General features: G+C 69.2%; 107 protein-coding genes and 1 pseudogene (2 of these 108 running past the window's edge). 46 read left to right on the forward strand and 62 right to left on the reverse strand.

Features of this window, described 5'->3' with window-relative positions:
* The 9 genes in view from OG210_RS10825 to OG210_RS10865 are tightly spaced (at most 27 nt apart) and all read right to left on the reverse strand, a layout consistent with a single transcriptional unit that may run on beyond the window.
* Positions 1–468 carry the 5' portion of a NuoM family protein gene (locus OG210_RS10825; RefSeq protein WP_371540248.1) on the reverse strand. It extends 1164 nt beyond the left edge of the window, so only the first 468 of its 1632 coding nucleotides appear in the window; the start codon lies at positions 466–468; the stop codon falls past the left edge of the window.
* A gap of 27 nt (positions 469–495) precedes the next feature.
* Complete coding sequence (locus OG210_RS10830) at positions 496–2496, reverse strand: NADH-quinone oxidoreductase subunit L (protein ID WP_328330129.1); 2001 nt, start codon at positions 2494–2496, stop codon at positions 496–498.
* The gene (nuoK, locus tag OG210_RS10835) at positions 2493–2924 is read right to left on the reverse strand and encodes an NADH-quinone oxidoreductase subunit NuoK (protein ID WP_328330127.1); all 432 of its coding nucleotides are present in this window, start codon (positions 2922–2924) and stop codon (positions 2493–2495) included. The genes OG210_RS10830 and nuoK (OG210_RS10835) overlap by 4 nt, the downstream gene beginning before the upstream one ends.
* Entirely contained in the window at positions 2924–3574 is a 651-nt protein-coding gene (locus tag OG210_RS10840) for an NADH-quinone oxidoreductase subunit J (RefSeq protein WP_328330125.1), read from the reverse strand. The genes nuoK (OG210_RS10835) and OG210_RS10840 overlap by 1 nt, the downstream gene beginning before the upstream one ends.
* Positions 3571–4206, reverse strand: a complete 636-nt coding sequence (locus OG210_RS10845; RefSeq protein ID WP_328330123.1) for an NADH-quinone oxidoreductase subunit I — start codon at positions 4204–4206, stop codon at positions 3571–3573. Before OG210_RS10845 ends, OG210_RS10840 begins: the two co-directional genes overlap by 4 nt.
* The gene (locus OG210_RS10850) at positions 4206–5174 is read right to left on the reverse strand and encodes a complex I subunit 1 family protein (protein WP_328330121.1); all 969 of its coding nucleotides are present in this window, start codon (positions 5172–5174) and stop codon (positions 4206–4208) included. Before OG210_RS10850 ends, OG210_RS10845 begins: the two co-directional genes overlap by 1 nt.
* On the reverse strand, positions 5171–6499 hold the full coding sequence (locus OG210_RS10855) for an NADH-quinone oxidoreductase subunit C (RefSeq protein WP_371535997.1): 1329 nt from the start codon (positions 6497–6499) through the stop codon (positions 5171–5173). The genes OG210_RS10850 and OG210_RS10855 overlap by 4 nt, the downstream gene beginning before the upstream one ends.
* Complete coding sequence (locus OG210_RS10860) at positions 6496–7146, reverse strand: NADH-quinone oxidoreductase subunit B family protein (RefSeq protein WP_328330117.1); 651 nt, start codon at positions 7144–7146, stop codon at positions 6496–6498. The genes OG210_RS10855 and OG210_RS10860 overlap by 4 nt, the downstream gene beginning before the upstream one ends.
* The gene (locus OG210_RS10865; RefSeq protein ID WP_327299616.1) at positions 7137–7490 is read right to left on the reverse strand and encodes an NADH-quinone oxidoreductase subunit A; all 354 of its coding nucleotides are present in this window, start codon (positions 7488–7490) and stop codon (positions 7137–7139) included. Before OG210_RS10865 ends, OG210_RS10860 begins: the two co-directional genes overlap by 10 nt.
* A gap of 346 nt (positions 7491–7836) precedes the next feature.
* Between OG210_RS10865 and OG210_RS10870 the strand changes: the two genes are divergently transcribed.
* The 5 genes from OG210_RS10870 (at position 7837) to OG210_RS10890 (ending at position 15159) form a co-directional block, all read left to right on the forward strand.
* Positions 7837–9006 (forward strand): sensor histidine kinase, encoded by a 1170-nt coding sequence (locus OG210_RS10870; RefSeq protein ID WP_371536000.1) that lies wholly within the window; start codon positions 7837–7839, stop codon positions 9004–9006.
* Between the two features lie 352 nt (positions 9007–9358).
* Positions 9359–10693: a sensor domain-containing protein gene (locus OG210_RS10875; protein WP_328330113.1), complete on the forward strand. Its 1335-nt coding sequence runs from the start codon at positions 9359–9361 to the stop codon at positions 10691–10693.
* A gap of 386 nt (positions 10694–11079) precedes the next feature.
* A complete protein-coding gene (locus OG210_RS10880) occupies positions 11080–11739 on the forward strand; it encodes a response regulator transcription factor (protein ID WP_327295892.1) in 660 nt (219 codons plus the stop codon).
* Between the two features lie 284 nt (positions 11740–12023).
* Positions 12024–14105, forward strand: a complete 2082-nt coding sequence (locus OG210_RS10885) for a 2-oxoacid:acceptor oxidoreductase subunit alpha (protein ID WP_371536003.1) — start codon at positions 12024–12026, stop codon at positions 14103–14105.
* Entirely contained in the window at positions 14098–15159 is a 1062-nt protein-coding gene (locus OG210_RS10890) for a 2-oxoacid:ferredoxin oxidoreductase subunit beta (RefSeq protein WP_328330111.1), read from the forward strand. Before OG210_RS10885 ends, OG210_RS10890 begins: the two co-directional genes overlap by 8 nt.
* Positions 15160–15245: 86 nt before the next feature.
* Here OG210_RS10890 and OG210_RS10895 read toward each other — a convergent pair whose 3' ends face one another.
* A complete protein-coding gene (locus OG210_RS10895) occupies positions 15246–15620 on the reverse strand; it encodes a helix-turn-helix domain-containing protein (RefSeq protein ID WP_328335570.1) in 375 nt (124 codons plus the stop codon).
* Positions 15621–15852: 232 nt separating this feature from the next.
* Between OG210_RS10895 and OG210_RS10900 the strand changes: the two genes are divergently transcribed.
* Both OG210_RS10900 and rarD read left to right on the forward strand, forming a co-directional pair.
* On the forward strand, positions 15853–16707 hold the full coding sequence (locus OG210_RS10900) for an SDR family oxidoreductase (protein ID WP_328330109.1): 855 nt from the start codon (positions 15853–15855) through the stop codon (positions 16705–16707).
* 209 nt (positions 16708–16916) lie between these two features.
* A complete protein-coding gene (gene rarD, locus OG210_RS10905) occupies positions 16917–17963 on the forward strand; it encodes an EamA family transporter RarD (protein ID WP_328330107.1) in 1047 nt (348 codons plus the stop codon).
* Positions 17964–18149: 186 nt separating this feature from the next.
* Here rarD and OG210_RS10910 read toward each other — a convergent pair whose 3' ends face one another.
* From OG210_RS10910 to OG210_RS10930, 5 genes are all read right to left on the reverse strand, one after another.
* Positions 18150–18731 (reverse strand): TetR/AcrR family transcriptional regulator, encoded by a 582-nt coding sequence (locus OG210_RS10910; protein WP_328330105.1) that lies wholly within the window; start codon positions 18729–18731, stop codon positions 18150–18152.
* Positions 18732–18997: 266 nt separating this feature from the next.
* On the reverse strand, positions 18998–20005 hold the full coding sequence (locus tag OG210_RS10915) for an ABC transporter permease (protein WP_371536009.1): 1008 nt from the start codon (positions 20003–20005) through the stop codon (positions 18998–19000).
* The gene (locus OG210_RS10920) at positions 19992–20927 is read right to left on the reverse strand and encodes an ATP-binding cassette domain-containing protein (RefSeq protein ID WP_371536012.1); all 936 of its coding nucleotides are present in this window, start codon (positions 20925–20927) and stop codon (positions 19992–19994) included. The genes OG210_RS10915 and OG210_RS10920 overlap by 14 nt, the downstream gene beginning before the upstream one ends.
* 204 nt (positions 20928–21131) lie before the next feature.
* On the reverse strand, positions 21132–22403 hold the full coding sequence (locus OG210_RS10925) for an outer membrane lipoprotein carrier protein LolA (RefSeq protein WP_371536015.1): 1272 nt from the start codon (positions 22401–22403) through the stop codon (positions 21132–21134).
* Between the two features lie 487 nt (positions 22404–22890).
* A complete protein-coding gene (locus OG210_RS10930; protein WP_328330097.1) occupies positions 22891–23901 on the reverse strand; it encodes a polyprenyl synthetase family protein in 1011 nt (336 codons plus the stop codon).
* A 176-nt stretch (positions 23902–24077) separates the two neighbouring features.
* Here OG210_RS10930 and OG210_RS10935 point away from each other — a divergent pair, with 176 nt between their 5' ends.
* The 4 genes from OG210_RS10935 to OG210_RS10950 all read left to right on the forward strand — a co-directional run bounded on the left by OG210_RS10935 (position 24078) and on the right by OG210_RS10950 (position 29607).
* The gene (locus OG210_RS10935) at positions 24078–25592 is read left to right on the forward strand and encodes an oligopeptide:H+ symporter (protein WP_328330095.1); all 1515 of its coding nucleotides are present in this window, start codon (positions 24078–24080) and stop codon (positions 25590–25592) included.
* A 12-nt stretch (positions 25593–25604) separates the two neighbouring features.
* Positions 25605–27602, forward strand: coding sequence for a CocE/NonD family hydrolase (locus OG210_RS10940; RefSeq protein ID WP_328330093.1), 1998 nt, complete (start codon positions 25605–25607; stop codon positions 27600–27602).
* A 137-nt stretch (positions 27603–27739) separates the two neighbouring features.
* Positions 27740–28966, forward strand: a complete 1227-nt coding sequence (gene fahA, locus OG210_RS10945) for a fumarylacetoacetase (RefSeq protein WP_328330091.1) — start codon at positions 27740–27742, stop codon at positions 28964–28966.
* Positions 28963–29607: a GPP34 family phosphoprotein gene (locus tag OG210_RS10950; RefSeq protein WP_371536021.1), complete on the forward strand. Its 645-nt coding sequence runs from the start codon at positions 28963–28965 to the stop codon at positions 29605–29607. Before fahA ends, OG210_RS10950 begins: the two co-directional genes overlap by 4 nt.
* Before the next feature lie 48 nt (positions 29608–29655).
* On the opposite strand, the gene recQ is transcribed toward OG210_RS10950, so the two are convergent.
* The 15 genes from recQ to OG210_RS11025 form a co-directional block, all read right to left on the reverse strand.
* Positions 29656–31779: a DNA helicase RecQ gene (gene recQ, locus OG210_RS10955; RefSeq protein ID WP_371536024.1), complete on the reverse strand. Its 2124-nt coding sequence runs from the start codon at positions 31777–31779 to the stop codon at positions 29656–29658.
* A 268-nt stretch (positions 31780–32047) separates the two neighbouring features.
* Positions 32048–33700, reverse strand: coding sequence for an NADH-quinone oxidoreductase subunit NuoN (gene nuoN, locus OG210_RS10960; RefSeq protein WP_328330085.1), 1653 nt, complete (start codon positions 33698–33700; stop codon positions 32048–32050).
* Positions 33697–35268 carry an NADH-quinone oxidoreductase subunit M gene (locus tag OG210_RS10965; protein WP_328330083.1) on the reverse strand — a complete coding sequence of 524 codons (1572 nt, stop codon included), beginning with the start codon at positions 35266–35268 and terminating at the stop codon, positions 33697–33699. The genes nuoN and OG210_RS10965 overlap by 4 nt, the downstream gene beginning before the upstream one ends.
* Positions 35269–35273: 5 nt before the next feature.
* Positions 35274–37169, reverse strand: coding sequence for an NADH-quinone oxidoreductase subunit L (gene nuoL, locus OG210_RS10970; RefSeq protein WP_328330081.1), 1896 nt, complete (start codon positions 37167–37169; stop codon positions 35274–35276).
* A gap of 14 nt (positions 37170–37183) precedes the next feature.
* Positions 37184–37483 (reverse strand): NADH-quinone oxidoreductase subunit NuoK, encoded by a 300-nt coding sequence (nuoK, locus tag OG210_RS10975; protein ID WP_129773108.1) that lies wholly within the window; start codon positions 37481–37483, stop codon positions 37184–37186.
* Positions 37480–38370 carry an NADH-quinone oxidoreductase subunit J gene (locus tag OG210_RS10980; RefSeq protein ID WP_328330079.1) on the reverse strand — a complete coding sequence of 297 codons (891 nt, stop codon included), beginning with the start codon at positions 38368–38370 and terminating at the stop codon, positions 37480–37482. The genes nuoK (OG210_RS10975) and OG210_RS10980 overlap by 4 nt, the downstream gene beginning before the upstream one ends.
* A complete protein-coding gene (gene nuoI, locus OG210_RS10985; RefSeq protein WP_328330077.1) occupies positions 38367–39020 on the reverse strand; it encodes an NADH-quinone oxidoreductase subunit NuoI in 654 nt (217 codons plus the stop codon). Before nuoI ends, OG210_RS10980 begins: the two co-directional genes overlap by 4 nt.
* Positions 39013–40374 (reverse strand): NADH-quinone oxidoreductase subunit NuoH, encoded by a 1362-nt coding sequence (gene nuoH, locus OG210_RS10990; protein WP_328335569.1) that lies wholly within the window; start codon positions 40372–40374, stop codon positions 39013–39015. The genes nuoI and nuoH overlap by 8 nt, the downstream gene beginning before the upstream one ends.
* A 35-nt stretch (positions 40375–40409) precedes the next feature.
* Complete coding sequence (locus OG210_RS10995; protein WP_328330075.1) at positions 40410–42926, reverse strand: NADH-quinone oxidoreductase subunit G; 2517 nt, start codon at positions 42924–42926, stop codon at positions 40410–40412.
* Positions 42923–44308 carry an NADH-quinone oxidoreductase subunit NuoF gene (gene nuoF / locus OG210_RS11000; protein ID WP_328330073.1) on the reverse strand — a complete coding sequence of 462 codons (1386 nt, stop codon included), beginning with the start codon at positions 44306–44308 and terminating at the stop codon, positions 42923–42925. The genes OG210_RS10995 and nuoF overlap by 4 nt, the downstream gene beginning before the upstream one ends.
* Positions 44308–45120, reverse strand: coding sequence for an NADH-quinone oxidoreductase subunit NuoE (gene nuoE, locus OG210_RS11005; protein ID WP_328330071.1), 813 nt, complete (start codon positions 45118–45120; stop codon positions 44308–44310). Before nuoE ends, nuoF begins: the two co-directional genes overlap by 1 nt.
* A 53-nt stretch (positions 45121–45173) precedes the next feature.
* Complete coding sequence (locus OG210_RS11010) at positions 45174–46517, reverse strand: NADH-quinone oxidoreductase subunit D (protein ID WP_328330069.1); 1344 nt, start codon at positions 46515–46517, stop codon at positions 45174–45176.
* Positions 46517–47239 carry an NADH-quinone oxidoreductase subunit C gene (locus OG210_RS11015; RefSeq protein WP_328330067.1) on the reverse strand — a complete coding sequence of 241 codons (723 nt, stop codon included), beginning with the start codon at positions 47237–47239 and terminating at the stop codon, positions 46517–46519. Before OG210_RS11015 ends, OG210_RS11010 begins: the two co-directional genes overlap by 1 nt.
* Positions 47236–47790 (reverse strand): NADH-quinone oxidoreductase subunit B family protein, encoded by a 555-nt coding sequence (locus OG210_RS11020; RefSeq protein WP_266854392.1) that lies wholly within the window; start codon positions 47788–47790, stop codon positions 47236–47238. Before OG210_RS11020 ends, OG210_RS11015 begins: the two co-directional genes overlap by 4 nt.
* Positions 47791–47808: 18 nt before the next feature.
* Complete coding sequence (locus OG210_RS11025) at positions 47809–48168, reverse strand: NADH-quinone oxidoreductase subunit A (RefSeq protein WP_250299117.1); 360 nt, start codon at positions 48166–48168, stop codon at positions 47809–47811.
* A gap of 911 nt (positions 48169–49079) precedes the next feature.
* On the opposite strand from OG210_RS11025, the gene OG210_RS11030 reads away from it, so the two are divergent.
* From OG210_RS11030 to OG210_RS11055, 6 genes are all read left to right on the forward strand, one after another.
* Entirely contained in the window at positions 49080–49892 is an 813-nt protein-coding gene (locus OG210_RS11030; RefSeq protein WP_328330063.1) for a C40 family peptidase, read from the forward strand.
* Between the two features lie 222 nt (positions 49893–50114).
* Positions 50115–50795: a DUF899 family protein gene (locus tag OG210_RS11035; protein ID WP_328330061.1), complete on the forward strand. Its 681-nt coding sequence runs from the start codon at positions 50115–50117 to the stop codon at positions 50793–50795.
* 147 nt (positions 50796–50942) lie between these two features.
* Complete coding sequence (locus OG210_RS11040; protein WP_371536037.1) at positions 50943–51461, forward strand: nuclear transport factor 2 family protein; 519 nt, start codon at positions 50943–50945, stop codon at positions 51459–51461.
* Positions 51458–52339, forward strand: coding sequence for an SDR family NAD(P)-dependent oxidoreductase (locus tag OG210_RS11045; protein ID WP_371536039.1), 882 nt, complete (start codon positions 51458–51460; stop codon positions 52337–52339). Before OG210_RS11040 ends, OG210_RS11045 begins: the two co-directional genes overlap by 4 nt.
* A gap of 324 nt (positions 52340–52663) precedes the next feature.
* Positions 52664–54088: an RICIN domain-containing protein gene (locus OG210_RS11050; protein ID WP_371536042.1), complete on the forward strand. Its 1425-nt coding sequence runs from the start codon at positions 52664–52666 to the stop codon at positions 54086–54088.
* A gap of 102 nt (positions 54089–54190) precedes the next feature.
* The gene (locus tag OG210_RS11055) at positions 54191–54733 is read left to right on the forward strand and encodes a DUF1707 domain-containing protein (protein WP_371536045.1); all 543 of its coding nucleotides are present in this window, start codon (positions 54191–54193) and stop codon (positions 54731–54733) included.
* A 46-nt stretch (positions 54734–54779) separates the two neighbouring features.
* On the opposite strand, the gene OG210_RS11060 is transcribed toward OG210_RS11055, so the two are convergent.
* From OG210_RS11060 to OG210_RS11070, 3 genes are all read right to left on the reverse strand, one after another.
* Positions 54780–55064 (reverse strand): hypothetical protein, encoded by a 285-nt coding sequence (locus tag OG210_RS11060; RefSeq protein ID WP_328330051.1) that lies wholly within the window; start codon positions 55062–55064, stop codon positions 54780–54782.
* Positions 55065–55075: 11 nt separating this feature from the next.
* Entirely contained in the window at positions 55076–57514 is a 2439-nt protein-coding gene (locus OG210_RS11065) for an ATP-binding protein (RefSeq protein WP_371536048.1), read from the reverse strand.
* A 204-nt stretch (positions 57515–57718) separates the two neighbouring features.
* Positions 57719–58438 (reverse strand): Crp/Fnr family transcriptional regulator, encoded by a 720-nt coding sequence (locus OG210_RS11070; RefSeq protein ID WP_371536051.1) that lies wholly within the window; start codon positions 58436–58438, stop codon positions 57719–57721.
* Positions 58439–58603: 165 nt separating this feature from the next.
* On the opposite strand from OG210_RS11070, the gene OG210_RS11075 reads away from it, so the two are divergent.
* Positions 58604–59344 (forward strand): hypothetical protein, encoded by a 741-nt coding sequence (locus OG210_RS11075; RefSeq protein WP_328330045.1) that lies wholly within the window; start codon positions 58604–58606, stop codon positions 59342–59344.
* 14 nt (positions 59345–59358) lie between these two features.
* Positions 59359–59802 carry a hypothetical protein gene (locus OG210_RS11080; RefSeq protein WP_371536053.1) on the forward strand — a complete coding sequence of 148 codons (444 nt, stop codon included), beginning with the start codon at positions 59359–59361 and terminating at the stop codon, positions 59800–59802.
* 119 nt (positions 59803–59921) lie between these two features.
* On the opposite strand, the gene OG210_RS11085 is transcribed toward OG210_RS11080, so the two are convergent.
* The 3 genes from OG210_RS11085 to OG210_RS11095 are packed head-to-tail and all read right to left on the reverse strand — an operon-like array spanning position 59922 to position 60820.
* Complete coding sequence (locus OG210_RS11085) at positions 59922–60317, reverse strand: hypothetical protein (RefSeq protein ID WP_328335722.1); 396 nt, start codon at positions 60315–60317, stop codon at positions 59922–59924.
* Complete coding sequence (locus OG210_RS11090; RefSeq protein ID WP_371536056.1) at positions 60220–60423, reverse strand: transposase family protein; 204 nt, start codon at positions 60421–60423, stop codon at positions 60220–60222. Before OG210_RS11090 ends, OG210_RS11085 begins: the two co-directional genes overlap by 98 nt.
* Positions 60368–60820, reverse strand: a complete 453-nt coding sequence (locus OG210_RS11095) for a transposase family protein (protein ID WP_371536059.1) — start codon at positions 60818–60820, stop codon at positions 60368–60370. Before OG210_RS11095 ends, OG210_RS11090 begins: the two co-directional genes overlap by 56 nt.
* Positions 60821–60995: 175 nt before the next feature.
* Here OG210_RS11095 and OG210_RS11100 point away from each other — a divergent pair, with 175 nt between their 5' ends.
* A complete protein-coding gene (locus OG210_RS11100; protein ID WP_328330039.1) occupies positions 60996–62150 on the forward strand; it encodes a pentapeptide repeat-containing protein in 1155 nt (384 codons plus the stop codon).
* Between the two features lie 174 nt (positions 62151–62324).
* Entirely contained in the window at positions 62325–63500 is a 1176-nt protein-coding gene (locus OG210_RS11105) for a trans-acting enoyl reductase family protein (RefSeq protein ID WP_371536062.1), read from the forward strand.
* 19 nt (positions 63501–63519) lie between these two features.
* Here OG210_RS11105 and OG210_RS11110 read toward each other — a convergent pair whose 3' ends face one another.
* Positions 63520–64002 (reverse strand): ATP-binding protein, encoded by a 483-nt coding sequence (locus OG210_RS11110; RefSeq protein ID WP_371536065.1) that lies wholly within the window; start codon positions 64000–64002, stop codon positions 63520–63522.
* 258 nt (positions 64003–64260) lie between these two features.
* On the opposite strand from OG210_RS11110, the gene OG210_RS11115 reads away from it, so the two are divergent.
* From OG210_RS11115 to OG210_RS11125, 3 genes are all read left to right on the forward strand, one after another.
* The gene (locus OG210_RS11115; protein WP_328330033.1) at positions 64261–65109 is read left to right on the forward strand and encodes a helix-turn-helix transcriptional regulator; all 849 of its coding nucleotides are present in this window, start codon (positions 64261–64263) and stop codon (positions 65107–65109) included.
* A 10-nt stretch (positions 65110–65119) separates the two neighbouring features.
* The gene (locus tag OG210_RS11120; protein ID WP_328330032.1) at positions 65120–65320 is read left to right on the forward strand and encodes a DUF397 domain-containing protein; all 201 of its coding nucleotides are present in this window, start codon (positions 65120–65122) and stop codon (positions 65318–65320) included.
* 237 nt (positions 65321–65557) lie between these two features.
* Positions 65558–65956: a hypothetical protein gene (locus OG210_RS11125; protein WP_371536069.1), complete on the forward strand. Its 399-nt coding sequence runs from the start codon at positions 65558–65560 to the stop codon at positions 65954–65956.
* Here OG210_RS11125 and OG210_RS11130 read toward each other — a convergent pair.
* The 3 genes from OG210_RS11130 to OG210_RS11140 all read right to left on the reverse strand — a co-directional run bounded on the left by OG210_RS11130 (position 65913) and on the right by OG210_RS11140 (position 67721).
* Positions 65913–67064, reverse strand: coding sequence for a Cmx/CmrA family chloramphenicol efflux MFS transporter (locus OG210_RS11130; RefSeq protein ID WP_328330029.1), 1152 nt, complete (start codon positions 67062–67064; stop codon positions 65913–65915). The genes OG210_RS11125 and OG210_RS11130 overlap by 44 nt on opposite strands.
* Positions 67065–67345: 281 nt before the next feature.
* Positions 67346–67525: a hypothetical protein gene (locus tag OG210_RS11135; protein WP_328330028.1), complete on the reverse strand. Its 180-nt coding sequence runs from the start codon at positions 67523–67525 to the stop codon at positions 67346–67348.
* A 4-nt stretch (positions 67526–67529) separates the two neighbouring features.
* Positions 67530–67721, reverse strand: a complete 192-nt coding sequence (locus OG210_RS11140) for a DUF1059 domain-containing protein (RefSeq protein ID WP_328330026.1) — start codon at positions 67719–67721, stop codon at positions 67530–67532.
* A gap of 371 nt (positions 67722–68092) precedes the next feature.
* Here OG210_RS11140 and OG210_RS11145 point away from each other — a divergent pair, with 371 nt between their 5' ends.
* The 4 genes from OG210_RS11145 (at position 68093) to OG210_RS11160 (ending at position 75678) form a co-directional block, all read left to right on the forward strand.
* Positions 68093–68794 carry a DUF4232 domain-containing protein gene (locus OG210_RS11145; RefSeq protein ID WP_328330024.1) on the forward strand — a complete coding sequence of 234 codons (702 nt, stop codon included), beginning with the start codon at positions 68093–68095 and terminating at the stop codon, positions 68792–68794.
* Between the two features lie 200 nt (positions 68795–68994).
* On the forward strand, positions 68995–70239 hold the full coding sequence (locus OG210_RS11150) for an MFS transporter (RefSeq protein ID WP_328330022.1): 1245 nt from the start codon (positions 68995–68997) through the stop codon (positions 70237–70239).
* A gap of 280 nt (positions 70240–70519) precedes the next feature.
* Entirely contained in the window at positions 70520–73402 is a 2883-nt protein-coding gene (locus OG210_RS11155; RefSeq protein WP_328330020.1) for a family 20 glycosylhydrolase, read from the forward strand.
* A complete protein-coding gene (locus OG210_RS11160) occupies positions 73402–75678 on the forward strand; it encodes a right-handed parallel beta-helix repeat-containing protein (protein WP_328330018.1) in 2277 nt (758 codons plus the stop codon). Before OG210_RS11155 ends, OG210_RS11160 begins: the two co-directional genes overlap by 1 nt.
* A gap of 64 nt (positions 75679–75742) precedes the next feature.
* On the opposite strand, the gene OG210_RS11165 is transcribed toward OG210_RS11160, so the two are convergent.
* Complete coding sequence (locus tag OG210_RS11165; RefSeq protein WP_327295933.1) at positions 75743–77026, reverse strand: geranylgeranyl reductase family protein; 1284 nt, start codon at positions 77024–77026, stop codon at positions 75743–75745.
* A gap of 100 nt (positions 77027–77126) precedes the next feature.
* Here OG210_RS11165 and OG210_RS11170 point away from each other — a divergent pair, with 100 nt between their 5' ends.
* Positions 77127–77666 (forward strand): GNAT family N-acetyltransferase, encoded by a 540-nt coding sequence (locus OG210_RS11170; RefSeq protein ID WP_328330016.1) that lies wholly within the window; start codon positions 77127–77129, stop codon positions 77664–77666.
* A gap of 71 nt (positions 77667–77737) precedes the next feature.
* Here OG210_RS11170 and OG210_RS11175 read toward each other — a convergent pair whose 3' ends face one another.
* From OG210_RS11175 to OG210_RS11205, 7 genes are all read right to left on the reverse strand, one after another.
* Positions 77738–78436, reverse strand: coding sequence for a demethylmenaquinone methyltransferase (locus OG210_RS11175; RefSeq protein ID WP_328330014.1), 699 nt, complete (start codon positions 78434–78436; stop codon positions 77738–77740).
* Positions 78437–78599: 163 nt separating this feature from the next.
* Positions 78600–79118: a hypothetical protein gene (locus OG210_RS11180; RefSeq protein WP_328330012.1), complete on the reverse strand. Its 519-nt coding sequence runs from the start codon at positions 79116–79118 to the stop codon at positions 78600–78602.
* A gap of 7 nt (positions 79119–79125) precedes the next feature.
* A complete protein-coding gene (mqnC, locus tag OG210_RS11185) occupies positions 79126–80340 on the reverse strand; it encodes a cyclic dehypoxanthinyl futalosine synthase (RefSeq protein ID WP_328330010.1) in 1215 nt (404 codons plus the stop codon).
* A gap of 191 nt (positions 80341–80531) precedes the next feature.
* Positions 80532–83462, reverse strand: a complete 2931-nt coding sequence (locus OG210_RS11190) for a BTAD domain-containing putative transcriptional regulator (protein ID WP_371536079.1) — start codon at positions 83460–83462, stop codon at positions 80532–80534.
* 442 nt (positions 83463–83904) lie between these two features.
* On the reverse strand, positions 83905–84909 hold the full coding sequence (gene galE, locus OG210_RS11195) for a UDP-glucose 4-epimerase GalE (RefSeq protein WP_371536082.1): 1005 nt from the start codon (positions 84907–84909) through the stop codon (positions 83905–83907).
* 21 nt (positions 84910–84930) lie between these two features.
* Positions 84931–85905, reverse strand: a complete 975-nt coding sequence (locus tag OG210_RS11200) for a helix-turn-helix domain-containing protein (RefSeq protein WP_371536086.1) — start codon at positions 85903–85905, stop codon at positions 84931–84933.
* Between the two features lie 296 nt (positions 85906–86201).
* Positions 86202–86651 (reverse strand): ATP-binding protein, encoded by a 450-nt coding sequence (locus tag OG210_RS11205; protein ID WP_371536089.1) that lies wholly within the window; start codon positions 86649–86651, stop codon positions 86202–86204.
* Positions 86652–86789: 138 nt separating this feature from the next.
* On the opposite strand from OG210_RS11205, the gene OG210_RS11210 reads away from it, so the two are divergent.
* The 12 genes from OG210_RS11210 (at position 86790) to OG210_RS11265 (ending at position 98549) form a co-directional block, all read left to right on the forward strand.
* Positions 86790–87662 (forward strand): helix-turn-helix domain-containing protein, encoded by an 873-nt coding sequence (locus OG210_RS11210; RefSeq protein ID WP_371536091.1) that lies wholly within the window; start codon positions 86790–86792, stop codon positions 87660–87662.
* Complete coding sequence (locus OG210_RS11215) at positions 87659–87865, forward strand: DUF397 domain-containing protein (RefSeq protein WP_371536094.1); 207 nt, start codon at positions 87659–87661, stop codon at positions 87863–87865. The genes OG210_RS11210 and OG210_RS11215 overlap by 4 nt, the downstream gene beginning before the upstream one ends.
* Before the next feature lie 281 nt (positions 87866–88146).
* Positions 88147–88800, forward strand: coding sequence for a hypothetical protein (locus OG210_RS11220; protein WP_371536097.1), 654 nt, complete (start codon positions 88147–88149; stop codon positions 88798–88800).
* The gene (locus OG210_RS11225; protein ID WP_371536100.1) at positions 88788–89879 is read left to right on the forward strand and encodes a hypothetical protein; all 1092 of its coding nucleotides are present in this window, start codon (positions 88788–88790) and stop codon (positions 89877–89879) included. The genes OG210_RS11220 and OG210_RS11225 overlap by 13 nt, the downstream gene beginning before the upstream one ends.
* A 910-nt stretch (positions 89880–90789) precedes the next feature.
* Complete coding sequence (locus OG210_RS11230) at positions 90790–92799, forward strand: hypothetical protein (protein ID WP_328329991.1); 2010 nt, start codon at positions 90790–90792, stop codon at positions 92797–92799.
* A gap of 29 nt (positions 92800–92828) precedes the next feature.
* Positions 92829–93890 (forward strand): hypothetical protein, encoded by a 1062-nt coding sequence (locus OG210_RS11235; protein ID WP_328329989.1) that lies wholly within the window; start codon positions 92829–92831, stop codon positions 93888–93890.
* A 77-nt stretch (positions 93891–93967) separates the two neighbouring features.
* The gene (locus OG210_RS11240; protein WP_328329987.1) at positions 93968–94252 is read left to right on the forward strand and encodes a hypothetical protein; all 285 of its coding nucleotides are present in this window, start codon (positions 93968–93970) and stop codon (positions 94250–94252) included.
* Positions 94253–94714: 462 nt separating this feature from the next.
* The gene (locus tag OG210_RS11245) at positions 94715–94942 is read left to right on the forward strand and encodes a hypothetical protein (RefSeq protein ID WP_328329985.1); all 228 of its coding nucleotides are present in this window, start codon (positions 94715–94717) and stop codon (positions 94940–94942) included.
* Positions 94939–96174: a WXG100 family type VII secretion target gene (locus OG210_RS11250; protein WP_371536104.1), complete on the forward strand. Its 1236-nt coding sequence runs from the start codon at positions 94939–94941 to the stop codon at positions 96172–96174. Before OG210_RS11245 ends, OG210_RS11250 begins: the two co-directional genes overlap by 4 nt.
* 23 nt (positions 96175–96197) lie before the next feature.
* Positions 96198–96968, forward strand: a complete 771-nt coding sequence (locus tag OG210_RS11255) for a hypothetical protein (RefSeq protein WP_328329981.1) — start codon at positions 96198–96200, stop codon at positions 96966–96968.
* Between the two features lie 11 nt (positions 96969–96979).
* On the forward strand, positions 96980–97690 hold the full coding sequence (locus OG210_RS11260) for a hypothetical protein (RefSeq protein WP_371536108.1): 711 nt from the start codon (positions 96980–96982) through the stop codon (positions 97688–97690).
* A 175-nt stretch (positions 97691–97865) separates the two neighbouring features.
* Positions 97866–98549, forward strand: a complete 684-nt coding sequence (locus OG210_RS11265; protein WP_371536111.1) for a hypothetical protein — start codon at positions 97866–97868, stop codon at positions 98547–98549.
* 72 nt (positions 98550–98621) lie between these two features.
* On the opposite strand, the gene OG210_RS11270 is transcribed toward OG210_RS11265, so the two are convergent.
* The 9 genes and pseudogenes from OG210_RS11270 to OG210_RS11310 form a co-directional block, all read right to left on the reverse strand.
* Positions 98622–99080 carry a pilus assembly protein TadG-related protein gene (locus OG210_RS11270; RefSeq protein WP_371536114.1) on the reverse strand — a complete coding sequence of 153 codons (459 nt, stop codon included), beginning with the start codon at positions 99078–99080 and terminating at the stop codon, positions 98622–98624.
* The gene (locus tag OG210_RS11275; protein ID WP_371536117.1) at positions 99077–99466 is read right to left on the reverse strand and encodes a TadE/TadG family type IV pilus assembly protein; all 390 of its coding nucleotides are present in this window, start codon (positions 99464–99466) and stop codon (positions 99077–99079) included. Before OG210_RS11275 ends, OG210_RS11270 begins: the two co-directional genes overlap by 4 nt.
* A gap of 218 nt (positions 99467–99684) precedes the next feature.
* A complete protein-coding gene (locus OG210_RS11280) occupies positions 99685–100056 on the reverse strand; it encodes a TadE family protein (RefSeq protein WP_371540252.1) in 372 nt (123 codons plus the stop codon).
* 176 nt (positions 100057–100232) lie between these two features.
* Positions 100233–100478, reverse strand: coding sequence for a hypothetical protein (locus OG210_RS11285; protein ID WP_164259321.1), 246 nt, complete (start codon positions 100476–100478; stop codon positions 100233–100235).
* 36 nt (positions 100479–100514) lie between these two features.
* A complete protein-coding gene (locus OG210_RS11290; RefSeq protein WP_328329971.1) occupies positions 100515–101444 on the reverse strand; it encodes a type II secretion system F family protein in 930 nt (309 codons plus the stop codon).
* Positions 101445–101647: 203 nt separating this feature from the next.
* Positions 101648–102628: pseudogene (locus OG210_RS11295) on the reverse strand (type II secretion system F family protein); the annotation flags it as partial.
* Positions 102629–102638: 10 nt separating this feature from the next.
* A complete protein-coding gene (locus OG210_RS11300) occupies positions 102639–103949 on the reverse strand; it encodes an ATPase, T2SS/T4P/T4SS family (RefSeq protein ID WP_328329969.1) in 1311 nt (436 codons plus the stop codon).
* Entirely contained in the window at positions 103946–104773 is an 828-nt protein-coding gene (locus tag OG210_RS11305; protein WP_328329967.1) for a hypothetical protein, read from the reverse strand. The genes OG210_RS11300 and OG210_RS11305 overlap by 4 nt, the downstream gene beginning before the upstream one ends.
* Before the next feature lie 48 nt (positions 104774–104821).
* On the reverse strand, positions 104822–105571 hold the full coding sequence (locus OG210_RS11310) for a hypothetical protein (RefSeq protein WP_328329965.1): 750 nt from the start codon (positions 105569–105571) through the stop codon (positions 104822–104824).
* A gap of 874 nt (positions 105572–106445) precedes the next feature.
* On the opposite strand from OG210_RS11310, the gene OG210_RS11315 reads away from it, so the two are divergent.
* The 5 genes from OG210_RS11315 to OG210_RS11335 all read left to right on the forward strand — a co-directional run bounded on the left by OG210_RS11315 (position 106446) and on the right by OG210_RS11335 (position 111312).
* Positions 106446–107102, forward strand: coding sequence for a hypothetical protein (locus OG210_RS11315; RefSeq protein WP_371536123.1), 657 nt, complete (start codon positions 106446–106448; stop codon positions 107100–107102).
* Complete coding sequence (locus OG210_RS11320; protein WP_371536126.1) at positions 107090–108142, forward strand: hypothetical protein; 1053 nt, start codon at positions 107090–107092, stop codon at positions 108140–108142. Before OG210_RS11315 ends, OG210_RS11320 begins: the two co-directional genes overlap by 13 nt.
* A 235-nt stretch (positions 108143–108377) precedes the next feature.
* The gene (locus tag OG210_RS11325) at positions 108378–108905 is read left to right on the forward strand and encodes a hypothetical protein (RefSeq protein ID WP_371536129.1); all 528 of its coding nucleotides are present in this window, start codon (positions 108378–108380) and stop codon (positions 108903–108905) included.
* Positions 108906–109034: 129 nt separating this feature from the next.
* Entirely contained in the window at positions 109035–109733 is a 699-nt protein-coding gene (locus OG210_RS11330) for a hypothetical protein (protein ID WP_371536133.1), read from the forward strand.
* A 148-nt stretch (positions 109734–109881) separates the two neighbouring features.
* Positions 109882–111312, forward strand: a complete 1431-nt coding sequence (locus OG210_RS11335) for a PE-PGRS family protein (RefSeq protein WP_371536136.1) — start codon at positions 109882–109884, stop codon at positions 111310–111312.
* Positions 111313–111420: 108 nt separating this feature from the next.
* Here the strand turns inward: OG210_RS11335 and OG210_RS11340 are convergent, their stop codons facing one another.
* The 5 genes from OG210_RS11340 to OG210_RS11360 all read right to left on the reverse strand — a co-directional run.
* On the reverse strand, positions 111421–111810 hold the full coding sequence (locus OG210_RS11340; RefSeq protein ID WP_371536138.1) for a hypothetical protein: 390 nt from the start codon (positions 111808–111810) through the stop codon (positions 111421–111423).
* A gap of 390 nt (positions 111811–112200) precedes the next feature.
* A complete protein-coding gene (locus tag OG210_RS11345) occupies positions 112201–112788 on the reverse strand; it encodes a hypothetical protein (protein WP_371536141.1) in 588 nt (195 codons plus the stop codon).
* A gap of 19 nt (positions 112789–112807) precedes the next feature.
* The gene (locus tag OG210_RS11350) at positions 112808–114190 is read right to left on the reverse strand and encodes a PE-PGRS family protein (RefSeq protein ID WP_371536144.1); all 1383 of its coding nucleotides are present in this window, start codon (positions 114188–114190) and stop codon (positions 112808–112810) included.
* A 31-nt stretch (positions 114191–114221) separates the two neighbouring features.
* Entirely contained in the window at positions 114222–115055 is an 834-nt protein-coding gene (locus OG210_RS11355) for a hypothetical protein (RefSeq protein WP_328329947.1), read from the reverse strand.
* Between the two features lie 42 nt (positions 115056–115097).
* Positions 115098–115343 carry the 3' portion of a hypothetical protein gene (locus tag OG210_RS11360; protein WP_328329945.1) on the reverse strand. It continues 15 nt past the right edge of the window, so 246 of the gene's 261 nt are visible here — the last part of the coding sequence; the start codon falls outside the window, past its right edge; the stop codon is at positions 115098–115100.

Below are 115343 nucleotides of genomic sequence, written 5' to 3' on the forward strand. Positions count from 1 at the left end.
GTACATCGGGATGAGGACCATCTCGAAGGCCAGGAAGAACAGCACCAGGTCGAGGACGGCGAAGGTGGCGAGCGTCCCCGATTCGAGGAAGAGGACGAGAGCGACGAACGCCTTGGGGGACGGGCCCGCGGGGGGCTTGAAGCAGGAGTAGAGCGCGCAGAGGAAGGTCAGCAGCGCGGTCAGTACGAGAAGGGGGAGCGAGATGCCGTCCGTACCCAGATGGATCCGGACATGGAGCGCCGGGATCCAGCTGATGTCGGTGGTGGCCTGCATCTTCGACGGATGGTCGCGGTCGAAGCCGAGCGCGAGGACGACCGCGGCGATGAGCACGGTGCCGGTGACGATCACACCGTGGCGGAGCACCGCCTGCTGGGGTGTCCTGCCCCTGAGCCCGGGCGGTGCGGGCAGAAGCGCGGCGACGGCGCCGATGACCGGGGCGGCGACGATGAACGCCAGAAGGAACTGCATCACGGATGCGCTGATATCGATCACGGCTCACGATCCGGCGTAGGCGTTGGCAAGGGCGACGGCGGCGATCACCAGGACGACGGATCCGGCGAGCAGGGCGCTGAGGTAGGTCTGCAGGTTGCCGGTCTGGGCCCGGCGGAAGGCGGCCCCCAGCCAGCGGGGTGCTGCGCTCGCACCGCGTACGTAGGTGTCGATGACCTCGCGGTCCAGGAAGCGGACCAGTTGGGCTGCGGCGAGTACGGGGCGTACGAGGGCCGCGGTGTAGAGGGCGTCGAGGTGGAAGCCGGTCGCCGCGTGGCGGTGGAGCGGGCCGAGGAGCAGCCTGCCGGGGTCGAGGGGGTCGGGGGCCGAGGCAATGCTGCCGTAGACGGAGCGGTGGGTGGCGATGGCTTCGGCTTCGACGGTGCCGGGGTCGGCTTCCGGGTGGGCGGTGATGGCGCCGATCGGGGGCTGTTGGGCCATGGCCGTGGTGTGGCGCCAGGTGCCGTAGGTGACGAGGCCGCCGACGAGGGCGACTCCGGTTCCGAGGACGGAGGTGGTGAGGGTCGGGGTGAGGCTCTGGTTGTCGAACCAGCCGCTGAGGCGGCCGGCGGTGAGGCCGAAGCCGATGGTGGGGATGGCGAGGAGCCAGAGCACACCGTTCATGGCGAGGGGCTGCTTGCCCTGGTCGGGGGCTTCGCTGCCCTTGCCGCGGAAGGCGAGGAGCCAGAGGCGGGTGGCGTAGGCGGCGGTCAGCAGGGCGGTGATGAGTCCTGCGATCAGCACGGTCCAGCCGGCGCCCGCGGGGGCGATGGCGCTCTCGCCGAGCGCGGTGTTCTCGGCGGCGCTGAGGACGGACTCCTTGGAGAAGAATCCGGCGAAGGGCGGGATGGCGGCGAGCGCGAGCAGGGCGATGGTCATCGTCCAGAAGGCGTCGGGGATGCGCTTGGGCAGGTTGTCCATGCGGCTCATGGCGGCCAGGGAGTTGGTGCCCGCGGCGTGGATGACCACGCCGGCGCCGAGGAAGAGGAGTGCCTTGAACGCGCCGTGCGAGACGAGATGGAAGACGGCGGCGCCGCGGTCGCCGACGGCCAGGGCGCCCGACATATAGCCGAGTTGACCGATGGTCGAGTAGGCGAGGACGCGTTTGATGTCGTCCTGGGCGAGGGCGGCGAGTCCCGATCCGATCATGGTGATCGCGGACATGACGGCGAGGACCGTCATGGCGGCCGCGGATGCCGCGAAGACGGGCAGCAGCCTGGCGACGAAGTAGATACCGGCGGCGACCATGGTGGCCGCGTGGATCAGGGCCGAGACGGGGGTGGGGCCCGCCATGGCGTCGGGCAGCCAGGTGTGCAGCGGGAACTGCGCGGACTTCCCGGCGACGCCGGCGAGCAGCAGCAGGGCGATCAGTGTGGGGTGGTGGAGTCCGCCGTCGGAGACGGTCCGCAGGATGCCGGTGATGCGGAACGTTCCGGCGTCGGTGGCGAGCGCGAACAGGCCGATCAGGAAGGGGACATCACCGAGTTTGGTGACCAGGAAGGCTTTGAGGGAGGCGGAGCGGGCTTCGGCGGTCTCCCAGTAGTGGCCCACGAGGAAGTACGAGCAGATGCCCATGACTTCCCAGCCGACGAGCAGCACCATCAGGTCGCCCGAGTAGACGACGAGCAGCATCGCGGAGGTGAAGAGCGAGACGATCGCCGCGTACGAGGGGTAGCGCGGGTCGTCGCGCAGATAGGCGGTCGAGTAGATCTGCACGCATCCGGCGACGGTCACGACCAGGACGGCGACGAGGGCGGCGAAGCCGTCGATGTACAGGGACAGGTCGATGGGTACGGAGCCGGTGGGGGTGAACCGGGTGGCCGCGTCGATGGCCTGGCCGCCGCCCTGCCGGACGGCCACGGTGATCGCGAGTGCGGCTGCGGCGAGCGTCGGGAGGATGGCGAGCGGGCGGACGAATCCGGGCGCGATACGGCCGAGCAGGAGTCCGGCCGCAGCTCCCAGGAAGGGAAGGAGGGGAACGAGGACGGCGAGGGTCGTCGTGGTCACGCGGCAGCCTCTGCCTTCTCCTCGCGGTCTTCGGGTCCGTCGGGGTCGTCCGGGCCCTGGGGGCCGTGCGGTTCTTCCGGACCGTCCGGGCCTTGTGGCTCTTCCGGGTCGTCCGGGGCCGGTGATTCGGCGGTGTCGCGGAGCTTGTCGATGTCCGTCGTACCCCGGTTCCGGTGGACCGCCAGGACGATCGCCAGGCCGATGCCGATCTCGGCGGCGGCGATGGCGATCGTGAAAAGGGTGAGCGCCTGCCCGGCGTGAAGCTTGTCGCGCAGCCATACGTCGAAGGCGACGAGGTTGAGGTTGACGGCGTTGAGCATCAGCTCGACGGACATCAGGATCAGAATGACGTTGCGGCGGGCGAGGACTCCGTACAGCCCGGTGCAGAAGAGGAGGGCCGCGAGCACGGCGGGATAGACGAGATGCATCAGCGCTGCTCCCTGCTGTTCTCCGCTGTGCTGTTCTCGGCTGCGCTGGTCCCGGCTGCGTTGTTCCCGGCTGCGCTGTCCTTCGCGGCTTCGCTGTTCTTCCGGGACAGGACGATCGCGCCGACCAGGGCTGCCAGGAGGAGCACGGAGAGCGCTTCGAAGGGCAGGACCCAGTTTCGGAAGAGGGATTCGCCGGACGCCTTGGTGGAGCCCTGGACCGGTCCGTGGAGGTTGATCCAGGTCGTACGGAACGCGTCGACGACCACCCAGACGAGTGAGGCGGCCGCCGCGACGGCCACCGCGAGCGCGACCCAGCGGTTCTCCGAATCGGCGTCCGGGGAGCGGCCGATGGGGGCCTTGGTGAGCATCAGTCCGAAGAGCAGGAGGACGACGACGGAGCCGACGTAGATCAGAACCTGCACCCAGGCGATGAACTCGGCCGTCAGCAGCAGGTATTCGATGGCCAGACCGCCGAGCGCCACGATCAGCCAGAGCGCGGCATGCACGAGCTGCCGGGTCGTGACGGTGACGACCGCCGCGCCGAAGGTGGCGATACCGACGAGGACGAACGCGATCTCGACACCCGACGGGGACAGGAACCCGGGGTGGGCTGCGGCTGCGACGGCGACCGCGTCTGCTGCGCGACTCATGCCTCCCCCTCCTGCTCCTGCTGTTCGTTGTGCGGGCGGCTCTGCTCGGCCTGTGCTGCCTGGTCGGGCTGTGCTGATTGCTCGGCCTGTGCTGCCTGTTCGGCCTGTTGGGCGGCTTCGAGTTTGTCCGCCGCCTTGCGTGCGGCGGCGATCTCCTTGGGCTCTTCGGCCGCCGGGTCGAGCGCGGGGGGCGCCGGTACGGTCCACATCCACTCGCGCAGCTTGTCGCGCTCGTGGGTGAGTTCGTGGATGTCCGTCTCCGCGTACTCGAACTCCGGGGACCAGAACAGCGCGTCGAAGGGGCACACCTCGATGCAGATACCGCAGTACATGCAGAGCGCGAAGTCGATCGCGAAACGGTCGAGGACGTTGCGGCTGCGCTCACGCCCGCCCGGCGCGGCCGCCGGGAGCGTCTCCTTGTGGGAGTCGATGTAGATGCACCAGTCGGGGCACTCGCGGGCGCAGAGCATGCAGACGGTGCAGTTCTCCTCGAACAGCCCGATGACGCCGCGGGAGCGGGGCGGGAGTTCGGGCTGGACGTCCGGGTACTGCGCGGTGACCGTCTTCTTCGTCATCGTGCGGAGCGTCACGGCCAGGCCCTTGACCAGACCGGAACCGGGGACGGGAGGCATCAGCTGATCGCCACCTTCACGATGCCGGTGAGCGCGATCTGCGCGAGGGCCAGCGGGATGAGTACGGTCCAGGCCAGCTTCTGGAGCTGGTCCTCACGGAGCCGCGGATAGGTCACACGGAGCCAGATCACGCCGAAGGCCAGGACGGCCGTCTTGAGGAGCATCCAGACCCAGCCGAGTCCGTCGCTGCCCCAGGGGCCGTGCCAGCCGCCGAGGAAGAGCACCGCGGTGAGACCGCAGAGGATGACGATGCCGGCGTACTCGGAGAGCAGGAAGAGCGCGAAGCGCAGCCCCGTGTACTCGGTGTAGGCGCCGAAGATGATCTCCGAGTCGGCGACGGGCATATCGAAGGGCGGGCGCTGGAGTTCGGCGAGCCCCGCCGTGAAGAAGACCAGGCCGCCGACGATCTGCCACGGGATCCACCACCAGGCGAACGCGTCCAGGATGCCGGGCAGGGAGACCGTTCCGGCCGCCATCGCGACGGAGGCCGCGGCGAGCAGCATCGGCAGTTCGTACGCGAGGAGCTGCGCGGCGGTGCGGATTCCGCCGAGGAGCGAGAACTTGTTGGCCGACGCCCAGCCCGCCATGAGCGAGCCGAGAACACCGACGCCCATCACGGCAAGCACGAAGAAGATCCCCGCGTCGACGACCTGGCCGACGGCACCTTCGCCCGGCCCGACCGGAATGACGACCAGGACGAGCAGGTACGGGAGCAGGGCGACGGCGGGGGCGAGTTGGAAGATCCGCCGGTCGGCATCCGCCGGGACGACGTCTTCCTTCTGCGCGAACTTCACCCCGTCCGCGACGAGCTGGGCCCAGCCGTGGAATCCGCCCGCGTACATGGGGCCGAGACGGCCCTGCATATGGGCCATGACCTTGTGCTCGGCCTGGCCCACGAGCAGCGGGAGGACGAGGAAGGCGGCAAAGACGATGACCAGCCGGATGGCGACGTCGAGTACGTCGTTCACGCGGTATCGCCTCCGGCGGGGGTGTCGGGACGGGACTCGGGCCCGGACTCGGGCCCGGCTTCCGGCTCGGCTTCCTGCTTGGTTTCGGGCTGGGGCCCGGCTTCCTGCTTGGTTTCGGGCTGGGGCTCGGGGGCCGTTTCGGGCTTGCGCTCGGGCTCGGGCCCGTCCTCAGGTGCCTTGTCGGCGGTGGGCCGGTCCTCGGTGGCTGGGGCTTCCGTGGCCGGGGCCTCAGTGGGTCCCTCCCCCGTCGGCTCCCCCGTCGGCTCCCCCGTCGGCTCCCCCGTCGGCTCCTGCGTCGGCTCCTGCTGCGGTTCGAAGGCCGGGCGGGCGTTGCGCCAGGGCGCGTCGTCGCCGGCCGCCGGGGGTGTGGTCTCGGCCGCCCGCTGGGATGTGGACCCCTCGGACACACTCCGGCTCCGCCGAGGACCGGCCGGTGTGCGCCCAGTAGGCGTCCTCCCAGCAGGTGTCCCCGGGGACGGAGCCGGGGACTCCGCCGCAGTCGCCGGTGCCGTTCCCTCGGCCCGGGCACCCTCGGCCTGCGCCTGCGCCTGGGCCGGGTTCGGCGTCTGAGCCGGGGCCTGGGGAGCCGAGGCCTGAGCCTGGGTGTCCCCCTCCCCCGCCGTCGCCGGTGCCTGGCTCGCGGAGCCCTCGTTCACGCTGCGGGCACGCCGTACCGGCCGGTCGCCCGCCGCGCGTGCGGTGCGCGCCGGCCGGGCCGGGGCCGGGGGGAGCTGGCCCTTCTGCGGGCCCCACTCGTTGGGGTCGGGGACGCCGGGCGGCAGCATCTGGCGGCGCTTCGCACCACCGGACCCCGCTCCGTGTCCGGCCGCGGACTCTCCCGGCTCCTTCGCGCCAGGCCAGGCCTTCGCGACGCGGGCGGCGAGGACGAAGTCCTTGCGCAGCGGGTGGCCTTCGAAGCCCTCGGGCAGCAGGAGCGGCACCAGGTGCGGGTGATCGGTGAAAGTGACGCCGAACATCTCGTGCGTCTCGCGTTCGTGCCAGCTCGCGCCCGCGTAGAGCCCGACGGCGGACGGCAGGACCGGTGCGGTGTGCGGGACCGTGGTGCGTACGAGCAGGCGGCGCACCGTACGGCCTTCGAGTGCCACGACGTGGGCGCAGACCCGGAAGCCGGTGTCCGGTTCGTCGACGGCGGACAGCCAGTCGAAGTACGTGCAGCCGAGCCGGTCCCTGGCCGTCTCCAGGGCGGCGAGCCAGGAGGCGGCCGGTACGTCGACGGTGAGCAGGTCGTAGCTGTGCCCGGCGGTGGCTTCCTCGCCGAAGAGTTCGGTGACGGCTTCGGGGAGCCGGTCGTACGGGTGCGTCACTGTCCGGCCCCCGGTGCCGGCGGCGGGGTGATGAGGCCGCTGGTCAACTGGGCGGTGGAGGGCGCGGAGTAGCGCTCGCCGAGCGACTCCCTGGCGATCTTCTCCTGGAGCTTCAGGATGCCCTGGAGGAGCGCCTCGGGGCGGGGCGGGCAGCCGGGTACGTACACGTCGACGGGGATGATCTGGTCGACGCCCTTGGTCACGGAGTACGAGTCCCAGTACGGGCCACCGCAGTTGGAGCAGGCGCCGAAGGAGATGACGTACTTCGGTTCGGGCATCTGCTCGTACAGCCGCTTGACCGCGGGGGCCATCTTGTCCGTGACCGTGCCGGAGACGATCATCAGGTCGGCCTGGCGGGGGCCCGGTGCGAACGGGATCACGCCGAGCCGGATGAAGTCGTGCCGGGCCATGGAGGCCGCGATGAACTCGATGGCGCAGCAGGCGAGGCCGAAGTTGAAGACCCACAGGCTGTAGCGGCGGCCCCAGTTGAGGACCACCTTCATGGGCTCGGGGGCCAGCCGGGAGAGCACGCCCAGCCGCTGCGGCCGGGCGGCTTCCGGCAGTTGGCCGGCCGGATTGTGGCTGTCCGGCGACTGGCTGCCCGGCAGCTGCGGGTCCGGCAGATCGACGGGGTTCGTCACGTCCATTCGAGGACGCCCTTCTTCCATGCGTAGAGCAGTCCCACGGCCAGGAAACCGAGGAAGATGAACATCTCCACCAGCGTCGCCGCCCCGTATCCGTCGGCCGCGAAGACCGTCGCCCACGGGAAGAGGAAGATCGAGTCCACCGCGAAGATCACGTAGAGGAAGCCGTAGACGTAGTAGCGGACCTGGGTGTGTGCCCAGCCCTCGCCGACGGGGTCGACGCCGCACTCGTACGTCAGCAGCTTCTCGGGGGTCGGCACCACGGGCCGCAGCAGCCGTCCGGCGCCGAAGGCCACGGCGACGAAGAGCACACCGACGACCGCGATGACGCCGACGACCGAGTACATGTGGAAGTACTCCGAGTAGCCCGAGCTCTCGGCGTGACCTGCGTGACCCGCGTAATCCGCGTGGCCCGTCTGGCTCGCGGCGAGAACCGCTCGGCCCGCCGCGGCAACGGTCGGTCCCGGCACGTCCGGCCCTCGCTCCCTGCGCCCTGTTCGTCGCCTCGTCCGTCACATTCGCCACGCTCGACGATCCGTACGCACGGGAGTCTAGGCCCTGATAAACACTTGGTAAGCAGCCGGATCCGGCACAGCGTCCGGCACCGGGCCCGCCGCATGGTGGGGTTATCCCTACTTCGTCCCACCCAGCCGCCCCATGGCATCCGCCCCGGGGGCCCGGCACTCTTGGCGCATGACCGCCATCAACTCCCCTCGGCTCGACTCCGACCGGCCACCGCCCGCGCGCTTCGCGTTCGACCGGTTCACCTGGAAGGAGATCGCCCATCTCCTGACGAACCTGCCGGCGGCGATCGTCGGCTTTGTTTACGTCCTGTTCATGATTGCCCTGGGCGGCGGCCTGGCGGTCACCGTGGTGGGCCTGCCGCTGCTCGCGCTCGGCCTGCTCGGGGCGCGGCAGCTCGGCCGGGTGGAGCGGGCCCGGACGCGGGCGCTGCTGGGCGTCCGGGTGGAGGAGCCGAGCCCGCTGTTCGTCAAGCGCGGTGGCAGCTTCTTCACCAGGCTGTGGATGAGTCTCAAGGATCCGGTGGGCTGGCGGACGATGCTGTACGGATTCATCCGTCTGCCGTGGGGTGTGCTGACGTTCTCCCTGGTCCTGACCAGCCTGTTCGTCCTCTGGCCGGTGCTGCCGTTCATCGCGCGCGGTCTGGCCAACGTCGACCGGGCCATGGTCCGCGGGCTCCTCTCCCCCTCCGACGAGCTGGAGCGCCGGATCGCCGAGCTGGAGTCGGACCGCGGGGTGGTCGTGGACACGGCGGCGGCTGATCTGCGCCGGATCGAGCGGGATCTGCACGACGGGGCACAGGCCCGGCTGGTGGCACTTGCCATGGGGCTGGGCCTGGCCAAGGAGAAGCTCCTGGAGGATCCGGACGCGGCGGCCGTGATGGTCGGCGAGGCGCACGGCGAGGTCAAACTGGCCCTGCAGGAGCTGCGTGACCTGGCCCGCGGTATCCACCCGGCCGTCCTGACGGACCGCGGGCTCGACGCGGCACTCTCCTCGATCGCCTCGCGGTGCACCGCCCCGGTGCGGGTCCATGTCGATCTGGCGGAGCGGCCGGCCGAGGCGATCGAGGGCATCGCGTACTTCACGGTCTCGGAACTCCTGCAGAACGTCAGCAAGCACGCCCAGGCGCGCTCCGCCTCGGTGGAGGTGTGGCGCGCGGCCGACCGGCTGCTGATCCGGGTCGAGGACAACGGGCGCGGCGGGGCGCGGCTCGACGGCGGTACGGGCATGGCGGGGCTCGCCGACCGGCTGGGCGCGGTGGACGGCCTCTTCGTACTGGACTCACCGGCCGGCGGGCCGACCACGGTGGCGGCGGAGCTGCCCTGGCGCGACCGCGGCTGACGCGGGGGGACGGAGAGCTGACTGACGGGGCACTGGCTGACGGAGCGCTGCCGGTCAGGGCACTGCCTGCCGGGGCATGTCCTGAGGGGGCGCTGTCCGAAGGGGCGCGGCCTGTTGAGGAACGGCCTGATACGGAACGGCTTGGCGGGGCACTGTCTTCACCCCGGGGGTAGGGAAAACCCCCGGTCGAAGACGGTGCCCCTCCTCATGGTCGGCGGCGGCCCGGGGCGGGAGCATGGACACAGCAGCCGGCCAAGCACTGCCAACCGGCGCACCGACACCAGCGACAACACCAGCACCAGCACCAGCACCGATACCAATGCCGAGAAGACGAAGAGAAACGGACACCGCCATGGCCACGGATCACGGCATCACAACCCGGGACCACCGCGTGCCAGCGGTGCTGCGTGCGCCGTTCGAGGGCCGTACCTGGCGCGAGTTCGGATATCTGCTGCTCTCACTGCCCATCAGCATCGTGCTCTTCACCTTCGGGATCACGATGTTCTCGCTGAGTGCGGGCCTGCTGGTGACCTTCATCGGGATCCCGCTGCTCGCCGTGGGCCTGACCATGTGCCGGGGCTTCGGGGCGATGGAGCGGGCCAGGGCACGGGCGCTGCTCCGGGTCGACATCGCGGACCCCGCGCCGGCACGGGGCAGGAGCGGCGGCATGATGTCGTGGGCGGGTGCCGTCCTGAAGAGCGGGGCGTCCTGGCGCCACCTCGTCTACTCGCTGGTGCACTTCCCGTGGGCCGTCTTCGCCTTCGTGGTCTCGGTGGTCCTGTGGACATCCGCCTGGTCGATGCTGGCGTACCCGCTGTGGCAGTGGGTCTTCCCGGCCTACACGAACACGAGCGGCATCCAGCTGTACGGCGACGCGACGCACAGCGTCTACCTCGACAGCCCCTTCGAGATCACCCTGACCTGCCTGAGCGGTCTGGCCTTCGTCCTCGCCACCCCCTGGGTGATCCGCGGGCTGGCCGGCGTCGACCGGATGATGGTGCTCGGGCTGCTCGGCCCGTCGCGGCTGGACACCCGGGTCACCGAGCTGGAGTCGGACCGCGGGGTGGTCGTGGACACGGCGGCGGCTGATCTGCGCCGCATCGAGCGGGATCTGCACGACGGGGCACAGGCCCGGCTGGTGGCGCTCGCCATGGACCTCGGCCTGGCGAAGGACAAGCTGACGGCGGACCCGGAGGCGGCGGCCCGGATGGTCGACGAGGCGCACGGCGAGGTCAAGACAGCGCTGCAGGAGCTGCGCGATCTGGCCCGCGGCATCCACCCGGCCGTCCTGACGGACCGCGGGCTCGACGCGGCACTCTCCTCGATCGCCTCGCGGTGCACGGTGCCGGTCCAGGTGGAGGTGGATCTGCCGGCCAGGCCGGCTGCCGCCATCGAGGGCATCGCGTACTTCACCGTCTCGGAGCTCCTGCAGAACGTCAGCAAGCACTCCCGGGCCACCCGCGCGAGTGTGGACGTCTGGCGGGTGGACAACCGCATCATGCTCCAGGTGACCGACAACGGCCGGGGCGGCGCCACCGGACCCGGCGGGGACCTCGCCGCCGGTGCGGGCAGCGGCGGTCTGGCGGGGCTCGCGGAGCGGCTCGACGCGGTCGACGGGCTGCTGGTCGTGGACTCGCCGACCGGAGGCCCGACGACCGTCACCGCCGAACTGCCCTGGCGCGACTGAACCCGCCCCTGCGCAACGCACCGCGCCTGAACACCCCCCGACCGAACGCGCCCCGGCTCAGCAGGCCCCGCTCACCCGCCCCCGAAGCGGCCGGCCTGCTCCCCCGCGCCTCCCGCGTCCAGCCGCACCCGACAGCCCGAGCTCCCGCCGGACTGTCCGGGTGCCCGGACTGTACGGGCACCCGCACGACAGCCCGGGACCTCGACAGTCCGGGATCCCGACACCCGGGACCGTGACACCCGGGACGGTGACACCCGGGACGGTGACACCCGGGACCCCGCCCGATAGTCCGAGCTCCCGCCCGTTCGGCCCCCGATGCTGGGATGCTGGTGTGCGCAGGCAGGAACTTTTACCAAGTGGGGGGCTTCAGCGTCGTGGAGGACAGAGTGCGAGTGGTCATCGCCGAGGATTCAGTGCTGCTGCGGGAGGGCCTGACCCGGTTGTTGACGGACCTCGGTCACGACGTCGTTGCCGGTGTCGGGGACGCGGAAGCGCTGATCAAGACGGTCGGGGACCTGGCGGCGCAGGAGGCGCTGCCGGATGTGGTGGTCGCGGACGTACGGATGCCGCCCACCCACACCGACGAGGGGGTCCGGGCGGCCGTACGGCTGCGCAAGGAGTACCCGGGGATCGGCGTACTGGTCCTGTCGCAGTACGTGGAGGAGCAGTACGCCACCGAATTGCTGGCCGGATCGAGCCGGGGCGTCGGCTATCTGCTGAAGGACCGGGTCGCCGAGGTCAGGGAGTTCGTGGACGCCGTGGTGCGGGTGGCGCAGGGCGGGACGGCCCTCGACCCCGAGGTCGTGGCGCAGCTGCTGGGCCGCAGCCGCAAGCAGGACGTGCTGGCCGGACTGACTCCGCGCGAGCGCGAGGTGCTGGGGCTGATGGCCGAGGGACGTACGAACTCGGCGGTGGCCAGGCAGTTGGTGGTCAGCGACGGGGCGGTGGAGAAGCACGTCAGCAATATCTTCCTGAAGCTCGGGCTCTCCCCGAGTGACGGGGATCACCGTCGGGTGCTCGCCGTGCTGACCTATCTGAACTCGTAATTACCTGACACCCTGTCAGATAGCGAGGTCGGGGCCGTATCGCGGGGTGCGGCCCCGGGCAGGACCTAGATCCAAAGGATGAGTACCCAGCGCAAGCGCCTGATGACACCGAAGGGCCGGAGGGGCGGTTCTTATGGCATTAAACCCGGGCAATTCGATGTCCCAAAAAGACGTCCGCCATATGAGCCTTCCAGGGAAGGCCACCCTTACCGTCGTAGGGTGGGTTCCGGTGTGCCCGGGCAGCCGGGCGCATCCGAGCAGCCGCCCGAGGGAGGTCCAGTTCAGTGACCAGCCAGGTCAGTAGCCCAGCCGAGCAGGCCGACGGATCCGATGAGGCCGTTGTCGGGGAACAACGCGCCCTTCTGATCGACAACGACGCCTCCGGCCTGATCGACAAAGAGGGCACCAAAGAGGGCACCCTCGAAGAGGCCGCCGTCGACGAGAGCAGCGTTGAGAACGGCACAGCTGAAGACGGCACAGCTGAATACGGCACAGCTGAAGACGGCAGCGGCGCCAAGGAGGTACGCCGGCTGAGCCGGGTGATCATCCGGTTCGCGGGTGACTCGGGCGACGGGATGCAGCTGACGGGAGACCGGTTCACTTCGGAGACCGCGTCGTTCGGGAACGACCTCTCGACGCTGCCGAACTTCCCCGCCGAGATCCGCGCGCCCGCAGGCACCCTGCCCGGTGTCTCCTCGTTCCAGCTGCACTTCGCCGACCACGACATCCTCACCCCCGGCGACGCGCCCAACGTCCTCGTAGCGATGAACCCCGCCGCCCTCAAGGCCAACATCGCCGACGTGCCACGCGGCGCGGACATCATCGTGAACACCGACGAGTTCACGAAGCGGCCGATGGCGAAGGTCGGCTACCTGACTTCTCCCCTGGACGACGGTTCCCTGGAGGCCTACCAGGTCCACCCGGTGCCACTGACGACGCTGACGATCGAGGCGCTCAAGGAGTTCGGGCTCTCCCGCAAGGAGGCCGAGCGCAGCAAGAACATGTTCGCGCTGGGGCTGCTGTCGTGGATGTACCACCGGCCCACCGAGAACACGGAGCAGTTCCTGCGGGCGAAGTTCGCGAAGAAGCCGCAGATCGCGGAGGCGAACGTCGCCGCGTTCCGGGCCGGTTGGAACTTCGGTGAGACGACGGAGGACTTCGCCGTCTCGTACGAGGTCGAGCCGGCCGCCACCGCGTTCCCGGCCGGGACCTACCGCAACATCAGCGGAAACCTGGCCCTGTCCTACGGGCTGGTCGCCGCCGGCCGGCAGGCGGATCTGCCCCTGTATCTCGGCTCGTACCCGATCACCCCGGCATCCGACATCCTGCACGAGCTGTCCAAGCACAAGAACTTCGGCGTGCGGACCTTCCAGGCCGAGGACGAGATCGCCGCGATCGGCGCCGCCCTGGGCGCCTCCTTCGGCGGGTCCCTCGCGGTGACCACCACCTCCGGCCCCGGCGTGGCACTCAAGTCCGAGACCATCGGCCTGGCCGTCTCACTCGAACTACCCCTGCTGGTCGTCGCGATCCAGCGCGGCGGCCCCTCCACCGGCCTGCCCACCAAAACCGAACAGGCCGACCTCCTGCAGGCCATGTTCGGCCGCAACGGCGAAGCCCCCGTCCCGGTCATCGCACCGAGAACCCCCGCGGACTGCTTCGACGCCGCCCTGGACGCCGCCCGGATCGCCGTGACGTACCGGACGCCGGTCTTCCTGCTCTCCGACGGCTACCTCGCCAACGGCTCCGAGCCCTGGCGCATCCCCGAGGTCGGCGAACTGCCCGACCTGCGCGTGCAGTTCGCGACCGCGCCCAACCACCAGCTCGCCGACGGCACCGAGGTGTTCTGGCCGTACCAGCGCGACCCGCAGACCCTGGCCCGCCCCTGGGCGGTGCCCGGCACACCCGGGCTCGAACACCGCATCGGCGGGATCGAGAAGCAGGACGGCACCGGGAACATCTCCTACGACCCCGCCAACCACGACTTCATGGTCCGCACCCGCCAGGCCAAGATCAACGGCATCGAGGTCCCGGACCTGCACGTCGACGACCCGGACGGCGCACGCACCCTGGTCCTCGGCTGGGGATCGACGTACGGGCCGATCACTGCGGCGGTGCGCCGGCTGCGCAGGGACGGCGTACCGATCGCACAGGCCCATCTGCGCCACCTCAACCCCTTCCCCGCCAACCTCGGCGAGATCCTGAAGGGTTACGACAAGATCGTGATCCCGGAGATGAACCTCGGCCAGCTCGCCCTTCTCGTCCGGGCGAAATACCTCGTGGACGCCGTCTCCTACAACCAGGTCAACGGCATGCCGTTCAAGGCGGAACAGCTCGCGACGGCACTCAAGGAGGCCATCGATGCCTGACACCAACGAACTCCTGAACCTGGTGCCCAAGGCCGAGGCGAAGCAGTCCATGAAGGACTTCAAGTCCGACCAGGAAGTCCGCTGGTGCCCCGGCTGCGGCGACTACGCCGTCCTCGCCGCCGTACAGGGCTTCATGCCCGAACTCGGCCTGGCCAAAGAGAACATCGTCTTCATCTCCGGCATCGGCTGCTCCTCCCGCTTCCCGTACTACATGAACACGTACGGGATGCACTCCATCCACGGCCGCGCCCCCGCGATCGCCACCGGCCTCGCCACCTCGCGCCGTGACCTGTCCGTCTGGGTCGTCACCGGCGACGGCGACGCCCTCTCCATCGGCGGCAACCACCTCATCCACGCCCTGCGCCGCAACGTCAACCTCAAGATCCTCCTCTTCAACAACCGGATCTACGGGCTGACCAAAGGCCAGTACTCGCCGACGTCCGAGGTCGGGAAGATCACCAAGTCGACGCCGATGGGCTCGCTCGACTCGCCGTTCAACCCGGTCTCGCTGGCCATCGGCGCCGAAGCGTCCTTCGTCGCACGCACAGTGGACTCCGACCGCAAACACCTCACGAGCGTGCTGCGCGCGGCGGCCGACCATCCCGGGACGGCGCTGGTCGAGATCTACCAGAACTGCAATATCTTCAACGACGGTGCCTTCGACGCCCTCAAGGACCGTGAACAGGCCCAAGAGGCCGTCATCCGCCTGGAACACGGGCAGCCCATCCGCTTCGGCACCCCCGAAGCCCCCAAGGGCGTCATCCGCGACCACACCACCGGCGACCTCGAAATCGTGGACGTCACCCCGGAGAACGAGTCACGGATCCTGGTCCATGACGCGCAGGCCACGTCACCGACGACTGCCTTCGCCCTCTCCCGCCTCGCCGACCCCGACACCCTCCACCACACCCCCATCGGCGTGCTCCGGGACGTCCAACGGCCCGTCTACGACACCCTGATGAACACCCAGCTCGAAACAGCCGTCGAACAGCACGGCAAGGGCGACCTCGGCGCCCTGCTCGCCGGCAACGACACCTGGACCGTCGCAGGCTGACACGAATTGACGGCTTGAGCACGAGTTGACGGCTTGAGCACGGATCAGGCGTCAACGGACGCCGCCCCGGGCCCGGTTCTGCTGCGTCAGGACCGGGCCCTGTCGTATGCCTCGCGCGCCGTGAACACCTGGTCGATCCGCTGCTCGGTCCACCGGGCGAGCCCCCACACCTGCTCGGCGGCCTCCTTGCCGAGCGGCGTGAGCGAGTAGTCCACGCGCGGCGGGATGACCGGTTTGGCGTCACGGTCCACGAAACCGTCCCGCTCCAGCGTCTGCAGCGTCTGGGCGAGCATCTTCTCGCTGACCCCGCCCACCTGCCGGCGCAGCTCACTGAAGCGGTACGACCGCTCCAGGAGGGCGGCGAGGACGAGAACACCCCACCGGCTGGTGACATGCTCCAGGATCAGGCGCGAGGGGCATATCGCCCGGTTGACGTCGGGCTCGGCCCGGGCCGCCGCCATGTCACTCACACTCGCCGGCCTGCCAGCCGGGGCTCCCACCACTTCACTTACATCCATACCAGTACCTTACTTCAAAGTGGGTACTTTCCCATAGTTAGTACCAGCCGTAGGGTGAGCTCCGTGGGACGTGGAACCACATAAACCACACACACCACACACACCAAGCAAAAACCCGAACCACCTTCACCACCCGAACCGCCCTCACCACCCGAACCACAGGGAGCATCACCTCATGAGCATCGTCGTCACCGGAGCCACCGGGGCACTCGGCCGCCTCGTCATCGATGAGCTGCTCGGCAGGGTCTCCGCGGCCCAGGTCGCCGCCGTCGTCCGCAGCAAGGAGAAGGCCGCCGGCCTGGCGGCGCGCGGCGTCGAGCTGCGCGTCGCCGACTACAACGACCCGGCGAGTCTCGACGGGGCGTTCCGCCCGGGCGAGCGCGTGCTCCTCATCTCCGGAAGCGAGGTCGGCCGGCGCGTGCCGCAGCACACCGCGGTCATCGGTGCGGCGAAGGCGGCGGGCGTCGCGCAGCTCGCGTACACGGGAATACTCGGCGGCCCCGACGCCGACTTCCAGCTGGCCGCCGAGCACAAGGTGACCGAGCAGCTGATCCTGGACTCCGGGCTTCCGTACACCTTCCTGCGCAACGGCTGGTACAACGAGAACTACACCGGGAACCTCGCGCCGGTCCTCGAACACGGCGCCGTCGTCGCCAATGCGGGCGACGGCCGGGTCGCGTCGGCCGCCCGTGCGGACTACGCGGCAGCAGCAGCCGCCGTCCTCGTGTCGGACGGCCACCTCGGCAAGGTCTACGAGCTGAGCGGCGACGTCGCCTGGTCCTTCGCCGAGTACGCGGCCGAGGTCGCGAAGGTCTCCGGCAAGGAGATCGAGTACCGCAACGTCCCGGCGGCCACACACCAGGAGATCCTGGTCGGCGCCGGTCTGCCGGAGGCGTTCGCGGCGATCCTCGCGGACGTGGACGCGGCCATCGAGCGCGGTCTGCTGGCCGCCACGAGCGGCGACCTGGCCCGGCTGACGGGGCGCCCCACCACCCCGATCGCCGCCTCCATCGCAGCCGCGCTGGCGTGACCGTGAACGCACCGGCGTGACCGTGCAGCCGACGTGGCTGTAAAAGCCGGCGCGACGTAGACGGTCACGGCCGTACGGCTGTCATGACCGTACGGCTGTCATGACCGTTTCCCGCCACGGGCATGACAGCCGGGCCCTCCTCCCGTTACCTTCACTCCGTACGCCTCATGCCGTCGGCGGGTGTCGGACGAAATTCAGGGGGAGGGCCCGTGAAGGGCACCAGTGAGCAGCGGGCAGGATTCCTGAACGGCGCTGCGGCGTACGTGCTGTGGGGGCTCGTCCCGATGTTCTGGCCGCTGCTCGAACCGTCCGGCGCCATGGAGATCCTCGCCCACCGCATGGTGTGGTCCCTGGGCGTCGTCCTGATCGCGCTGCTCGTGATGCGGCGCTGGGCCTGGATCGGCGAGCTGGTCCGTACGCCTCGCAGGCTGGGGCTCGTGGCCATCGCGGCGTTGGTCATCAGCGTCAACTGGGGCGGCTACATCTGGGCCGTGAACGACGGCCAGGTCGTCGAGGCCTCGCTCGGTTACTTCATCAATCCGCTGGTCACCATCGCGATGGGTGTCGTGCTGCTCGGTGAACGGCTGCGCCCCGCCCAGTGGGCCGCAGTCGCCACCGGCGTGGTGGCCGTGCTGGTCCTGGCCGTCGGCTACGGCAAGCCGCCATGGATCTCACTGATGCTGGCCTTCTCCTTCGCGACGTACGGGCTGGTCAAGAAGAAGGTGAATCTCGGCGGCCTGGAGTCGCTCACGGCGGAGACGGCGGTGCAGTTTCTGCCGGCGCTGGCGTATCTGATGTTCCTCACCGCGCGCGGCGAGTCCACGTTCGGCTCCCCCGCCCACGGAGCGCTCCTCGCGTCGGCCGGCCTGGTGACCGCGATCCCGCTGGTCCTCTTCGGCGCGGCGGCGATCCGCGTACCGCTCTCGACACTGGGGCTGCTCCAGTACCTGACGCCGGTCTTCCAGTTCGGTCTGGGCATCCTGTACTTCCACGAGGCGATGCCGCCGGAGCGATGGGCGGGCTTCGCGCTGGTGTGGCTGGCGCTGACGCTCCTGACCTGGGACGCCCTGCGGAACGCGCACCGGACAAGGGCACGTGCGGCGCAACTGATGGCTGAGGCACGGGAGCGCGAGCAGGTACGGGAGCGGGAGCAGGTCCGCGGACAGGAGCCCGGAGACGCACGCGGACCGGCCGGCGGGCCGGACGCCGCAGGTCCGGCAGCCAATGAGCCGACGGCCACCGGGCCCACCGCCTGACCGGCCCTGAACCGAGCCGAGCCGACCGGCCTGGCTGCCGGGGCGGCGGGGCTGACCTGGCCGGCGGGGGCGGCCGGGGCTGACCTGACGCCGGGGCTGCCTGACGCCGGGGCTGCCTGACGCCGGGGCTGCCGGGGCTGCTGCCCGGCTGGAACCGTCGTCCGGCCCCGCGTTCCGTTCCCGCTCTCAGCCGCCCAGCGCCTTCAGGACATGGGCGATCAGCCGGGTGATCTCCTCCGGGTCATACGGACGCCTGCGCAGGCAATGCCGGTAGTAGAGCGGCCCGTAGAGCAGCTCCACCGCCAGGTTGAGGTCGGCGTCCACGGGGAGCACGCCCTGCTCCTGGGCGCTGCGCAGCCGGCCCGTCGCGCCCTTGACCCGCGGATCGATGAACTGCTCCTGCACGGTCCTGGCTAGTTCGTCGTCGAACTGGATCTCGGTGAGGATCCCGGCGTACGCGGGGCCGAGCGGCGGATGCGCGAGGAGTCGCACCACTCCGGTCATCTGGGAGTGCAGATCGGCGGCGAGGTCGCCGGTATCGGGGAACGGGCGGGTCCGGATGACCGCGTGGTCCAGTGCTTCGAGCAGCAGGGCGCCCTTGGACGGCCACCAGCGGTAGATCGTCTTCTTGCTCACACCGGCACGGGCGGCGATCGCCTCGATCGTGACGCGGGCGTACCCCCGCTCGGCACAGAGCGCGAGGGCGGCCGCGAGAATCGCCTGCTGTGATTTCTCGCTCCGGCGCGCGGGATTGGGTGTGAGGTTCACCGCTTGAGTCTATTCACCTGCGCCTGTTCCCCGGTCACGGCCGGGGACGATACGTAGCGTCTTGACAGCGGAAGGTGGACATCCGAGAATACGGGTGGGGAAACGGTACGTGTCGTGTCGAGCCGCGTCGGGGGACGGCTTCTCGGTACGACACGTACCCTCCCTTTCTTTTTCCGCGGGGGCTTTCTTTTCCGCGGGGGCCTTCACTTGCCGCGGGGGCTTTCACTTGCCGCCGGGGCCTTCTTCCCGCTCCCGCGCTTTCCTGCTCAAGCCGCGATGTCCTTCGTGGTGAACCGCGCCCAGGCCGCCGAGCCGAACACCACGGCGTACAGGCCCTGCAGGCCGAGGTTCTTGACGATCTCGTCCCAGTAGACCGGCGCGCGCAGCAGGTCCGCGAAGGACAGCCAGTAGTGCGGGAACAGATACGGCTGGATGGCGTGCAACTGTGGGATCCCGTCCAGGATCTGCACCGTGATCACCAGGCCGACCGTCGTCGCCATCGCCGCGATTCCGCTGCTGGTGAGGGTGGAGACGAACAAGCCGACGGCCGCGACTCCGACGAGTGAGGCGGCGACGACGGCCGAGATCAGCGCCGCCCGGCCGAGACCGTCGGCGAACGAGACCTGGGTCCCCGAGATCGTCGTGACATCGCCGAGCGGGAAGAGCAGCGCCCCCACCACCAGCGCGGAGGCCGCCACGACCAGGGTCGCCGCCAGGCAGAACGCCACGGCGCAGACGAACTTGGCGAGCAGCAGCCGGGTCCGGCCGGCCGGGGCGACCAGCAGATAGCGGAGCGTCCCCGCGCTGGCCTCGCCCGCCACGGAATCCCCCGCGATGACTCCGATCGCCATCGGGAGGAAGACCGGGAGGGTCGCGGCGAGCGCCGCGAAGACCAGGAACAGACCATTGTTGGTGATGTCCGTGAGGAAGGCGGGGCCGTTGCCGCTGGGGTCGCGCGCCGTGGAACCGTGGTCCGTCTCCAGCTTGACGGCGATACCGATGAGGACCGGGACCGCCGCCAGTACGGCGAGCAGAGCGAGGGTGCGCCAGCGGCGGAAGGTGACGGTCAGCTCGGAACGGAAGAGGCCGAGCTGACGGCGCGGGTACAGCGCGACGCGCGGTGCCCCTGGTTCGGCGGACTGCTGCAGCCCGCCACCCTGCGGTGCCGGGGCCTGCCGTGACGGGGCCTGCCCTGCCGATTCCCGCGGTGCCGCCCCCTGCGGTGCTGCCGGTCCCTGCTGCGTCTCCTGCCGGGACGTCTCAGCCTGCGACATCGAAACCCTCTCCGGTGAGTGCGACGAAGGCGTCCTCCAGGGAGGCCCGTTCGACGCCGAAGGACCTGACCCGGACGCCTTCCCGTACAAGAGCGGTGTTGAGGTCCGCCACGTCGGTTTCGGCCGACGGGATGTCACCGGTCACCCGGTCCCCGCTCACCTCCACGTCGGCGACGCCCAGCTCCTCGAGTACGCGGGCGGCCACGGCCGGGTCCGGCGTGCCGACGGCGAGGCGGCCGCGGGTCGCGAGATCCGCGACCCGGCCCTGGGTGAGCAGCGTGCCCCGGGCCATCACGGCCGCGTGGGTGCAGACCTGTTCGATCTCGTCCAGGAGATGGGAGGAGAGGAAGACCGTGGTGCCGTCCTCCGCCAGCTCCCTGACCAGGGTTCTGATCTCCCGCATCCCCTGCGGGTCGAGCCCGTTCGTCGGCTCGTCCAGTACGAGCAGTCCGCGCGGCTGGAGCAGGGCCGAGGCGAGGCCGAGCCGCTGCTTCATGCCGAGCGAGTACGCCTTCGCCTTCTTGGTGGACGCGTGGGCGAGCCCGACCCGTTCGAGAGCGGCGTCGACGCGGGCGCGCCGGGTGCGGGGGTCGGCCTGCGGGTCGGCGGAGTCGTAGCGCAGCAGATTGTCGCGGCCGGAGAGGAACCCGTACAGCGCGGGGCCCTCGATGAGCGCGCCGACGCTCGGCAGCACGCTGCGGGCGGCGCGCGGCATCGGCTGTCCGAGCAGGCTCGCGGTGCCGGAGGTCGGGGCGATGAGGCCGAGGAGCATCCGGATGGTGGTGGTCTTGCCGGAGCCGTTGGGCCCGAGGAAGCCGAAGACGCTGCCGCGCGGGACGGTGAGGTCCAGGCGGTTCACCGCGAGTTGGCCGCCGCGGAAGCGTTTGGTCAGGGCGTGGGTTTCGATGACGGCTTCAGGCATGGCGATGGTCCCGTCGTTCGGCGCACCGTGCGGTCCAGGCTAACGGGACGCGGATGGCCCGGAGCGCTTCGCCCCGGGGCTCGGCCGGCCCGGAACTCGGCCCGCCCGGACAGCCGGACGGGTCCGGACGGGCTCCTGAGAGCCGGCCGGACCCGCCACCGTTCCGCCTTGGCCGCGTCCGTTCCTGCTTGGCCGCGTCCGTTCCTACTTGGCCGCGTCGGCCGCCTTGATCAGTGCGCCCTTGTCGACCGTGCCGACGAAGACCTTCCCGTCATCCGTCATCAGCGCGTTCACCAGCCGGGTGTGGAACACGGTGCCCGAGCCGAACGAGCCCGTCACCCTGTCCCCCAGCGAGCTGAGGAACTTCTGCGCGTCCACCGGGCCGCCGCTCTTCTGCGCGGAGCTGCCCATCGCGCCGATGCCCTTGCCGCTGCCGGTGTCGATCCTGGCCACCGACGTCCAGCCCTTGCCGATGATGTTCAGGCCCTTGAAGTCCTCGGGTGATGCGGACTTCAGGTCCTTCGGGGCCGTGTGCATGCCCTTGGGAGCCTTGTGCGTACCGGCCTTCGGGGCGGCGCCCTCCGTCACCTTCGCGCCCTTGGGCGGAGTGAAGGAGAAGGTGGAGGCCGCGGGCTTGCCGAAGTCGACCTTGGTGAATCCCACGTCGATGGCGGCCTTGCCACCGCTGCTCGGCGTGAGCGTGAACTTCAGCGGGGTGCCGGTCTTCGAGTCCACCGCGACCCGGACCGAACCGATCGTGGAACCGGACTGCTTCGGCTTGATGAGCAGCTGGTACGCGTCGCGGCCCGCCACCTGCTCCGTGCCGTCGACGCTCACCGAGGTCGTCGGGCCGACGGCCTTCAGCGTCTGCTCGGCGAAGTCCTTCGGAGTGGCCGGGAGCTTGTCGGTACGGCCCTGCCGGGCGTCCGCCGAGGCACCGGTCTTCGAGTGGTAGACCTGGTTCGACTGGCTGTCGTACGCCCAGACCTGCCGGTCGTTGTGGATCAGGCTGTACTCGGCGGCGTTGTCCAGGATGGACACCCGCTGCTTGTCGGGGCCGTCGGCGGCCACCCGCAGGGTGTGCGTACCCGAGGCCAGTTCCATCAGCTTGGAGTCGGGCGCCGCACTCGACCCGCCCTTGCCACCGCTGCCGCCGCCACCGCTGAGCGCGCCCCCGCCGAGGGACCCGGCCAGACCGCCCAGTGACGGGATGCCCAGGTCCGAGCTGACCTTCACCGTGCCGGACAGCTGCTGGGTGTCCGATGAGGCCATCTTCTGGATGAGCTGCTGCGCCGAGATCTTCGGCAGGCTGGGGTCGCCCGAGCTGGCGAGCGCCGGCACGAGACCGATCGTCGCCGCCGCCACCCCCGCCACTCCGACCGGGACCAGATAACGCGCCGCCTTCCGCCGGCCCGCGGCGGAAGTCCCGGACGTCCCGGCCTCCCCGGTGCCCTGTGCACTGTCGTTCGGTGCCATGTGTGCCCTACCTCCGTGATCGGCGGCGATCCGTACGGTTGCGCTCGTCCACCCCGCGCCGCCATTCTCACCCGAATTGGTGGGGTGTGGTGCAGTCCATCTCACCAAATTCCCGGGGCGTACGCGTCAGACCCCGGGAGCAACTCCGCCTAGTACTGCGGTATGACAGGCGGCACCGGCAGCTGGTCCGCCCCGTAGGGGAAGCGGCCGTCCGGGGAGGGCCACCCGTCCGAAGGACCCGGCCCGCGCGACCGGCCCAACGAGCGGACCGGATCTGCCCAACGAGCCGGAGAAGAAGGAGAAGCCCAAGAAGAAGGACCCGTCCGCAGGTACGCGGCACGGGTCCCGGCAAACGGGTCAGCAGGTCAACGGGTCAGCAAGTCAACAGGTCAGCACGTCAGCAGGTCAGCACGTCAGCAGGTCGAAAAGTCCGGCAACAGGCCACCGGGCCAACAGCCCGGCAGCCGGCCCGCCTCCACCTGGCACCTCACCCCACGCGGTGGACCACCGCGCCGCACAGCTCCTCAAGGGCGGTCTTCGCGAAGCACTCCGGCAGCGGCGCCAGGGAGGCGCGTGCCTCCTCCGCGTACCGCACGGTGTCCTGACGGACCTGCTCCAGGGCCGGGTGCGCCCGCATCAGCCGCAGCGCCTCGGCGTGCCGGGCGTCGTCCGTCAGGTCACCCGACAGCAGCTCGACCAGGGCGAGATCGTCCGGACGGCCGTGCTCGGCGGCCTGGGCGCGCAGCCGCAGCACCGGCAGTGTGGGGATGCCCTCACGCAGGTCCGTACCCGGGGTCTTGCCGGACTCGTGGCTGTCGCTCGCGATGTCCAGTACGTCGTCGGCCAGCTGGAACGCGGTGCCGAGCCGCTCACCGTACTGCGTGAGGATGTTCACCACGCTCTCGTCGGCGCCGGACATCATCGCGCCGAACCGTCCGGAGACGGCGATCAGGGAGCCCGTCTTGCCCGCGATGACGTCGAGGTAGTGGCCGACCGGGTCGCGGCCGTCGCGCGGGCCCGCGGTCTCCAGGATCTGGCCGGTGACGAGGCGTTCGAACGCCTCCGCCTGGATGCGTACGGCCTCCGGGCCCAGGTCGGCCAGGATGTGCGAAGCGCGCGCGAAGAGGAAGTCGCCGGTCAGGACCGCGACCGAGTTGTCCCAGCGCTTGTTGGCGCTGTCCACCCCTCGGCGTACTTCCGCCTCGTCCATCACGTCGTCGTGGTAAAGCGTGGCCAGGTGGGTCAATTCGACCACAACGGCAGAAGGTACGACCCCGGGTGCATAAGGGTCACCGAACTGGGCAGCGAGCATCACAAGGAGCGGACGAAAGCGCTTGCCCCCGGCCCGTACAAGATGCTGCGCGGCCTCCGTGATGAAAGGGACCTCGCTCTTGGTGGCATCGAGCAGCCCGGCCTCGACAGCCGCCAATCCGGCCTGGACATCGGCCTCAAGTGCCTGGTCCCGCACGTTCAGCCCGAATGGCTCGACGACGGTCACGAGGGGATCTCCTGTCTGCTGACGATCACACGGATTGTCGATGTGTCGCTGTCCGCACCAAGTCAGCGTATCCGGTCCTCTTTCGATCACCATGAGCGCCTGCCCGCCCACCCCGAGCACATACCGAAGGTGACCGGTATGTTCAAAACAACTCGATTTGAATTGGAGCAGTACCTTTGTCCGGAACAGAGCCGCAGCCGGGACTGGCAGCACCGTCCCAGCCCCCGCCGGAGCCGGGCCAAGACCATTCGTTCTTCGGCCAGCCACGCGGTCTGGCAACCCTGTCGGGCCTGGAGATCTGGGAGCGGTTCTCGTTCCTCGGGATGCAGGCCATCCTCGTCCTGTACTTCACGGCTGCGGTCGACCAGGACGGCCTCGGCATGTCGCCGGGAGCGGCGGCGTCCATCTCCGCCGCTTACGGCACCCTGGTCTATCTGGTCTCGGTGGCGGGCGGCTGGCTGGCCGACCGCATCCTCGGTTCGTACCGCGCGGTCCTCGGCGGCGGCATCCTCATCGCACTCGGCCACTACTCGATGGCGGTCCCGACGGCCTCCATGACCTGGGTCGGCCTGGGGCTCATCTCGCTCGGTACGGGGCTGCTGAAGCCGAACGTCGCCACGCTGGTCGGCAAGCTGTACCGCACCGAGGACCAGCGCCGCGACGCCGGTTTCGCCCTGTACTACATGTGCATCAACATCGGCGCCTTCCTCGGCCCGCTGATCACCGGCTGGCTCGGTGACCACAAGGGCTGGCACTGGGGCTTCTCGGCCGCCGCCGTCGGTATGACGCTGGGTCTGATCCAGTACGTCCTGGGGCGCCGCACCATCGCGGGCCGCACCGACCGCGCCGAGCAGGCGCTGCCGCCGGCCGCGATGCGCCGCGCGGTGAGGATGATCATCGGCGGGGCGCTCGCCGTCGCCGTGATCGCCGTGATCCTCGGGCTCTCCGGCTGGCTGACGCTGGACCGCACCGTCGACGCGCTGACCATCATCTCGGTGCTCGCGCCGATCGTCTTCTTCACCGTGATGTTCCGCAGCCCGCGGGTGACCAAGGCCGAACGGGGGCATCTGCGCCCCTACATCGTGCTGTTCCTCGCCTCGGTGGTCTTCAACTTCATCCTCTTCCAGGCGTACTCGACGATGATCCTGCTCGCGTCGACCAACGCCAGGACGGAGATCTTCGGCTACCACTTCCCCGCCAGCTGGTACGCGTCGGCGCTGGGCGCCTTCGAGGTGGCGCTGGCCCCCGTGGTCGCGGCCGTCTGGGTCCGGATGGGCAAGCGCCAGCCGCACGCCTCCAACAAGATCGCCATCGGTACCATCCTCGGCGGCCTCTCCTTCCTGATCATGGTCCCCGCCACGTCCGGCCGTACCGGCAGCGACTGGCTGATGTCCGTCTGGTGGATCGTCGGCTCGTACGCGCTGCTCGGCCTCGGCGACATCCTCGTCGAGACCTCCGGCATGTCCGCCACCACCAAGCTCGCGCCCGCCGCCTTCGCCAGCCAGACGATGGCGCTCTGGTTCCTGTCCCTTGCCCTCGCCAACGGCATCCAGGCGCAGATCGTGAAGCTGTACGGCGAGGTCTCCGACCCGGCGTACTTCGGCGTCAACGGCGCCATCGCCGTCGTCGCCGGGCTCGCGGTCGTCGCCGCCGCCCCCTGGCTCAAACGCACCATGCACCCCGTCCACTGAGGAGCGCCTGCCGTGGCTCGAATCCGCACCGAATTCCCGTACGAGACGCGCCGCGAGGACGTCTGGATCCCGCTCCCGGACGGCACGCAGCTGTACGCCAGGATCTGGCGTCCGGTCGACGCGGCCGAACCGGTCCCCGCCCTGCTCGAATACCTTCCGTACCGTCTGAGCGACTGGACGGCGCCGCGGGACTCGCAGCGGCACCCCTGGTACGCGGGCCACGGATACGCCTCCGTCCGGGTGGATGTGCGCGGCCACGGCAACTCGACCGGGATGCCCGGTGACGAGTACGACGCCCAGGAGCTGGCCGACGGGGCCGAGGTGGTGAACTGGCTGGCCCGGCAGGACTGGTGCACCGGCAAGGTCGGGATGTTCGGCATCTCCTGGGGCGGCTTCAACTCGCTCCAGATCGCGGCCCTCGCCCCCGAGCCGCTCAAGGCCATCGTCACCGTCTGCTCCGCCGACGACCGCTACGACAACGACGTCCACTACATGGGCGGCTCGGTGCTCGCCGTCGACATGCACGCCTGGGCGGCCACGATGCTCGCCTTCGTGTCGCGGCCGCCGGACCCGGCGCAGGTCGGTTCGGTCTGGCGGGACATGTGGCTGAGCCGTCTTGAGGCCGTGGAACCGTTCATCCACACCTGGCTCGCCCACCAGACGCGCGACGACTACTGGAAGCACGGCAGCGTCTGCGAGGACTACCCGGCCATCAAGGCGGCCGTCCTGACCGTCGGCGGCTGGCACGACCCGTACCGGGACACCGCCCTGCGGCTGGTCGGGAATCTGGACCCGTCGCGGGTGCGGGGGCTGATCGGCCCGTGGTCGCACCAGTACCCGGACCGGGGGCTGCCGCCGGGACCGGCGATCGGCTTCCTCCAGGAGACCCTGCGCTGGTGGGACCACCATCTGAAGGGCGAGGACAACGGGGTGATGGACGAGCCGCTGCTGCGCTCGTGGATCAGCGAGTCGCACCCGCCGGCCACCGTCTACCCGGAGCTGCCCGGCCGCTGGGTCGGTGACACGGCCTGGCCCTCGCCGCACGTCACACCGGTGTCGTACGCGCTCCAGGGCGACCCGATGGAGGTCAGGTCGCCGATGCAGACCGGTCTGGACGCCGGGCGGTTCTTCCCGTTCGGCAACGACTCCGATCTGCCGCCCGACCAGCGGGACGAGGACGCGAAGTCCGTCTGCTTCGAATTCCCGGTCCGCCAGGCCGCCATCGAGATCCTGGGCCGCGCGAAGGTGCACCTCTCGGTGCGCTCGGACGTCCCCACAGGACAGGTCGTCGCCCGGCTCTGCGATGTCGCACCTGACGGCTCGTCCACCCTGGTCACCCGGGGCGCGCTCAACTTCTCGGCCCGCCACGGCCGGGACCGGTCGGACCCGTGGGAGCCGGGCACCACCGAGTCGCTCACCTTCGAGCTGAACGGCATCGGCCACACCTTCCCGCCCGGCCACCGCATCCGCCTCTCGGTCTCGTCGGCGTACTGGCCGTGGATCTGGCCGCAGCCCGACTCGGCGCACGGCTGGATCCTGGACCCGGCGGCCTCGACCATGGAACTCCCGGTCCGCGCGCACACCGAGGACGACATCACCTTCGAGGAGCCCGAGCAGTCGGAACCGCTCGGCGTGGTCTACCCGGAGAACCCGGACGAGCGCCCGGAGCGTCTTGTCGTACGCGATGTGGCGAAGGGCGACTGGCGTCTGGAGGTGGATCCCAGGTACGGGGGCACCCGGATCTACCCGGACGGCCTGGAGTTCAGCGAGGACGCGCTGGAGACGTACACGATCAACGAGGCGGACCCGCTGTCGGCGCACACCCGCTCGGACTGGTCGATCCGTCTGCACCGCCCCGAGACGGGCTGGGACGCCCGGGTGCGGACCCGCTCCGAGATCACCTGCGATGCCCAGGACTTCATCACGACGAGCGAAGTGGTGTGCCAGGAGGGCGACGAGGTGGTGTTCCGGCGGAGCTGGGAGAAGCGCATTCCGCGCACGGCGGGGTAGTGCGGGGGGCGTGGCGGGGGCGGGTTCGGGTACCCGCCCCCGGGGCAGGGCACCGCGAACGTTTCACCAGCTGACGCGGCCCGCCCCGCCCCCGTACCGTGGGTCTGTCCACAGACCTGAAAGCGAGGCAGCACCCCATGCCTGAGCAGAGCCCGCTCGACCTCCCCGAAGGCGACCCCTTCGGCCCGCACAACCTGCCGTACGGAGTCTTCTCCACCCCTGAGGATCCCGACCGGCGCCGCGTGGGCGTGCGGATCGGCGGCCATGTACTCGACGCGGGGGCGGCGGCGCTCGCGCTCGGCTCCCCGTACAGCAAGCTGCTCGACCGCCCCACGCTCAACCCGCTGCTCGCTGCGGGCCGTACGGCGTGGCGCGATGTGCGGCGCGCTCTGACCGCCTGGGTGACCGTCCCGGCGCACCGCCCGGTCATAGAGCCGCTGCTGCGCCCGGTGGCGGACGTCACCATGCATCTTCCGTACGAGGTCGCCGACTACGTCGACTTCTACGCCAGCGAGCACCACGCGACGAACGTCGGCAGCATCTTCCGGCCCGACTCGGCGGCACTGACGCCCAACTGGAAGCATCTGCCGATCGGTTACCACGGCCGTTCGGGCACGGTCGTCGTGTCGGGCACCGATGTCGTACGTCCTTCGGGGCAGCGCAAGGCACCGTCGGACCCGGCGCCGGTCTTCGGCCCTTCGGTCAAGCTCGACATCGAGGCGGAGGTCGGCTTCGTCGTCGGCGTCCCGTCCGCGCAGGGCGACTCCGTTCCGCTGTCCGGCTACCGGGACCACGTCTTCGGCCTCCAGTTGCTCAACGACTGGTCGGCGCGCGACATCCAGGCCTGGGAGTACGTACCGCTTGGCCCCTTCCTCGGCAAGTCCTTCGCCACCTCGGTCTCGGCCTGGGTGACACCGCTCGAGGCCCTCGACGCGGCGCGGACCGCCCCGCCCGCGCGCGAACTGCCCCTGCTCCCCTACCTCGACGACGCGTCGGCCGACGAACCGGGCGGCCTGGACCTGCGGATCACGGTTTCCATCAACGGGCAGCCGGTCTCCGAGCCGCCCTTCGCCGGGATGTACTGGACGGCCGCCCAGATGCTGGCGCATACGACCGTCAACGGCGCCTCGCTCCGTACCGGGGACCTCTACGGCTCGGGCACGGTCAGCGGGCCGTCGCCCGAACAGTGCGGCTCGCTGCTCGAGATCACCTGGAACGGGACCCGGCCCCTCGAACTCGACGGCGGCAAGCGGACGTTCCTGGAGGACGGCGACGAGGTGACGCTGACCGCCTGGGCGCCGGGGCCCGACGGGACCCGGGTCGGCCTCGGCGAAGTGACCGGAAGGATCGTGCCCCCACGATGAGCCAGGAAGCGCCGACGCTCCCCGAGGAACTGCTGCTGCTCGCGCTGGACCCGCGCCGGGGCAAGCCGTTCTGCCGCAACCGCTATCTGGAGTTCGGCATGGCCGGTGCGGCCCTGGCCGAACTGGAGTTGCAGGGCCGGATCTCCGAGTCGCGCGGGAAGGTGACGGTGGATCAGCCGCTGCCGCCGCACGACCCGGTGCTCGCGCGGGTGCTGGAGCTGCTACCGCCCCCGGACAAGCGGAAGTTCGCCGGGGGCGTCGGCGCGCGCTACTGGATCCGCCGGACCGGCCGCACGGTGGAGGGGCTGTACCTGGACCACCTGGTGGACGGGGACGTACTGACCCGTGAGACACGGCGCTTCGCGGGGCTGCTGCCCTACTACCGCCACCCGGCGGGCCCGCGGAACTGGTCCGCCCAGGCCCGCGACCGCTTCCTGACCACGGAGGCGGCCGGCTTCCCTGACCCGCGCAGCCGCGCACTTGCGGCGCTCGTCACGGCGGTGGGCCTGTCCCGGTTCGTCTCCCGGGACGGCGGGAGGTCCCGCGCCTCGATGCGTCACCTGACGCACGAGGAGTGGCCCGCCCACGCGGTGCACCGCAACGTCCAGATCGACCGGGCGAACCGGAGCGGCGGGGGGTGAGCGCGGGAGGGGGCGAGCACGGGGGCTGACAGGCAGCCCGCCGCCGCCCTACGCCTCCGGGTCGTCGGGGTAGTCGGAGAAGTCCGGCTCGTCCCAGGCCCCCGGGTCGTCCGGCTCGCCCTGCGCGGGCATCCGGGCGGCCGGGGCCGACGAGGCGGCCCGCCGGGTCTGGGCAGGACGGACGGGCTGGGCAGGACGGACGGGCTGAGCGGGCCGGCCGGGCTGTGCCGCCGGGTCGGCCGGCTGGTCCGGTGCGGAACCACCCGTGGCCGTCAGCTCGCCCAGCACCCCGAGCACGCCCTCCCCGTACGTCGCCAGCTTCTTCTCACCGAGGCCGCCGATGCCACCGAGCTCACCGAGCGTGGCGGGCCGCACCGTGGCGATCTCGCGCAGCGTCGCGTCGTGGAAGATCACATACGCCGGGACGCCCTGCTCCTTGGCCTGCTTGCCGCGCCAGGTCCGCAGCGCCTCGAAGACCGGCACCGCCTCCGCGGGCAGATCGGCCGCCACCGCTGCCGCCCTGGCCTTCTTCTCGCCCTTGGCCGCCCGGGCCGCCACGGCCTTCTCGGGCTCCTTGCGCAGCCGGACCCCGGTATCTCCGGAGAGCACCGAACCGCTGGTGCCGGTCAGCACCAGCGTGCCGTACTCCCCCTCGACCGCCAGCAGCCCCTGCGCCAGCAACTGCCGCACCACACCCCGCCACTGGGCCTCCGGCACGTCCTCGCCGATGCCGAAGACGGAGAGCTGGTCGTGGTCGAACTGGATGACCTTGGCCGTCCTGCGGCCGAGCAGGATGTCGACGATCTGGCCGGCGCCGAACTTCTGCCTGCGCTCGCGCTCCAGCCGTACCACCGTCGACAGCACCTTCTGCGCCGCCACCGTGCCGTCCCAGGTCTCCGGCGGGCTGAGGCAGGTGTCGCAGTTCCCGCAGGCGGGGGTCACCGCCTCCTGGCCGAAGTACTGGAGCAGCTGGGCGCGGCGGCAGTCGGCGGTCTCGCAGAGCGCCAGCATCGCGTCGAGATGGGCCGCGGCCCGGCGCCTGAACACCTCGCCGCCCTCGCCGCTCTGGATCATCTTCCGCTGCTGCACCACGTCCTGGAGCCCGTACGTCATCCACGCCGTGGACGGCAGCCCGTCCCGCCCGGCGCGCCCGGTCTCCTGGTAGTACCCCTCCACCGACTTGGGCAGGTCGAGGTGGGCGACGAACCGGACGTCCGGCTTGTCGATCCCCATCCCGAAGGCGATCGTCGCGACCACCACGAGGCCGTCCTCGCGCAGGAAGCGCGACTGGTGGACGGCGCGGGTGCCCGCGTCGAGCCCCGCGTGGTACGGCACGGCCTCGACGCCGTTCTTGCAGAGGTACTCGGCGGTCCGCTCCACGGAGGCACGGGAGAGGCAGTAGACGATTCCGGCGTCCCCCGCGTGCTCCTCCTTGAGGAAGGCGAGCAGCTGCTTCCTGGGGTCGTTCTTGGGGACGATCCGGTACTGGATGTTGGGCCGGTCGAAGCCCGCGACGAAGTGCCGCGCGTCCGGCATCCCGAGCCGCTCGGTGATCTCCTGGTGCGTGGCGCGGGTGGCGGTGGCCGTCAGGGCGATGCGCGGGACGTCGGGCCAGCGCTCGCCGAGCAGCGAGAGGGCCAGGTAGTCGGGGCGGAAGTCGTGTCCCCAGCTGGCGACGCAGTGCGCTTCGTCGATCGCGAACACGGAGATCTTCGCGCGGCTCAGCAGGGAGAGCGTGGCCTCGACCCGCAGCCGCTCGGGCGCCAGGTAGAGCAGGTCGAGCTCTCCGGCGAGCAGCTCGGCCTCCACGGTGCGGCGCTCGTCGAAATCCTGCGTGGAGTTCATGAAGCCCGCGCGCACACCGAGGGCGCGCAGCGCGTCCACCTGGTCCTGCATCAGTGCGATCAGGGGCGAGATCACCACGCCCGTACCTGGCCTGACCAGGGCGGGGATCTGGTAGCAGAGGGACTTTCCGCCACCGGTCGGCATCAGCACGACGGCGTCCCCGCCGTCCACCACCTGCCCGATGATCTCTTCCTGCTCGCCGCGGAAGGCGTCGTAGCCGAAGACCCGGTGCAGGGTGCTGAGCGCCTCGCTCTCCGCGCCCTGCGCGTGCGCGGTCCGCTCCGCCTGCTCCGTACGCTCAGCCACTGCCTCGCCACTGCCCTTCATCGTTCCGTCCCCCGTCGCGCTGGTCCCTCGCCCGTCCTGCCGCTCACTCCTGCCACGATAGGGTCCCGCACCGACATCCCCGGACACAGCGGCGCATCACGGGGTGCGCCCGCGTCGGTACGCGCCCCCGGTGCACGCCGGGACAGCCCGGGAAACCCCAGGTCAGCGACGTACGAAAGCCGTCGGGCGGGCCGGGGGTACCCGGCCCGCCCGACGGCGGAGTCCGTACGGCAGAGATCGTACGGCGGAGATCATGTGCACAAGCCGGCTACCGGACGAAGACCCCCGCCTGGCTCGCCAGGTCCAGGAAGTACTGCGGGGCGAGCCCCAGCACCAGCGTGACCACGACACCCACGGCGATCGTCGTCATCGTCAGCGGCGACGGGACGGCGACCGTGGGGCCGTCCGCCTTCGGCTCGCTGAAGAACATCAGCACGATGACCCGGATGTAGAAGAACGCGGCGATGGCGGACGAGATCACACCGACCACGACCAGACCGCTCGCCCCGCCGTCGGCCGCCGCCTTGAACACGGCGAACTTCCCGCTGAACCCGCTGGTCAGCGGAATGCCCGCGAAGGCCAGCAGGAAGACGGCGAAGACCGCGGCCACCAGCGGTGAACGCCGCCCGAGCCCGGCCCACTTGGAGAGGTGGGTGGCCTCGCCGCCCGCGTCCCGTACCAGCGTGACCACGGCGAAGGCGCCGATCGTCACGAACGAGTACGTCACCAGGTAGAAGAGGACCGAGCTGATGCCCTCAGGTGTGGTGGCGATGACACCGGCCAGGATGAACCCGGCGTGCGCGATGGACGAGTAGGCCAGCATCCGCTTGATGTCGGTCTGCGTGATCGCGACGACCGCGCCGCCCAGCATGGTGATGATCGCGACGGCCCACATCACGGGCCGCCAGTCCCAGCGCATCCCCGGCAGCACCACGTACAGCAGCCGCAGCAGCGCGCCGAACGCGGCGACCTTGGTGGCCGCCGCCATGAAGCCGGTGACCGGGGTCGGCGCGCCCTGGTAGACGTCCGGGGTCCACATGTGGAACGGCACGGCGCCCACCTTGAAGAGCAGCCCGAGCAGGATCATCGCGCCGCCGATGAGCAGCAGTGCGTCGTTGCCCATGGTGTCGGCGAGCGCCGGGTCGACGTTCTGCACGGTGCCGTTGACCACGTCGGCGATCCGGGCGTACGAGACGGAGCCCGCGTACCCGTAGAGCAGGGCGATCCCGAAGAGCAGGAAGGCCGAGGAGAACGCCCCGAGCAGGAAGTACTTCACGGCCGCTTCCTGCGACATCAGCCGCTTGCGGCGGGCGACGGCGCAGAGCAGGTAGAGCGGCAGGGAGAAGACCTCCAGCGCGATGAAGAGCGTCAGCAGATCGTTGGCCGCGGGGAAGACGAGCATGCCGCCGATGGCGAACAGCGCGAGCGGGAAGACCTCGGTGGTGGTGAACCCGGCCTTGACCGCTGCTTGTTCGGCGTCGCTGCCCGGTACGGCGGCGGCCTGCGCGGCGAAGGAGTCCGTACGGTTGCCGTGCACCTCCGGGTCGAGCCTGCGCTCGGCGAACGTGAAGACCGCCACCAGCGAGGCCAGCAGGATGGTGCCCTGCAGGAAGAGCGCGGGCCCGTCGACCGCGACCGCGCCCATCGCCGCGATGTGCGCCTTGGTCGAGCCGTAACCGCCCGCCGCCAGCGCGACGACCGCCGCGAAGGAGGCGACGACCGCCACGACGCTGAGGAACACCTGGGCGTAGTAGCGGCTCCTGCGCGGCACGAAGGCCTCGACGAGGACTCCCAGCATCGCCGCACCGAGAATGATCAGTACGGGTGAGAGCTGCGCGTACTCGATGTGCGGGGTCGGGATCTTGCCGATGGGGCCTGCCGCCCCCATTGTCCACAGGCTGTGGACAGCTGTTGCGCTCACTTCGCGGCCTCCACTGTGGGCTGGGGGTCCTTCTTCTGGACGTCGGACAGGGTGTGCTTCACGGCCGGGTTGACGATGTCCGTCAGCGGCTTCGGATAGACGCCGAGGAAGACCAGCAGCGCGATCAGCGGCAGTACGACGACCAGTTCGCGGACCTTGAGGTCCGCCATGCCCTGCACCGTCGCCCTGACCGGTCCTGTCATCGTGCGCTGGTAGAGGACCAGGACGTAGAGCGCGGCCAGCACGATGCCGATCGTCGCGATGATCCCGGCGGCCGGGTACGCGCTGAACGTGCCGACCAGGACCAGGAATTCACTGACGAACGGCGAGAGGCCGGGCAGCGACAGGGTGGCGAGACCGCCGATCAGGAAGGTCCCGGCCAGCAGCGGGGCCACCTTCTGCACACCGCCGTAGTCGGCGATGAGCCGCGAGCCGCGCCGCGAGATCAGGAAGCCGGCCACCAGCATCAGGGCGGCAGTCGAGATCCCGTGGTTGACCATGTAGAGCGTCGCACCCGACTGTCCCTGGGTGGTCATCGCGAAGATGCCCAGGATGATGAAGCCGAAGTGCGAGACCGAGGCGTAGGCGATCAGCCGCTTGATGTCGCGCTGGCCGACCGCGACCAGCGCGCCATAGACGATGCTGATCAGCGCGAGCACCAGGATCACCGGGGTGGCCCACTTGCTCGCCTCCGGGAAGAGCTGGAGGCAGAAGCGCAGCATCGCGAACGTGCCGACCTTGTCGACCACGGCCGTGATCAGCACGGCGACCGGGGCGGTCGCCTCGCCCATGGCATTGGGCAGCCAGGTGTGCAGCGGCCAGAGCGGCGCCTTCACCGCGAAGGCGAAGAAGAAGCCGAGGAAGAGCCAGCGTTCGGTGCTGGTCGCCATGTGCAGCGAGCCGTTGGCCCGCGCGGCGACGATCTCCTGGAGGGAGAAGTTCCCCGCGACCACATAGAGGCCGATGACCGCGGCCAGCATGAGCAGGCCGCCGACCAGGTTGTAGAGGAGGAACTTGACTGCCGCGTACGAGCGTTGGGTCGCCGCCGCCTCGTCGCCCTGCGCGTGCGCCCGGTCCCCGAAGCCGCCGATGAGGAAGTACATCGGGATGAGCATGGCTTCGAAGAGGATGTAGAAGAGGAACACGTCGGTGGCCTCGAAGGAGAGGATCACCATCGCCTCGACGGCCAGGATCAGGGCGAAGAAGCCCTGCGTCGGCCGCCAGCGCGAGCTGTGGGTCTCCAGGGGGTCCGCGTCGTGCCAGCCCGCCAGCATGACGAACGGGATGAGCAGGGCGGTCAGGGCGATCATCGCGATCCCGATGCCGTCCACCCCCAGCTCGTACCGCACGCCGAAGTCCGTGATCCAGGCGTGTGATTCGGTGAGCTGGTAGCGGGCGCCGCCGGGGTCGAACCGGACGAGCTGGACGGCGCCCAGGGCGAGCGTGCCGAGCGAGAAGAGCAGCGCGAGCCACTTCGCCGCGGTGCGCCGCGCGGCCGGGACCGCGGCGGTGGCGATCGCTCCGACCGCCGGGAGCGCGGCGGTCGCCGTCAGGAGAGGAAAGGACATGGTGATCAGACCGCCCTCATCAGCAGGGTCGCGGCGACGAGGATCACTGCGCCGCCGAACATCGAGGCCGCGTAGGAGCGGGCGTAGCCGTTCTGCAGTTTGCGCAGCCGGCCCGAGAGCCCGCCGACCGAGGCGGCCGTGCCGTTGACGACACCGTCCACCAGGGAGTGGTCGAGGTAGACCAGCGACCGGGTGAGGTGCTCACCGCCGCGGACCAGGACCACGTGGTTGAAGTCGTCCTGGAGCAGGTCGCGCCGGGCGGCGCGGGTGAGCAGCGAACCCTTGGGGGCCACGGCGGGCACGGGCTTGCGTCCGTAGACGAGCCAGGCGATGGCGACGCCGATCACCAGGACCACCATCGTCGCGGCGGTGACGACACCGGCACTGACCGGCGAATTGCCTTCGGAGTGGCCGGTGATGGGCTCCAGCCAGTGCAGGAAGCGGTTGCCGATGCCGAAGAACGCACCGGCGAAGACCGAGCCGAAGGCCAGGATGATCATGGGGATGGTCATCGACCTGGGCGACTCGTGCGGGTGCGGCTCGTGGCCGTCCGCGTCCGGCACCCAGCGCTTCTCGCCGAAGAACGTCATCAGCATGACCCGGGTCATGTAGAACGCGGTGATGCCGGCGCCCAGCAGGGCCGCGCCGCCGAGGATCCAGCCCTCGGTGCCGCCCTTCGCGAAGGCCGCCTCGATGATCTTGTCCTTGGAGAAGAAGCCGGAGAGGCCGGGGAAGCCGATGATCGCCAGGTAGCCGAGGCCGAAGGTCACGAACGTCACCGGCATGTACTTCCGCAGGCCGCCGTACTTCCGCATGTCCACCTCGTCGTTCATGCCGTGCATGACCGATCCGGCGCCGAGGAAGAGTCCGGCCTTGAAGAAGCCGTGCGTGACGAGGTGCATGATCGCGAAGGCGTACCCGATCGGGCCGAGGCCCGCCGCCATGATCATGTAGCCGATCTGCGACATGGTCGAGCCCGCGAGGGCCTTCTTGATGTCGTCCTTCGCGCAACCGACGATCGCCCCGAAGAGCAGCGTCACCGCGCCGACCACCACGACGGCCAGCTGCGCGGTGGGGGCGGCGTTGAAGATCGCGCCGGAGCGGGTGATGAGGTAGACGCCCGCGGTCACCATCGTCGCCGCGTGGATCAGGGCCGAGACCGGGGTCGGGCCCTCCATCGCGTCACCGAGCCAGGACTGCAGCGGCACCTGCGCCGACTTGCCGCACGCGGCGAGCAGGAGCATCAGGCCGATGGCGGTGAGCTTGCCCTGCGACGCGGCCCCCACGGAGTGCAGGACCGGCCCGAAGGCGAAGGTCCCGAAGGTGGTGAACATCAGCATGATCGCGATCGACAGGCCCATGTCGCCGACACGGTTGACGATGAAGGCCTTCTTGGCCGCGGTCGCCGCGGACGGCTTGTGCTGCCAGAAGCCGATCAGCAGGTACGAGGCGAGGCCGACGCCCTCCCAGCCGACGTACAGCAGCAGGTAGTTGTCGGCGAGGACCAGCAGCAGCATCGCCGCGAGGAAGAGGTTCAGATAGCCGAAGAAGCGGCGGCGCCGCTCGTCGTGCTCCATGTAGCCGATCGAGTAGATGTGGATCAGCGTGCCCACACCGGAGATCAGCAGGACGAACGTCATCGACAGCTGGTCGAGCTGGAAGGCGGCGTCGGCCTTGAAGCCGGCCACCGGGATCCAGCTGAACAGGTACTGGTGCAGGGTGCGGTGGTCCGCGCTCTTCCCCAGCATGTTCACGAAGAGGACGGCCGCCAGCACGAAGGAGGCGGCGGCGAACAACGTGCCCAGCAGGTGGCCGGCACGGTCGAACCGCCGCCCACCGCAGAGCAGTACCGCCGCTCCGAGCAAAGGCGCTGCGATCAGCAGCGCAATCAGGTTCTCCACTGTTCAGCGTCCCCTTACAGCTTCATCAGGCTGGCGTCGTCGACCGAGGCCGAGTGGCGGGAACGGAAGAGCGACACGATGATCGCGAGCCCGACCACGACCTCCGCCGCGGCAACGACCATCGTGAAGAAGGCGATGATCTGGCCGTCCAGGTTTCCGTGCATACGGGAGAAGGCGACGAACGCGAGGTTGCAGGCGTTGAGCATCAGCTCCACGCACATGAAGACCACGATGGCGTTCCGCCTGATCAGCACCCCGGCCGCGCCGATGGTGAACAACAGCGAGGCGAGATACAGATAGTTGACCGGATTCACTTCGCCTCCTCCTCTTCCCGGTCGTGCCGGCCGTTCCGGCCTGCGCCGTTCCGGTCGCTCTCGGACCGGTCGCGGTCACCGGCGATCCCGGCGTCGTGGCCGTGTCCCGACATACGCCCGAGCCGCTCCTCGGAGCGCTGCTCCAGCGCCCTGAGGTCCGCCATGGCCTCGCTCGACACATCGCGGATCTGGCCCCGCCGGCGGAGCGTCTGCATGACGGTGAGCTCCGACGGGGTCCCGTCCGGGAGCAGTCCCGCGACATCCACGGCGTTGTGCCGGGCGTAGACACCCGGGGCGGGCAGCGGCGGCAGCTGCTTGCTGCGTACGCGGTCCTCGGACATCTGCCGCTGGGTCCTGGCCTCTTCGGTGCGCTCCCGGTGGGTGAGCACCATCGCGCCGACGGCCGCGGTGATGAGCAGCGCGCCGGTGATCTCGAAGGCGAAGACGTACTTGGTGAAGATGAGGGCGGCGAGACCCTGCACGTTGCCGTTGGCGTTCGCCTTGCCCAGGCCCGTGAAGGTCTTGAGTGAGGCGTTGGCGATACCGGCGATCAGCAGGATGCCGAAGCCGAGCCCGCAGAGCACGGCCAGCCAGCGCTGCCCCTTGATGGTCTCCTTGAGCGAGTCGGCCGCGGTGACACCGACCAGCATGACCACGAAGAGGAAGAGCATCATGATCGCGCCGGTGTAGACGATGATCTGGACGACGCCCAGGAAGTACGCGCCGTTGGCGAGGTAGAACACCGCCAGGATGATCATGGTCCCGGCGAGGCTCAGCGCGCTGTGCACGGCACGCCGCATCATGACGGTGCAGAGCGCGCCGATCACGGCGACCGTGCCCAGCACCCAGAACTGGAAGGCCTCACCGGTGGAGGTCAGGGAGTTCACGGCTGCGCCCCCTCGTTCGGTGCTCCGGCCGCGGCCGTCGGCCCGGCCGTCTCGCCCTTGGAGACCGCGGTCTGGCGGACCGTGCCGGGGGCGGCCTCGGTCACCAGGCCCCGGTAGTAGTCCTGTTCATCGGTGCCCGGGAAGATCGAGTGCGGGGAGTCGACCATGCCCTCGTCCAGACCGGCGAGCAGCTGCTCCTTGGTGTAGATCAGGTTGGCGCGGCTGCTGTCGGCGAGCTCGAAGTCGTTGGTCATCGTCAGCGCCCTGGTGGGGCAGGCCTCGATGCAGAGTCCGCACAGGATGCAGCGGGCGTAGTTGATCTGGTAGACGCGGCCGTACCGCTCGCCCGGGGAGTAGCGCTCCTCCTCGGTGTTGTCCGCGCCCTCCACATAGATCGCGTCCGCCGGGCAGGCCCAGGCGCACAGCTCGCACCCGATGCACTTCTCCAGTCCGTCCGGATGCCGGTTGAGCTGATGCCGCCCGTGGAAGCGCGGCGCCGTCGTCTTCTCCTGCTCCGGGTACTGCTCGGTCAGCCGCTTCCTGAACATGGCCTTGAAGGTCACGCCGAAGCCGGCCACCGGGTTCTGCCACGGAGTCTTGGGGTCCTGGGGCGTCCCGTCCCCGGAAGCCTCATTAGAGCGGTCAGGCATCGCCGGCCTCCTTTCCGTCACTCACAGTGTCCACGCCACCACTGACAATCAGCTCCCGCTCTCCCCCAGAGCTGGACGCCTGGGGGGACCCCCCTCGCGAGCGCCGCCGGGGTACCGGCGGAAGGGTCTGTCCCGGCAGCGGTGGTACGGGGAAGCCGCCCGCCATCGGGTCGAAGGCCGGCCCCGGGCCCGCGGCTTCCTCGGCGGCCCGCTCCTGCTTCTCCTGCTTGTCGCGGAAGATGTCGTAGACGAAGGAGAGCAGCAGGACCGCCACGACGGCCCCGGCTCCGTAGAGCACGATCCGGGAGTAGTCGTAGTTGTCGTTGCGCAGCGCCCGCACGGTCGCCACCAGCATCAGCCAGACCACGGATACCGGGATGAGGACCTTCCAGCCGAGCTTCATCAACTGGTCGTAGCGCACGCGCGGAAGCGTGCCGCGCAGCCAGATGAAGAAGAAGAGGAGGAGCTGGACCTTGATGACGAACCAGAGCATCGGCCACCAGCCGTGGTTCGCGCCCTCCCAGAAGGTGGAGATCGGCCACGGGGCCCGCCAGCCGCCCAGGAAGAGCGTCGCGGAGACCGCCGAGACGGTGACCATGTTGACGTACTCAGCCAGCATGAACATCGCGAATTTGATGGACGAGTACTCGGTGTTGAAGCCGCCGACCAGGTCGCCCTCGGACTCCGGCATGTCGAACGGGGCGCGGTTGGTCTCACCGATCATCGTGACGATGTAGATGATGAAGGAGACCGGCAGCAGCACGATGAACCAGCGGTCCTTCTGCGCGTCCACGATCGCCGAGGTCGACATCGACCCCGAGTAGAGGAAGACGGAGGCGAAGGCGGCGCCCATCGCGATCTCGTAGCTGATCATCTGCGCGCAGGAGCGGAGTCCGCCGAGCAGCGGGTACGTCGATCCGGACGACCAGCCGGCCAGGACGATGCCGTAGATACCGACCGAGGCGACCGCGAGGATGTAGAGCATCGCGATCGGCAGGTCGGTGAGCTGCATCGTCGTACGGTGGCCGAAGATCGACACCTCGTTGCCCGAGGGGCCGAAGGGGATCACCGCGATCGCCATGAAGGCGGGTACCGCGGCGACGATCGGCGCGAGGACGTAGACCAGCTTGTCCGCCCGCTTGACGACCAGGTCTTCCTTCAGCATCAGCTTGATGCCGTCGGCGAGCGACTGGAGCATTCCCCAGGGGCCGTGCCGGTTGGGGCCGATGCGCAGCTGCATCCAGGCGACGACCTTGCGCTCCCACACGATGGAGAAGAGCACGGTGATCATCAGGAAGGCGAAGCAGAAGACGGCCTTGATGACAACCAGCCACCAGGGGTCCCGTCCGAACATCGACAGGTCCTCGGTCGCTGCGAGGTAGTAGTTCGTCACGCCTCCACCTCCGTCGTGGCCGCGGGTGCGGCGGGTGCGTCCGGTGCGGCGGAGATCCGCACCGGTTCGCCGGGGCAGGCGCCGGTGTCGCGCAGGACGCCGCCGCCCGTCGAGTTCATCGGGAGCCAGACCACCCGGTCGGGCATCTCGGTGACCTGGAGCGGCAGTTGTACGTCGCCCGCGGGGCCGGTGACGGCGAGGAGGTCGCCGTCCTTGACGCCCGTCTCGTCGGCGGTCGTGGCCGACAGCCGGGCGACCGCCGCGTGCCGGGTGCCGGCCAGCGCGTCGTCGCCCTGCTGGAGCAGCCCCAGGTCGAGCAGCAGCCGGTGGCCCGCGAGTACGGCCTCGCCGTCGGACGGGCGGGGCAGTGGAACGGCCGTGCCGGCCGGGTCTCCCGCGTACTGCCCGGTCCAGGCGCCGAGCCGGTCCATCTCGTTGCGTACGGACGCGATGTCCGGCAGCGCGAAGTGGACGTCCAGCGCGTCGGCGAGCATGTGCAGCACCCGCGAGTCGGCGGGGGCCAGGGTGCGCGTCATCTGCTCGGGCTTGAGCGACGCCTCGAAGAGCCGTGCCCTGCCTTCCCAGTTGAGGAAGGTGCCCGCCTTCTCCGCGGCGGCGGCCACCGGGAGGACCACGTCGGCCCGGTCGGTGACCGAGCCGGGCCGCAGTTCGAGCGAGACCAGGAAGCCGACCTTGTCGAGGGCCTCCTCGGCCCGCGCCGGGTCGGGGAGGTCGGCGGTCTCGACACCCGCGACGAGCAGCGCGCCCAGTTCGCCGGTGGCGGCCGCTTCGAGGATCTGTCCGGTGTCCCGGCCGAAGCGGTGCGGGAGTTCGCGTACGCCCCAGACCGCGGCCACCTCCTCACGGGCCCGCGGATCGGTGGCGGGGCGGCCGCCGGGCAGCAGCGAGGGGATCGCGCCAGCCTCGACGGCGCCGCGCTCCCCGGCCCTGCGGGGCACCCAGACCAGGGCGGCGCCGGTGGCGGCCGCGGTGCGTACGGCGGCGGTGAGCGCGCCGGGTACGGCGGCGAGCCGTTCGCCGACGACGATCACCGCGCCGTCCGCCCGGAGGGCTTCGGCGGCCTGCTGCCCTTCGGTGTCCAGGCCGACCCCGCCCGCGATGGCGTCCAGCCACTCGGTCTCGGTGCCGGGTGCGGCGGGCAGCAGCGTGCCGCCCGCCTTCTCCAGGCCGCGTGTGGCGTGGGTGGCGAGGGAGAACGTGCGCTGTCCGTGAATGCGGTGCGCCTTGCGCAGCCGCAGGAAGATGCCGGGGGCCTCCTCCTCGGACTCCAGTCCCGCCAGCAGAACTGCCGGGGCCTGCTCCAGCGAGGTGTTGGTGACTCCCGTGCCGTCGAGGTCCCTTCCGCGGCCCGCGACCCGGCCGGCCAGGAAGTCGGCCTCCTCGGCCGAGTGCACCCGGGCGCGGAAGTCGACGTCGTTGGTGTCGAGGGCGATACGCGCGAACTTGGCGTAGGCGTACGCGTCCTCGAAGGTGAGCCGGCCGCCGGTCAGCACACCGGCCCGGCCGCGCGCCGCCGCGAGGCCGTTCGCGGCCCGCTCCAGCGCCTCCGGCCAGCTGGCCGGTTCCAGGACGCCGTCCTCGTTCCGTACGAGCGGGGTGGTGAGCCGGTCCGGGCGCTGGGCGTAGCGGAACCCGAAGCGGCCCTTGTCGCAGAGCCACTCCTCGTTGACCTCGGGGTCGTTGTCGGCGAGCCGCCGCATGACCTTGCCGCGCCGGTGGTCGGTACGGGTCGCGCAACCGCCCGCGCAGTGTTCGCACACCGAGGGCGACGACACCAGGTCGAAGGGGCGGGAGCGGAACCGGTAGGCAGCCGAGGTCAGCGCGCCGACCGGGCAGATCTGGATGGTGTTGCCGGAGAAGTACGACTCGAACGGGTCGCCCTCGCCGATGCCGATCTGCTGGAGCGCGCCGCGTTCGACCATCTCGATCATCGGGTCGCCGGCGATCTGGTTGGAGAAGCGGGTGCAGCGGGCGCAGAGCACGCACCGCTCGCGATCGAGCAGCACCTGGGTCGAGATCGGTACGGGCTTCTCGAAGGTCCGCTTCTTGCCGTCGAACCGGGAGTCGGGGTTGCCGTGCGACACCGCCTGGTTCTGGAGGGGGCACTCGCCGCCCTTGTCGCAGACCGGGCAGTCCAGCGGGTGGTTGATGAGGAGCAGCTCCATCACACCGTGCTGGGCCTTCTCGGCGACCGGCGAGGTGAGGTGCGACTTGACGACCATGCCGTCGGTGCAGGTGATGGTGCAGGAGGCCATCGGCTTGCGCTGGCCCTCTACTTCGACGATGCACTGGCGGCAGGCGCCCGCGGGGTCGAGGAGCGGGTGGTCGCAGAAGCGCGGGATCTCGATGCCGAGCTGTTCGGCGGCGCGGATCACCAGGGTCCCCTTCGGGACGGAGATCGCGATGCCGTCGATGGTCAGCGACACCAGGTCCTCGGGCGGCACTGCTGCCTCACCGTCCCCGGAGGGAGCGCTGTGAGTCGTCACTGTCATGCGTTCACCTCCGAGATGTGGCGGGGCTCGTCGGCCCAGACGGTCGACAGGTCCGGGTCGAGCGGGCAGCCCTTGCCGGTGATGTGCTGCTCGTACTCCTCGCGGAAGTACTTGAGCGAGGAGAAGATCGGCGACGCGGCGCCGTCGCCGAGCGCGCAGAACGACTTGCCGTTGACGTTGTCGGCGATGTCGTTGATCTTGTCGAGGTCGGACATCTCGCCCTTTCCGGCTTCGATGTCGCGGAGCAACTGGACGAGCCAGTACGTCCCTTCGCGGCAGGGCGTGCACTTGCCGCAGGACTCGTGCGCGTAGAACTCGGTCCAGCGGGTGACGGCCCGCACCACGCAGGTCGTCTCGTCGAAGCACTGGAGCGCCTTGGTGCCGAGCATCGATCCGGCGGCGCCCACGGCCTCGTAGTCCAGCGGGACGTCGAGGTGCTCGTCGGTGAACATCGGGGTCGAAGAACCGCCCGGTGTCCAGAACTTGAGCCGGTGGCCGCGCCGCATGCCGCCGCTCATGTCGAGCAGCTGGCGCAGGGTGATGCCGAGCGGGGCCTCGTACTGGCCGGGGCTGGTGACGTGCCCGCTGAGCGAATACAGCGTGAACCCGGCGGACTTCTCGGTGCCCATCGACTTGAACCAGTCCTTGCCCCGGTTCAGGATCGCGGGAACCGATGCGATGGACTCCACGTTGTTCACCACAGTGGGACATGCGTAGAGACCGGCGACAGCGGGGAAGGGAGGCCGGAGCCTGGGCTGGCCGCGGCGGCCTTCCAGGGAGTCGAGGAGTGCGGTCTCCTCACCACAGATGTACGCGCCCGCCCCCGCGTGCACGGTGATGTCGAGGTCGATTCCGCTGCCCAGGATGTCCTTGCCGAGATAGCCCGCCTCGTACGCCTCGCGGACGGCTTCGTGCATCCGCCGCAGTACGGGGACGACTTCACCGCGCAGATAGATGAAGGCATGCGAGGACCTGATCGCGTAGCAGGCGATCACGATGCCCTCGATGAGGGAGTGCGGGTTGGCGAAGAGGAGAGGGATGTCCTTGCAGGTTCCCGGCTCCGATTCGTCGGCGTTGACGACGAGGTAGTGCGGCTTGCCGTCGCCCTGCGGGATGAACTGCCACTTCATCCCGGTGGGGAAGCCGGCACCGCCGCGTCCGCGCAGGCCCGAGTCCTTGACGTAGGCGATGAGGTCGTCGGGCGCCATGGCGAGGGCCTTCTTCAGCCCCTCGTACCCGTCGTGCCGTTTGTACGTCTCCAGGGTCCAGCACTCCGGCTGGTCCCAGAAGGCGGAGAGTACGGGGGTGAGCAGCTTCTCGGGGCTGGTCTCGCCGTCGCCCTCGCCGTTCCCGCTGCCGTTGAGCTCGGTTGCCACGCTCATCACTCCCCCTCCTCTGCCACGGGGCCTGCCGGGTGCTCCGGGTCTGACGCCGAGGTCTGCTGCGGTGCGTCATGCGAGCTGAGGTGCTCGGAGCCCGGCTGGGGAGGAGCCGTCGGAGATCCGCCGCGCGGGGACACCACGCGCGGCTGCAGCGCCTCGCCCTTCGCGAGCCGCAGGCCCACCAGCGTCGCGTGTCCCGCGCCGCCGGTCGACTCGACCGCTCCGTCCCGCTCGTCGGGGAAGCCGGCCAGGATCCGGGACGTCTCCTGGAAGGTGCAGAGCGGTGCGCCCCGGGTCGGGGTGACCTGCTGTCCGTCCCGGAGGTCGTCGACGAGCTGCTTCGCGGACTCGACGGTCTGGTTGTCGAAGAACTCCCAGTTGACCATCAGGACCGGTGCGAAGTCGCAGGCCGCGTTGCACTCGATGTGCTCCAGCGTGACCTTGCCGTCCCCGGTGGTCTCACCGTCGCCGACGTCGAGGTGCTCCCGCAGCGCGGAGTAGATGGCGTCGCCGCCCATCACCGCGCAGAGGGTGTTGGTGCAGACGCCCACCTGGTAGTCGCCGCTCGGCTTGCGCCGGTACATCGAGTAGAAGGTGGAGACCGCGGTGACCTCGGCGGTGGTCAGGTCCAGCGACTCCGCGCAGAACCGGACGCCGGTCCGGGTGACGTACCCCTCCTCCGCCTGCACCAGGTGCAGCAGCGGGAGCAGCGCGGACCTGCTGTCCGGGTAGCGGGCGATGATCTCCTTGGCGTCCGCGTCGAGCCTGGCGCGTACGTCGGCCGGGTAATCGGGGGCGGGGAGCTGGGGCATGCCCAGACTCGTCGGGGCGGCCGATGCCGCCGGAGCCGCCGAATGAGCTTCCGTCATCGGTCGACGCCTCCCATCACGGGGTCGATGGACGCGACGGCGACGATGACGTCGGCGACCTGGCCGCCTTCGCACATCGCCGCCATCGCCTGGAGATTGGTGAAGGACGGGTCGCGGAAGTGGACGCGGTAGGGGCGGGTGCCGCCGTCCGAGACCATGTGGACGCCCAGTTCGCCCTTGGGCGACTCGACTGCGGTGTACGCCTGTCCGGCCGGGACCCGGAAGCCCTCGGTCACCAGCTTGAAGTGGTGGATCAGGGCCTCCATGGAGGTGCCCATGATGTTCTTGATGTGATCCAGCGAGTTGCCGAGTCCGTCCGGGCCGAGCGCGAGCTGCGCGGGCCAGGCGATCTTCTTGTCGGCGACCATGACCGGGCCCGGCTCCAGCCGGTCCAGGCACTGCTCGACGATCCGCAGCGACTGGCGCATCTCTTCGAGGCGGACCAGGAAACGGCCGTACGCGTCACAGGTGTCGGCGGTCGGCACGTCGAACTCGTAGTTCTCGTAGCCGCAGTACGGGTCGGTCTTGCGCAGGTCGTGCGGGAGGCCGGCGGAGCGCAGGATCGGCCCGGTCGCGCCGAGCGCCATACAGCCGGCCAGGTCGAGATAGCCGACGTTCTGCATGCGCGCCTTGAAGATCGGGTTGCCGGTGGCGAGCTTGTCGTACTCCGGCAGGTTCTTGCGCATCGTCTTGAGGAACTCGCGCAGCTGGTCCACGGCGCCGGGCGGCAGGTCCTGGGCCAGTCCGCCGGGCCGGACGAACGCGTGGTTCATCCGCAGTCCGGTGATCAGCTCGAAGAGGTCGAGGATGAGTTCGCGGTCCCGGAAGCCGTAGATCATGATCGTCGTCGCGCCCAGCTCCATACCGCCGGTGGCGATGGCCACCAGGTGCGAGGCGAGCCGGTTGAGCTCCATCAGCATGACCCGGATCACCGAGACGCGGTCGGGGATCTGCTCCTCGATGCCGAGCAGCTTCTCGACGCCCAGGCAGTACGCCGTCTCGTTGAAGAACGGCGTCAGGTAGTCCATGCGCGTGACGAAGGTGGTGCCCTGGACCCAGGTCCGGTATTCGAGGTTCTTCTCGATGCCGGTGTGCAGATAGCCGATGCCGCAGCGGGCCTCGGTGACGGTCTCGCCGTCGATCTCCAGGATGAGCCGGAGCACACCGTGGGTGGACGGGTGCTGCGGTCCCATGTTGACGACGATGCGCTCGTCGTCGGCCTTGGCCGCGGACTGGACGACCTCGTCCCAGTCGCCGCCGGTGACTGTATATACAGTCCCCTCGGTCGTCTCGCGGGCCGAGGCGGCCGAGGTACGGGGAGCTTCGCTGGAAGTGGTCATCAGGTGTACGACCTCCGCTGGTCCGGGGCAGGGATCTGGGCGCCCTTGTACTCGATGGCGATCCCGCCCAGGGGGTAGTCCTTGCGCTGCGGGAAGCCCTGCCAGTCGTCCGGCATCATGATCCGGGTGAGGGCGGGGTGGCCGTCGAAGATCAGGCCGAAGAAGTCGTAGACCTCGCGCTCGTGCCAGTCGTTCGTCGGGTAGACGGTGACCAGCGACGGGATGTGCGGGTCCGCGTCCGGCGTGCCGACCTCCAGCCGGATCAGCCGGCCGTGGGTGATCGAGCGCAGGTGGTAGACCGCGTGGAGTTCGCGGCCCTTGTCGCCGGGGAAGTGCACGGCGCTGACGCCGGTGCAGAGTTCGAAGCGCAGGGCCGGGTCGTCGCGCAGGGTCTTCGCCACGGTCAGCAGGTGCTCGCGGTCGATGTGGAAGGTGAGTTCGTCCCGGTCGACGACCGTCTTCTCGATGGCGTTCTCCGGGACGAGCCCCTGCTCGTCCAGCGCGCCCTCCAGCTCGTCGGCGACCTCGTCGTACCAGCCGCCGTAGGGGCGGTTCGTGGCTCCGGGCATGGCCACGGTCCGTACGAGACCGCCGTATCCGCTGGTGTCCCCGCCGTTGCGGGCGCCGAACATTCCCTTGCGTACGCCGATGACCTCACCGGCTTCGCCGCGCGGGGCGGGCGCCGCGCCGTTCTCTTCGCGCCGCTCTTCGTCGCCGCTCACCGCAGCAGCCCCTTCATCTCGATCGTCGGGAGCGCCTTGAGGGCCGCCTCCTCCGCCTCGCGGGCCGCTTCGGCCTGATTGACCCCGAGCTTGGAGCTCTGGATCTTCTGGTGGAGCTTGAGGATGGAGTCCATCAGCATCTCGGGACGCGGCGGGCAACCGGGCAAATAGATATCAACCGGGACGATATGATCTACACCCTGAACAATTGCGTAATTATTGAACATACCGCCTGAAGACGCACAAACCCCCATGGAAATAACCCACTTGGGGTTGGGCATCTGGTCGTAGACCTGCCGCAGGACGGGCGCCATCTTCTGGCTCACCCGCCCTGCCACGATCATCAGGTCCGCCTGCCGCGGTGAACCGCGGAAGACCTCCATACCGAACCGTGCGAGGTCGTAGCGGCCCGCACCCGTCGTCATCATCTCGATGGCGCAGCAGGCGAGGCCGAACGTCGCGGGGAAGACGGAGGACTTCCGCACCCAGCCGGCGGCCTGTTCGACGGTGGTCAGCAGAAATCCGCTCGGCAGCTTCTCTTCGAGTCCCATGGTGTGCTCCTCAGCCCCTCAGTCCCATTCCAGACCGCCGCGCCGCCACACATACGCGTAGGCGACGAAGACGGTGAGCACGAAGAGCAGCATCTCGACGAGCCCGAAAAGCCCCAGGGAGTCGAAGGTGACCGCCCAGGGGTAGAGGAAGACGATCTCGATGTCGAAGACGATGAACAGCATCGCCGTCAGGTAGTACTTGATGGGGAAACGGCCGCCTCCGGCCGGCGTGGGTGTCGGTTCGATACCGCACTCGTAGGCCTCTAGCTTTGCCCGGTTGTAGCGCTTGGGACCGATAAGCGTGGCCATGACCACGGAGAAGATCGCAAACCCTGCCCCGAGGGCGCCGAGCACGAGGATGGGCGCGTAGGCATTCACGCTCCTCGCTCCTTCCAGTCGTCCTTGACCGTTGGACCGCATCGGGCCGGCTCGTCCGCCTCGCTCCCCCGCCGTCCTGACGAAGATCGCGAATATGTGAAGCAGGTCACAAGCCCGACTGCCCCGCATCCTATGCCCGCCGGTCTGTGATCTGCGACACGGGGTACGACAACGCCTTTGTGATCTCCACCACCTGACGAAGGATCATCAAGTCGGATGACCGGTGATCTTCATACGTGAAGCGCCCGAGTGGTCACGAGACGTGACATCTCACTGTGTCAGCGCTGGTCGAGAGCGTGCACCACTATCAAGTAGTGGCCCTTACATGCAAATTGGCGATGGACACGGATGGGTGATATCGACCCTTCGACCGGAGGAGGGGAGACATCCGGCGAGCGCGAAGCGGTGCGTGCACGCGTTCACTAGCGGACCCGGGGGTGGCTACGGGGGTGACGCGGGGGCGGCTACGGGGGTGGCTACGGGAGCGACCGCGGGGCCGACCGCGGGCTCGGTCGCGGCTCGGTCCGGGCAGCGATCGGCAGCTGCCCGAAGGCGCCCCGGGCGCGATCCACAAGAGGGACAGAAGGGGCGCGGAAGAGGGGTATCCGCGACTTCGGTCGCGGACGCAGCACCGGCACCCTCCGGTTCGCGGCGGCCGTGTGACCTGCCTCACCCGGGCCGGGTGCAGAAGAAACAGGGCTTGGCCAACCTCGTGAACGGATGGTAGGCGTCGGGCAATTCGGGCGTATTGCAGAAAGCCCATGATCACGACCTTGATCGCACGCGCCCGTATTGCCCGTTTCGGCGTCAATAAAGGCCACAGGCAACCGGAATGAAGTCTTCCAGTCGTAACTGTGGCGCAACACACGTTTGTTGAAGCCACCCCGGAATGCCTGATAGCGGTAGTGCTCATGTCCCACACCGCTCACATACCCAGCCACCGGAAGCCCCGCCGCAGCAGCGCAGCCAGGACCGCGCTCCGTGCCGGAGTTGCCGGTGGCGTTCTCAGCACCATCGCAGTGGCGGGTGCAGCTGGTTCGGCGAACGCGGCCGAGCCGGTGAACGAGAGCACCATCCAGATGCCCACCCTCAGCGCGGCCCAGGTAGCCGACGTCACGGAGCAGGTCGCCGCCGACCTCCAGCAGCAGGCCCAGCAGGACACTGCGGCCCAGGACGCCGCCAAGGCCGCCAAGAAGGCCCACACGGAGGCCGTGCACAAGGCGGAGGCCAAGAAGAAGGCCGAAGCGAAGGCCAAGGCCGAGGCCAAGGCGAAGGCAGAGGCCGCCGCGCGCGCCTCCCGCTCGTCCGCCCGTACGACGCTGCACGCCGTCACCACGGCCGCGAGCTCGTCCAGCTCCTCCATCGGCTCCGGCTCCGTCGCGTCCATCGTGAGCTTCGTGAAGTCCCACATCGGCGACGCGTACGTCATGGGCGGCACCGGCTCCAGCTCCTGGGACTGCTCGGGTCTGGTCCAGGCCGCGTACAAGAACGTCGGTGTCGACCTCCCCCGCGTCTCGCAGGGCCAGTCGACCGCGGGCACCCAGGTCTCGCTGAGCAACCTGCAGCCCGGCGACATCCTCTACTGGGGCAGCTCCGGCAGCGCGTACCACGTGGCCATCTACGTGGGCGGCGGCCAGTTCGTCGGCGCGCAGAACCCGAGCACCGGTGTGGTCGAGCGCCCCCTGAGCTACGACCAGCCGACCGGCGCGGTCCGCGTCCTCTGAGTCCGCGTCCTCTGAGTCCGGGCGCCTGAGCCTCCGGGCATCTGAGCACCGTTTGCGTTCGGCCGAGGGCCGTCACTCCCCCCGCTCGGGAGTGGCGGCCCTTCGGCGTACGGCGGCGGAGTGGTCCTGTCGTTTCGCTGCCTGGTACGCCCGTTGCGTGGGCATACGCTGCTGCGCCGGAGCAGAAGTGGCCACCAGACAGCGGCTCAGCCGGAGGTAGCGATGCGTCAGACCAGTCTCACCGGGGAATCGGCCGAATACCTCAGCGCCCGGGAGGAGCTGCGGCAGGCCGAGATCGAGCTGATGCGCCACCGCGAACGCGTCGCGGACCTGCGTCGCCGGCTGCCGCTGGGCCCGGTCGTCGACGACTACGTCTTCGAGGAGGGGCCGGCCGATCTGCAGGCCGGTGACGGACCGGTGAAGACCGTGCGCCTGGGTGAACTCTTCACCGGGCCCGGCCGGAACCTGATCGTCTACCACCTCATGTACGGCAAGAAGCAGACCGAGCCGTGCCCCATGTGCACGATGTGGATCGACGGCTTCAACGGAGTGGCCCACCACGTGGCGCAGAACGCCGATCTGGCGATCGTCGCCGCGGCCGGCCTGCCCGAGCTCCGCACGCACGCCCGAAACCGGAAGTGGACGAACCTGCGTCTGCTCAGCGCCGGTTCCAGCACCTTCAAGTACGACCTGGGCAGCGAGGACGCCGAGGGCGTCCAGGACTCACAGGTGTCCGTGTTCACCCGCGACGACGACGGGTCCGTACGCCACGTCTACTCGGCCCACCCGCGGATGTCCGACGACATCGACCAGCGGGGCATCGACCTGCTGAGCCCGGTCTGGCACCTCCTCGACCTGACCCGCCGGGGGCGGGAGGACTGGTTCGCGGCGCTGCGCTACTAGGGCGTGCCGTCAAAGTGCCGTCGTCGCCCGAAGGCCGCCCGCCCCGGTATCCACTTCTCCCACTGACAGGGAAAGCGCCGTGGCCTCCGCACGCACCCGCCGCATACCGTCTCGGCCGACCCATCCGTCCGCCGAGAGGAGCCGGCGATGCCGTCGCCGTCCGCCGCCCCACCGAGTCCGAGCCTTGCCGAGCGCGTTGCCCGGTTGGAGGCGCGGCAGGAGATCGAGGAGCTGAAGTACCGCTACCTGCGCGCGTGCGACCACAAGGACCCCGAGGAGTTCCGCGCCTGTTTCATCCGTGAGGGCGCCGACATCGACTACGGCGAACTGGGCTCCTTCGCCACCGTCGATGACCTCGTCACCCTCTTCAGCCGGATCGCGCTGGCCCGGGGCAGCGAGGGCCACACCATCCTGGACATGCACCACGGCCTGCACCCGCAGATCACCTTCCGCTCACCCACCGAGGCCACTGGCCGCTGGACGCTGCGCTTCCGGCAGATCGACCTCGCCGAGGAGACCGAGCGGGTGATGTGCGGTGAGTACGACGACCGTTACGTCGTCGAGGGTGGCACCTGGCGCCTGGCCAGGCACCACTTCCGCACCCTGTGGTCACTGAGCCGCCCGCTGCCCCAGGGGTACGCCGTCGACCAGGGAGGGTTCCAGTGACCGGGCAATCCAGGGAGACCGACGAGACCGGGCAGACCGGGCAGACCGGGCAGTCCGCGACGCGCGTCGCGCTGGTCACCGGCACCGGCAAGGGAGTCGGCCGGGGCATCGCCGCCGCGCTCGGCGCGCACGGCTGGACCGTCTACGTCACCGGCCGGGGCGAGCCGGGCCCGGGCAGCCCGCAGGCGGAGACCGTCCGCCGGGTCACCGAAGCCGGCGGCGAGGGCATCGGCCTGCGCTGCGACCACCGCGACGACTCACAGGTCGAGGCAGTGATCGCGCGGATCACGGGCGAGCGAGGCCGACTTGACCTGCTGGTCAACAACGTGTGGGCAGCACCCGACGGCATGGCCGGGTTCGACGAGCCGTTCTGGACCCGGCCCGTCTCCGACTGGGAACCGCTGATCGGCATCGGCCTGCGCGCCCACTACGTCGCATCGGTGCACGCGGCCCGTCACATGGTGGCCCGCGGCAGCGGCCTGATCGTCAACATCTCCTCGTTCGGCGCCCGGGCCCCGCTGCACTCGGTGCTCTACGGCATCTCCAAGGCGGGTCTGGACAAGATGGCCGCCGACATGGCGCATGAGCTGCGCGCGGCTGGGGTGTCGGCGCTCTCCCTCTGGCCCGGCCTGGTGCGTACGGACGGGCTGGTCGAGGCCGGTGTGAAGGAGGTGGCCGGGTTCCGGTTGGCGGACGCCGAGTCACCCGAGCTCGTCGGCTCCGTCATCGCCCGTCTCGCGGACGACAGCCGGCTGCCGGAGCGCAGCGGGCACACGTATGTCGTTGCCGAACTCGCCGAGGAGTACGGGGTGACCGAGCCCGACGGCCGCCGCGCCGCCTCGCACCGCGCGGCCTTCGGCGGCGGCCCGCTGTACTGACGGCCGGCCGGGATGGAGGCAGGGATGGAGGCCCGGGTGGAGGCCGGGACGGCGCCTCTGTCGATGCGCCGGTATGTGACTGGAAGGCGACTGTCGGGGAGTCTGCGCGTTCGCTACATTGGGCGGCCGGGACGCCGGGGCCGGGTGTCCGGGATACCGGGGCGGCAGGAGCTGAACGCCCCACCGCAGGTCGGCGTGCGGTACCGGATCTGGAGGGTGTGGTCCGGACTGCGCCGCGAAGGGCAACAGGACAGGCCGCTCAGGGCATCGGGCCTGCCCCGCAGCCTGGTGACACGGCATCATCGCGCTGACTAGCGTCCGTGCGTGAGCATCTGGACTTCTCTGGAGCCTGCTTCCACCACGGTGGACCCGGGCAGTACGGCCACCGTGCGGCTACGGCTGCGCAACACGGGCGACGTCGTCGACGAGTACCGGTGCGTACCCGTCGGTGACTTGGCCCCGTACGTGACCGTCGAACCACCGACCATCCGACTCTTCCCCGGCACCACCGGCACCGTGGACCTCACGTTCGCCCCGCCGCGCACCCCCGACGCCATCGCCGGACCCAACCCGTACGGCGTCCAGGTCATCCCCACCGAACACCCCGAGGCGACCACCGTCCCCGAGGGCAACGTCACCATCACCCCGTTCACCGAAGTCCGCGCCGAACTCGTACCCCACACCGTCAAGGGCCGGTTCCGCGGACGCCCCAAGCTCGCGATCGACAACCTCGGCAACACGAAGCTCACCGCGTCGATCAACGGCAGCGAGAACGGCGACCAGCTCTCGTACGAGATCCTCCCGGCCAACGTCCAGATCGAACCCGGCCGCGCCGCCTTCGTACGCGCCACCCTCCGCCCCCGCCAGATCATCTGGTTCGGCCGCAAGCAGGACCGCCCGTACAAACTCGGCATCCAGCGCTCCGGCACCAAACCGCTCGACGTCGACGGCACCTACGTCCAGCGCGGCGTACTGCCCCGCTGGCTCGCCACCTTCTTCGCGATCCTCATGGCCATCGCCATCGTCTTCGTCATGTACTGGTTCACCCACAAGCCCACCGTCGCCACCCGCGCCACCGCCAAGGTCGAACAGGCAGGGGACATCCCCGCACCAGCTCCCTCAGTCAACCTGCCGCCACCCGCGGCGAGCGTTCCGCCGCCCGCCCCGTCCCCCTCGAACCAGGACAACGGGGGCAACAGCGGTGGCGGCGGCGGAGGCGGTGGGGGCGGAACCAAGAAGAAGCCCGATCCGGCGAACGCCAAGCATGTGGAGATCAAGAACCCGGTCACCCGCCTGTGCGCCGATCTCCCCGGCACGGACCAGGGCCAGATCGGCGGCCCGGTCCAGGAGAGCGACTGCAACCCCACGGACCAGGACAACCAGATCTGGGATCTTGAGGTCCAGCGCCCGCACGGCGGCCCGGACGACAACAGCCTCTTCCAGATCCGCAACATCAAGGACCGCCTCTGCATGGACCTGCCGGAGGGGGGCCCTCAGCCGATCGGGGCCCAGGTGTCCGAGTTCACCTGCGCCGGCACCAATCCCGACAACCAGCTGTGGTGGCTGGAGAAGCAGGACGACGGCCACTACTGGTTCCACAACTACGCGAGCGACGGGCTCTGCCTGAACGTCGACGGCTACAGCCCGCCCGGTAAGCCGGTCACCACCAAGACCCGGCTCACCCTGCACCAGTGCAGCAACACGGACGACCGGGAGTGGGACATCAACAAGGTCACCCCGGGGCTGTAACCCCACCGGTCCTTCCTGGACAACGGGCGGGCGGCGGGCGACAACCCGCCGCCTGCCTGCCTCGGCCTGTTCGCATCGCCGGCATCGCACTAGAGTGAAACGGTGCAGTCCTTGCCGGAAGACCCGTCGCAACCGATCAGTGAAGACGACCGCGACAGAGCCGTACAGCGCCTTCAGGTGGCGTACGCCGAAGGGCACATCCCGCACGAGGAGATGGACGGACACATCCATCAGGTACTCACCGTCACCACGCACGGCGAGCTGGTGGCGGCCATGGCCTCGCTCCCGGCGGAGAAGCCGGGCACCACGTCCAGGATCGCTGCCGCCGCCGGACGGATCCGTCGGCGCGGCGCATGGCTGGTACCCCGGGTCCTCAAGGTCGAGTCCGCATTCGGGAAGGTGCGCCTGGACCTGTCCCGGGCGGTCATCGAACACGCGGAGATCGACATCGAGCTGCAACTCGGCACCGGCAGCGCCAGGATCACGGTGCCCCGCGGGGCGATCGTCGATATCGAGGGCCTGCACTCCGCGTGGAAGGAACCGCACTTCGCGCCCCGACGGCACTCCCGTCCGGGCGCGCTGAGGATCCGGATCTCCGGGACCATGGGGTACGGACGGCTGAAGATCCGCCACGCGCGGCGCTGAAGGCCGGATCGCATCCGTCGCCCGGCCGGCTTCTACGCCCCTGGCGCTACTCGACCGTGTCTGCGGGCGGCTGAGCGGACGTGTCCCGCGTCGGGCCGTCCTGGTGAATGTGCATGTCGCCGTTGGTGACCGCGTAGACCGTGCCGTGATCCTTCGCCGTGTTGGTCTGGGTCGACGTCGCGGGGTCCGGTTCGGGCAGGGGTGGTGTCGCGGGGGCGGGTTGGTGCACTTCGACGTGGTTGTCGTGGCCGACGACGACGGGGCCGGACACGTCTCCGCCGATCCGGACGGTGAACTCGTCGCCCGACGAGCGCTGCGGCGATGGTGACACGATGATGGCTCCTACGAGTAGCAGAGATCGGTCACCGCGGATGCGTCGTCGGCTACGACGTCCACATAGTGGTCCATGGCCGTCAGGTCGTCGCGGGTGATCGCACTCGCGAGAGACGCGTGGTCGGAAGACTCCTTCTGGAGCGCCGACTTGATCGATGGGTCGGTCGCCACTCCGGCCGCTGCTCCAAGGTCCTCCGAGAGCTGCTGCTCGTTTGCGGCCCACGCCTGATCAGCACCGGGGTTCGTGATCGGTGCCGTTGCCCCGGCCTCATCGGACTTCTGCTTCGCGTCGGACTGCTCCTTGCATCCCGCCGGGTCCTGGAGGGGATCCTCGGTGGGCGTCGATGTGTCTGTCAGCTCCGACGGAAGGGAGAACGACGGGGTCGGAAACGCATCGTTGCGCGCGGCACCCGATTGCGACTGTCCGTTGTGGGAACTTGGCGAGCTGACGGCGTAGCCCACGCCTGCGACCAGCGCACAGGCCGCGACCAGGGAGACGATGGTCACGACGAGGGTGCTCACGCCCGCGCTCGCCGCTCCCACCGCCGTCGCTGTTGTCGCTGTTGTCGTTGCTGTCGCGGCACCGGACGACGCTGTCGTGGCGCCACCCCAGGAACCGCCACCGGCACCCGCCGAGTGTCCGGCTGCGCCGGACGCCCCGCCGTGGCCCGTGAGACCCGAAGCACTGCCGCCGCCGTGCCCCGAAGCAGCAGACGCACCGCCCCCGCCGTGCCCGGAGGCCGATGCAGCGCTGCTTCCATGGCCCGAGGCCCCGCCCCAGGAGCCTCCGCCTCCGGAGCCCACCGACGGCTGGGCCAGGGCGCCATGACCGGTCGCGGAAACACCGGAGTGGGCCGACCCGAAGCCGTGCTGACCCATGTAGTGATGGACGTCGAAGGAAGGTTGCCCACCACTCGCATGAGCCCCCGCCCCTCCGGCTGCACCACTCGCATGAGCACCCGCCCCCGCCCCTGCGCCCGCTCCTCCGCCGCCACTGGCCGCCGGCCCGGCAGCCAGTTCGTGCCCGAGCCAGGCCGCGTGGGCCAGCAGCGCCGCGTACACGACCCGTTTGCCGATCAACAGGGCCCGGACGGCCTCCTCATGAAGGAAGTACGCCTCGGCCTGACGGTCGCCGGCGGCGCGCGACGCGACCCAGCCACGGCCGAGCAGCCGCCCCCACACACCGAACCGGAGCGAGCGGGCCAGCCCCGGCGACGTGGCCCGTGCGAGCCGCACCGCCAGATCCGGGTGGCCCGCCGTCTCGGCCACCTCGGCCACCTTCGCAAGCACCCCGCCATGGGCGGCCAGTTCCTGCGGCGTGGTTTCCCGGAGCGCCGCCCACCGCGTGAAGTGGTCGCACAGCCGCTCGGCCGGGAACGGCGCGGGGAAGCGTCCACGCACCACCGGCACCGTGTCGGCGACGGAGGCGTAGCCGTACTCCCCGAGACGCGCCAGCCCCAGGCGCACCAGCCGGTCGCACACCGCGTCGGGCTCCGCCACCTCCGTCAGCGCCCCCACATGTACGGCCGCCACTTCCGCCCCGTCGAAAGTCGCCAGCAGGTGCAGTACCCCCATCACCGGCTCGTCGTCGGCCAGTTGGCCGAGCAACGCCGGGAGCAGGTCGGCTACTTCGCCGACCCGCGGGAGCCTGACCTCACCCTCCGCCCCGGAGCGCGCCAAGGCAGCCGCCCGCAGCAGAGGCAGCGGCAGACCACCGGCGGCCCGGCACAGGGAGGCGGCGGTCTCCTGGTCCAGTTCCGACAGCGGGCCGTCCAACTCACGTTCCAGCAGTTCAAGTCCGGCGGCTTCCGACAGACCGCACAGCTCCAGCGCCGTGCCGCCGCTCCATAATGTCCGCTCTTCACTGGCGAAGACGAAAGTTGCCTGCGGGGCCAGGTCCATCAGATCGAGGAGCCCGTCGGAGGTCAGGCCGGCGTCGTCCACGTACACCGTCACCCGCACACCGGCCATCAGCCGTCGCATTTCGGCCCGGTTCGGCGCGTACCCCGGGGCCTCGTAGCAGGCCTCGAACACGTCCTGGGCCAGGTCCTCGATATCGCGATCGGCCCCGCCCAGGAACACCGTCCCGTCCGGTCCGGGGGGCAGCAGCCGCGCGGCATGCCGCAGCAGCGTGGTCTTGCCGACCCCGGGCGGCCCCCACAGCTGCACCGGTCCCCCGGATCGGACTGCCGCAGCCAGCGCCTCCGCCGCCTCCTCCCGGCCCACCGGCTCCGGCAGGCTCCGAGGCAGCACATCGGCCCGCTCCCTGCGCTGGGGGCGGGGCAGTTCGGGACCCACCAGCACGGTGACCCGAGAGCCCTGTTGCGCGTCGACGACGACGTTGTGGTTGCCCGCGATCACGGAGCCGGTGACGCTGCCGCCGACGTCGATCCGGTGCGTCGCCCCCGGCCCGACGGGTGTCGGCGTGTTGTCATCCGTGTCTGGCATCGCTCCCCCTGTTCCGCCCGGCGGCGTCCGCTGCCGCCGCTTCTGTCATCGCCTCGCCGGGAGGCCGTTCTGCCGTCGCCTCGCCGGCAGGCTGTCGGCCCGCTGTCACGCTAATGGCCTGCTGCCGCCCGAATACCGTCCTACGACGGCTTTCCGGCTTTCCGGCTTTCCGTCGATCGCTCGGGACCAGGGATGTAACGGACCTCAGGGAAAAGCGAGTTGGCGTAGCTGTGCGAGATTCTCGACCCGGAAGGTCCGATAGCCGGTGGACACCACACCTGCTTCACGGAGCCTTCGCAGCGCCTTCTGCACGGTGGGCTCCGCCGCACCGGCCAGGGTGGCCAGTTCGGGCTGAGTGATCGGCCAGCGGATGACGGCACCCGCGCCGGTCCGCTCTCCGTAGGTCATGGTGATCTGGTGGAGCACCCGGGCCAGCCGGGTCGGGGCGTCGCAGCCGGTGAAGTCGATGCGGTGGCCCGTCGCGACCCGCAGTTTCGCGACGATCGACTCGTTGACCGCCTGGGCGATCCGCCGGTCGTGCCGCAAACAGCCGAGGAAGTCGGCACGGGTCACGACGCGGGCGATGACCGGCCCGCACGTCGTCACCGTCGCGGACCGTGGCTGCCCGTCGACCGCGGCGAACTCGCCGACGAGGTCGCCCCCCATCCGGACGGCCAGGAGAGCGTCCCGGTGGTCGTTGGTACGTCCGGTCGCCTTGACCACCCCGTCGAGCAGGATCAGGAGGAACGTGCTCTCCTCCGCCTCACGGATCAGCACCCGGCCGCCCGGGTAGCGCGCGAGGGTCCCCAGTGCGAGCAGCCGTTCGCGCGCCGCCTGCGGGAGGCCCCCGAGCACGCTCGCCGACGGCCACGCCCATGTCTCACGCGGTCTCCGCCCGGCCCGCCGCTCCGCAGGATTCGCCACGGCACCAGTGTGCACCCGGGCGGAGTGCCGGGCATGGCTCCCAACACCCCTTGTTCGCGTTACGGGTTCGGCGCATTCCGTACTGGGACGGGATCTCCGCCGTACACCTGGTGCACAGTGGGAGCGCGGCAGGGCCGGCGGGACCGGCCGGACCGGGAGGAACGCATGGACGCAGTACTGGAGTACCGGCCCATGGTGGCTGTGGACATCGAACGTTCGGGGGGCCGGGGCGACGTGGCCCTGCTGCGCATCCGCGAAGTGCTCCTGACCACGCTTCAGGATGCGCTGGGGGAGAGCGGAATCGACTGGCAGGCGTGCCGCGTCAACGACCTCGGGGACGGCCTCCGGATCGTCGCCCCTGCGTGGGTGCCGAAGCCCAGGCTGATCCACCCGCTCTTCCACGAGCTGGTGGTCAGGCTGCACGCGCACAACCGGACGGCCGCCGGGTCGACGCGGATCCGCCTCAGGGTGGCGTTGCATGCCGGTGATGTGTGGGTCGGACGGGCCGGGGTCGCCGGGGGGCCGCTGGAGGTGCTCGCCCGACTGCTCGATGCCCGCCCGGCCCGGGAGGCGCTGGCCGGGGCACCCGGCACGGTGCCCGCGTCACTCCTTGTCTCGCAGCACTTCTACGACGAAACAGTGCGGCACGGATACCCGGGCATCGATCCCGAGTCCTTCCAGCGGGTTGATGTCGCGGAGAAGGAGTACTCGGCGAACGCCTGGCTGCACCTGCCCGGGGCAGCCGCTCCGCCGGGGAGAGCGGCTGCCCCGGACCAGGCGGTCGAGCCGCACCGGCGGGACCGCCCGGCCCATCTGTCGAAGATGGTCAACAAGGCTTCCGGGCACGGCGTCGTCTACGCCACGCAGAACGGCAACCAGAACATCAGCGGACGCACGCCCGACTGAGGGAAGGGAGTGACGTGGAGGACGAACTGGTCACGCTCGCGGCAGCCGGAGCGACCACCCTGGTCACCGCGATGACCACAGACCTGTGGCAGACCGTGCGCGACGGCGTCGCGGACCTGTTCCGCCGGTCCGGCCGGCGGCGCCGGGAGATCGCGACCCGGCTCGACAGCCACGCCGCGCTCGTCGAAGGGGCTGCGACCCCCGACGTCGCGCGCCAGGCACTCCTGAGGTCCTGGGAAATGGAACTGGAAGCCCTCCTCCGCAGAGAGCCGTCCTGCCGTGAGCCACTCGCGCGCCTGGTGGAGGAGGCGCGGCGCGCGATGCCGGACGACCGCCGGGAGGTCATCCACACACACCTGGAACAGAACAACACCGCCCACGGCTCCGGCACGGTCTTCGCTGTCCAGGGCGGCGACCAGCCCGTGCACTGGCCGGGACGGAGTAACCCGCCCCAATGAGCGGTACGGTCCTGCCGATGTCGTGAGCCCCTCGCTTGTCGCGCCCCCATCTGGTCCATACAACCTTGGGAGCGATTGAGTTCGGGGCGTGTTGGCCTGGCGGTTGGCCGGCGGGGTGCTCAGCAGGCGGCCTGCCGGGCGAACACCAGTTCGGTGCTCGACTTGCGGCGGGTCGCCCGCCGGGCGGAGCGGTCAGAGACCAGGGCGGCGATCGCGAGGTGAGTCTCGGCGTAGGTCTCGCGACGACCTGTGAACCGCTGCAGGGGCCGCCACTGCTTGTACTCGGCGTTGGTGTGCTCCACGCAGATCCGCGCGGAGGACTGGCGGCGTCGCTGCTCGCGCCAGGCGTGGTGCTCGCCCAGCGGCGCGTCGTCCTTCGGCTTCTTCGGCGGGGCGCTGACCTGGCCGGGAAACTCGTTAGCCAGCCCCCGGTAGCCCTCGTCGACTTCGGCCTTGACTTTGGGGCCGGTGGAACTGTTCGGCGATGCCCTCAGTGCGCACGGCGGTTTGGTCATGCATGCGGCCCGGCCGGACCACACCGCTGAACAGGGTGCGGCCCTGCGGGTCACTGAAGGTGGTGGTCTTGATCGTGTTCTGCTTCTTCTTGCCGGAGACGAACACCTTGCGGCCGGGGTGGTGGGCGCGGGGCGGCGGACCTGCACTTCGGTGCCGTCGATACGCAGGTCAACGCCCTCCGCGCCGGCGTAGGCGAACAGGTCCTCCAGCGTCCGCAGCCGCACCCCGGCCGGTCCGGGACGGCGAAGCCGCGGGTCGCCGGCAGCGGGCGGACCTCGCGGATCGCTCCGGAGGCGGTGGAGCGGTCCACTCCATACAGTTCAGCCAGAACGGCGTGCGGGATCCCGAGCCGCAGGTGGACCAGCGTGACCAGGAGCCGGTCGACGAAGACCAGGCGCTGCTTGGGCCCGGCGCCGGCTGCCCGCCTTCGCTCTCCACCACGCCGTTCGTGCAGTGTCGACTCCCGCGCGGACTGCCACCGGGGCGCGAGTTCTTCGAGCAACTCGCCGAAGTGTGCGCGCGAGATGCCGGACAGGGCAGGTTAGGAACAGGCCGCACGGGCCCAGGTAAGGCTCCCAACTCACTTAAATCGTCACGGCCGTTCTCATGCTTCGGGTCAGTGGCACAGCACTCTTGATCGTCTTCTGAGCGGCGCCTAGGCTCCCATGCCCATGGAGATGGGGGAACCAGCCCGTCGGCGGCGGGCATGGCACGACGGGCTGGTCAGGCGCCGGGTGGCCGCAGGTCTGCTGGCCGGTGCGGGGTTGGTCATTCTGGGCACGCTGTTCGTCGTACTGCCGGGCGTGGTGGTCGACCACGATCTCGCCGGGGCGAGCGTCGCCGCGCAGGATCGGCTGAAGGCGGTGAACGATGTCCGTACGACGCTTCTGCAGGTGGTCGGTGGCCTGGTCGTGCTCTTCGGCGCGTACGCCACCTGGCGGCAACTGCGGGTGAGCCAGGACGGTTTGCGCGCCACTCAGGAGGGCTACGTCACCGATCGATTCAGCCGGGCCGTTGACCAGCTCGGCAGCGACAAGCTGGATGTGCGCATCGGAGGGTTGCACGCGCTGTGGCGGATCGCGGAGCAGTCCGCCCGCGACCGGGAAGCCATCATCTCCATCCAGGCCGCGTATCTGCGTACACACCTGCCCTGGCCACCCGCCGGGCCGGAATCACCGGCGGCAGACGTACCCATCAACGACATCGCACCCCTGGAGACCCGCGCCGCCGACGCCCAGGTGGCGCTGACCGCGCTCGGCGTGCTGTGCCGGCACCGGGAGCAGTCCTGGGTCAATCTCAGCATCAGCGACTTGCGCCGGGCCGACTGCGACGGACTGTGGTTCCCCGAGGTCAACTTCGACCGTGCTTGCCTGGAGGCGGCGGGCCTGTACCACGCCAATCTGACCCAGGCGTCCCTGGTCTCGGTCAACCTGCGGCACGCCGACCTCACGACTGCGATTCTCCGCCGGGCTCGCTGCACTCTTGCTGACCTACGGGCCTCGAAGCTGGTCGAAACCGACTTGCGTGACGCCGACTTCACCGAGACCGACCTGCGCGAGGCAAACCTGCGTAAGGCCGACGCCCACGGCGCGGTCTTCCACCGCGCCGACCTCCGCATGGCCGACTTGCGCGGCACCGACTTGAGCACCGCCAACCTTGCCGAAGCACGCCTGACCGGCGCCCTGGCCAGCGAGCACACCCGCTGGCCGGCCGACTTCGACCACACAGCCGCCGGAGTCGTAGACACCGAGGACCCGGGGCCCGAGCCCTCGCCCCTACTCCAGCCGCCCGGGATGACGTGGCAGGCACCGCCACTGCGGTCCACCCCCTGACCAAGACGCGGCGGTCAAGACTGCGGCGACCGCGATCCGCCTGACCGACGTCACTCCTCCTCAGAGGCTTCCTGATCGCGCAGAGCCCCCAGATCGCCAGGCAGATCCGGGAGCTGACATTGCTCCCGAGGTTGTTACCGTTGGGTAGCCACAAGCTGAGGATAGCGCGAGACCATGGATCGTGCGTACGACATCGTTCTCGTCGGTGCGACCGGCTTCGTCGGCGCCCTGACCGCCGACTACCTGGCCCGCAACGCCCCCGGGGACTGCCGCTGGGCACTGGCCGGACGCAGTACCGAGGCGCTGCGCGCGCTGCGGAGCCGGCTCGCGGAGACCGTGCCCTCGGCAGCCGATGTCCCCCTGCTCCACTTCGACGCGCACGACCCCGCCACCGTGCGGGAACTCGCGTACTCCACCCGGGTCCTCGCCACGACGGTCGGCCCATACGTCCAGCACGGCATGGGTACCGTCGCCGCCTGCGCCGACGCCGGGACCGACTACGTCGATCTCACCGGCGAGCCGGAGTTCGTCGACACCGCCTACGTCCGGCACCATGCCCGCGCCCTGCGGACCGGAGCCCGGCTGGTGCACGCCTGCGGCTTCGACTCCGTCCCGCACGACCTCGGTGTCCAGTTCACCGTCGAGCAGTTGCCGCAGGGCGTACCGCTCCGCGTCGACGGTTACGTGCGCACCAGCGCCGCTCCCTCCGGCGGCACTCTCGCCTCCACCCTGACCGCGCTCTCCCGGGGCCCGCAGATGGTCCGCGCGGCGCGTGACCGCCGTAACGTCGAACCCCGGCCGACGACCCGCCGGATCTCCACCCCTGCCCGGGCGAGGTTCGCCCCCGAGGTCGGCGCCTGGGCTCTTCCGCTGCCCACCATCGACCCGCAGGTGGTGTCCCGCTCGGCCGCCGCCCTCGACTCCTACGGCCCGGACTTCCGCTACCGCCATTACGCGGCGGTCCGTCGGCTGCCGGTCGCTCTCGGCACGGTCGCCGGGCTGGTCGTGGTGGCGGGCGCCGCCCAGCTCCCCGCCGCCCGGCGCTGGATCTCCAGCCGCCTCGCTCCGGGCGACGGCCCGTCCGAAGAGCGCCGGGCCCGCAGTTGGTTCAGCGTCCGGTTCGTCGGTGAGGGCGGAGGCCGACGCGTCTGCACCGAGGTGTCGGGCGGGGACCCGGGCTACGACGAGACAGCGAAGATCCTCGGCGAGTCCGCGCTCAGCCTCGCCTTCGACGAACTGCCCGCCCTGGCGGGCCAGCTGACCCCGGCTGTCGCCATGGGCCCGGCCTTGCGGGCCCGGCTGGAGCGCGCCGGGCTGCGCTTCAGGGTGGCCGCGCGGCGGGGGGACTGAGCCGGGCGGGGGACCCTGTTCATGGGGAGGCGGAGAACGACGGGACGACGCGTTCGGTGCCGCTGACGAGTGTGAACCAGACAGATTTGGACTCCGGTACGGGTTCGCCGTTGGCCCTGGTTCCCCAGCGGGCCGCGAGGGCTTCCACCAGGACCAGGCCACGGCCGTGCTCGTCGCAGGGGATGTGTTCGGCCTGCGCGCGCCAGGGCAGCGATGCCGGATCGTCGTCCGTCACGTACACCGTCACCCGCTTCGGGTTGACCGTGACATCCACCCGGACGAGTGGCGAGCGGGTGTGGCAGTACGCGTTGGTGACGACCTCGCTCACGCAGAGGCGCCCGTCCTCCACGAGACCGGGGTGACCGGTGGCCCGCAGGAGGGTTCCGAGGAAGTCCCGCACGATGCCGGGCGCGGTCGGGCTGTTGGGCGCGATCAGCCGGTAGCTGGCCCCGCGCTGCGGGAGGGGTGGACGGGGTACTCGACGGGCGGTGACAGGGGTCATCCGGTGGTCTCCCTTACGTGGTCCGGTCTCGGCCGCAGCACGCATCGCCATCCATGACCCGTGGCATCGGGCACCTGTCATGCCGTCAACTGGCATGTGGATGGCTGCACTTCGGGACGAGTGGCGTTCCGTGCGACGCCATGGACGCTAGGGCACAACAATGTGACGGTGCAACAGTGGGACGCCCGTAGCACCCATACGAGTGGACCAGTGACACAGTGAGGCGGCACACTCGTACCGCACGAACAGGAGGGGTCGATGCCGCCAAGGAGCTACCCGACCGCCAGGCAGAAGCGCCTGGGCGCAGAACTTCGCAAACTGCGCGAGCGCGCAGGCATGTCCGGGAGCGAGGCAGCCGCGTATCTCGGTGGCGAGCGGGCCCAGATCAGCCACATCGAATCGGGCCGGTACGGCGTGAGCGATCAGCGCGTCCGCCGGCTCGCAGCCCATTATTCGGCGAACGACAAGCACCTCGTCGACGCGCTCGCGAGCATGGCCGAGGAGCGCACCAAAGGGTGGTGGGACGAGTATCGCGGAATACTGTCGCCCGGCTTCCTGGACCTGGCGGAACTGGAACATCGAGCGACGTACCTCCGCTCCATCCAGATGCTGAATGTCCCCGGCGTCTTCCAGACGGAGATGTACGCGCGAGACCTGATTCGAAGCGGAGTGTCCGACCTCCCGGCCGATGAACTGAACGCCCGCGTGGAACATCGGGTGCGTCGGCGCGATATCTTCGACCGGCCTTCTCCGACACCGTTCGAAGCATTCATTCACGAAGCCGCCCTCCGCATGAGGTACAGCGACACCGGCACCATGAGAGACCAACTCACCTTCCTGCGTGAGGTCTCCACCTGGCCATCCGTAACGATCCGCGTCATCCCGTTCACAGAGCAGATCAACGGATCGGTGCACTCAATGCTGTACGCCGGGGCCAGCATCCCGGCGCTCGACACCGTCCAGATCGACAGCGCCTTCGACGCGGGCTTCCTGGACGCCGAGGCCCAACTCGCCAGTTACCGAGAGCTGCTTGATTCCATCGAATCAATCTCACTCAGCCCGAAGAAGTCGGCCCAATTCATCCACCGCATCGCACAGGAAATGTGAGTCAACCGGCATGACCGACGCAATCAACTGGCAGAAGTCCTCATTTTCGGGAGCAGACAACAATCAGAGCTGCATCGAGCTGGCACCTGTTGACGGCTCGATCAAGATGCGCGAGAGCGACGACCCCGCCGTGGTGGTGACCACCAGCGTCGAAAAGCTTCGCGCCTTCGTACTGGGCGTGAAGGCCGGGGAGTTCGACCACCTGATCTGACCAACCGCCGGATCGCCCTCCACCGAGCCGGGTGGGGGGCGTTTCGCATGCGGCGGCACAACGTAGCGACGTAGCACTGTTGCGCCTGGCGTACCAATAGCGCTACCGTCACCGTACGTCGCCACTGCGGCCGCAGCAGTAGCCGAGCCGCGCCCCGGGCAATGTAACTCCGCTTGTCCACAGCCCCGTTGAGGCAGGCACTCCGGACTTTCAGACGCTGCGATCGGACGGTCGGCCATGCGTACGTCACCCCCCACCGCCTCCACCAGAACCCCGGCTGAGGCCCGTATCGAGCTCGGCTTCCGGTTAGAGGTGCTGCGGTACGGGCCCGCGACCGGGTTCCGGCCCGAGCCCGTCGATCTGCGGATCGTCCCCACCCCGCGCGAGGCCATCCGCGTGATCCGCGCGCAGCTACGGGCCAGCCATGTCCTCGGTCTGCCGCCGCGCGAGACCGCCCGCGCTCTGCGCTGGTCCGAACACGGCGGCTGGCTGCCCGCGCTCGCCGCGCTGCACCGAGGCGAGCCCTGCGGGTTCGTACTGCCGCTCCGCAAGGGCCGCCACATCGAGTGGGCCGTACGCCCCTTGTGCTACCTCACGCTCGACCCGGCGCCCGGACCCGCCACGCCCCGGCTGTGACCAGCGCACATCCCATCAGCGCACCGCTCACCCAGACCGGCGACCGGTAGCCGAAACCGGCATCCAGGGCCAGACCGCCCGCCCAAGGGCCCAGCGTGGCACCCAGGTTGAAGGCGGTCGTGGAGAAGGCGCCCGCGAGGCTCGGGGCTTCGGGGGCCTCGTCGAGGACGCGGGCGATCAGGGCCGTGCCCGTGCCGAAGGCGAACATCCCCTGGACCAGGATCAGGGCGAGTGCCGCGGACGGGCTGCCCGCCGTCAGGGCCAGGGCGCTCCACCCCAGCGCGAGGGCGACCAGGCCGGACGCGATGAGGGCCGTGGGGCGGAGATCGGCGAACCGGCCGGCGACGGTGACGCCGAGGAAGGACCCCACGCCGAAGAGCGCGAGCGCGGCGGGCACCCAACCGGCGCTCAGACCGGTCTCCCGGGTGAGGAGCGGCTCCAGATAGGAGAACGCGCAGAAGGTCGCCCCCTGCACCAGCGCCATCGTGAGCAGGGTGAGCCGGAGGCGGGGGCGGGTCAGGACACGCAGTTCGGTGCGGACGGGTACGGGTTCGGCGTCGGGCCGCCCCGCCGGGACGCTGCGTACGATCGCCAGGGCCGCCGGTACGGAGATGAGGGCGACCGCCCAGAACGCCGACCGCCACCCCCACCGCTCTCCCAGTACCGCCCCGGCCGGCACCCCGACGACGCAGGCGACCGTGACCCCGCCGACCACTACCGCCGTGGCCCGCGCCTTCAACTGCGCGGGAACCAGGGAGACCGCCGTCGTCAGGGCCACCGCCCAGAAGCCCGCGTTGGCGACGGCGCCGACGAACCGGGTCGCGAGGAGCACTCCGTAACTCGGGGTGAGCGCCCCGAGGATGTGCACGGCGACGAACACCGCGAGGAACAGCAGCAGCGCACGGCGGCGGGGCCAGGTGCGGCTGAAGAGCGCCATGAGAGGCGCGCCGATCACCATCCCCACGGCGAAGGCCGAGGTCAGCAGACCCGCTGCGGCCAGGGAGACGTTCAGGTCGGTGGCGATGCCCGAGATGAGCCCGGACAGCATGAACTCCGATGTGCCCTGGGCGAAGACCGCGAGCCCGAGGACGTAGACAGCAAATGGCATAGGAGGCGCACCCCTTGGGACGGAACAGTCGACGGAGCCGTCGTGGACGGACAGGCCGGTGTGCGGGGATGCGGGCCGCGCCCTTCGTACGCGCCGGGGATCCGGCATACGTAACGCCGTGACGCCGTAACGTCGTGGCGCGGAAGAACACCCCGGCCGGGATGGCGGGGGCGTGACTCGGTGAGCGGCGCTTCAGCGCGCAGCCGAGGAGGAAGCGGCCCGTACCCGCGGTGATCCGGCGGCGACGGAGCCGTGCGAAGAAGTGCCCATGACCCTGCGGGTCAACCGGCCTCAGTCAGCAGGAACTCGGCCACCGGAGCACCGGTGGCCGCTGTCTGTCGGACTCGGGGCAGGCCATGGAAGTGACCGTATCCGGCCGGGTGGTCGCGATGCCAGTGATTAACGCCGACGACATCCAGGCGGCCCGTTTCCGTGTCGGACGCCGCCGCCTGAATCGCCATGGGGTCACACGTGCTGCGGGGCTTCGTCCTTCAGCATCCCGCGGACCTGCTCGCGCAGCTCACTGTTGTTCGTGTGTCCGTGGACCGAAGCGGCGTGCTCGGACGCCGCGCGTACGACTTCTTCCTCCTCGCCGCTGATGGTCAGCGTGCAACCGGATTCGCTGGGCATGTCCCGGCAGTCGGCGACCTTACGCATGAGAAACCTCCAGTCCGCCCCGTCGCCGTACCGCCGGCCTGCGGACTCTGGAGCCATAGGCCATGAGGCGGCAGACACTGGGGCTACATGGGCCATATACCACAAATATAGATATTTCCTAGCAAGAACACCAGCTCGCGGTCCTTCTCTCAGGTCGTTGTGCCGGACCCCGCCGAAAGGCCGCCGCCGTGGCATGGGACCGGACTGTCCCCCTTCCTCCGCTTTCTCGTCACAGCGAGTCGACTCGCATGTCACAGGGGTGTCTTGGTCGAACTCCGGTCAGAACAACTTGCCGGGCGGCGGACACATACCAAGCAGCAACGCCCGCTCAACCGGAGCGAGCGTGACGACACCGCTTCCTTGGAGTACCGATGCGCGTCAAGAAGATCTCCGCTCTCGCCCTCGTCGTCGCCGCTGCCGGCCTCTCGCTGACCGCGTGCGGCAGCAGCGACGGATCGAGCGCTTCCGCCGCCAACAACAGCGCGTCCAGCGCCGCGAGCAGCTCCACCGGCGGCCAGGGCTCGGGCTCCTCGGCCTCGGGCTCCTCGTCGTCCAACTCCTCCACCTCCGCCACCAAGTCCTCGTCCGGTTCCTCCACCGGCTCCAGCACGGGCGGCAAGGTCGCCACCAAGAGCGAGGCCGCAGGGTCGGGCTCCAGGTGCGAGGCCGACCACCTCGATCTCAGCGCCGTCTCTGCGGGCGTCAAGAACCAGATCGTCATCAACATGAAGAACACCGGTTCCAGCACGTGCAGCATGACCGGCTTCCCCGGCGTCCAGCTCATCGGCCCCGACGGCCTCGGCGACACCGGCCCCGACGCCGCCCGCACCGACGCCACGGGCTCCACCACGACCATCGCGCCCGGCGAGGAGACCCGCTTCCTGCTGCACTACATCCCGGACACCAGCGGCTCGGGCAAGACCTACACCCGGCTCGACGTCACCCCGCCCAACGAGCGGGTCTCGGAGATCGTGAACCTCAACAAGCTGGCCATCACCGTCTCCCCCTCCACCGGCAACGCCCCCGACGTCTACGTCGACCCGATCGGCTACCACACCGGCTCCGGCAAGTGAGCCCAGCAGCACCACGTACACCCCGGCCCAGCCAGGCGTACAACGTGCTGTTGTGGCCAGGGACACGTCGGTTGTTTGACCGCAGGTGTACCGCTCGCTTTGATCTCAGGTGTCAACGCCAGGTTGTCCGGGCGGGAAGCCCGGTAGGAAATCCAGCGGAACCGGGCCGGAGAGCAGAGTGAGCGGGAGGTGCGCCGAGCGTGGTGTCCAGGCAGTCGCTGGGGCGGCAGTTCGGGTGGCTCTGGGCCGCGTACGGGGTCAGCACGCTCGGTACGTGGCTCGCGTTCGACTCGTTCTCCCTGATCGCGATCCTCGCGCTGCACGCCGGGACGACCGAGGTGTCACTGCTGTCCGCCGCCGGGCTGGCGGTCGGTGCGGTGGTGGCCATGCCGCTCGGCCCGTGGGTGGACTTCCGCCGCAAGCGGCCGGTGATGATCGCGATGGACCTGATCCGGTTCGCGGCGCTGATGACCATCCCCGCCGCCTACGCGCTCGGCGGGCTCACCTTCGGCCAGCTGCTGGTCGTGTCGGTCGTCGTCGGCGCGGCCGACATCACCTTCACCGCGGCGAGCGGGGCCTGTCTGAAAGCGCTCGTACGGCCGGAGGACCTGCTCGTCGCTAACGGCCGGTTCGAGTCCACGACCTGGACCGCCACCATGCTCGGACCGCCGCTCGGCGGGGCCGCGATCGGGATGTTCGGCCCGGTGCTGACCGTACTCGCCAACGCGGTCAGCTATCTGCTCTCCGCCGTGGGGATCCGCGCGATCGGCGGCGAGGAGCCGCACCCCGAGCGGGCCGGCGCACCGAAGCTGCGCGCGGGTGACCTGCTCGACGGGTGGCGGTACATCCTCGGCCACCCCACGCTGCGCCCGCTGTTCCTCAACTCGATCCTCTTCAACGGCCTGATCATGGCGGCCTCCCCGCTGCTCTCCGTCCTCATGCTCAGCCATCTCGGGTTCGCCCCCTGGCAGTACTGTCTCGCCTTCGCGGTGCCGTGCATCGGCGGTCTGATCGGCTCACGGGCGGCCCGCCGGCTCGTCACACGGTTCGGGCAGCACCGGGTGATGCTCGCCGCCGGGGTGCTGCGGGCGTGCTGGTCGCTCGGACTGGCCTTTGTCCGTCCGGGCGTTGCCGGGCTGGCGCTCGTCATGGGCGTCGAGCTGGGGCTGATCGCCTGCTGCGGGGTGTACAACCCGGTGCTCGCCACCTACCGGCTGAACCACGCCGAACCGGGCCGGGTCGCCCGTACCCTGTCCGCGTGGTCGGTCACCGGCAAAGCCTCCACCGCCGCCATAACGGCCCTGTGGGGCCTGCTGGCCGCGGCCACCGGCCCCCGCACCGCGATCGCGACCGCCGGTCTGCTCCTCCTGGCGACCCCGCTGCTGCTGCCGCGCCGCGACCCCTCAGCACGGTCCGAGCCGGAACCGGCCGGGAGTCCCGCGTGAAGCCGGCACACCCCCACCTCGATCTCCCTCCAGGCCGTAAGTAACGGGGGCCGGGGAGGGGGCCCCTGCGGCATGGCCGTCCATCAACAACACCCCCTCATCATCCCATGTATCCGGCACAAATAGCCCGATGAGCGGCATCATCCGGGCGAACTCCGAGCATTGCTCGGATCTATACGCGGATTTTCCCGCTCCACCCCCTGGCGCCCCGCAAGCGGCCCCAGTAGGGTCCACCCCTGAGTACAGCTGGTCTACACCACACGGCTCGGAGGGTGTCCAAGTGCCGTACAGAGCAAGGCAGTTGCTTCTCACGTTCACCGCCGCCCTCGCTCTGGGCGGGACGTTCCTCCTGCCCGGCGGCGCTGCTGTCGCGGCCTCCGCCGAACCATCCGCCGTGCCTGCCGTCGTCCCCCCTCTGCAGAACTGGCACAGCGACACGGGCCGGTTCAGGCTCACCGAACGGTCCCGGATCGTCGTCGATGCCGGGCCCGGTTCCCGACTGGCCGCCGACGCACGCACGTTCGCGGCCGACCTGGCCGCCCTCGGTGTCGAGCGGCTGCCCGTCACCACTGGGACCAAGGCCCACAGCGGCGACATCCTGATCACCTCACAGGGCGACGGCGAGGGATTCCGTATCGACGTGAGCGAGGACTCCGTACGGCTCTCCGGAGACGGAGTGACCGGCGCGTTCTACGCGGAGCAGTCCGTCGAGCAGATGTTCAAGACCTCCGTCGGCCACGCTTCACTGCCGGCCGGTGCCACACACGACTCCCCCACGCAGCGAACCCGTGGACTGATGATCGACACCGCACGTACGTACTGGTCCGTGGAGTCGGTCAAGGAGACGATCCGTCAGCTGGCGTGGACGAAGTTCAACACCCTGCACTGGCATCTGACCGACTCCGAGTTCTTCCGGCTCGACCTGCCGGGCTACGAGGGGCTCGCCGCGGCCCAGTCGTACACCCCCGCCGACCTGCGGGCCGTGCAGGCGTACGCGGCCCGCTACCACGTCACGGTCCTCCCGGAGTTCGACATCCCCGCTCACGCCACGGCGATGTCCCGCTACCGGCCGGGCCTGCGCTGGGAGTGCCCGTCCATGAACGCGATCATCGACACGTCGCGGGTGGACCCCGGATTCACCATCGACATCACCAAGCCGGGGAACGTGGCGTGGCTGGACGGCCTCGTCAAGGAGGTGGTGGGCCTGTTCGATTCGCCCGTCATCCACCTCGGTGGTGACGAGACCCCCCGCGCCGCCACCCAGGCGGCGTGCCCGGAACTGACGGCGTACGCGACATCGCAGGGCTACGCCAAGACCGAGGACGTGTTCCTGGCGTACGAGAACCACCTGCACGACCTGCTCGCCGAGCACGGCAAGAAGATGGAGATCTGGGGCTGGTGGCCGCAGGCCGGGGGCGGCGGGAGCGTCACCGTGGACAAGGACATCCGCATCCAGGCGTGGCTGGGCGACGAGCAGACCTTCATCGACCAGGGCTACGACGTCGTCGTCAGCAACGAGTCCTCACGCCTGTACGTCGTCCCCAAAGCGATGCCGGGCACCGCCAACGGCACCTACATCCCGGACGACGACGCCCTCTACCGCACCTACGCACCCAGCAGCTCCGCGCACGTGCAGGGGCTGGAGATGGCCCAGTGGGGGGATCGCCAGTACACCGCGCCCGAGGCGTACTCGCTGTCCTATCTGCGCCGTCCGCTGCAGATCCTCGCGTCCACCGCGTGGGGCAGCCCCCGTATGGCGAACTACCTCGACTACGAGGCGATGGCCGACACCGTCGGGACAGCGCCGGGAGTCATGGAGAACGCGGATCCCGACGCGCGGCCGGTGACCGCTACGGCGTACGGCCCCGAAGGCGCGGCCAACGCCGCTGACGGCGACCCGGCGACGGCGTTCGCCGCCACCACCCCGGGAGCCGCCGTGGGCCTCGACCTCGGTGAGGGGGGCGCGACGAGGCCCGCCGCCGTACGCCTGCTGCCCCGCAGCACCTCGACGGCCGACCTGTCCTCGCTGGTCGGCGCACGGGTCGAGGGGTGCACCGAAGGACCGGACCAGGGGTGCACGACGCTGGCCGAGGTGCGGTGGACTCCGACCCGGGACTGGCAGACGCTGCCGGTGGACACCTCGCGGGCGTACCGATGGGTGCGTCTGGTGGGCGCCGCGCAGACCAAGCCGGTCGTGGCCGAGCTCCAGGTACTCGCGGCCGCCGGCGACGTGCAGGTCATGGTGAGCGCGCCGCGCGAGATGCCCGCGGGCCACGGCGCCACCGTCGTCGGGGCCACGATCACGAACACCACCGGCCGGGCCCTCCCCCGCGTCGAAGTGGGCCTGAACGCACAGCACTTGAGCGACAACACCGCCCTCGCGCCTGCGGTGCCGCCGACCCAGGTGGCCCTCCCGCCGCACCGGAGCCGCACGGTGCGCTTCACCGTCAGCCCGGACAGGGCCGCACACGCGGGCCTCTACCGGTTCACCGCGACCGCCGACTTCGGCACGGGCGACGGCGACGGCCGCGGCAGGGCCCGGGGCTCGGCGCTGTCCACCGTGCCGCTGCGCTCCCTGACCGAGGCCTACGACAACATCGGCATCACGGCGGACGGCAACCCGCAGCCCGGCGACCTCGACGGCGCCCAGTCGAGCCTGTCCGCCGATGGCCTGGCCACGGCGGGCGTGCAGCGCGGCGCCGACGTCTCAGCCGACGGATTCACCTTCGCGCTGCCGTCGCCGGACGTCACCGACCGCGACAACGTCGTCGCCGACGGCCAGACCCTTCCGCTGACGGGCCGCACCTCCCGCGTCGGGCTGCTGGCCACCGGTACCTACGGGACGTCCGCGGGCATCACCGGCACGGTGACCCTCACGTACTCCGACGGCTCCACCTCGGCCGGCGAGGTGACCGTGCCCGACTGGGGATCCACTGCCCCACTGCCGGCCGACGCCACGACAGCCGCCGACGCGGGCAGGGTCAACGGCAGCGGCCGCGCCCAGAGCACACGCCCGGCGAAGCTGTACGCCGTCCACGTCGACGCCGATCCCGCCCGACAGCTTGTCTCCGTCACACTGCCCGCCGCATCCGGATACCTCGGTGCCAAGGCCCCGCTGATCCATGTGTTCGCCCTCAGCACCGACCGGAAGGAAACGTCCTGATGCGCACCGTCCTGGCACAGCTCAGACGCGCGCGGGCAGCCGTCCCGCTCACCCTCGCCGTGACTGCCGCGAGTGTCCTGTTCCCGGCGGGCGCCGCCGTAGCGGGCGGACCACCCGCCGTCGTACTGCACGCCGCCCGGGACGGCAGCGGAACAGCGTGCGCCCGGTCGCACCCCTGCTCGGTCGGCAGCGCGCAGGACCGGGTGCGCGAGCTGCTCGGCCAGGGCCCGGCCCGGGATGTCGTCGTCGAACTGGCCGACGGGACCTACCGCCTGGACAAGCCACTGGAGTTCGGACCGCAGGACTCCGGGCGGCCCGGCCACCGGGTGACCTGGACAGCCGCCCCCGGCGCACATCCCGTACTCAGCGGCGCGCGCAAGGTCACGGGCTGGAAGCTGCGGGACGCGGACAAGAACGTCTGGGAGGCCCCGCTGCCCAAGGGACTCGACACCCGGCAGGTGTACGTCGACGGCCGGCGGGCGCCGGTCGCGCAGACCACACCGGCGGAACTCGAGCTGGCCTTCGCTGCCGCCAGCGGTGGCTACACCACCACGCCGGCAGCATGGGGACAGGACCTCCTCGCCGCCCTCGGCCCCGCCGCGCTCAGCAGGGTCGAGTTCGTCTACACCGGCGGCAACGGCCCCTGGACGCAGTCCCGGTGCCGCCTCGACACCGTGCGGGATTCCACTCTCCTGATCCAGCAGCCGTGCTGGGGGAACATCACGAAACGGCCGGCGTTCACCCAGGCGTCGGGGTCGCTGCCGTCGATGAACCCGGGTACCCCGCCGACCCGCATCGAGAACGCGTATCCCTTCCTGCACGCCGGCCAGTGGTACGTCGACCCGGCGCGGGGCGTCCTGGACTACGTGCCCGCACCCGGCCAGGACATCACCGCTCTCGATGTGGAGGTGCCCCGGCTGAGCACCCTGGTCAAGGGCGCCGGCACACTCGACGCACCAGTGCGCAACCTGACCTTCTCGGGCCTGACGTTCGCCTACGCCACCTGGCTCGACCCGAGCAGCCGCGCCGGCTTCGCGGACGTGCAGGACAATCTGCGCCTCACCGGTGACGACCCGGCCCACCCCCAGGGCACTTGCACCTTCGGCACTCCCCCGGGCACCTGCCCGTTCGGCGCCCTGAGCCGTGAGCCCGGCAATGTGCAGTTCACCGCGGCGCACGATGTCGTCCTGCTGGGCAACACCTTCACCCATCTCGGTGCGGCCGGTCTCGTCCTGGAGCACGGAAGCCGCGACAACACCGTGGAGGGCAACACCTTCGCCGACATCTCCGGCAACGGAATCATCCTGGGGAACACCACCGATCCACACCCGTCCGACGTGGGCGCGGACGACCGCGAGATCAGCTCGGGCAACACCCTGGCGGACAACCTGATCCACGACGCCGGAACCGACTACCCCAGCGCGGCGGGAATCACCCTGTTCTTCACCCAGCACACCCTGGTGACCCACAACGAGCTGCGCGATCTGCCCTACACCGGCATCACCGCCGGAGTCATCCAGGGCCACGTCGACAACGCCGCGCACCCCGAGAACTCCACCAACATCAACAGCGACAACACCATCAGCAACAACCTGATCCACCGGTACATGCAGGTGCTCAAGGACGGCGGCGCGGTCTACGTCGAAGGCCACCAGGGCCAGACCCGGCAGGCCGCCGACGGTTCGGTGGACCGCGCTGCGAGCGTCGCGCACGGTCTGACCGTCGCGGGCAACGTCGCCTACGACCAGGGCAATGTCAACTTCACCTGGTACGACGACGCCGGAGCCCAGTGGCTGAACTGGACCGGCAACCTGGAGTGGGGTGCCAAGCAGGCACAGGGCGGCTGCCAGACCACCGGGCACCTCGACTACACCGGTAACGTCCAGTCGGGCCTGACCGGCGAGTTCCACTGCTCGCCGCCCGTCCCGGTGGACACCCGTATCGAGGGCAACCGGGCCATCTCTCCCACACCGTCCGCGGCCGACCTGCCCGCGGACACCGTGTCACGGGCCGGCCTCACCGGCCGCTGGCAGACCCTGACGACATCGCTGCCGCCCGGCATCGGCTACGCCCATGTGTCGCCCGACGGCGCCGGAGTCCTCGTCGCGGGCCACGGCTTCGCCCCGGACACCCGCGTCAGTCTGGACGGAGTGCCCGCCACGAAGGTCACCGTCCTGTCCAACGGCTTCCTCGACGTCGTCCCACCGTCCGGAACGCACCCCCGGCAGATCACCGTCACCACCCCACACGGCACCACCACCGCCGCACTGGGCTGAGGTCCGCAGCAGAGGCAGTCGGGCCCCCTTCTCCGTCAGGAGTCGGGGGCCGTCTCCTTGCCCGTCAGGAGTTGGGTGCCACCTTCGACAGCCCGTTGATGATCCGGTCCATCGCGTCCCCGCCGGTCGGGTCGGTCAGGTTCGCCAGCATCTTGAGGGTGAACTTCATCAGCACCGGGTGGGTCAGGCCGCGCTCGGTGATGAGCTTCATCACCTTCGGGTTGCCGATCAGCTTCACGAAGGCGCGGCCCAGCGTGTAGTAACCGCCGTAGGTCTCCTTGAGGACCTTCGGGTAGTTGTGCAGCGCCATCTCGCGCTGCGCGGGCGTCGCCCGCGCGGTGGCCTGGACGATCACGTCGGCCGCGATCTGGCCGGACTCCATGGCGTACGCGATGCCCTCGCCGTTGAACGGGTTGATCATGCCGCCCGCGTCACCGACGAGCAGCAGGCCCTTGGTGTAGTGCGGCTGGCGGTTGAAGGCCATCGGCAGGGCCGCGCCGCGGATCGGCATCGTCATGTTGTCGGGGACGTAACCCCAGTCCTCCGGCATCGACGCGCACCACGTCTTCAGCACCTCGCGCCAGTCCAGCTCCCGGAAGGCGGCCGATGAGTCGAGGATGCCGAGGCCGACGTTGGACGTGCCGTCGCCCATACCGAAGATCCAGCCGTACCCGGGGAGCAGCCGGTCCTGCGGGCCGCGGCGGTCCCACAACTCCAGCCAGGACTCCAGGTAGTCGTCGTCGTGACGCGGCGAGGTGAAGTACGTACGGACCGCGATTCCCATCGGCCGGTCGTCGCGGCGGTGCAGGCCCATGCCGATGGAGAGGCGGGTGGAGTTGCCGTCGGCGGCGACGACCAGCGGGGCGTGGAAGGTGACCGGGGTCTTCTCCTCGCCCATCTTGGCGTTGACGCCGGTGATCCGGCCGGTGCGCGGGTCGGTGATCGGGGCGCCGACGTTGCAGCGCTCGTGCAGCCGGGCGCCCGCCTTCTGCGCCTGGCGGGCCAGCTGCTCGTCGAAGTCGTCACGCTTGCGGACCAGGCCGTAGTCCGGATACGAGGCGAGTTCCGGCCAGTCCAGCTGGAGGCGTACGCCGCCGCCGATGATCCGCAGGCCCTTGTTCCGCAGCCAGCCCGCTTCCTCGGAGATGTCGATCCCCATGGAGACCAGCTGCTTGGTGGCGCGCGGGGTCAGTCCGTCACCGCAGACCTTCTCGCGCGGGAAGGCGGTCTTCTCCAGGAGCAGGACGTCGAGTCCGGCCTTCGCCAGGTAGTACGCCGTCGTGGAGCCGGCAGGGCCCGCCCCGACGACGATCACATCTGCGGTGTGCTCGGAGAGGGGCTCGGTCACGGCGGGAACTCCGGAAGACTCGATTTCGTGTGCCACGAGGCACTGGACAGGTGCAGTCTATGGGGACCTCCTGATCGATCAGCTGAAGGGTTGGAACGAAGTGAACAAGCCTGCGCCGGTCGTCCGGCTGCGTGTCCCCACCGACGAGGACGCCCTCGCCTGGCACCGGGTGTTCGACCATCCGGACGTCATGGAGTTCCACGGGGGTGCGTCGAAGGAGTTGTCGGAGTACGAGGAGTTGACCGCGCGGCAGCGCAGACACGATGCCGAGCGTGGCTTCTGCCTCTGGACGGTGCTCGACGGGGACGGTGAGGTGATGGGTTTCACCGGCGCGCAGCCCTGGCCGCACGAGAACTTCGGGCCGGTCGGCCGGATCGAGATCGGCTGGCGGCTCGGACGGAAGTACTGGGGCCACGGGTATGTGACCGCCGCCGCCCGCATGACGCTGGAGCGCGTACGGGCGGCCGGTGTCGGTGAGGTGTTCGCGATGGTCGACGCCGAGAACGAACGGTCGGTCGCGGTGACGCGGCGGCTCGGGATGGAGCTGCACGAGACATTCATGACACCGGTGTCGAAGCGGAAGGGCCACTGCTTCCGCCTGGACCTGCCGGAGGGGACCGGCTCAGGAGGATACGGCTGAGGGGATGCGGCTGAGAGGGGGCGGCTGAGAGGGGGCGGGTGGGGGCGCGGTTCCGCCCCCCACCTGTCGGTTCAGTCCGTCCGCTTGAAACCCCGGTGCAGCGCCACGATGCCACCGGTCAGGTTCCGCCAGGCCACGTCCGCCCAGCCGGCCTGCTGGAGGCGGGCGGCGAGTGCGGGCTGGTCGGGCCAGGCGCGGATCGACTCGGCGAGATAGACGTACGCGTCCGGGTTGGACGAGACGGCGGTCGCCACCGGGGGCAGCGCCCGCATCAGGTACTCGGTGTAGACGGTGCGGAACGGGGCCCAGGTGGGCTGCGAGAACTCGCAGATGACGACCCGGCCGCCGGGCTTGGTGACCCGGTACAGCTCCCGCAGCGCGGCATCCGTCTCCTGGACGTTGCGCAGCCCGAAGGAGATCGTCACGGCGTCGAAGACCCCGTCGCGGAAGGGCAGTTTCGTCGCGTCGCCCGCCGTCAGCGGAAGGTACGGATGGCGCTGCTTGCCGACCTGGAGCATGCCGATCGAGAAGTCGCAGGGCACGACGTACGCACCGGTCTGCGCGAACGGCAGCGAGGACGTCGCGGTCCCGGCGGCCAGGTCGAGGATCTTCTGCGCGGGGCGGGCGCCGACGGCCTTGGCCACCTCCTTGCGCCACAGCCGCGCCTGCCCGAGGGACAGCACGTCATTGGTGAGGTCGTAGTTCGCCGCCACGTCGTCGAACATCGAGGCGACTTCGTGCGGCTGCTTGTCCAGGGATGCTCGGGTCACCCGGCCATTGTGTCGTGCGGCCCGTCGGAGCCCGGCCACAGGGTCACGCCCCGCGTGGCAGGACGGCGTGCCGCCACCCACCGGGGCGCTCAGCGCGGTCCCGTGTACGACGTACCGTCACTCGAAGTCGTCAGCCCGTGGCGCGCCATTGACTCGCGGGCCGTCAGCGCGCCCGGTGCACCATCCGGCCCGCGATACACGTCACCAGGCACTCCCCGTCCTCGCCGTACACGGCGAAGTCGGCCCGCCCGGACACGGCGAGGGCGCGGGGCACCGGGAGCGCGCCCCCGGTAACCACGTACAGGCCCGACCGCTCGACGGCCGTGCGGACGGCCGCCCGTACGAACGGTCCGGTGAGCGATGTCGTCCCCGCCGTGAGAAGCCGTTGCAGCCCGCGCCGGGCGCTCGCGCCCCAGCGGACCTCGGTCATCCCGAGCGCGGCCAGCGCCTCGCCGGTCAGCGGGTCGGAGCCGAGGTCCTCGCGGGGGTCGGGCCAGTAGGCCGCTTCGAGAAGCGCGGGCGCGTCCGGCTCGTGGCGGCCGGGGGTCAGCACCCCGTCCCAGCTGCGCAGCCGGGCCCGGTCGCCGTACGCCGCGTCCAGCTCGTCGTACGGACCGAGCGCCGCGATGCGGTCGCCGTCGATGACGACCGCGTCCGCACGCGCCCGGTGAAGGGTCAGCAACGCGTACTCAGTTGGCGTCGAGGAGCTTCAGCTCGGGGTGCGCCGTGCCGCCCTCGATCGCGGTGGACGAGATGTGCGAGGCGACGCGGTCGTCGACCGGGTCGTTCGCCGGGTCGTCGTGCACCACGAGGTGCTCGTACGTCGTCGCGCGCTGCGCGGGAACGCGGCCGGCCTTGCGGATGAGGTCGATGATCTCCATCCGGTTCGACCGGTGCTTGGCACCGGCCGACGAGACCACGTTCTCCTCCAGCATGATCGAGCCGAGGTCGTCGGCGCCGTAGTGCAGCGACAGCTGGCCGACCTCCTTGCCGGTCGTCAGCCAGGAGCCCTGGATGTGGGCGACGTTGTCGAGGAAGAGCCGGGCGATGGCGATCATGCGCAGGTACTCGAAGAGGGTGGCCTGCGTCCGGCCCTTCAGGTGGTTGTTCTCGGGCTGGTACGTGTACGGGATGAAGGCGCGGAAGCCGCCGGTCCGGTCCTGTACGTCGCGGATCATCCGCAGGTGCTCGATGCGCTCGGCGTTGGTCTCGCCGGTGCCCATGAGCATGGTCGACGTGGACTCGACACCGAGGCCGTGCGCCGCCTCCATGATCTCCAGCCAGCGCTCGCCGGACTCCTTGAGCGGCGCGATGGCCGTACGCGGCCGCGCGGGCAGCAACTCGGCACCCGCACCGGCGAAGGAGTCGAGCCCGGCCGCGTGGATCCGCGAGATCGCCTCTTCGGCCGACACCTTGGAGATCCGCGCCATGTGCTCGATCTCGGAGGCCCCGAGGGAGTGGATGACGAGCTCCGGGTACGCCTTCTTGATGGCCGAGAAGTGCTTCTCGTAGTACTCCACACCGAAGTCCGGGTGGTGCCCGCCCTGGAACATGATCTGCGTACCGCCGAGCTCGACGGTCTCGGCGCAGCGGCGCAGGATGTCGTCGAGGTCGCGGGTCCAGCCCTTCTCGGTGTCCTTGGGGGCCGCGTAGAAGGCACAGAACTTGCACGCCGTGACGCACAGGTTCGTGTAGTTGATGTTGCGCTCGATGATGTACGTGGCGATGTGCTCGGTGCCTGCGTACCGCCGCCGGCGCACGGCATCGGCGGCCGCGCCCAGCGCGTGCAGCGGGGCGTCGCGGTACAGCACGACCGCTTCCTCGGGAGTGATGCGCCCGCCTGCGGCGGCACGGTCGAGGACGGCTGCGACATTTACAGACGTAAGGTCGGCGTTCTCGGTCACCGGGCGGGTCCTTCCCAAGGGGCTACAGACGACCGATCCAGCCTACGCCAGGGGCGGACGCGAAAGATTGCGCCCCCTTTGTCCGGTTCTCCCGGCGGAGGCTTCCAGCCCGTCCGGCGTTCGGGGCCGACGGTGGCGCCGCCGCACCCCGCACCCTCACCGCGGCACCCCCGCCACGCCACCGCGTACGGTCACCCCGCCGCCGCAACTCCCCCGCGCCACCCGGGAAGCAGCTCATCCAGCAACGCTTCCGTGCGCGGCGGCAGCCCCCGGTCCCCGCTCCGTACGGCCAGGTCCGCCGCAAGCTCCCGCAGCCGCGCCTCGTCGCCGGTCGCGTGGGTCGCGCGCAGCATCTCGTTCCACAGCCGCTCGTCCGCCGAGGATCCGGAGACGGCAGCCCGCAGCGCGGCGATCGCCTTCTCCGGCTGCCCCTGCTCCAGGTGGTGCGCCGACAGCGCCAGCGCCACATCCGCCACGAGCAGCGGCAGCTGCGTGTCGATGATCTCGTGGGTCAGCCAGGTGTAGCGGCCCTCCGTACGGTCGGCGAGCAGCGGCCCCCGTACCAGCCCGAGCGCGTCCGTGAGCAGCCGCTCCCGCACCGAGGCGCGCCGCGCGCCCCGGCCCTCGGTCGCCTCGTGGTGGAGCGAACGGAGCACGTCCAGGTCGGAGACCACGGAAGGAGCGAGCGTGAGCCGCCCGGTGCTGTCCGTACGGAGCCGGGCCGAGCCGTCCTCGTCGGTGCCGAGCCACAGCCGCAGCCGCTCGATGAGCGCGTCGCACACCTCCGGGGTGACTCCGCGCGGCCACATGGCAGAGGCGAGTACCCGCGGGTGGACGCCCTCACGGTGCAGCAGGAGCAGCGCGAGCGCTTCGTGCAGCAGGGCGCTGCGTTCGCTGTCCGGGGTGTCGAGGCCGATGATCTCGTACGGGCCGACCAGCCGCGCGTACACCGCGGGGCGCCCCTGCTCGGTGATGTCGACCAGGAACGGGCGGGCCGGTTCCGGTCCTTCGCCCTCCGGGGCGGCGTCGGCGAAGAGCCGTACGACCGCTTCGTGCTGGGCCTGCGGCAGCAGCTGCGCGTCGAGTTCGAGACCGAGCAGCGGTGCGAGCAGCCTGCCCTCGCCGGTGATCTCCAAGTCCCAGGTGGCGCCCGGCAGTTGTCCGGCCGAACCGGCGCCGATCAGACAGCCGATGCCCAGCCGTCCCGAGTCGGCGGTGAGTTCGGCGAGCGCGGTGGCCTCGTCGGCGGTGGGTTCGTCCGCGACGAGCACCAGGTGCGGGGCCCAGCGGGTCTGCTGGGCCGGGCCGGTCCGCCCGGTCAGGACCGAGTCGTGGCCGGCCGCGCCGAGCGCGCTGCGGCGCTGTCCGATCTCCGCGCCGAGCGTCTCGATGAGTTCGTCGACGGAGCCGAGGTGGCGCAGCCGCGTCGGGGCCAGCGGGCTGAGCTCCGCGCCGAATCCCACGACCGTGACGGTCATCCGGTCCGACCAGCCGTTGGTGGCCAGTTCGGCGGCGACGGACGAGAGGACGGCGGCGCGGTCGGGGTCGGCCCCGGTGAGCGCGACGAGACCGGGCACGGCCTCCAGGTTCAGCAGCAGCCGCGCGTCGTCGCGGGTGCCGAGGCTGACGAGTCCCGGGTACGGGGCGGCCGAGGTCTCCGGGTCGATCCCCTCGTACGCCGCGACGGCCGACCGCTCAAGCCGCCAGAACGTCTGGTCCTGGCCCAGCTCCCACGGCGCCGGCGGTGTCCCGGACGGCTGGGCGAGCTGGAGGTGCAGGTCGTCGTCGGTGAGCCAGGCCGCGTACACGACGGGCAGCGGGCGGCTCTCCCCGCCGAGCGAGGAGGACAGGCCGCGCAGCGCCAGGTCGAGGAAGCGGACGGCGTCGGGATCGGCGCCGACCAGCAGCGCGTCGTGCACATCGGCCTCGTCGCCGGTGGGGACCGGCGGCTCCATCCCGCGCCGGCCGGCCACCGCGGTCATCGCCGACTGCCACAGCGCCATCCGGCGGCGGCGGCCCAGCGCGCCGAGGATGCCGGCGGCGAGCAGCGGGGCGCCGATGAGGGCGGCGGAGAGGCCGAACCCGGAGTCGGAGCTCTGCGAGGGCGCTTCGGCGACCGCGCCGGATCCGGTGGACGGCGCGTTCGGGAGGCGCTGTTCCGGTACGGAGATCTGCGCCGTCGGGTTGTCGCCGCGACTGCCGCCCTGGTGCTGCTGAGCGGGCTGCTCCTGGTGGTTCCCGGACTTGGCGTAGTCGTCGATCTGGTGACGTACCTGCTCGGAGACGCTCGGCGCCTGGTCGGGCATCTGCACGACCTCGCCGCCGTGGGCGTCCGCCGGCATCTCCATGATCCAGCCGGGCCGGATCAGACTCGCCTCGGACAGCTTCGTGCCGTCCGGCTGCATCCGGTCCTTGTTGAGCTGGTAGATCTCCTTGTACCTGCGGCCGTCGCCGAGGTGGCGCTGGGCTATCTCCCACAGCGAGTCGTGGTGGCGCCCCTCGGGCGGGCTGATCCGGTAGAACTTCGTCGCGCCCTCGGTCCCGGTCCGCGCGTTCGCCTGCTCGGCGTGGCCCTGCGCGTCGGCCTGCGAGGCCACGGCCGCCTGCGCCTGCTGCGCGACGCCGACCCCCGGGGCCTGCTGCGCGGCGGCGACCGTCGGCTTGTGCGTCGACTCCAGGGACTGCCCGAACTGTGCGATCCCGGGCGCGAAGCTCGCGGCGGTGGCGCTGACCAGGAGCAGCGCGGCGATCAGCTGCCGGGCCAGCATCTGGCTCGGCCCCGCACCGGGAATGTGCGAGGGCATCCCGACGCCGGAGACCGCGGCCTTGACCTCCACGAGGACGCAGGCGGCGAACTGCGCCCAGGCCAGCCAGACGACGCAGATCAGGATGTTCACGAACGTGTCGACGGTGATCTGCTGCTGCACCATGTCGAAGGACGGCATACCGTGCGGCAGCGGCCAGCCCTGCGTGGACAGGGCGAGCGGTACGGCGAGCAGCAGCCCCGCGAGCGCGAGAAACGCGAAGAACGCCTTGGCGAAGTCACCCGCGGTCCGTTGCCGGGGCAGAGGCTGAGGCGTCCGGTTGGTCGGGCCCGTCGAACCGGGAGTATTGCGCGCCATGGCGGGTTTCCTGTGGGGAGGTAGCGGGTTCGGGATCGTCGGGAGTCGTCGTAAGTCTTCGTCGTAAGCCGTCGGGCTCGTCGGGATCGTCGGGCTCGGAAGTCGGGGGGTGGACTGAGCCTACCGAGATGGTACGGACGGTTTCGAAAGACAGACAGGGCCCGGTGGACACAACGCGTCCGATATGACACGCCTGTTGATACTTGCCCCGATTACGCGCTGGAGGCCGGGCGGAACCGCGGCGAAGCAACGGCCCGGCGCGCGGCCACCGCGGCCACCCGCACCGGCTCCGTCGGCCACCCGCAGGGGCTCCGCCACGACCGGGTCACACCGCCGACGACCGGGAACCGCAGGCGCGCCCGGAATCCACTACCGGGACCGGCAGGGGCCCCGGCTGAACGCAGCGTTCACGGACGCCGGAAGCCACTGCACCGGACCTCCATCAACTGGTCGGCTGAGCACTCCACTTCGCACGCCAGGCCAGCGCGTCGCGTACGCCTTCCAGGATGCTCTTCCGGGCTTTCCAGCCCAGGAGTTCACCCGCACGGTCACTCGCGGTGTAGCAACCGATCACATCGCCGGGACGCGGCCCGGCTTCACGGACGTCGAGGGTCTCCCCCACGGCCTCCTCGAAGGCCGTGACGAGTTCGCGCACGGTGGTGCCCTGTCCGGTGCCGACATTGATGACCTGGTACCGGTCGTCGGCGGCGGGTTCGACGACCTCGTCGAAGCGCGTGAGGGCGGCAACGTGCGCAAGGGCGAGGTCCCAGACATGGATGTAGTCACGGATACCGCTGCCGTCACGGGTGTCCCAGTCCCCACCGGTGACGGTGAACGGGGTTCCCTCCGTGTACGCCTCGATGAGCTTGCCCAGAGCGTGGGTCGGATTCAGGTCCTGCAACCCCGTACGCAGCTGGGGGTCGGCCCCGATCGGGTTGAAGTAACGCAAGGCGACGACCCGGACGGGTGCCGCCACGGTCCAGTCCTGGAGAACCTGCTCCATCATCTGCTTCGTACGGGCGTAGGGGCTCGACGCGGCCACCGGACTGGTCTCGTCCACCCGGGCGTCGGCGGTGGGCGCGTAGATGGAGGCGGAACTGCTGAAGACGACGCGCTCGCAACCGTTGCGCTGGAGGGATTCGAGCAGCTCGACGGTCTTGGCGACGTTCTCCCGGTAGTAGTGCAGCGGCCGGTCGACGGACTCCGGAACGACGATCTTGGCAGCGCAGTGCAGGGTCGCGTCGATGTCGGGGTGTTCGGCGAACACCTGGTCCAGCAGGGCCTGGTCGGCGATGTCACCCCGGTAGAAGACCCGGCCCTGGACGAACTCCCGGCGCCCCTTGGAGAGATCATCGAGGATGACCGGGGTGATCCCCTGCTCGATGAGGGCGGAAGCGACGGTACTGCCGATGAATCCGGCACCGCCGGTGATCAGAATCTTGGTCATACGCGGGATTCTCCCCCGGGCTCACCGCCGCCGCTCGGTCCGGCAGCCGCGGCAGCGGCCGGGCCCGGGTGACCGGAACGCACGGTCGCAGGTGTCGCAGTTCTGGAGCGGGTCAGGAGGCCCGGACTCTCCCCCGGACTCACCCCCGGCCCGGAGAGCGGGCAGCGGAGCGGGCACGAGAACGGCGAGCCGGTGGGCGAGAAGGGCCGCAGGACGCCTCAGCGGCCCGGGCAGATCGGCGGTGAGGACAGCGCGTACGGCATCGGGGTGGGCATCACGTTCGAGCCAGGCCGCGACGGCGGGGGCCAGGCGCCGGACGTCGGTCTCGGCCAGCAACAGCCTGGGCTCGTCGCGGCGCAGCCCGGAGAGCAGATCGATGGCCGCGCGGTGCCGCACCGGATCGGGCACGAGCGGCTGGGGAAGCACGACGGCTGGGCGCGGTACGGGGTCGTCCGCTCGGGCCTGGCGCTGAATCGGGGGCTGCTTCTGCATCGGGGGCCGGGGCTGCGGCTGCAGCCGGGGCCTCGGCTGCGGCTCAGGCGCGGATAGAGCGGCGGGCGGGGTCGGGCCGGGCGGGACAGTGGTGGGGCGCGGGCCCGCGTCTGCGACCGACTTTCCAGACGCTCCCGGCTCTCCCGGCTGGTTGTACGAGACCGTGCGGGTGACGACCCGGCCGTTCGGGAGGCGTTCCCGGGTGCGGCGCAAGTAACCGTGGGCTTCCAGCTCACGCAGCGCGGAGGCCACCCGGGCCTCGCTCTCCGGGAATCGGTCGGCGAGGACCTTGACGCCGATCCTGGCTCCGGCGGGCAGCGACTGGATGTGTACGGCCAGCGCGATCGCGACGAGGGACAGCCCACGGTGCTGGGCGAGGTGGTTGCCGACGACCGTGAAGCGGGCAGTGTGACGGGAGTTGATGTGTGTGACGCCGGCGTGCCGTACGCCACGGCGATCGCGGGACGAGGCGCGCGGAGGCGCGCTAACCTGCTGGGTATCCATCGGGAAGGTGCTTCTTCCTCGGTGGTGAGGCCCCCGTTTCAGGATTCGCTGTCCTGGCCGGGGGCCGTCACATGTCTGGGGTTGTTTGTCGCGGCGAGCATATGCCGACCAACCCGCCTGAAATCCAGCCCAGTTGGCCAAGCTCACCCGTGTGGGTGACGTACGGCAGGGTGAGGTTGGGAAGGTTCTTTGTCCTCCGTACTCAAGAGCTTTGATGTCGCGGGAGGCCGGGTCACGGCTCACCGGGTCGCGGAAGCCCACGACCCGGCGCCGACGGTCCGGCGCCGGAGAACCCCCTACTGCCCTCCGTGCGGTACGAGATCGAGTTCGGCCCAGATCGTCTTGCGCGGGAACGGACCAGGAGTGACGCCCCAGCGGTCGGCGAGCGAATCGACGATCAGCAGACCGCGACCGGACTCCGCATCACCGGCGGGAATGACTGCGGTACCGGGCCCCGGCGGAAGCCGCTCGCCCCGGGCGTCACTCACCTCGATCCGCAGCAGCGCCCGCCCGTGCACCATGAGACTCAGTTGAAAGTCCCGGCCCGGTACACGGCCGTGGGTCATGGCGTTGGCAGACAGTTCGCCGACGATGTGCGCGGCCGACTCGGCAGGCAGACCCCAGTGCCCCAGATGCGCGGTGGTGAGCAACCGCGCCAGCCGCGCACCCCGGCGGGTGGGCGAAAGCAGCACGGTGAACGTACGGCCGGGGGCGGGGTGTTGAGCGAGATTGATTGTGTGGTTCACGTCACTCAGCGTGGCCGGGGCCCTCTACGCTGAGAAGTATTGACGCGTGTACGGACAGTGACTGTCCAGCGGTTGTCCGGGCCTGTCCAGCCGGTACGGCGGCGCGCGCACCAGAACCAGTACGGGCGGAGGCGGGGTATGCCGGGCGATGACGGCGGGGAGTACACGACGGATGGTGCGGACGACGCGGACCGGGACGTCGACCTGGAGGACGACTCGGGAGCGGTGATCGCGGCGGTCGGCCGGCAGATCCGCCTGTGGCGGGAGGCGGCGGGGCTGCGGGCGGCGGAACTGGGCGCGGCGATCGGGTACGGCGAGAACCAGGTCTACAAGGTCGAGGCCGGAAAGCGGATCCCGAAACCCGAGTTCCTGGACCGGGCGGACGAAGTGCTGGGCGCGGGCGGGAAGCTCGCCGAGATGAAGAAGGACGTGGCGGACGCCAGATACCCGAAGAAGGTCCGGGACCTGGCCAAGCTGGAGAGAGAAGCGGTCGAGCTGGGGGCGTACGGCAGCTTTGTCGTGCACGGTCTCCTGCAGACCGAGGAGTACGCACGTGCGCTGTACGGGGAGCGGCGTCCCGCATACAGCGAAGACGAGGTGGATCGCCTGGTAGCCGCACGTATGGCCCGGCAGTCGATCTTCCAGCGAAGGCCGGCACCTCTGCTGACCTTCGTCCAGGAGGAAGCCACTCTGCGGCGCCCGACTGGAGGCAGAATGGTCTTACGCCGCCAGCTCGAACACCTTTTGGAACTAAGCGTGTTGAGACACGTGGAGGTCCAGGTCATGCCAACGGAGACGGAGGAGCACGCGGGGCTGGGTGGCTCACACCAGGTGCTTAAGCTGAGGGACGGCACGGCTGTGGGGCACAACGAGGTCCAGCTCACCAGTCGGCTGATCAGCGAGCCCAGGGAGGTCCAGATTCTTGAGATGCGCTACGGCTTGATCCGGTCCCAGGCGCTCACACCTCGGTTGTCGCGGACCTTCATCGAGAAACTGGTTGGAGAGACATGAGTATCAAGCCCTCAGCCGGAAACACCTCCGGGCTGGAGTGGATCAAGAGCAGCTACAGCACCAATGACGGCCCTGAGTGCGTCGAGATCGCAGCAGTGACAAGCACCGTCCACGTCCGCGACTCGAAGAACATCCCGGGCCCGCAACTCGGCTTCACGCCCGGCGCATGGACGGACTTCGTGACGCACGCGTCCGGGAACTGATTTCTGAGCACTCGCGCCCCGAGCCCGATCGATCCGGGCATCGGGGCGCGCTGCTGTCACAGCGCCCGGCCCGCATCGCACGTGCACATGGCGGCCCTGGCCGCGTGAAACACCTTCCCCCACGACACATTGGTCACGAGCAGGTCACGCGTCCCGCACACCGCACGGAATCCCCCGACCATCCTCTGCTGCCTTTTACACGCGGCTGGTAGCTTCGAATGGCCTGCATGTTTGCAGTCCGGACTGCCGGCCTGCTGCCGATCAACCGGGGGAGAACACTCGTGGCCCGCCGCACTCCAACCATCGCCGCCGCACTCGCTGTCAGCGCGGCCCTGCTACTGACCGCTTGCGGAGGCAGCAGCAACGACGCGTCCAAGGACAAGATCAAGGGTGCGGACGAGGGCACCAAATCAGCATCGCCGAACCCGTCCGGCGCCGGAACGGGTCAGCCGGATCTGAGCCTCCCCAAGGACGTCAAGCTCGACATCAACTGGAGCGGGACCTCCGACCCGGAGCAGAAGGCCGCCCTTCAGGGCGTCTCGAACTACCTCCGCGCGTTCAAGCACGGACTCGTGAAGCAAGACCCGGATGATCCCGCCTACAAGGCTTACGCGGTCGGCCCTGCCGCCGAATACACGCGTACGCAGATCAAACAATGGGTGGCCGGCGGCTGGACACCCACGGGGACCGATCGCTTCTACAAATCCCAGACCAATGAGTCGAGTTCCACGAAGGCAGTTGTCGTCACCTTCTGCCGGAACCAGTCCCAGGCGTACGGCAAAAACGTGAAGACCGGGAAGGTCTACCGCACCAAGGAATCTCCGGACAGTTACCAGCTGTACCGGATGTACATGAAGCCGTCGAAGGCGTCATCGGACACATGGCAGGCCCAGACCATCGAGGTGTTCGGGAAGGCGAAGCAATGCCAGCAGTGATCTCACGGCGATCCCTGTACTGCCTGGCTGCGGCAGCCTCTCTCCTGGCGCTCTGGCCGGCCGGTGCCGCTACGGCAGACGACCCACCGGGCAGTTCGACGCCACCGCCTCCGGCCTCTGGCTCTGGTGGCAGCTCGGACGGCCGGAGCGTAGCCGCCTCCGCCACCCATTCCCAGATCCGCCTCAGCTACCCGAAGGGAGGCGGCGGGAGCGGCAAAAAGGGCAACCTGGCCGCGATCGACCCCAACTGGAAGCCGCCTGCGTGCTGGTACGAGCCGGTCTTCACGCCCGAAGGCCTGAAGGACTTCGTGAAGTCGTCCGGCGGCGACGGCGATGTGGGTATCCACGAGTCCTGGTTCGGCACCGGCCTCTGGACCGACCACTACAAGGACGGCAAGCCCGAAGCCAACTTCGACGACCCCAGCTCCATGGCTGATGGCTACAAGAACTACAACATCGGCAAGGGCGGCTACTTCTGGCGGAGCGTAGCGCCGGACGAGTCGGATCCCGACTCCTGGCAGTGCGGCCGCATCATGTTCTGGCAGCCCGCCGGTCAGGTCCCGAAGATCCCGCACGCGCCCACGCCGAAGATGCTCGCCGAGTACGCGTACAACAGGGTCAAGATCCCCGAGACCAAGATCGAGCTGAAGCCGCAGGCCAAGTCCACCGTGAACGTGCCCACCTGGGTATGGCTGGACAAGGGCACCTTCAAGGACGTCGTGGTCCGCGCGGAACTCCCCAACACCGGGCTCTGGGCCGAGACCACCGCGAAACCGGTGAGCCTCCACCTGGACCCGGGCACGGACGACGCGGACACCTTCCCCTCCTCCGGCACCTGCAACTTCAACACGGACGGCTCCATCGGCACGCCGTACAAGGCGGGCGACGCAAACCAGAACCCGCCCTGCGGCATCAGCTACCTCCACGCGACCGACGGAAACCCGTACCAGCTCAAGGCATCCATCACCTGGAAGATCAGCTGGAAGGGCACGGGCGGCGCACACGGCGACCTCCCCGACGGAACCTTCCAGACCACCCAGGACATGAACGTCCAGGAAATCCAGACGATCAACCGCTGACAACGGGCCGCGAACGGGCACAGTTCGGTGCTCATTGGAAAAGCAGCACAGCGGATTGGCGTGAGCGGCCAGGCTGGGCCGGAGCACGGCAAGGGGACGGTCAGCGCCTAAACCGACAAGACCGCGGGGCCCGGCTCACCGCTCGCCGACGCCGGGGGCGCAGTGGTGAGCTGCGCCTCCGGGATTGCCGCAGACAAGATCACCGTGTACACGGTCGGCACCCGCCGCTCAGATTACGCGTTTGGGTTGATGGCCCCTCAGATCGCTTCCGATGCGCGAATGGCGTCCAGCGCGCTGCAGAAGTGGCTGCCCACGGCTCATAAAGCCAAGCGCGGTACGACCACAGTCACTCCGTAACACAAGCGTCGGCGCTGTCCGCCTTCCAGTGGACGGCGCCGGTCACGTCGCCCTGGTGGTCGTCGAGGGGAAAGACGCCCACACACATCGGTGTGGACAAGATGAAGGCTCTGACGGAGACACTGGCCCCCCAGGCCGACTGATGAGCGTGACCCCCGGGCAAGCACGTCGCGCAGCCACTACGAGCCGACGAACAATCGGGCAGTCCCTCGGCTGCCCTCCCCCACCGGCATCACCGGGGTCCTCGGCCGCAGTGACGAGTGCGGTTCCGGCGGAATCGTCCACGCCGGCAAACCGTCCGTCGCCGAGTGAAGCGCAGGAGACCAATCCCACACGCGAAGGGCGGCCACCTGTCGCCTCCCGGCGCGCGTGATCAAACATCCGGTCGCTCGTCGAGCAGGCCGCTTCAGTTTCGCCCAGCCCTACCCCGGCCCTGTAGCCCACGCACGGTTGCTCCACGCGCCTTTGGAACAAAGGAGTTGAGCTGAGTGCACCTGCTAGCCTGGCCTGTCGATCTCACGATCGGGCAATGTCTGTCACGGGGGAGCTGTCTGTGAACGATTACGTCGGTGTGGATCCGGTCCGTATACGCAAACTGGCCGACCGCCTGAAGGATCTGGAGGCAGCGCTCTCCAGACACGGTGGCGTCATCCGCAAGAACTTCAAGGAGTGGGACGGCAGCCTCGACCTGTCTCTGATTGCACAGCAGACACATGCCGTCGGCAATGACGGCCGTGACATGTCCAAACGCGCGGACCTCGCCCGGAACCTGGAAGAGCACGGCGGCTCAGGCATGTGCACACCGGACGGCAACATTCTTGACATCCCGTGGGACATGAAGGGTGTACGTCAGCAGAGCGCCAAGGAGGCCAAGGAAGAAGCCGACACTCTCAAGAAGGCGCTCGACGACCCCAAGGCCGGGGGCTCCCGCGCCGACATCAAAGCCGTCGCCCAATCCCTCGCCGACCACCAGGACGACCCCGCCTATCTGACCGCCTTCGCGGCGGCCGGTGGCGTCGCGGACGCTGCCCGCGTCGGCAGCGCATTCCACCAGGAGGACGGCACCCACGGAGGGCAGGTACTGAACGACGACTCGACGAAGGTGATCGGTCAGTACGCCACAGGCATCAACCGGATCTTCACCCTCCAGAAGAAGGGCAAGATTCCGCCCAACCCGGACTACGTCAAATCTCTCACCGACCCGCCGGGTGGCGACATGTGGTCGGTCGGGACGCTCTTCAAGTACGGGCCGCCCGGCGACAAATGGGACCCGACAGTACTGTCCCAGGTCGGTGGCGCAATGCTCGACTGGCGTAAGGATCACCCAATGCGGCCCGCATATTCCAAGGGCGGCATCCGGGGCGAAATCTACACGGGCGATGCCTATGTAGACCCGGACAGTCCCTGGTACTCAAAGCTGGGTCTTGATCACAGCTATGTCGACGAGAACCTGGACGAGGCCACACGGCGCGTCAAGGCAATCGACGCCAACGACCCGTCGCTCGCTCTCATGCAGCGGGTCAGCGAGAATCCCGAAGCTTCTCGAGACCTCCTCAATGGCCCGGCGGGCGCAACGCACGCGAAGGAACTCGTCGACGATCACTGGGCCACACCGGGTACACACCTCGACGACACCAAGTGGCCAAGTGCCGTCATCCGCGCGGCCACAAGCGACAGGCTCCACCATCCTGACGCCTCAGCCAAAGCTGCGAAGAACATCATCAACGCCGGTGCAGAAAAATACAAACTAGACGACAAGAAGAGCGATTACGAGAAGGAGCAGTACCCAGTCAACATGGGCATATCGAAGGCACTGTCCAACGTCTTCCAGTCCTATGTTCCTGATTTTGCCGAGTCAACCGGAATTGATCAGAACCAGGCTTCCGAGTCTGGTGGCACAATCATCTCGGACAAGGGCACCACGAAAGCCTTCCTCAGCGAGATCATGAAGAACAAGGACGAGGCTGGCAATGTTCTTCAGTCCATCAACGCGCAAATCAGCCTGACCTCTCAACGCGGACTCACCGGTGATCAGGGGGCGTACCTGAACAACCTGGCTGAGCTTCGAGGCGAAGTTTCAGCCGCCGGACACGATGTCAAGATGAACGATGCAGCGCTACGGGATGCCGAGCACGCGAAGCAGCTGATGTGGTTCAACATCATCGCCAGCGGAGCAGCAGCCGTCCCCCTCCCCGCGAACCCGGCGAAATTCGCACTCGGCTCCACATGGGTCCAGGCCTCCATCTGGGCAGGGATGCCCTACGCCGGATCGAAATTCCCATCGGGGGAAGCCGACCAAGTGCAGAACGACTACAAAAGCATCAAGTTCAGCGATTCGACATCTATGCAAATCCCGATTATGCAGGGCCTCATCCGGTCCGGCAAGATGAAGGCACCAGATGGCCATCCAGAGTGGGCCGACGGAAACATTGTAATTCACAATGAGAATGATCGAGAAGACTTCAACGCAATGTGGTCCGCCGAGAAGAAGCGGCATAATCACGAGCTGGATAATTTCGACGACACCATGCGAAATTCCTTCAAACGCGGGGCCGACGACTGACATGTGCGTACTGAGCGAAGGGTTCAGCCGTGAGGCGAAGCGGTAAGGCATACCTGTCGGCCGGAATGGCCTCGATGGTCCTTCTCGGCCTGACGGCCTGCGACAGCAAGCCGGGAAGCACCTGGAAGGAACCTGCCAAGGGGCAAGCCGTGGCCGTTCTCCAGACCGATGCGGACAACAAGGCCCAGGAGGTTGCTTACGACGGGTTCGGAGGGACCCCGGAAGGGATTACCTACGGCCCCGACGGCCTGGTCTACGGCCTGGGGACATCTCTCGTCACCATCACCAAGGACCACAAAGCGAAAGTCATTCTCGACGACCAAATCGAGGGCATGGCAGGGCTGGTAGCACTGCCGGGCGGGAAGTTCCTGACAAGCGCCGATTCTCAGCTCGTCGAACTGGGCCCCGGCCGCCGTAAAACGGCTCTCGCAGGAGTCGCGGGCAAGAATCGAAAACTTCGGGACCCCGCCCCGAAAACTGTGTCGGCAAGCCAATACCACTTCGCCGCCAGCCAACCCGTACCGTTCGCGGCAGAGCCCGACGGCTCTATCATGATCGCCGATTACAACGTTATCTGGCGACTCAAGGACGGACACCTCACCCGCATCTACCAGATCCCAGGCCGAGGCCCGGCCAAGGACTGGCCGGCTATCTCTCCCGGTGGCGCGGCGAGTGGCACGCAAACGCTCTACGTTTCCCCCAGCACCGACGACCCTTCGCACGTCGGCGGCATAACAGCCATCGGCGCTGACGGTTCCTCGCACACCATAACCCTTCCCCGGCATATCGCCGGAGTCCCCGGAGACCCTGCCTCCCTCAAAGTTCGCTGGATGACCGACGACGGTGCGGATGGCATTTACGTCCACGCGGGAGATTCATCGGGCTCGTACGTGCTTCACCTGGCTGCCGAAAAGGCGGAACTGGTGGCGAAGCACTCATCGAAAAACGAGTCGGGTTCCACATGCAAGCCAGGGAAGCCAGTTGACGCGAAGAACATTCCCTGTGAGATGCCAACGTCCCTGGCTTACTCATCGGGCAGCCTCATCATGGCAGGGCTCACTTCCGCGGTGCTGAAGATCTCAACGAAATAGCAGTCGTCCGAGGTGGTGCTGTTGCAGCATTCCCCCGCAGTCGCACTCCACAAATACGCCCAGTAAAGGAGTACTCCATGGGCATTCCCGATCAGGAACGCCTCGACTACCTGTGCCGCCAGGACATGAATGAGATCGAGAGGGCGGTGACGGACATAAAAGCGGCCATGAAACGGGTCGACGCCATGATGCCGCACACCTGGATCGGCAAGAAGGCCGACACATGGCGTACCGATCACGAAGGGCGCATGAAGCGGCTGAAGGCTCTCTTCGACTCGTTCCCGGCAGAGGAGAACCGGCTGGTGGATAAAGCCCAGAAAAAGCAGTCCGCCCAGGACAGGAAGATGCACGGCGCGAGTTAGCGATCGGTTGATTCCGCTGTCTCCATCTGTACTAGGCCCGCGAAGAGCCGATGAGGGGCGGCTGTCCCCGTAACTCGTCGAACACGCCGCTGATCTGAGCATCGGCACAGAGACTGGTGAACTCAGCCCATTTCCGCACGACGGCTTCCGAGTGCTGGCGCCCGCGCTCGCTGTCGGGCACTGAGCACCTCAAGGGCCGGTCCCCGCCACGGAAGCCGGGCGCGAAGCCCCGCCCACAACCTTGTGGCCAGGCCACACGATTGCAAAGTTCCGCTCACTGCCCGGCCAAGAGTGCGCGATGCACCTCTTCCCGCGTTGACTGTGGCCGACCCGCCGAGCACCGTCGGAGGCCGAGGCCGGGGCTGGGACGGATCAGCCGGGCCCGGGTACCGAAAACGGGGTGTGGGAGCAGTGGGCTACCGGGGTGGTGACGCCGAGCACATACAGGCGTCGGCTTCATCGATGAAATCGGTCGTTACCTCGGCCAACAGTCATTCCAAGGCCGGAGCGTCGGCCGGCAAACAGGCAGCCGGCGCCGCCGGGGACCAGCGGGTGGCCTCGGCGATCAGTTCTCTGGCCGGTGCGATCGCGAAGGCAGCCGGGGATACCGGCACCTCCGTCAGTGATCTCGGTGACGTCGCCCAGACGACCGCCACCAACCTCAAGAAGGCAGGAGGAGGCGGCAAATGACGCCTCCGACCTACACCGTTCCGTCCGGGAGTCCGGAAACCCTGCGGACCGCCGCCGGCCGGTTCAAATCGCTGGCCCATGACCATTCCGCGCTGCTGACGACGTTCCAGCGGCATGTCGAAGCCGTACTCAAGGGCTGGTCCGGCCCGCTGTCCAAGCAGTACCGGACGGCGGCCGAAGGTGTGTACCCGCGCTTCACGGCCGTCCATGTGGCGGCGGGCGCCGCGTACTCCGCGCTGCACACCTACGCCGGGGCCCTGGAGACCGCGCAGAAGGCGGTGAAGGGTGCCAACACCACGGCCGACAACCACTCCCACGCCTCGCACCCGGCGTCCACCGCGCCCGGCCAGTCGCCCAAAGCGCTCGGCCAGAAGGTCAGCGACGCCAGCTCCGACCTGAACCGCGCCGCGGGTACGTGCGCGACCGCGCTCAGCAACGCGCAGACGACGCTCGCCAAGACCTGCCCGGACACCCTGTCCGCCAAGCAGCTCAAGGAGCAGGTGGCGAAGGCGGGTGAGGAGCTGAAGGAGGAGAACCCGGGGCTGTGGGAGAAGCTCTTCGGCCCCGAGGGAGAACTGCGGAAGTGGGACGAGCGCCTGCACGCCGTACCGGCGCCGTACGCCGACATGGTGCTGCTCAATCTGATGCACGGCGCGGAGGGCGCGGAGGAAAGCGTCAAAACCGCTGAACAGTTCGCGGCACGGATCCCCGAGCTGATGGAGGCCGACTTCCCGAAGATGGCCCGCCCGATCATGAACGCCATGAGCAGCGGCGCGGCCACCGAAGCCGATCTGGCCCAGGCGATCAATGACTTCGCCAAGGACTGGGAAGCGATCGGCAAGTGGAACGAGGGCACAAAGCTGGCCAACCTGGGGGAAGCGGCGCGGCTCCCGTGGCTGCGCGGGGCGACCGTGGGGCTGAACGGACTCGCCATCGCGGGCGACTTCTACACCATGTGGAAGCCCGAGGACAAGGGCGCGATGGGCTGGGTGGACCGCGGCGCCGCCGGAGTCAATGCCGGTCTTGCCACCTGGGACACGCTCGCCGCTCTCCAGGTCGTGGACGCCGTACCTTTCGTGGGCGAAGCCGTGATGGTCGGCACCGGCCTGTATCTGGGCGGCACCTACCTCTACCACCACTGGAAACCATTCAAGAACGTGTGCAACGCCACCGGTCACGCCGTGGCATCGGCAGCCAAGAGCACCTGGCACGCGGTCACCAGTATTTTCTGAGCAGCCGATGGAGGCAGCACAACATGACGGGTGACCCCCGGCAAGCAGACGTCGAAGCTTCGCAAGCGTTGCTGGACCAGGTCGAGCGGGACGGTGCAGTCCAACTGCCCGCTCTGTCGACAGCCGAGCTGTACGTACTCGGAGCCATGCAGGCCACACTCGTCGACGAGGACGCCCGCTCCTGGTGGTCCGGCCTGCTGGAAGCGGAACGGAGCGGGCTCTCGGCCATGGCGCTGAAGTTCCTGATCCACCGAGGTCTGCTCGATGAGCCTGAGTCCGATGCTGCCGCAAGCCCCCTCGCAGAGAACGTGGACCTTCCGGTCCGTCCGCTGCTGGCGATGATCCTGGCCGGCCGGGGCCGGCCCGCGTTCATCGTCCTCCGCCGCGAGGGCCCGAAGGGCGAACCCGAGCGTATGCGGCTGTACGGGATCGCTGAGGAAGGCCGGGGCTTGAGGGCCCTGCTGGCCGAGGTGGCCACCGGGAATCACGTGTCCCGGTTCGGCCCGGCCTACGAGTACGCCCTGGTCAGCCCGGGGGAAGCCGTCAGCTCCCTGCTGCGCTGGGTCGACAGAGCCCCGGCTCGCAAGCTCGGGCGTCGCCTGCCCAAGGTGATCGATGTGTACCAGCCGGACAAGGGCTCGGGCCCCGCACGCGACCGTATCGAAGTACGGGTCGGCTCATCCGGGCTGCGCGTGGAGCACGAAGGCGTCGGCACAGCGCCGACAACGACCGACTGTGACGATCAGGCGCTGGGCCGCCTCTTGACCGATCTGTTCGCTGGACGCACCGCATGAACCTGCCTGAGATGCACGAGCCTGCCTTCTACACCGAGGAGCGCTCCGGAGTCCGCCCACCGCTGGTGTTCCACGGCTTCTTCTGGCCCCTGCTGCTGATCGGCTCGTTCGTTGCCTTGCTGCTGACCAACAACCCCTCGGTGTGCATCCCCGGAGTGATCCTGGGGTGGTTCGGGTCCGTGGCTCTCGGCGGGCTGTACCTGGGCCAGGTCTGGCCGATCGGTATCCGCGTCGACGAGGCAGGCATCTGGATCGGCGGCCTCAGCCAGGCCGCGCGCCGGCGGGCGCGCGAGCATGGGGAAGACCGCCAGCAGGGAGGCAAGTTGCCTCGGGTCAGAGCGCGGCGGCGGCAGGTGTACTTCTGTCCCTGGCACGCGATCCAGCAGGTCGAAGTGGTCACGGAGCGCCAGGAAATCCGGAAGCTCGCCAGGCTGGGCAGGAGTGTGGGGGCGAACCGGTCCTCGGCCGCTTTCGGAACCGTCCTGGTGGGCCCGCTGACGGCCCCCTACACGCGCGCCGCTCTCGTCTTGGCCGTCGATCTCTCCGCGGCTGCTGTTCCGGAGTTTCAGCCCCCGGACACGAAGCGGTACTGGTTCAAGACATCGGCCCCACAGCAGTTCACGTTCCATCCGGTCTGGTCGGCCCCGACCCGCCACCCCGAGAAACTCCGGGCGGCGCTGGAGGCGGCCGGTGCGCGGAGTACCGCTCGCCCCCCGCTCTAGGCCCAGGCTGTCCGGCGCTGAGCTTGACCGTTTCGAGGCCCACCGGAGTCCTACCGGTCTCAGCGTCGAACGTAACGCCAGCGGCACCCCGGCTGCCTGCGACGAAGAAACCCCTCGGCCGCCACCTGAGCGAGCTGCTTACCGGACCTGGATCTACCGCGTGAACCTGCCTGCGATGGGCGAACCCGTCTACTACACCGAGGAGCGCTCCGCGCTGCGCTCGCCGCTGGTGTTCCACGGCTTCTTCTGGCCCCTGCTGCTCTTCGCCTCGTTCATTTCCTTGTTGCTGACCGACAACTCTTCGGTGTTCATGCCCGGAATCATCCTGGGCGTCTTCGGATCCGTGAGTCTCGGAGGGCTCCACCTGGCGGAGGACCGCCCGATCGGGATCCGTGTCGACGCGGCCGGTATCTGGATCGGCGGCATTCAGCGGACGGAGCGCCTGCGAGCCCGCGGCAGAACAGCAGGGACGAAGCTGCCCCGGGCGCGGGCGCACCGGCGACAGGTCTTCTTCTGTCCCTGGAACGCGGTCCAGCGCGTCGAAGTGGTCAGTGATCACCAAGAGATCCGGAAGATCGCCAAGCTCGGCCGTGATGTGGGATCGTCCCGCCTGGAGACTGCCACCGGCACCATCAAGCTCGGGTTGCTGACAGCTCCCTACATGCGTGCGGCGATCGTCATCAACGTCGATCTCACCGCAGCGAGCGTGCCCGAATTCCGCCCTCCCGAGGAACGGTCCTTCTGGAAGACCTCGGCACCACAGCGGTTCGCGGCCTCCCCCGTCTGGTCGGCCCCCACCCGCCACCCGGAGAAGTTCCGGGCCGCGCTGGAGCTGGCGGGCTGCCGGACCCGGTCCTGACAGCGCGCGGCCGTACGAGTCGCCGGGCGGCGCCACCACCCCGCCCGGGGACGCCCACTGGGCGGACCGCTCTCAGCCCGTGACGGACTCGGCGACCGATGAGCCGTGGACGGTTATCGAGTGGCTGTAGAACATGCCCATGAGCACCGGCTGGTAGGTCAACTGCACTGTCACCTCGACCCGTTGCGTGTTGGCGGCCGTGCAGTGCGAGGCGCCGATGTCCTGGCCGGACATCCCCATCTCGACGGCGAAGGCGTGCACGCGCGCGTTGCAGTTCTGGTAGTTGATCGGCGCGGGTCCGCCCTGGTTGTTGTACAGGGCCTCCCGGTCGATGTCCTGTGCCGCGTATCGTGCGGCCTGCTCCGCGATGTCCGCGGCACGTTCACGCTGCGAGATCGACAGTCCGCCGTCCACCACGAACGCGGCCAGGGCCAGGAACAGGAACGCGAAGATGATGACCGCGGCGGCGCCCGATCCCCGGTCGTCCAGTTGGGCCCGGCGGGACTCGATCCATCCGGTGAGGGCGTTCACTGCGTCCTCCGGTACGGGTCGATCGGCGAGGTCGAGTGCCCGCTCAGGGTGGTGGGGATGTTCAGGCCGAGCATCGCGAGGCCACGGATCTGGCAGCTCACGTCGACGGTGAAGAAGCCGCCCTTGACGAACCCCTTGGCCGTGACGGACACCGGGCCGGAACAGACATCGGTCAGATCCGCGTCGGCCGCTCTGCGCGCCTCGGACATCGCGACGCCGCCGTCCTTCTGGATCGAACCCGCACGTGCGGCGTCCCGCGCGGCGCTGTCCACGGCGCCGCGACCCTCGACCAGCTGCCCGAAGCCGACGAGCACCAGAATGAAGAGGATCATGACGGGGGCGAGGATGACCACTTCGATGGTGGACAGACCGCGGTCGGCCCCCATGTGCCTGAGTCGCGTACGTACGGCCTCTGCCTGTGTACGTACCGCTTGAGCCCGCGTACGTACGGCGTCTGACCGCGTACGTACCGGATGAGCCCGCGTACGTACGGCGTCTGACCGCGTACGTACCGGATGAGCCCGCGTACGTACCGCACGCTGCCCACGTCCCGCAGCCACGTCCGTATCGAACGCCCTTCGCCCCGCCACCCGTTGGCCTCTCATCAGTCCCGCACGAACCGCTCGACCGGCCCCCGCGACTGCGCGTGCACCGTGAGGTCGAGGCCGGGGAAGACATTCGGGACCCGTGCGGTGATCTCCACGCCGACCGTGTCCTTGTCCGGCTGGAGCATCGTCACGTTCGGGCCCAGCACCAGCTTCGAGCCGAGCTGGTGGATGTAGCTCTGTACGACATCGCCCGCGTCCCCGCGCCAGCCCCCGGGGTTCTCGTCGGCCTCGGCCCGCGCCTTGCGCGCGCCGGCCTGGGCGGCCGCCTGGGCCACATGGTCGGCGAAGAAGTACAGCGCGAACTGCACCGTCGCGAAGATCATGAAGAACAGGACCGGGGTCAGGAAGACGAACTCGATCGCGGTCATGCCGGAGTCGCCGCGGGCGGAGGCTGCCTCCACCCTGCGGCGTACGAACGCTCTGATCCTCTGACGCACCAGCACCGACTCAGCGACTCGTTCGGACTCGGACATGAACTCGGAGATGAACTCGGACACGATCTGGGAAGCTTCGAGACCTTCGGGAGCTCAGAAACTGCAGGAGCTCAGCAAGTGCCGCTCGCGCTGGCTCCCTTGATGCAGTTGCCGACCTTGTTGGCGCCGTCGCTCAGCGCGGAGTTGATGATCGCGGCGACCACTCCGACGATCGCCACGACGACCGCCGAGATGATGACCCACTCCACGGCTGACGCACCGCGGTCGGTGTCTTCGGAGCGGGCGCGCTCGACGCGTGCCTGCAGGAACGTAATCAGGAAGTCGACAGTCGGGTGACTGAAGCGGCGTCCGAACATGGGATGAAATCCTCTCAAGAGAAGGGGGAAGCGGGATCAGACCTGGAAGACGCGCATCGCGGCCGGATAGATGAGGAAGACCAGGAACCCGGCGCAGAGAAGCAGCTGTGCGACAAGCATCGACTGCGACTTCTCACCGGCCGCTCCCTCGATCTCGGCCATTTCGCGGTGCCGCATCGTCTCGGCCCTGGAGGCCAGCGACTCACGTACCTTCGCCCCGTCGTCGGCGACGAGCGCCAGCGACGACGACAAGTCCTTCAGTTCCTCGATACCCAGATCCTCGCCGAGCCTGCCGAGCGCGAGCCACTGGCTGGTGCCGGTGATCCGGGCGTCCGCGAGCGCGTTGCGGATCCGCCGCAGCGCCCAGCCCTCGCTCACCTCGGCGGCGGCCATCAGCGCCTCGGGCAGACCGCGCCCGCCGGCCAGGTTCATCGAGACGAGGTCCAGATACGCCCCGATGACGCGGCGCAGGTCCTTGCGCTTGTCCATCGCGTCCCGGCGCACTTCAAGATCCGGCAGGAAGAAGAAGAGCAGCCCGCAGACCAGCGCGAGCCAGACCGGGATGATCGGACTCTTACTGAAGCCGATCACCACGACGATGGCGAAGAGCATCGGGCCGAAGATCAGACCGACCACGCCGAGCAGCACCTTGGTCGCCAGGAACCCTTCCCAGCCGCGGTCGAGGACCGCGAGGTCGGAGCGGAGCGAGCGCTGCTCCCAGCCCTGCTGGAGGTAGAGGTCTGCGATACGCACCCCCACCCGGGCACGCAGCGAGCCGAGCCGCCCGTCGCGGGATTCCTGGTCGCCCTGCCGCTCGTACCCGGAACCGGCCGCCCGCAGCGCGTCGATGCGCTGCACCTGCGAGACCGCGGAGCGCTTCGTACGGGACAGGGCCCGTACGAGGACGAAGACGCCGAGGCCCAGTACGGCCCCGATCAGTACCGGTGCGGTGAGAATGTCGATCATCGCGGCGCCCCCTGGCCATGGTTGAACGGCGAGGACTGCGGAGGAGTCTGCTGCTGTCCGCCCTGGTTCGGACCGGCCTGGTACTGGCCGCCCGGATTCGCTCCGCCCTGGTACTGGCTGCCCGGGTGCTGGCCACCCTGATACTGGCCACCCGGGTGCTGGCCACCGGCATGCTGCGCACCAGGAGCCTGATGCCCGGCCGGAGGCTGATGCCCGACGGGAGCCTGCTGCCCGCCCTGCTGCTGGGACCCGTGGGACCCGTGCTGGGACGCGTCGGGCCGTACGAACCGAACCTCGGGTTCGGCGCGGACCAGGAAGCGCTCCGGCGTCTCGATCACCGACAGCTTGCGCAGCCACCAGAAGCCGAGCGCGAACAGACCGCACACCCCAGCCAGCACCAGCTGGCCCATCGGTGAACCGTACGGGGAGACGAAGTCCCGGTTGAACACGGCGAGTCCGAGTACGAACGCCACCGAGACCACGACCACGATCTGCACACTGCGCCGGGTCGACGAGCGCTGCGCCATCACCCGGTGGCGCATGTCGATCTCCTCGCGCGCCGACTTGGAGAGCGCGCCGAGCACCTGGCGCAGGCCGGGGCCGCGCAGCTTGGCGTTGAGGATGAGCGCGGCCACGATGATGTCGGCGGACGCGTCGTTGATCTCGTCGGCGAGGTACTGGAGGGCCTCGGGCAGCGGCATCCGGGCGCGCAGCCGGTCGACCAGCGCGTCCAGGTGCGGGCGCAGGGCGGGGGCCGCGGCGCGCGCGGAGGCGGGGATGGCCTGTTCGAGGCCGACCGCGCCCGCGATGGTGTCACGGAGCGACTCGGTCCAGCCCGCGAGCGCCTCCACCCGGCGCATGGCGATCTTCTCCTGGGCGGCGCCGCCGAAGAGGCGGTCCCAGAAGAAGACGAGCAGCCCGGCGGCGATTCCGGCCACGGTCCAGCGGGTCAGCAGCAGGACGACGAGTCCGACGCCGACGGCGATGGAGCCGCGCCGGCCGATGAACTGGACGAGTTCCCTGGCCCGTTCGCCGCGCTCGGCCTTCACATGGCCGGGCTTGGGCTCGACACCGCGGATCGCGACGATCAGCAGCGCGAGACCACCGCCCGCCGCGACCCCGCACCCGAGTCCGAGCAGCAGCTGCGGATCGAAGAACCCGCCCAACGAGGAGATGCCATTCATACGGTCTCCTTCACCCCCAGGCCCCTGAGGGGCGATAGCCGTGTACGGCGAGGTCATCGAGGCACGCCACCGGGGCGTGCGGCAGGACACGCCCGTCGGGCGTCTCGGCGAAGACCTCACTGGAGAGGACGCGGCCGTCGACGCCGTTGACCTCACGGACCGAGGTGACGGCACGCTGGAGGCGGCCGCCGCTCTCGAAGTTGTTGCGGCGCTGCACGAAGACGACGAAGTTGACGGCTCCGGCGATGAGCATCTGGCTGGCCTCGATGGGCAGCCGCTCGTTGGCCTGGAGCGCGTAGGTGGAAATACGGTTGAAGACTTCGCTGGAGCTGTTGGCGTGGATCGTGGAGAGCGAGCCGTCGTTGCCCTGCGACATCGCGTTGAGCATGGTCACGATCTCGTCGCCGAGCACCTCACCGACGATGACGCGCGAGGGATTCATACGGAGCGAACGGCGCACCAGCTCGCCCATCGAGATCTGGCCGAGCCCTTCGGAGTTCGGCAGCCGTTCCTCGAACGCCACGACGTTGGGGTGGAGTTCGGGGAACTGGTCGAGCCCCAGCTCCAGTGCGCGCTCCACCGTGACGAGCCGCTCGACCGGCGGGATCTCGTTGGCGAGTGCCCGCAGGAGCGTGGTCTTACCGGCGTTGGTGGCGCCCGCGATCATGATGTTCTTACGGGCGCGGACCGCGCAGGCGAGGAAGTGGGCCAGTTCGGGGGTGAGCGTGCCGTTGCCGACCAGGTCCGCCATGAAGACCTTGCCCATCCGGGCGCGACGGATGGAGAGCGCGGGCCTGCGGGCGACCTCCATCACGGCCGAGAGCCGCGAGCCGTCGGGGAGCCGCAGGTCGAGCTGGGGGTTGGCGGAGTCGAAGGGGCGGGACGAGAGTCCCGAGTACGCGCCGAGCACCTGGATGAGTTCGACGAGTTCCTCGTCGGTGTCGGCCACCGGGTCGACGCGGGCCTCGCGCCCGTCGGCGTAACCGACGAAGACCTGGTCGCAGCCGTTGATGTCGATGTTCTCGACCTCGGGGTCGTCCAGCAGCGGCTGGAGGCGCCCGACTCCGAAGAGCGCCGCGTGCACGGCCGCCGCGTACTGCTCCTCGGTCTCCGCGTCGAAAGGGGTACGCCCGGCGTTGATCTCCGCGCGTGCGTACTCCTCAAGTATCTGGGCGATGACGGCGCGCGCGTACTGCCGCTCGTCCTCCCCGGACATCGGCGGCGTGTTGCTGACCTGGTCGATGCGGCGCTGTTCCGCGATCCGGTCGCCGGCCTCCTGCCGGTACCGCTTGACCAGGCTGTGATCGACGGCGTCGCTCATCGACCGGCCCCGGCGCCCGGCTGCGACCAGGCCGCGCCGAACTGCTGGTGGACGTCGGCGGCGACCTTGCGGGCGCTGCGGATCAGCAGCGACTTGTCGAGCCGGCCGCGGCCGCGGCCGGAGAGCAGGGCGGCGCCTGAAGTGTCGTGCGCGAGCGTGCCGATGACCCGGGCGCCGGTCTGCGCGGCGACGAGCATGTCGTTGACCTGGTGGGCGACCTTGCCGGACGCACTCGACTCGACGACCAGCAGGACGCCGATGAGCGGGGTGGCCAGCTGCGACATTCCGCGCTGCCCGCCGTGGAGCTGGGCGGCGAGGGCGGCGGCCCGGTCCCGTACCCGGGCGATGTGCTCCGGTTCCGTACGGGCGACGAGCAGGACGAGGGCGGCCTGCGGCAGCAGGTCGATCGCGGGCGAACCTCCGGCGATCCGGCCGATGTCGGCGATCACGTCGGCGGGCGCGTGCGGTGAGTCGCCCAGGGTGGAGAAGGCGTGTCCGAGGGTGGGCCAGACACCGGCGAGGCCGGCGGCCTGCTCGGCAGATCCGATCCCGACGAGCAGCTCCAGGCCGCCCGCCATCGGCTGGGCATGGTCCCAGAGCTGGTCGGCGGCGAGCCCGCGGCGGGCGGCGGCGGCGATGGAGAGCAGGCCGGTGTTCGGGTTGAGCGGGCCGCCGTTGGAGGCGGTGGTGCGGTAGACGAGGTCCCCGCCGGCCGGGTCGGCTTCGGCGAGCAGCGCCCGCCGGGGCCAGACAGCGGCGAGGGCGAGGGCGGCCGTGGTGACTCCGGGCGAACCCTTGTCTGCGGCGAGGGCGATGAGCGCCATGTCTTCTGCGTTCCTCTACGTTCCTCTGGGTTCCTCTGGGGGCGTCGGTCAGCCGTTGTGGGAGGGCACCGTGACCACGGCGGCCTCTCCCGCGGACGCGGCCTGCGACAGGGCTGCGGCGTCGGCGTTGTCGACGAGGAGGGTGACCGCGAGATTGCCGCTGCTGATGGTGGAGGAGTTGGGTGTCTCGGCGTGACTGACGGTGGCCCGCTGCACGATGACGCCGCCGCCGGAGGAACCGGAGTTACTGGTCGAGCCGGACTGGTTGCCGCTGCTGCTGGAGCTGGAACCGCTGGAGCCGCTCCGGTCACCCACCCGGTAGACGGTGACGGTGTCGCCGTCCTTGATCCCGACGGGGTACTGACCGTCCTTGAGGGAGAGCCCGACGACGGCCTTGCCCGCGGGGGTGCCCTTTTCGCCGGTGAACATCTCGCCCACCAGGAGGGACCCGGAGTAGAGGGTGCTCTTTGCCGTCAGGGTCTTCTCGACCTGGCCGACCTGGTTCCACTTGATGTAGTTGATCGAGCTGTCATCGGCGACCATCACCGACGTGATGTCGCTGTCCGTGATGGGCTTGCCCGCCTCGACGTTGCGCGTCAGTTTGGCGACCTCGACGCGGTTGCCGGCTCGGAGCACCAGCACGGTGGCTCCCAGCGCGCCGACGAGGATCAGCAGAACGGCGAGCGCGGCAAGGGCGGGCTTACGTTCCCGGGCGACCGTGGGAAGCCGCTCACCGGCCGACTGGGAGGGTGAGGGAACCCTGTGGTTGCCTGCACCCGTGCGCTCCTGGACCTTCACGCCGCTTCTCCCCGAATCCCCGAAATGTTTCTCTGCGACATATGCGACGTAAGCGAAACGGCTTCGCCGCCATTTATCCGGTTCCGATTCCCAGGCCACCGGAGGCTGTCAAGTCATCGCACCGTAGCAGCAGCACATAAGCGCCTCAAGACGAGATAAGGATCGCGAACTTCACGCGCATCGCCAGGATCGGTCCAAACCGGTCAGAAACGACGGACCTTGAGGGCGACCCAAAGATTCACGAGATTTCCCCGTAGCTGCTGCACGGCAGGGGGTCGCCCGTTGCATCCGCCAACCCTTCACGGAGATGCACCGATCGGGGCCCACCAGCCCGCAGCCACCCCGGAGACTGGCGATGCAGACGCAAATCCGGGGGACCTGCGGCATCCGCATCACCCTCACAACTGGGCAGTTGGGGGTCCGGCGGGAGGGGCGGCGCTGCGACGAGGACACTGGGGCGGGCCCCGGCGCGAGCCCAGACCACTACCTGGGGCTCACCCGGCGCGAACTTGGCGCGATCCGGGCCCGAACCGGGCCCGAACCGGGCCCGAAGCGGTGGCTGCGAGATGACGGCGACGACCCACGACCCGGCCGCTCAGCCGCCCACCAGCCCAGCAATATGTGAAGCGTGAACAAAGCGTAATCAAGACGGAACCTTGAACCCGGCCGGCAGCACCCAAGACCCCCAGATCCCCCAGGAACCCCAGGCGACAGCCAACGAACACCGGCCCCCCACGCGCCCACGCACGCACCATTCACCCCGAATCATCACCCGGGACGCGCCCTGCACCCCGAATTCAGTCTGGTGAAACCAAGTACCGCCCGGATAGCGTCAATTACCTCCAGTCCACAACCGCCCCACCGGGAGTCGCCAGTGAACCGCCGATCCTTGCCCGCTGCCGCAGCAATCGCGACCGCAGCGGCACTCCTCCTGACCGCGTGCGGCGGGGGCGGTGACAGCAAGTCAAAGGACTCGGGCAAGATCGCGGGGGCGGACCAGGGGGCCTCGAAGCCGGCTTCGCCGAGCGCGTCGAGTTCAGCGGCACCCGACCGACCGAAGGTCACATTGCCGTCCGACGTCAGCGACACCTTCAGCCCCGAGAAAACGGGTGATGCCACCCAGGACGCAATCCTCGGCGACAACGCCGCATATGTGCGAGCCCTGGATGCCGCCATAGTCGCCGGCAAACCGGAACTGCCCGCCCTGGAGTTCTACACGGAGGGCGAAGGCGCGGCCTCGTCCCAAGAGTGGGTGCAGTCCTTCGTGAAGAACGGGCGCACCATCACCGGAACAACTCGGTACTACAACCGAAAGGTGACGGTAAAGAGCAAGACCACTGCAGCCATCAGCTACTGCGGAGATGAAAGCAAGGGCTACAGCAAAGTGATCAAAACAGGGAAGACCGAGAAGACCAAGGTGACCAACCAGAGTTACGTTGCGTACGGCGTTCAGGTCCAGCGGAACAGCCAAGGGGTCTGGGAAATGATGAAGATCAGTTCCGCTCGTGGGGCAGCGTCATGCCAGCCATGAAGCGCGCCAAGCGGGCGCTCGCCATCGGCGCGACCATAGGCACCTCGCTGGTGGCCCTCGCCGCTCCCGCCCACGCCGACAAAACGCCAGGGGGCGGCGGGGGAAGTGTGGGCAGCGGTACGGCCTCGGGCGACTCCAGCGGCCAGGATGTCTCGGCTGAAGCCTCGGGCAGCATTGTGAAGACCGATAAACACAATAACGGCACGGGAGCGTCGGTCGGTCCACTCGCACCCGTGGGCAATTGGACTCCTCCCGCATGTTGGTACGCTCCGAAGTACTCGGCTGCGGATTTCAAGAAGCTTGAAGAACATACGTGGTCGCTTGAGTCCACGGGTTATGAATGGGACGCCCAGCAGCGTCGGCATTACGCAGAGGGCCACCCCTACAAGGACTTCAACCTGGCCAAGGCGGACAAGGGTTACTGGTGGACTTCTGACGCAGACAAGAGTTACCCACCAGGGTGGGACTCCTGCACTAAACCGACATTCTGGGTGGACAACGGATCCCCGCCTCCGGCAGATGTTCCTCAAGCCGTGACTCCAGAGATCCTCGCCGAGATCGCCTATGCAGCCGTCCGCGTGCCTGACACCCATGTCACCCTCGCACCCAACGGCGCTACAAAGGTGAACCTGCCCACCTGGGCCTGGCTCGACAAAACAGACTTCAAGCCGGTTTCCGTCCGGGCCTACGTTCCGCTCACCGGGATGAACGCCACGACGACCGCCACTCCGACCTCCCTGAAAATCGAACCTGGCACTCCCGATGCGGAGCTCTACCCCGGCTCGGGCGAGTGCACGTTCAACGGGGACGGTTCGATCGGCACTCCGTACGTAAAGGGCGACGCGGACAAGACCCCACCTTGCGGGCTCACTTACCTCCGTGCCTCCGGCTCCGACGGCCCGTACAAGCTGAAGGCCACCATCACCTGGAAGATCAGCTGGACCGGCACCGGACAACCCACCCCGAAGGGCCTCCCCGACGGCACCTTCGGCACCACCCAGGACGTGACAGTCGACGAGATCCAGGCCATCAACCGCTGACGGTCCTCCGCCCGCCCGAACCGGCCCCGCCGGGGCCGCGGCGGGCGAACGCGGCAACGGCCCAGGTACAAGGCCTGCATCCGGCCGTCCACCTACACCCGCGCTGGCGAAACGGGAGCCCCAGTGGATAGCGTCGTACGGCTGGAGTCGGCGCGGCGGGGCTCCCGAGCCTTCGCCAGGCGCCCGTTCCCCGGCGAATCCAATGTCGTCAACCGCTGAGGCAGACCCGAAAATCATGTATCTGGAGAAGTCCCCCAAGACCTGGTCAGCCATCTGCGTTGCCCTCTACCTGGCCGGGATCGCCTACATGGGCGTGGACACCATTCCGGATGAAGTCGGCCTGTGGCTGGGCCTGTCGGCCCTGTTCCTTCTTCTGCTGCTGCCCTGCCTGGCCGTTCCCATCTCCAAGGCCGTCTACCAGCGCATCCGAATCGACGGGGAAACCCTCCGGGTGGGCCGTGAGCGCATCCCACTCGCCGAAGTGGACCCGGCATCGGTTCAGGCCGGGCTCCAGGGCGCCGTACCGACGCCGATGGAACGCTACGCAACCTCCACGGCGGCCATCGACGCACCGGCGCCCGGCCTGCGGGCAGCCGAACGCGGCGGGCCTCGCCTTGTCGGCGGCGGCTGGGCCGTCCCGATGGGCATGGACAGCGTGACGATCTCCACCCGCCAGGGGGAATCGCTGCTGATCGCCACCCGGAACCGCGGCGCCTTCCTCACGGCTCTGGCCACCGCGACAGCCGGGCGCGACCGCGTCTGATTCGGTCGGCACCGCAGTTCTCGGGCCCGTCGGCCACCCCGGCCGGAGGCATCTGCCCGGCCATCCCGGCACACGCTCGAACGCTAAGGTCGGGGTGTCTCGCCCATCAGTTCGGCCCAGGAGGTAGCGGTGGCATTCGGCAAGGGCAAAAAGGCTGGAGAGCCTGCGATGGAGCCCGTCGAGTGGGCGACCGTCGGGAAGTTCATCGTCAGCACCGTGGAACGCCCCGTGACCCACAAGCAGAAGAAAGCCGTCAGCGGCCCGCGCGCACTCCGTGTGCCCCAGGGCGGCACCGAGTACCCGGTCAACGCCCCCTGCGCCTACCTGGCACGCACAGCCCAGTTCGGTACGGAGTCCCCGGCCGGTGATCACACCCTGTACGAGGACCCGGAGAACCAGCGCCTGCTCTGCTCCGTCGACGCACCGCAGGAGGTGGGCGACGAGCGCCACCATGTCGTGCGCGACAGTCAGGGGCAGGTCATCGGCACCCTGCGGCGCATTCCGCCCAAGAAGAAGCCGTTCAGACACACTTGGCGTCTCGACCAGCCCGGCCGTCCGGAGATCACCGGCCGCAACGAGCTGGCCGGCGGCGACTCCAAGACGGAACGGGTGGCGCGTGTCGCCATCAAGGCCACGCTGGGACTGGTGACATCCGTCCTCGACGGTGGCGGGGACGGCGGCGACCAGCCCCTGCGGCCTCGCACCTTGGAATGGCGGGCCGGTGACGACCTGGTGATGGTCTCCGAGGGGAGCAATGAGGTGACCATCGAGGCCGACTGGATCGACCGCCGACTGGCCTTCGCATTTGCCCTCGTGGGCGACAAGTAGGGCTGGAACAGGGCAATAAGCAGCTGGTCAGGAACCGTGGATGTTCCGTCGGCGTCCGATGTGTCGACGCGGCTGCGCGGATATCCTGACTGCCCGGGGCGCGGGTTGTTCCGGGACTGCAGCAGTGAATTCTGAGGGGGACAGAACCATGAGGATGGCCAATCCGGATGACCTTGACCATCTTGCCAAGCTCATTGATGGCAAAGGCGGCGTACAGGACAAACTTGACGAGGCGTTTACCAGAGCGTCGAATCTCGGCGTCACAAGCCACCTCACCACCCTCAAACCGCTGCGGTCCTGGGCCAAGGACACCGGCCCCGACCTCCGCAAGCGTGCCTCGATCGCGCGCCTCGAAAGCGGTGACCCGGAGGCCGGGGCCCGATGGGCCGGCTTCTCCCCCAAGGACCTGGCCAAGTACCTCAAGGAGCACGACGGGAAGGGGCTCACCCCCGACGAGATCCTGTTGGCCAACTCCGTTGCGGCGAGCGACGATCCGAAGGCCGACGCGTTCAAGAGGCAGTCCAACGAGTCCCTGAACGACTGGATCAGCCGTATCAAGGCGCACGCTCTGGAACAGATACCGGGGCTCGCACCGCACGCGGCGACAATCGTCAGCATTCTCGACCTGTACGGCGACTGGAAGTCGGTCAAGGGCACCACCGCCACGGTCACGATTCAAGGTGCGGCACTGACCAAGGTCCTGATCGGCAACTCGCTGAAGTCGGGCGTTCTCGTCCCCTGGAAGAACCGTATCGGCACGGTACTCGCGGGCCGTAACAACAGCCTGCTGAAGTGGTCCGGCAACAAGATCATCAATTACGTCCCGAAGGTCCGGTCGCTCGGTGCGCCGGGCAGCTGGTTCCCCAGCAAGCTCAGCCAGTTCGCGCAGAAGATCCCCGGCACCCGGGGCATGGTGGGCGACTGGACCGGCGCGGGCTACGACGCGGCTCGCGGGCTGAGCTTCATGGATTCGCCCATCTGGAAGGGCGTGACGGTCAACAAGGCCATCAACTTCCTTGTGGGTTCCGACGAGTTGGCCGCCAAGTACGGTGGGCTCACCCATGCGGGCCAGGCGGTTTCGCGGGCCGGCAACGCCAATCTGATCAGGGTGGGGGCCAACGCCTTCAAGGACGGCCGGCTCGCCAACCTCGGCCGCACCGCGTCACTGACCAAGGGGCTCGGTGCCGCCAGCAAGGTCACCGGGGCCATGCGTGGCCTGGGCATCGCCGGGAGCGCGGCGTCGACCGTGTTCAGTGCGGCGAATGTGATCGCGCAGGGCAATCCGGTCACGGCCTTCAAGAAGAAGGGCGCGGGTTACGTCGCGGATGTCGCCGAGGTCGGCTTCAACGCTTCCATGACGGCCGCCATGATCGCCCCGAACCCGATCACCATCGGCCTCGCTGTCGGAACCGGGCTGATCTACGGCGGCGCCAAGGTCGTCGAGCACTGGGACGACATCAAGAAGGGCGCAGGGAAGGCCGCGGACTGGGTCGGGGACAAGGCGAAGAAGGTTGGCTCCGGTATCGCGAACGGCGCGAAGAGCATCGCCAAACATGCGAACCCAATGAGTTGGTTCTGACGCACTGAAGCTCTGAAGCACCGACGCACTGACGCATTGACAACTTTGAGGTTCTGACGGGCAGACAGAATGTGAGGCGGTGATGCCTCTCGCTGTCCGCCCGTCTCCTCAGTGCCGGCGTCGCAGCCTGCCGTACAGCATGAACGCCTCCATCGCGACGAGGAGGCCCGCGCAGGTCCATACGGAAGCGGTGGAGGGCCCGTTGACCGACCCGGCCAGCCGCGGGAGCAGCCACCCGGCCGGGTCGTCGACCAGGGTGACGCGGTCACCGGGGAAGCTGCTCCCGGAGCAGCCGCTCTGATCATCCACGGAGTAGACAGCAGACCGCGCCACGTCCGTTCGCCTTACCGCGCAGGTGTGGCCATCGGCGCCGTGTCTGCGGTGGTAGCTGTCAACACCGGAGATCACGGCGTCGTGACGGTCTCCGCGCTGGAGCATGACGTAGTCGTCCAGCGCGGGGCCGACGAAGAGCGTCAGGGCGAACCCGAGGGCGGCCACGCACGCGCCCGGTCCCGCGCCGCACATGGCCCAGGCAACACAAAGAAGGATCAGCACAAGGAGTGCCGACAGCAGCATCACCAAAGTGCCTTGCCGCTGCGCGAGCCAGCCACAGCCGACAATGGCAAGCGGCCCCAGAACCACGGTGCCGATGGTGCCGGGCCACCTTCGCGGTCCGGCGGAAGTCTCCGTTGCTACTTGGGCATACTCCATGCTGCCCGGTTCTGTCTTTGTCACTTCGATTCCGGCCTGTCTCCTCGCGACTTGCTCCGGCGCGCGCACGACCGTCACACTCTGGTGCCGGATCGGGGATCACAAGGGGTCGAACCGGTTAGATAAATCCAATGAAATGCAACACGGAAAGAGGAGTCGACATTCATCGAATCGCCATCACGAAGGTTCGGTACTGTTGTAAGTGATAAGCCTGATCGGCACCATCGAAGCAGCACCAGACAGCGTCAGTGAACTCGTATTCACTTCTTCAAAGATGACGGCTAGCACTAGAGAGAGCGCATCCAGATCCCCCGAGGCGACTCCTGCGGTAACCGTGCCAGTTCTGCGAATATGCCTTCCGGGAGCGAGAGTGACCTTCCCGGACTCACTCTTCAGCTCGGACCCTTTACTCACACCGAAATGCGTGTAAGAAAACTTTCGCCCCTGATAATCAAGTTGTAGCGCGCGGGACTTCGGCCGCACGCCCAGTGGATTTCGCTCCATGGCAACAGATGATCCTTTCACATGGAGCGTGGCCCCCTGGAAACCGGGCATCCCCGCACCACGCCCCCGAAATACCGCCTCGGGGACTCCATCGCCCATGACCAGAGTCCGGCTCGCCGTGGGCCCATCTCTCCGATTGCGCGAAGCGGTCGGACGAAGAACCGTCACCTCACCAAAATCGCCCACCGTTCCCCGTCTGCCTGCACCCTGCCCGTCCCGGAAAGGAATCAACTCGAAGTGGAAATTATCCACCTTCTTCACCGTCCTTCGTTTCCACTGTTCAGAGCCAGCTCAGCGGGTTCGCATGTTTGCCGATGCTCTTGGCGCCGTTCGCGATGCCGGAGCCGACCTTCTTCGCCTTGCTACCCACCCACTCTGCGGCCTTTCCCGCGCCCTTCTTGATGCCGTCCCAGTGCTGAACGACCTTGGCACCGCCGTAGATCAGCCCGGTTCCGACAGCGAGACCGACCGTGAGTGGGTTCGGGGCAATCATCGCCGCAGTCATCGAGGCATTGAAGCCCGCCTCAGCGAGGTCCGCGACGTACCCCGCACCCTTCTTCTTGAACGCCGCAGCAGGGTTCCCCTGCATAATCACGTTGGCCGTACTGAACCCTGTCGATACGGCGCTTCCCGCGATCCCCGCCCCACGCAGGAATCCAGCCGTCTTGCCCGCCGTCGAAAGGCCCTTGAGGAGAGGCGACGCTGTTTTGCCTGCCGCGATGACAGAAGGCCGGGCGTTAGCTGCCTTTTGGAAGTAGGCCTGGGTACGAGCAACCTTGAAGAGGCTCGCGCTACCCGCACGGGTCACTAGCTGCCCGGAGTGTGACACCCCGCCGTACCGCGCGGCGAGTTTATCCGAGCCGAGAAGAAGATCGGCGATGCCGTTCGCGTCGACACGCCCAACCCCGAGGGCCTGCACGAAGCGGTGGCTGCGGACCATGTCCCAGCCACTGCCCAACAACCCGCTCCGCATCGTGGAAGTGAATGGGATGCGATTGGCGAAGCGGTACCCAGAGTTACCCATGAAGAGCGAGCCGATCCGGCTGGGCATCCATGCACCAGGCGCGGAGAGCGATTTGAGCACTGGTTTAGCGTCACTGATCTTCGCCCCCAGCGATTGCAGCCTCGCGGACTCACTCTCGCTCAACGCCGCGCCGACGCCCTTCCTCAACGAAGCCAACCAGCCGTCCCTGAGTGAGTTTCCCCCCAGGATCTTCACCATGCTGACGCCGTTGACGACAGCCCTTCCACCGGTGCCCAAGAATCCCGTGACGTCTCCGGCGTCCCCGAGGAATTCCTTGATCTCGGACTCGTACGGTGCAAGGCCGGGGGCCAGCACAATGATCTTCGCTTTGAGCCGATCTTCCCAGTCCGACAGCGATTCGTTCGATCGCCGTTGGGCATCCGCCCTCCGCAACCCGGCCCAGGTCGCGAGGGCCAGCAGCGGTTGGTCGTTTTCCAAGTACGCGTAACCCGCGCGCCTGCGCAGATCCACGGCCGTATCGTCCGACCAGTGGTACAGCGGCTTCAGAGCAACCAATTTGTCCGTCACCCCGAGGTGACGCGCCCTCGTGAAGGCCACGGTGAGCTTGTCCGTGACACCGCCCTTGTCGTTGAGGAGCTTGGCAAGCTGGTTCAGTTGGTCCGGATCAACCTGCCTCATACCGCTTCCCGCATACGTAGCTCAGGAGGCGTCACGCCTCGTCGATCAGATCCGACTTGTCCGGCAGCAGGTCGGCCAGCTTCTCCCAGATCTCCCCCGCGCTCGACCGGGCGAGTACCAGCACGCTCTCCGGGGTCACTTGGCCCGGCAGGATCGGCTCCTCCGGCTTTTCGCGGATCCAGTAGCCGAGGGCGCCGCAGTCCCAGACCGCCAGGGCGCGGAGCATCGCCGCGCGTTCGTCCTCATGTTTGCCGTCCCAGGCCGTGGTGATGCGCCAGGTCGAGTTCATGGCGAGGACGAGATTCGTGAACTGCGCCAGGTCCGGGTCCTTGAGGTTGCTGTCCGCCTCCACCAGTGCCTTGCGCACCAGGTCGCGCGTCGCGTCCTCGTCGACTCCGTCGCCCTCGCCGAGTGCCACGAAGGCGGCGTCCAGGGCGCCCATCGACGTTTCTATCCGGTCGACCGCCGGCTTCTCGCTGTCGACGCTGCGGAGGTTGACCTTCCTGGCCAGCTCCCAGACCAGGGTGCTCGGCTCCAGCGGTACGTACTCGGACTCCTCGTCGCCGGGCCAGCCGTCGTGGGAGATGACCGCGTCCTGGCCCACAATGACTCCGTGGTTGACCGGGCCGTGCTCGCCCGTGACCTCCACCGTGATCATGACCATGGGATCGGCGAGTGCGCCCAGCAAGTCGCGCATCAGCGGGGAGAGTTCACCCTCTTCGCCGACCAGGCCGATCTGCTGGAGCTCGACCAGGGAGGGCCACAGCTCGTCCGGCGGGGTTTCGCCGTCCAGCAGGTGCGCGAAGACGCCGATGTGGCGGTCGGCCAGTCGCAGGCGGCCTCGGGAACTGTCGTACGAAGGCATGTCTCTCGTTCCTCCCCAGGGCCTGACGGCCGCGCGGCTCACTCACTTCTTGGGATGCTGCAGGTCCTTGGCGGACTCAGAGGCCTTGTGAGCCTCCTCGCGCAGCGACTTGGCGACCGTGGTGCAGGTGGTCCGCCAGCTCTTCAGCTTTCCACGCACATCATCGGCGTTCGGCCCGGCCCACGTCTTCATGGCCGTGGTGCTCTGGGTGTGGGGCGAGTCGACGAGTGAATCGATGTGGTCGGCCAGCGACCTCAGAGACGCGGCGCGCGAATTTAGTTCCTGGAT

This window comes from Streptomyces sp. NBC_00466 (genome assembly GCF_041433995.1).
Taxonomy (GTDB): Bacteria; Actinomycetota; Actinomycetes; order Streptomycetales; family Streptomycetaceae; genus Streptomyces.

Coding starts and splice junctions, on each gene's coding strand:
- OG210_RS11305 (WP_328329967.1), bottom strand. CDS start 104,773: ATGGCGCTCATCGCCCTCGCCGCAGACAAGGGTTCGCCCGGAGTCACC.
- nuoF (WP_328330073.1), bottom strand. CDS start 44,308: ATGAGCGTGGCAACCGAGCTCAACGGCAGCGGGAACGGCGAGGGCGAC.
- OG210_RS10950 (WP_371536021.1), top strand. CDS start 28,963: ATGAGCCAGGAAGCGCCGACGCTCCCCGAGGAACTGCTGCTGCTCGCG.
- OG210_RS10865 (WP_327299616.1), bottom strand. CDS start 7,490: ATGTACTCGGTCGTCGGCGTCATCGCGGTCGTCGGTGTGCTCTTCGTC.
- OG210_RS11135 (WP_328330028.1), bottom strand. CDS start 67,525: ATGGCGATTCAGGCGGCGGCGTCCGACACGGAAACGGGCCGCCTGGAT.
- fahA (WP_328330091.1), top strand. CDS start 27,740: ATGCCTGAGCAGAGCCCGCTCGACCTCCCCGAAGGCGACCCCTTCGGC.
- nuoH (WP_328335569.1), bottom strand. CDS start 40,374: ATGTTCGGACGGGACCCCTGGTGGCTGGTTGTCATCAAGGCCGTCTTC.
- OG210_RS11255 (WP_328329981.1), top strand. CDS start 96,198: ATGACGGGTGACCCCCGGCAAGCAGACGTCGAAGCTTCGCAAGCGTTG.
- OG210_RS10845 (WP_328330123.1), bottom strand. CDS start 4,206: ATGCCTCCCGTCCCCGGTTCCGGTCTGGTCAAGGGCCTGGCCGTGACG.
- OG210_RS11325 (WP_371536129.1), top strand. CDS start 108,378: ATGTATCTGGAGAAGTCCCCCAAGACCTGGTCAGCCATCTGCGTTGCC.
- OG210_RS10900 (WP_328330109.1), top strand. CDS start 15,853: ATGAGCATCGTCGTCACCGGAGCCACCGGGGCACTCGGCCGCCTCGTC.
- OG210_RS10875 (WP_328330113.1), top strand. CDS start 9,359: ATGGCCACGGATCACGGCATCACAACCCGGGACCACCGCGTGCCAGCG.
- OG210_RS10965 (WP_328330083.1), bottom strand. CDS start 35,268: ATGTCCTTTCCTCTCCTGACGGCGACCGCCGCGCTCCCGGCGGTCGGA.
- OG210_RS11085 (WP_328335722.1), bottom strand. CDS start 60,317: ATGACCAAACCGCCGTGCGCACTGAGGGCATCGCCGAACAGTTCCACC.
- OG210_RS11140 (WP_328330026.1), bottom strand. CDS start 67,721: ATGCGTAAGGTCGCCGACTGCCGGGACATGCCCAGCGAATCCGGTTGC.
- OG210_RS11210 (WP_371536091.1), top strand. CDS start 86,790: ATGCCGGGCGATGACGGCGGGGAGTACACGACGGATGGTGCGGACGAC.
- OG210_RS11120 (WP_328330032.1), top strand. CDS start 65,120: ATGACCGACGCAATCAACTGGCAGAAGTCCTCATTTTCGGGAGCAGAC.
- OG210_RS11280 (WP_371540252.1), bottom strand. CDS start 100,056: ATGACCGCGATCGAGTTCGTCTTCCTGACCCCGGTCCTGTTCTTCATG.
- OG210_RS11190 (WP_371536079.1), bottom strand. CDS start 83,462: ATGGCGCGCAATACTCCCGGTTCGACGGGCCCGACCAACCGGACGCCT.
- OG210_RS10920 (WP_371536012.1), bottom strand. CDS start 20,927: ATGCCTGAAGCCGTCATCGAAACCCACGCCCTGACCAAACGCTTCCGC.
- OG210_RS11245 (WP_328329985.1), top strand. CDS start 94,715: ATGAAATCGGTCGTTACCTCGGCCAACAGTCATTCCAAGGCCGGAGCG.
- OG210_RS11125 (WP_371536069.1), top strand. CDS start 65,558: ATGCGTACGTCACCCCCCACCGCCTCCACCAGAACCCCGGCTGAGGCC.
- OG210_RS11290 (WP_328329971.1), bottom strand. CDS start 101,444: ATGATCGACATTCTCACCGCACCGGTACTGATCGGGGCCGTACTGGGC.
- OG210_RS11240 (WP_328329987.1), top strand. CDS start 93,968: ATGGGCATTCCCGATCAGGAACGCCTCGACTACCTGTGCCGCCAGGAC.
- nuoE (WP_328330071.1), bottom strand. CDS start 45,120: ATGCCCCAGCTCCCCGCCCCCGATTACCCGGCCGACGTACGCGCCAGG.
- OG210_RS10895 (WP_328335570.1), bottom strand. CDS start 15,620: ATGGCGGCGGCCCGGGCCGAGCCCGACGTCAACCGGGCGATATGCCCC.
- OG210_RS11320 (WP_371536126.1), top strand. CDS start 107,090: ATGCCAGCCATGAAGCGCGCCAAGCGGGCGCTCGCCATCGGCGCGACC.
- OG210_RS11035 (WP_328330061.1), top strand. CDS start 50,115: ATGCGTCAGACCAGTCTCACCGGGGAATCGGCCGAATACCTCAGCGCC.
- galE (WP_371536082.1), bottom strand. CDS start 84,909: ATGACCAAGATTCTGATCACCGGCGGTGCCGGATTCATCGGCAGTACC.
- OG210_RS11020 (WP_266854392.1), bottom strand. CDS start 47,790: ATGGGACTCGAAGAGAAGCTGCCGAGCGGATTTCTGCTGACCACCGTC.
- OG210_RS11275 (WP_371536117.1), bottom strand. CDS start 99,466: ATGGGGGCCGACCGCGGTCTGTCCACCATCGAAGTGGTCATCCTCGCC.
- OG210_RS11130 (WP_328330029.1), bottom strand. CDS start 67,064: ATGCCATTTGCTGTCTACGTCCTCGGGCTCGCGGTCTTCGCCCAGGGC.
- OG210_RS11350 (WP_371536144.1), bottom strand. CDS start 114,190: ATGAGGCAGGTTGATCCGGACCAACTGAACCAGCTTGCCAAGCTCCTC.
- OG210_RS11075 (WP_328330045.1), top strand. CDS start 58,604: ATGGACGCAGTACTGGAGTACCGGCCCATGGTGGCTGTGGACATCGAA.
- OG210_RS11115 (WP_328330033.1), top strand. CDS start 64,261: ATGCCGCCAAGGAGCTACCCGACCGCCAGGCAGAAGCGCCTGGGCGCA.
- OG210_RS11200 (WP_371536086.1), bottom strand. CDS start 85,905: ATGGATACCCAGCAGGTTAGCGCGCCTCCGCGCGCCTCGTCCCGCGAT.
- OG210_RS10860 (WP_328330117.1), bottom strand. CDS start 7,146: ATGGACGTGACGAACCCCGTCGATCTGCCGGACCCGCAGCTGCCGGGC.
- OG210_RS10870 (WP_371536000.1), top strand. CDS start 7,837: ATGACCGCCATCAACTCCCCTCGGCTCGACTCCGACCGGCCACCGCCC.
- OG210_RS11215 (WP_371536094.1), top strand. CDS start 87,659: ATGAGTATCAAGCCCTCAGCCGGAAACACCTCCGGGCTGGAGTGGATC.
- OG210_RS11285 (WP_164259321.1), bottom strand. CDS start 100,478: ATGTTCGGACGCCGCTTCAGTCACCCGACTGTCGACTTCCTGATTACG.
- OG210_RS11030 (WP_328330063.1), top strand. CDS start 49,080: ATGTCCCACACCGCTCACATACCCAGCCACCGGAAGCCCCGCCGCAGC.
- OG210_RS11040 (WP_371536037.1), top strand. CDS start 50,943: ATGCCGTCGCCGTCCGCCGCCCCACCGAGTCCGAGCCTTGCCGAGCGC.
- OG210_RS11335 (WP_371536136.1), top strand. CDS start 109,882: ATGAGGATGGCCAATCCGGATGACCTTGACCATCTTGCCAAGCTCATT.
- OG210_RS10915 (WP_371536009.1), bottom strand. CDS start 20,005: ATGTCGCAGGCTGAGACGTCCCGGCAGGAGACGCAGCAGGGACCGGCA.
- OG210_RS10995 (WP_328330075.1), bottom strand. CDS start 42,926: ATGACAGTGACGACTCACAGCGCTCCCTCCGGGGACGGTGAGGCAGCA.
- OG210_RS11265 (WP_371536111.1), top strand. CDS start 97,866: ATGGGCGAACCCGTCTACTACACCGAGGAGCGCTCCGCGCTGCGCTCG.
- OG210_RS11105 (WP_371536062.1), top strand. CDS start 62,325: ATGGATCGTGCGTACGACATCGTTCTCGTCGGTGCGACCGGCTTCGTC.
- OG210_RS11010 (WP_328330069.1), bottom strand. CDS start 46,517: ATGACCACTTCCAGCGAAGCTCCCCGTACCTCGGCCGCCTCGGCCCGC.
- OG210_RS11260 (WP_371536108.1), top strand. CDS start 96,980: ATGCACGAGCCTGCCTTCTACACCGAGGAGCGCTCCGGAGTCCGCCCA.
- nuoI (WP_328330077.1), bottom strand. CDS start 39,020: ATGCCTGACCGCTCTAATGAGGCTTCCGGGGACGGGACGCCCCAGGAC.
- OG210_RS11065 (WP_371536048.1), bottom strand. CDS start 57,514: ATGCCAGACACGGATGACAACACGCCGACACCCGTCGGGCCGGGGGCG.
- OG210_RS11300 (WP_328329969.1), bottom strand. CDS start 103,949: ATGAGCGACGCCGTCGATCACAGCCTGGTCAAGCGGTACCGGCAGGAG.
- nuoK (WP_328330127.1), bottom strand. CDS start 2,924: ATGCATCTCGTCTATCCCGCCGTGCTCGCGGCCCTCCTCTTCTGCACC.
- recQ (WP_371536024.1), bottom strand. CDS start 31,779: ATGAAGGGCAGTGGCGAGGCAGTGGCTGAGCGTACGGAGCAGGCGGAG.
- OG210_RS10890 (WP_328330111.1), top strand. CDS start 14,098: ATGCCTGACACCAACGAACTCCTGAACCTGGTGCCCAAGGCCGAGGCG.
- OG210_RS10840 (WP_328330125.1), bottom strand. CDS start 3,574: ATGAGTCGCGCAGCAGACGCGGTCGCCGTCGCAGCCGCAGCCCACCCC.
- OG210_RS11145 (WP_328330024.1), top strand. CDS start 68,093: ATGCGCGTCAAGAAGATCTCCGCTCTCGCCCTCGTCGTCGCCGCTGCC.
- OG210_RS11250 (WP_371536104.1), top strand. CDS start 94,939: ATGACGCCTCCGACCTACACCGTTCCGTCCGGGAGTCCGGAAACCCTG.
- OG210_RS11110 (WP_371536065.1), bottom strand. CDS start 64,002: ATGACCCCTGTCACCGCCCGTCGAGTACCCCGTCCACCCCTCCCGCAG.
- OG210_RS11160 (WP_328330018.1), top strand. CDS start 73,402: ATGCGCACCGTCCTGGCACAGCTCAGACGCGCGCGGGCAGCCGTCCCG.
- OG210_RS10925 (WP_371536015.1), bottom strand. CDS start 22,403: ATGGCACCGAACGACAGTGCACAGGGCACCGGGGAGGCCGGGACGTCC.
- OG210_RS11100 (WP_328330039.1), top strand. CDS start 60,996: ATGGGGGAACCAGCCCGTCGGCGGCGGGCATGGCACGACGGGCTGGTC.
- OG210_RS11225 (WP_371536100.1), top strand. CDS start 88,788: ATGCCAGCAGTGATCTCACGGCGATCCCTGTACTGCCTGGCTGCGGCA.
- OG210_RS11355 (WP_328329947.1), bottom strand. CDS start 115,055: ATGCCTTCGTACGACAGTTCCCGAGGCCGCCTGCGACTGGCCGACCGC.